This window comes from uncultured Litoreibacter sp., assembly GCF_947501785.1.
Taxonomy (GTDB): Bacteria; Pseudomonadota; Alphaproteobacteria; order Rhodobacterales; family Rhodobacteraceae; genus Litoreibacter.
This window is the reverse complement of record NZ_CANMXB010000001.1, coordinates 2,252,008-2,362,902: the sequence shown is the minus strand read 5'-3', so window position 1 is coordinate 2,362,902 and position 110,895 is coordinate 2,252,008. Positions and strand designations below refer to the sequence as shown.

116 protein-coding genes and 1 tRNA gene (2 of these 117 cut by a window edge) are annotated in these 110,895 nt (G+C 60.7%); 60 read left to right on the top strand and 57 right to left on the bottom strand.

Translation table 11 applies throughout. The features are described 5' to 3' along the window. Positions 1–898, top strand: the 3' portion of a protein-coding gene (locus tag Q0899_RS11835; RefSeq protein ID WP_298362270.1) for a tetratricopeptide repeat protein. The gene continues 323 nt to the left of window position 1, outside the view; the window shows 898 of its 1,221 coding nt (coding positions 324–1,221); its start codon lies off the left edge, out of view; the stop codon is at positions 896–898. A 51-nt stretch (positions 899–949) separates the two neighbouring features. Beyond that, the gene (locus Q0899_RS11830) at positions 950–3,400 is read left to right on the top strand and encodes a sulfatase-like hydrolase/transferase (protein ID WP_299193012.1); all 2,451 of its coding nucleotides are present in this window, start codon (positions 950–952) and stop codon (positions 3,398–3,400) included. A 470-nt stretch (positions 3,401–3,870) separates the two neighbouring features. Here the strand turns inward: Q0899_RS11830 and Q0899_RS11825 are convergent, their stop codons facing one another. The 5 genes from Q0899_RS11825 to Q0899_RS11805 all read right to left on the bottom strand — a co-directional run bounded on the left by Q0899_RS11825 (position 3,871) and on the right by Q0899_RS11805 (position 9,871). Next, positions 3,871–4,764 (bottom strand): glycoside hydrolase family 26 protein, encoded by an 894-nt coding sequence (locus Q0899_RS11825; RefSeq protein ID WP_298293414.1) that lies wholly within the window; start codon positions 4,762–4,764, stop codon positions 3,871–3,873. Positions 4,765–4,777: 13 nt separating this feature from the next. Then, positions 4,778–6,607 carry a glycosyltransferase family 2 protein gene (locus Q0899_RS11820; RefSeq protein WP_298293412.1) on the bottom strand — a complete coding sequence of 610 codons (1,830 nt, stop codon included), beginning with the start codon at positions 6,605–6,607 and terminating at the stop codon, positions 4,778–4,780. Further along, entirely contained in the window at positions 6,594–7,589 is a 996-nt protein-coding gene (gene galE, locus Q0899_RS11815; protein WP_298362264.1) for a UDP-glucose 4-epimerase GalE, read from the bottom strand. Before galE ends, Q0899_RS11820 begins: the two co-directional genes overlap by 14 nt. Beyond that, positions 7,586–8,572, bottom strand: coding sequence for a UDP-glucuronic acid decarboxylase family protein (locus Q0899_RS11810; protein ID WP_298295889.1), 987 nt, complete (start codon positions 8,570–8,572; stop codon positions 7,586–7,588). The genes galE and Q0899_RS11810 overlap by 4 nt, the downstream gene beginning before the upstream one ends. 429 nt (positions 8,573–9,001) lie before the next feature. Continuing rightward, the gene (locus tag Q0899_RS11805) at positions 9,002–9,871 is read right to left on the bottom strand and encodes a glycosyl hydrolase (protein WP_298293408.1); all 870 of its coding nucleotides are present in this window, start codon (positions 9,869–9,871) and stop codon (positions 9,002–9,004) included. A gap of 234 nt (positions 9,872–10,105) precedes the next feature. Between Q0899_RS11805 and Q0899_RS11800 the strand changes: the two genes are divergently transcribed. Continuing rightward, on the top strand, positions 10,106–10,786 hold the full coding sequence (locus Q0899_RS11800) for a hypothetical protein (RefSeq protein ID WP_298362261.1): 681 nt from the start codon (positions 10,106–10,108) through the stop codon (positions 10,784–10,786). A 243-nt stretch (positions 10,787–11,029) separates the two neighbouring features. On the opposite strand, the gene Q0899_RS11795 is transcribed toward Q0899_RS11800, so the two are convergent. Both Q0899_RS11795 and Q0899_RS11790 read right to left on the bottom strand, forming a co-directional pair. Next, positions 11,030–11,446, bottom strand: coding sequence for a VOC family protein (locus Q0899_RS11795; protein ID WP_298362258.1), 417 nt, complete (start codon positions 11,444–11,446; stop codon positions 11,030–11,032). A 213-nt stretch (positions 11,447–11,659) separates the two neighbouring features. After that, positions 11,660–13,021 (bottom strand): aminotransferase class III-fold pyridoxal phosphate-dependent enzyme, encoded by a 1,362-nt coding sequence (locus Q0899_RS11790; protein ID WP_299193008.1) that lies wholly within the window; start codon positions 13,019–13,021, stop codon positions 11,660–11,662. 120 nt (positions 13,022–13,141) lie between these two features. On the opposite strand from Q0899_RS11790, the gene Q0899_RS11785 reads away from it, so the two are divergent. The 4 genes from Q0899_RS11785 (at position 13,142) to uvrC (ending at position 18,067) form a co-directional block, all read left to right on the top strand. Continuing rightward, a complete protein-coding gene (locus tag Q0899_RS11785; protein ID WP_298294126.1) occupies positions 13,142–13,942 on the top strand; it encodes a S49 family peptidase in 801 nt (266 codons plus the stop codon). A gap of 167 nt (positions 13,943–14,109) precedes the next feature. Beyond that, positions 14,110–15,072, top strand: a complete 963-nt coding sequence (locus Q0899_RS11780; RefSeq protein WP_299193006.1) for a calcium/sodium antiporter — start codon at positions 14,110–14,112, stop codon at positions 15,070–15,072. Between the two features lie 3 nt (positions 15,073–15,075). Beyond that, positions 15,076–15,861 (top strand): SDR family oxidoreductase, encoded by a 786-nt coding sequence (locus Q0899_RS11775; RefSeq protein WP_299193004.1) that lies wholly within the window; start codon positions 15,076–15,078, stop codon positions 15,859–15,861. Between the two features lie 319 nt (positions 15,862–16,180). Further along, positions 16,181–18,067, top strand: a complete 1,887-nt coding sequence (gene uvrC, locus Q0899_RS11770; protein ID WP_299193002.1) for an excinuclease ABC subunit UvrC — start codon at positions 16,181–16,183, stop codon at positions 18,065–18,067. Between the two features lie 36 nt (positions 18,068–18,103). On the opposite strand, the gene Q0899_RS11765 is transcribed toward uvrC, so the two are convergent. Both Q0899_RS11765 and Q0899_RS11760 read right to left on the bottom strand, forming a co-directional pair. After that, positions 18,104–18,625 carry a DUF1775 domain-containing protein gene (locus Q0899_RS11765; protein ID WP_298294111.1) on the bottom strand — a complete coding sequence of 174 codons (522 nt, stop codon included), beginning with the start codon at positions 18,623–18,625 and terminating at the stop codon, positions 18,104–18,106. Between the two features lie 73 nt (positions 18,626–18,698). Beyond that, the gene (locus tag Q0899_RS11760) at positions 18,699–19,142 is read right to left on the bottom strand and encodes a hypothetical protein (protein WP_299193000.1); all 444 of its coding nucleotides are present in this window, start codon (positions 19,140–19,142) and stop codon (positions 18,699–18,701) included. Positions 19,143–19,186: 44 nt separating this feature from the next. Between Q0899_RS11760 and pgsA the strand changes: the two genes are divergently transcribed. From pgsA to Q0899_RS11745, 3 genes are read left to right on the top strand one after another with little or no spacing between them, the layout of a single operon-like run. Further along, entirely contained in the window at positions 19,187–19,858 is a 672-nt protein-coding gene (gene pgsA / locus Q0899_RS11755) for a CDP-diacylglycerol--glycerol-3-phosphate 3-phosphatidyltransferase (protein ID WP_298294105.1), read from the top strand. Next, positions 19,851–20,099, top strand: coding sequence for a molybdopterin converting factor subunit 1 (gene moaD / locus Q0899_RS11750; RefSeq protein WP_299192997.1), 249 nt, complete (start codon positions 19,851–19,853; stop codon positions 20,097–20,099). Before pgsA ends, moaD begins: the two co-directional genes overlap by 8 nt. 3 nt (positions 20,100–20,102) lie before the next feature. Continuing rightward, positions 20,103–20,543, top strand: coding sequence for a molybdenum cofactor biosynthesis protein MoaE (locus Q0899_RS11745; protein WP_299192995.1), 441 nt, complete (start codon positions 20,103–20,105; stop codon positions 20,541–20,543). Between the two features lie 4 nt (positions 20,544–20,547). On the opposite strand, the gene Q0899_RS11740 is transcribed toward Q0899_RS11745, so the two are convergent. Then, positions 20,548–21,504: a DMT family transporter gene (locus Q0899_RS11740; protein ID WP_299192993.1), complete on the bottom strand. Its 957-nt coding sequence runs from the start codon at positions 21,502–21,504 to the stop codon at positions 20,548–20,550. A 128-nt stretch (positions 21,505–21,632) separates the two neighbouring features. Here Q0899_RS11740 and Q0899_RS11735 point away from each other — a divergent pair, with 128 nt between their 5' ends. Next, positions 21,633–21,968 (top strand): BLUF domain-containing protein, encoded by a 336-nt coding sequence (locus Q0899_RS11735; protein WP_298362231.1) that lies wholly within the window; start codon positions 21,633–21,635, stop codon positions 21,966–21,968. Here Q0899_RS11735 and Q0899_RS11730 read toward each other — a convergent pair. From Q0899_RS11730 to ubiA, 3 genes are all read right to left on the bottom strand, one after another. Further along, positions 21,955–22,281, bottom strand: a complete 327-nt coding sequence (locus Q0899_RS11730; RefSeq protein ID WP_298294090.1) for a hypothetical protein — start codon at positions 22,279–22,281, stop codon at positions 21,955–21,957. The genes Q0899_RS11735 and Q0899_RS11730 overlap by 14 nt on opposite strands. Beyond that, positions 22,268–24,166, bottom strand: coding sequence for an OmpA family protein (locus Q0899_RS11725; protein ID WP_299192990.1), 1,899 nt, complete (start codon positions 24,164–24,166; stop codon positions 22,268–22,270). The genes Q0899_RS11730 and Q0899_RS11725 overlap by 14 nt, the downstream gene beginning before the upstream one ends. A 62-nt stretch (positions 24,167–24,228) precedes the next feature. Then, positions 24,229–25,206, bottom strand: coding sequence for a 4-hydroxybenzoate octaprenyltransferase (gene ubiA / locus Q0899_RS11720; protein ID WP_299192988.1), 978 nt, complete (start codon positions 25,204–25,206; stop codon positions 24,229–24,231). 11 nt (positions 25,207–25,217) lie between these two features. Here ubiA and Q0899_RS11715 point away from each other — a divergent pair, with 11 nt between their 5' ends. From Q0899_RS11715 to Q0899_RS11705, 3 genes are read left to right on the top strand one after another with little or no spacing between them, the layout of a single operon-like run. Next, positions 25,218–25,943, top strand: coding sequence for a 16S rRNA (uracil(1498)-N(3))-methyltransferase (locus Q0899_RS11715; protein WP_298294081.1), 726 nt, complete (start codon positions 25,218–25,220; stop codon positions 25,941–25,943). Beyond that, positions 25,940–26,461 carry a hypothetical protein gene (locus Q0899_RS11710; RefSeq protein WP_299192985.1) on the top strand — a complete coding sequence of 174 codons (522 nt, stop codon included), beginning with the start codon at positions 25,940–25,942 and terminating at the stop codon, positions 26,459–26,461. Before Q0899_RS11715 ends, Q0899_RS11710 begins: the two co-directional genes overlap by 4 nt. 57 nt (positions 26,462–26,518) lie before the next feature. Continuing rightward, the gene (locus Q0899_RS11705) at positions 26,519–27,889 is read left to right on the top strand and encodes a glutamate--cysteine ligase (protein ID WP_298362217.1); all 1,371 of its coding nucleotides are present in this window, start codon (positions 26,519–26,521) and stop codon (positions 27,887–27,889) included. Here Q0899_RS11705 and Q0899_RS11700 read toward each other — a convergent pair. The 8 genes from Q0899_RS11700 to Q0899_RS11665 all read right to left on the bottom strand — a co-directional run bounded on the left by Q0899_RS11700 (position 27,886) and on the right by Q0899_RS11665 (position 33,565). Further along, complete coding sequence (locus tag Q0899_RS11700; RefSeq protein WP_298362212.1) at positions 27,886–28,275, bottom strand: DUF805 domain-containing protein; 390 nt, start codon at positions 28,273–28,275, stop codon at positions 27,886–27,888. The genes Q0899_RS11705 and Q0899_RS11700 overlap by 4 nt on opposite strands. 34 nt (positions 28,276–28,309) lie before the next feature. Then, entirely contained in the window at positions 28,310–28,942 is a 633-nt protein-coding gene (locus tag Q0899_RS11695; protein WP_299192981.1) for a DUF805 domain-containing protein, read from the bottom strand. Between the two features lie 103 nt (positions 28,943–29,045). Further along, the gene (locus tag Q0899_RS11690; RefSeq protein WP_299192979.1) at positions 29,046–29,471 is read right to left on the bottom strand and encodes a DUF805 domain-containing protein; all 426 of its coding nucleotides are present in this window, start codon (positions 29,469–29,471) and stop codon (positions 29,046–29,048) included. Between the two features lies 1 nt (position 29,472). Then, positions 29,473–30,084, bottom strand: a complete 612-nt coding sequence (gene plsY / locus Q0899_RS11685) for a glycerol-3-phosphate 1-O-acyltransferase PlsY (RefSeq protein WP_298294061.1) — start codon at positions 30,082–30,084, stop codon at positions 29,473–29,475. Beyond that, entirely contained in the window at positions 30,084–31,373 is a 1,290-nt protein-coding gene (gene pyrC / locus Q0899_RS11680; protein ID WP_298362200.1) for a dihydroorotase, read from the bottom strand. The genes plsY and pyrC overlap by 1 nt, the downstream gene beginning before the upstream one ends. Positions 31,374–31,437: 64 nt before the next feature. After that, the gene (locus Q0899_RS11675; RefSeq protein ID WP_298294056.1) at positions 31,438–31,980 is read right to left on the bottom strand and encodes a hypothetical protein; all 543 of its coding nucleotides are present in this window, start codon (positions 31,978–31,980) and stop codon (positions 31,438–31,440) included. A 100-nt stretch (positions 31,981–32,080) separates the two neighbouring features. After that, a complete protein-coding gene (locus Q0899_RS11670; RefSeq protein WP_299192976.1) occupies positions 32,081–32,611 on the bottom strand; it encodes an aspartate carbamoyltransferase catalytic subunit in 531 nt (176 codons plus the stop codon). Between the two features lie 3 nt (positions 32,612–32,614). Next, entirely contained in the window at positions 32,615–33,565 is a 951-nt protein-coding gene (locus Q0899_RS11665) for an aspartate carbamoyltransferase catalytic subunit (RefSeq protein WP_298294052.1), read from the bottom strand. A gap of 96 nt (positions 33,566–33,661) precedes the next feature. Here Q0899_RS11665 and Q0899_RS11660 point away from each other — a divergent pair, with 96 nt between their 5' ends. From Q0899_RS11660 to Q0899_RS11645, 4 genes are all read left to right on the top strand, one after another. Then, a complete protein-coding gene (locus Q0899_RS11660; RefSeq protein WP_298294049.1) occupies positions 33,662–34,432 on the top strand; it encodes a uracil-DNA glycosylase in 771 nt (256 codons plus the stop codon). After that, a complete protein-coding gene (gene moaB, locus Q0899_RS11655) occupies positions 34,429–34,959 on the top strand; it encodes a molybdenum cofactor biosynthesis protein B (protein WP_298294047.1) in 531 nt (176 codons plus the stop codon). The genes Q0899_RS11660 and moaB overlap by 4 nt, the downstream gene beginning before the upstream one ends. A gap of 87 nt (positions 34,960–35,046) precedes the next feature. Then, on the top strand, positions 35,047–36,504 hold the full coding sequence (locus tag Q0899_RS11650; protein ID WP_298294044.1) for an HlyD family efflux transporter periplasmic adaptor subunit: 1,458 nt from the start codon (positions 35,047–35,049) through the stop codon (positions 36,502–36,504). Positions 36,505–36,507: 3 nt separating this feature from the next. Further along, positions 36,508–40,161 carry an efflux RND transporter permease subunit gene (locus tag Q0899_RS11645; protein ID WP_299192972.1) on the top strand — a complete coding sequence of 1,218 codons (3,654 nt, stop codon included), beginning with the start codon at positions 36,508–36,510 and terminating at the stop codon, positions 40,159–40,161. Here the strand turns inward: Q0899_RS11645 and Q0899_RS11640 are convergent. After that, on the bottom strand, positions 40,158–40,964 hold the full coding sequence (locus tag Q0899_RS11640; RefSeq protein ID WP_298294037.1) for a protein-disulfide reductase DsbD domain-containing protein: 807 nt from the start codon (positions 40,962–40,964) through the stop codon (positions 40,158–40,160). The two genes, Q0899_RS11645 and Q0899_RS11640, sit on opposite strands and share 4 nt — an antisense overlap. A 153-nt stretch (positions 40,965–41,117) precedes the next feature. Between Q0899_RS11640 and Q0899_RS11635 the strand changes: the two genes are divergently transcribed. After that, the gene (locus tag Q0899_RS11635) at positions 41,118–41,672 is read left to right on the top strand and encodes a YqgE/AlgH family protein (RefSeq protein WP_298362400.1); all 555 of its coding nucleotides are present in this window, start codon (positions 41,118–41,120) and stop codon (positions 41,670–41,672) included. On the opposite strand, the gene Q0899_RS11630 is transcribed toward Q0899_RS11635, so the two are convergent. After that, positions 41,669–42,604, bottom strand: coding sequence for an L-threonylcarbamoyladenylate synthase (locus tag Q0899_RS11630; RefSeq protein ID WP_298294034.1), 936 nt, complete (start codon positions 42,602–42,604; stop codon positions 41,669–41,671). The two genes, Q0899_RS11635 and Q0899_RS11630, sit on opposite strands and share 4 nt — an antisense overlap. A 131-nt stretch (positions 42,605–42,735) precedes the next feature. Between Q0899_RS11630 and Q0899_RS11625 the strand changes: the two genes are divergently transcribed. From Q0899_RS11625 to Q0899_RS11605, 5 genes are all read left to right on the top strand, one after another. Further along, the gene (locus Q0899_RS11625) at positions 42,736–44,442 is read left to right on the top strand and encodes an acyl-CoA dehydrogenase (RefSeq protein ID WP_299192969.1); all 1,707 of its coding nucleotides are present in this window, start codon (positions 42,736–42,738) and stop codon (positions 44,440–44,442) included. Beyond that, positions 44,439–45,470, top strand: a complete 1,032-nt coding sequence (locus Q0899_RS11620) for an MBL fold metallo-hydrolase (protein WP_299192967.1) — start codon at positions 44,439–44,441, stop codon at positions 45,468–45,470. Before Q0899_RS11625 ends, Q0899_RS11620 begins: the two co-directional genes overlap by 4 nt. A 3-nt stretch (positions 45,471–45,473) precedes the next feature. Next, a complete protein-coding gene (locus Q0899_RS11615) occupies positions 45,474–45,938 on the top strand; it encodes a DUF6173 family protein (protein ID WP_298362176.1) in 465 nt (154 codons plus the stop codon). 83 nt (positions 45,939–46,021) lie between these two features. Next, positions 46,022–46,156 (top strand): aa3-type cytochrome c oxidase subunit IV, encoded by a 135-nt coding sequence (locus tag Q0899_RS11610; RefSeq protein WP_298294020.1) that lies wholly within the window; start codon positions 46,022–46,024, stop codon positions 46,154–46,156. 14 nt (positions 46,157–46,170) lie between these two features. Next, positions 46,171–46,770 carry a hypothetical protein gene (locus Q0899_RS11605; RefSeq protein WP_299192964.1) on the top strand — a complete coding sequence of 200 codons (600 nt, stop codon included), beginning with the start codon at positions 46,171–46,173 and terminating at the stop codon, positions 46,768–46,770. 2 nt (positions 46,771–46,772) lie between these two features. Here Q0899_RS11605 and Q0899_RS11600 read toward each other — a convergent pair whose 3' ends face one another. Both Q0899_RS11600 and Q0899_RS11595 read right to left on the bottom strand, forming a co-directional pair. Next, positions 46,773–47,231: an SRPBCC domain-containing protein gene (locus Q0899_RS11600; protein WP_299192962.1), complete on the bottom strand. Its 459-nt coding sequence runs from the start codon at positions 47,229–47,231 to the stop codon at positions 46,773–46,775. Positions 47,232–47,254: 23 nt separating this feature from the next. Next, complete coding sequence (locus Q0899_RS11595) at positions 47,255–47,923, bottom strand: glutathione S-transferase family protein (protein ID WP_299192960.1); 669 nt, start codon at positions 47,921–47,923, stop codon at positions 47,255–47,257. Between the two features lie 119 nt (positions 47,924–48,042). On the opposite strand from Q0899_RS11595, the gene Q0899_RS11590 reads away from it, so the two are divergent. Continuing rightward, positions 48,043–48,387, top strand: a complete 345-nt coding sequence (locus tag Q0899_RS11590; RefSeq protein ID WP_299192958.1) for a helix-turn-helix domain-containing protein — start codon at positions 48,043–48,045, stop codon at positions 48,385–48,387. A gap of 122 nt (positions 48,388–48,509) precedes the next feature. Here the strand turns inward: Q0899_RS11590 and rpsU are convergent, their stop codons facing one another. Continuing rightward, the gene (gene rpsU, locus Q0899_RS11585) at positions 48,510–48,716 is read right to left on the bottom strand and encodes a 30S ribosomal protein S21 (RefSeq protein WP_298294005.1); all 207 of its coding nucleotides are present in this window, start codon (positions 48,714–48,716) and stop codon (positions 48,510–48,512) included. Between the two features lie 106 nt (positions 48,717–48,822). On the opposite strand from rpsU, the gene Q0899_RS11580 reads away from it, so the two are divergent. Together Q0899_RS11580 and Q0899_RS11575 are read left to right on the top strand one after the other, a co-directional pair. After that, positions 48,823–49,518, top strand: a complete 696-nt coding sequence (locus Q0899_RS11580; protein ID WP_298294001.1) for a COQ9 family protein — start codon at positions 48,823–48,825, stop codon at positions 49,516–49,518. A gap of 13 nt (positions 49,519–49,531) precedes the next feature. Then, positions 49,532–50,500, top strand: coding sequence for an NAD(P)H-quinone oxidoreductase (locus Q0899_RS11575; protein ID WP_299195360.1), 969 nt, complete (start codon positions 49,532–49,534; stop codon positions 50,498–50,500). Positions 50,501–50,594: 94 nt separating this feature from the next. Here the strand turns inward: Q0899_RS11575 and Q0899_RS11570 are convergent, their stop codons facing one another. Next, the gene (locus Q0899_RS11570; protein ID WP_299192955.1) at positions 50,595–51,224 is read right to left on the bottom strand and encodes a ribonuclease T2; all 630 of its coding nucleotides are present in this window, start codon (positions 51,222–51,224) and stop codon (positions 50,595–50,597) included. A 133-nt stretch (positions 51,225–51,357) separates the two neighbouring features. Between Q0899_RS11570 and Q0899_RS11565 the strand changes: the two genes are divergently transcribed. Further along, a complete protein-coding gene (locus Q0899_RS11565; RefSeq protein WP_298362157.1) occupies positions 51,358–52,140 on the top strand; it encodes a DUF1013 domain-containing protein in 783 nt (260 codons plus the stop codon). 139 nt (positions 52,141–52,279) lie between these two features. Here Q0899_RS11565 and Q0899_RS11560 read toward each other — a convergent pair whose 3' ends face one another. Together Q0899_RS11560 and Q0899_RS11555 are read right to left on the bottom strand one after the other, a co-directional pair. After that, positions 52,280–52,936: a hypothetical protein gene (locus Q0899_RS11560; protein WP_299192953.1), complete on the bottom strand. Its 657-nt coding sequence runs from the start codon at positions 52,934–52,936 to the stop codon at positions 52,280–52,282. 187 nt (positions 52,937–53,123) lie between these two features. Then, entirely contained in the window at positions 53,124–53,546 is a 423-nt protein-coding gene (locus Q0899_RS11555) for a tellurite resistance TerB family protein (RefSeq protein ID WP_298293992.1), read from the bottom strand. Positions 53,547–53,669: 123 nt separating this feature from the next. Here Q0899_RS11555 and Q0899_RS11550 point away from each other — a divergent pair, with 123 nt between their 5' ends. From Q0899_RS11550 to Q0899_RS11535, 4 genes are all read left to right on the top strand, one after another. Continuing rightward, positions 53,670–55,250, top strand: a complete 1,581-nt coding sequence (locus tag Q0899_RS11550; protein WP_298362151.1) for a lysine--tRNA ligase — start codon at positions 53,670–53,672, stop codon at positions 55,248–55,250. A 236-nt stretch (positions 55,251–55,486) separates the two neighbouring features. Continuing rightward, complete coding sequence (locus Q0899_RS11545) at positions 55,487–56,329, top strand: LysR family transcriptional regulator (protein WP_299192950.1); 843 nt, start codon at positions 55,487–55,489, stop codon at positions 56,327–56,329. A gap of 51 nt (positions 56,330–56,380) precedes the next feature. After that, complete coding sequence (locus tag Q0899_RS11540; RefSeq protein WP_299192948.1) at positions 56,381–56,791, top strand: DUF4864 domain-containing protein; 411 nt, start codon at positions 56,381–56,383, stop codon at positions 56,789–56,791. Between the two features lie 203 nt (positions 56,792–56,994). Next, positions 56,995–59,286: a glycosyl hydrolase family 28-related protein gene (locus tag Q0899_RS11535; RefSeq protein ID WP_299192946.1), complete on the top strand. Its 2,292-nt coding sequence runs from the start codon at positions 56,995–56,997 to the stop codon at positions 59,284–59,286. Here Q0899_RS11535 and Q0899_RS11530 read toward each other — a convergent pair. The 5 genes from Q0899_RS11530 to uvrB form a co-directional block, all read right to left on the bottom strand. Further along, positions 59,283–59,615 (bottom strand): hypothetical protein, encoded by a 333-nt coding sequence (locus Q0899_RS11530; RefSeq protein WP_299192944.1) that lies wholly within the window; start codon positions 59,613–59,615, stop codon positions 59,283–59,285. The two genes, Q0899_RS11535 and Q0899_RS11530, sit on opposite strands and share 4 nt — an antisense overlap. Positions 59,616–59,672: 57 nt before the next feature. Then, on the bottom strand, positions 59,673–59,933 hold the full coding sequence (locus Q0899_RS11525; RefSeq protein ID WP_298293976.1) for a hypothetical protein: 261 nt from the start codon (positions 59,931–59,933) through the stop codon (positions 59,673–59,675). After that, on the bottom strand, positions 59,930–60,355 hold the full coding sequence (locus tag Q0899_RS11520) for a hypothetical protein (protein WP_299192941.1): 426 nt from the start codon (positions 60,353–60,355) through the stop codon (positions 59,930–59,932). Before Q0899_RS11520 ends, Q0899_RS11525 begins: the two co-directional genes overlap by 4 nt. Positions 60,356–60,548: 193 nt before the next feature. Further along, positions 60,549–61,178 (bottom strand): hypothetical protein, encoded by a 630-nt coding sequence (locus Q0899_RS11515; protein WP_299192939.1) that lies wholly within the window; start codon positions 61,176–61,178, stop codon positions 60,549–60,551. Between the two features lie 4 nt (positions 61,179–61,182). Continuing rightward, positions 61,183–63,369, bottom strand: a complete 2,187-nt coding sequence (gene uvrB / locus Q0899_RS11510) for an excinuclease ABC subunit UvrB (RefSeq protein ID WP_299195358.1) — start codon at positions 63,367–63,369, stop codon at positions 61,183–61,185. A gap of 203 nt (positions 63,370–63,572) precedes the next feature. Between uvrB and Q0899_RS11505 the strand changes: the two genes are divergently transcribed. Next, positions 63,573–63,884 carry an ETC complex I subunit gene (locus Q0899_RS11505; protein ID WP_299192937.1) on the top strand — a complete coding sequence of 104 codons (312 nt, stop codon included), beginning with the start codon at positions 63,573–63,575 and terminating at the stop codon, positions 63,882–63,884. Positions 63,885–64,020: 136 nt separating this feature from the next. Here the strand turns inward: Q0899_RS11505 and Q0899_RS11500 are convergent, their stop codons facing one another. From Q0899_RS11500 to Q0899_RS11480, 5 genes are all read right to left on the bottom strand, one after another. After that, the gene (locus tag Q0899_RS11500) at positions 64,021–64,968 is read right to left on the bottom strand and encodes a phosphatidate cytidylyltransferase (RefSeq protein ID WP_299192934.1); all 948 of its coding nucleotides are present in this window, start codon (positions 64,966–64,968) and stop codon (positions 64,021–64,023) included. An 8-nt stretch (positions 64,969–64,976) separates the two neighbouring features. Beyond that, positions 64,977–65,618, bottom strand: a complete 642-nt coding sequence (locus tag Q0899_RS11495; protein WP_299192932.1) for a 1-acyl-sn-glycerol-3-phosphate acyltransferase — start codon at positions 65,616–65,618, stop codon at positions 64,977–64,979. Positions 65,619–65,765: 147 nt separating this feature from the next. Further along, positions 65,766–66,056 (bottom strand): hypothetical protein, encoded by a 291-nt coding sequence (locus tag Q0899_RS11490; protein ID WP_298293958.1) that lies wholly within the window; start codon positions 66,054–66,056, stop codon positions 65,766–65,768. A gap of 45 nt (positions 66,057–66,101) precedes the next feature. Then, positions 66,102–66,776, bottom strand: a complete 675-nt coding sequence (locus tag Q0899_RS11485) for a PspA/IM30 family protein (RefSeq protein ID WP_298293955.1) — start codon at positions 66,774–66,776, stop codon at positions 66,102–66,104. A gap of 94 nt (positions 66,777–66,870) precedes the next feature. Continuing rightward, positions 66,871–67,482 (bottom strand): TetR/AcrR family transcriptional regulator, encoded by a 612-nt coding sequence (locus Q0899_RS11480; protein WP_298293952.1) that lies wholly within the window; start codon positions 67,480–67,482, stop codon positions 66,871–66,873. 101 nt (positions 67,483–67,583) lie between these two features. On the opposite strand from Q0899_RS11480, the gene Q0899_RS11475 reads away from it, so the two are divergent. Continuing rightward, a tRNA-Arg gene (locus Q0899_RS11475) sits at positions 67,584–67,660 on the top strand. A gap of 6 nt (positions 67,661–67,666) precedes the next feature. Here the strand turns inward: Q0899_RS11475 and Q0899_RS11470 are convergent. Further along, a complete protein-coding gene (locus Q0899_RS11470) occupies positions 67,667–69,490 on the bottom strand; it encodes a DUF4157 domain-containing protein (RefSeq protein WP_299192928.1) in 1,824 nt (607 codons plus the stop codon). 110 nt (positions 69,491–69,600) lie between these two features. After that, on the bottom strand, positions 69,601–70,017 hold the full coding sequence (gene irrA / locus Q0899_RS11465) for an iron response transcriptional regulator IrrA (protein WP_298293947.1): 417 nt from the start codon (positions 70,015–70,017) through the stop codon (positions 69,601–69,603). 167 nt (positions 70,018–70,184) lie between these two features. Between irrA and fabA the strand changes: the two genes are divergently transcribed. From fabA to Q0899_RS11450, 3 genes are all read left to right on the top strand, one after another. Then, positions 70,185–70,694, top strand: a complete 510-nt coding sequence (gene fabA / locus Q0899_RS11460; RefSeq protein ID WP_298293945.1) for a bifunctional 3-hydroxydecanoyl-ACP dehydratase/trans-2-decenoyl-ACP isomerase — start codon at positions 70,185–70,187, stop codon at positions 70,692–70,694. Between the two features lie 180 nt (positions 70,695–70,874). After that, positions 70,875–72,104 (top strand): beta-ketoacyl-ACP synthase I, encoded by a 1,230-nt coding sequence (gene fabB, locus Q0899_RS11455; RefSeq protein ID WP_298362121.1) that lies wholly within the window; start codon positions 70,875–70,877, stop codon positions 72,102–72,104. A gap of 6 nt (positions 72,105–72,110) precedes the next feature. Further along, positions 72,111–72,899 (top strand): SDR family oxidoreductase, encoded by a 789-nt coding sequence (locus tag Q0899_RS11450; protein ID WP_299192925.1) that lies wholly within the window; start codon positions 72,111–72,113, stop codon positions 72,897–72,899. A 113-nt stretch (positions 72,900–73,012) separates the two neighbouring features. On the opposite strand, the gene Q0899_RS11445 is transcribed toward Q0899_RS11450, so the two are convergent. Beyond that, positions 73,013–73,390, bottom strand: coding sequence for a VOC family protein (locus Q0899_RS11445; RefSeq protein WP_298362118.1), 378 nt, complete (start codon positions 73,388–73,390; stop codon positions 73,013–73,015). 95 nt (positions 73,391–73,485) lie between these two features. On the opposite strand from Q0899_RS11445, the gene Q0899_RS11440 reads away from it, so the two are divergent. From Q0899_RS11440 to Q0899_RS11425, 4 genes are read left to right on the top strand one after another with little or no spacing between them, the layout of a single operon-like run. After that, positions 73,486–74,172 carry a haloacid dehalogenase type II gene (locus Q0899_RS11440; protein ID WP_299192919.1) on the top strand — a complete coding sequence of 229 codons (687 nt, stop codon included), beginning with the start codon at positions 73,486–73,488 and terminating at the stop codon, positions 74,170–74,172. Beyond that, positions 74,169–74,990 (top strand): alpha/beta hydrolase, encoded by an 822-nt coding sequence (locus Q0899_RS11435; protein WP_299192917.1) that lies wholly within the window; start codon positions 74,169–74,171, stop codon positions 74,988–74,990. Before Q0899_RS11440 ends, Q0899_RS11435 begins: the two co-directional genes overlap by 4 nt. Beyond that, positions 74,987–75,967: a threonine/serine dehydratase gene (locus Q0899_RS11430; protein ID WP_299192915.1), complete on the top strand. Its 981-nt coding sequence runs from the start codon at positions 74,987–74,989 to the stop codon at positions 75,965–75,967. The genes Q0899_RS11435 and Q0899_RS11430 overlap by 4 nt, the downstream gene beginning before the upstream one ends. Continuing rightward, entirely contained in the window at positions 75,964–77,145 is a 1,182-nt protein-coding gene (locus Q0899_RS11425) for an endonuclease/exonuclease/phosphatase family protein (protein ID WP_299192913.1), read from the top strand. The genes Q0899_RS11430 and Q0899_RS11425 overlap by 4 nt, the downstream gene beginning before the upstream one ends. Before the next feature lie 98 nt (positions 77,146–77,243). Here Q0899_RS11425 and Q0899_RS11420 read toward each other — a convergent pair whose 3' ends face one another. From Q0899_RS11420 to pcaD, 3 genes are read right to left on the bottom strand one after another with little or no spacing between them, the layout of a single operon-like run. After that, entirely contained in the window at positions 77,244–78,458 is a 1,215-nt protein-coding gene (locus Q0899_RS11420; RefSeq protein WP_299192911.1) for a TCR/Tet family MFS transporter, read from the bottom strand. Between the two features lies 1 nt (position 78,459). Further along, positions 78,460–79,785 carry a lyase family protein gene (locus tag Q0899_RS11415; protein ID WP_299192909.1) on the bottom strand — a complete coding sequence of 442 codons (1,326 nt, stop codon included), beginning with the start codon at positions 79,783–79,785 and terminating at the stop codon, positions 78,460–78,462. A 3-nt stretch (positions 79,786–79,788) separates the two neighbouring features. After that, the gene (gene pcaD, locus Q0899_RS11410) at positions 79,789–80,577 is read right to left on the bottom strand and encodes a 3-oxoadipate enol-lactonase (protein ID WP_298293914.1); all 789 of its coding nucleotides are present in this window, start codon (positions 80,575–80,577) and stop codon (positions 79,789–79,791) included. Between the two features lie 144 nt (positions 80,578–80,721). Here pcaD and Q0899_RS11405 point away from each other — a divergent pair, with 144 nt between their 5' ends. Both Q0899_RS11405 and Q0899_RS11400 read left to right on the top strand, forming a co-directional pair. Then, complete coding sequence (locus Q0899_RS11405; protein ID WP_298295909.1) at positions 80,722–81,810, top strand: zinc-binding dehydrogenase; 1,089 nt, start codon at positions 80,722–80,724, stop codon at positions 81,808–81,810. 106 nt (positions 81,811–81,916) lie between these two features. Further along, complete coding sequence (locus Q0899_RS11400) at positions 81,917–83,149, top strand: mandelate racemase/muconate lactonizing enzyme family protein (RefSeq protein ID WP_299192906.1); 1,233 nt, start codon at positions 81,917–81,919, stop codon at positions 83,147–83,149. Here Q0899_RS11400 and Q0899_RS11395 read toward each other — a convergent pair. The 3 genes from Q0899_RS11395 to Q0899_RS11385 form a co-directional block, all read right to left on the bottom strand. Further along, positions 83,146–83,913: an FCD domain-containing protein gene (locus tag Q0899_RS11395; RefSeq protein WP_298293907.1), complete on the bottom strand. Its 768-nt coding sequence runs from the start codon at positions 83,911–83,913 to the stop codon at positions 83,146–83,148. The two genes, Q0899_RS11400 and Q0899_RS11395, sit on opposite strands and share 4 nt — an antisense overlap. A gap of 102 nt (positions 83,914–84,015) precedes the next feature. Continuing rightward, positions 84,016–84,666, bottom strand: coding sequence for an OmpA family protein (locus tag Q0899_RS11390; RefSeq protein WP_298293904.1), 651 nt, complete (start codon positions 84,664–84,666; stop codon positions 84,016–84,018). A 147-nt stretch (positions 84,667–84,813) separates the two neighbouring features. After that, the gene (locus tag Q0899_RS11385; protein ID WP_298293901.1) at positions 84,814–85,449 is read right to left on the bottom strand and encodes an OmpA family protein; all 636 of its coding nucleotides are present in this window, start codon (positions 85,447–85,449) and stop codon (positions 84,814–84,816) included. A gap of 262 nt (positions 85,450–85,711) precedes the next feature. On the opposite strand from Q0899_RS11385, the gene Q0899_RS11380 reads away from it, so the two are divergent. Together Q0899_RS11380 and Q0899_RS11375 are read left to right on the top strand one after the other, a co-directional pair. After that, the gene (locus Q0899_RS11380) at positions 85,712–86,185 is read left to right on the top strand and encodes a twin-arginine translocation pathway signal (RefSeq protein WP_299192903.1); all 474 of its coding nucleotides are present in this window, start codon (positions 85,712–85,714) and stop codon (positions 86,183–86,185) included. 6 nt (positions 86,186–86,191) lie between these two features. Continuing rightward, positions 86,192–86,797 (top strand): ferric reductase-like transmembrane domain-containing protein, encoded by a 606-nt coding sequence (locus Q0899_RS11375; RefSeq protein ID WP_299192901.1) that lies wholly within the window; start codon positions 86,192–86,194, stop codon positions 86,795–86,797. Here the strand turns inward: Q0899_RS11375 and Q0899_RS11370 are convergent. Further along, entirely contained in the window at positions 86,775–87,779 is a 1,005-nt protein-coding gene (locus Q0899_RS11370; RefSeq protein WP_298362076.1) for an NAD(P)-dependent alcohol dehydrogenase, read from the bottom strand. The genes Q0899_RS11375 and Q0899_RS11370 overlap by 23 nt on opposite strands. A 114-nt stretch (positions 87,780–87,893) precedes the next feature. On the opposite strand from Q0899_RS11370, the gene Q0899_RS11365 reads away from it, so the two are divergent. Then, positions 87,894–88,544 (top strand): TetR/AcrR family transcriptional regulator, encoded by a 651-nt coding sequence (locus Q0899_RS11365; RefSeq protein WP_298293882.1) that lies wholly within the window; start codon positions 87,894–87,896, stop codon positions 88,542–88,544. On the opposite strand, the gene Q0899_RS11360 is transcribed toward Q0899_RS11365, so the two are convergent. Both Q0899_RS11360 and Q0899_RS11355 read right to left on the bottom strand, forming a co-directional pair. After that, positions 88,541–89,413: a bifunctional helix-turn-helix domain-containing protein/methylated-DNA--[protein]-cysteine S-methyltransferase gene (locus Q0899_RS11360; RefSeq protein WP_298293876.1), complete on the bottom strand. Its 873-nt coding sequence runs from the start codon at positions 89,411–89,413 to the stop codon at positions 88,541–88,543. The two genes, Q0899_RS11365 and Q0899_RS11360, sit on opposite strands and share 4 nt — an antisense overlap. 100 nt (positions 89,414–89,513) lie before the next feature. Further along, a complete protein-coding gene (locus tag Q0899_RS11355; RefSeq protein ID WP_298293873.1) occupies positions 89,514–90,149 on the bottom strand; it encodes a Hint domain-containing protein in 636 nt (211 codons plus the stop codon). Positions 90,150–90,293: 144 nt separating this feature from the next. On the opposite strand from Q0899_RS11355, the gene nth reads away from it, so the two are divergent. The 3 genes from nth to rpiB are packed head-to-tail and all read left to right on the top strand — an operon-like array spanning position 90,294 to position 92,373. Next, positions 90,294–90,938, top strand: coding sequence for an endonuclease III (nth, locus tag Q0899_RS11350; RefSeq protein ID WP_299192897.1), 645 nt, complete (start codon positions 90,294–90,296; stop codon positions 90,936–90,938). Then, a complete protein-coding gene (locus Q0899_RS11345; RefSeq protein WP_298293867.1) occupies positions 90,935–91,930 on the top strand; it encodes an adenosine kinase in 996 nt (331 codons plus the stop codon). The genes nth and Q0899_RS11345 overlap by 4 nt, the downstream gene beginning before the upstream one ends. After that, a complete protein-coding gene (rpiB, locus tag Q0899_RS11340) occupies positions 91,927–92,373 on the top strand; it encodes a ribose 5-phosphate isomerase B (RefSeq protein WP_298293864.1) in 447 nt (148 codons plus the stop codon). Before Q0899_RS11345 ends, rpiB begins: the two co-directional genes overlap by 4 nt. A gap of 6 nt (positions 92,374–92,379) precedes the next feature. Here the strand turns inward: rpiB and Q0899_RS11335 are convergent, their stop codons facing one another. After that, positions 92,380–93,156: a hypothetical protein gene (locus Q0899_RS11335; protein WP_299192895.1), complete on the bottom strand. Its 777-nt coding sequence runs from the start codon at positions 93,154–93,156 to the stop codon at positions 92,380–92,382. Positions 93,157–93,293: 137 nt separating this feature from the next. Between Q0899_RS11335 and Q0899_RS11330 the strand changes: the two genes are divergently transcribed. Beyond that, a complete protein-coding gene (locus Q0899_RS11330; protein ID WP_298293858.1) occupies positions 93,294–93,761 on the top strand; it encodes a TerB family tellurite resistance protein in 468 nt (155 codons plus the stop codon). A gap of 29 nt (positions 93,762–93,790) precedes the next feature. Here Q0899_RS11330 and Q0899_RS11325 read toward each other — a convergent pair whose 3' ends face one another. Beyond that, positions 93,791–95,059 carry a hypothetical protein gene (locus tag Q0899_RS11325; RefSeq protein ID WP_299192892.1) on the bottom strand — a complete coding sequence of 423 codons (1,269 nt, stop codon included), beginning with the start codon at positions 95,057–95,059 and terminating at the stop codon, positions 93,791–93,793. Between the two features lie 318 nt (positions 95,060–95,377). Between Q0899_RS11325 and Q0899_RS11320 the strand changes: the two genes are divergently transcribed. From Q0899_RS11320 to argE, 3 genes are read left to right on the top strand one after another with little or no spacing between them, the layout of a single operon-like run. Further along, on the top strand, positions 95,378–96,751 hold the full coding sequence (locus Q0899_RS11320; RefSeq protein WP_299192890.1) for an aspartate aminotransferase family protein: 1,374 nt from the start codon (positions 95,378–95,380) through the stop codon (positions 96,749–96,751). Continuing rightward, positions 96,748–97,929, top strand: a complete 1,182-nt coding sequence (locus tag Q0899_RS11315; RefSeq protein ID WP_299192888.1) for a M24 family metallopeptidase — start codon at positions 96,748–96,750, stop codon at positions 97,927–97,929. The genes Q0899_RS11320 and Q0899_RS11315 overlap by 4 nt, the downstream gene beginning before the upstream one ends. A gap of 4 nt (positions 97,930–97,933) precedes the next feature. Next, complete coding sequence (gene argE, locus Q0899_RS11310; RefSeq protein ID WP_299192886.1) at positions 97,934–99,088, top strand: acetylornithine deacetylase; 1,155 nt, start codon at positions 97,934–97,936, stop codon at positions 99,086–99,088. 5 nt (positions 99,089–99,093) lie between these two features. Here argE and Q0899_RS11305 read toward each other — a convergent pair whose 3' ends face one another. The 3 genes from Q0899_RS11305 to Q0899_RS11295 all read right to left on the bottom strand — a co-directional run bounded on the left by Q0899_RS11305 (position 99,094) and on the right by Q0899_RS11295 (position 101,532). After that, positions 99,094–99,492, bottom strand: coding sequence for a DUF4440 domain-containing protein (locus Q0899_RS11305; RefSeq protein ID WP_299192884.1), 399 nt, complete (start codon positions 99,490–99,492; stop codon positions 99,094–99,096). A 111-nt stretch (positions 99,493–99,603) separates the two neighbouring features. Then, positions 99,604–100,416, bottom strand: a complete 813-nt coding sequence (locus Q0899_RS11300) for an RNA polymerase sigma factor (protein ID WP_299192882.1) — start codon at positions 100,414–100,416, stop codon at positions 99,604–99,606. A gap of 201 nt (positions 100,417–100,617) precedes the next feature. Beyond that, entirely contained in the window at positions 100,618–101,532 is a 915-nt protein-coding gene (locus tag Q0899_RS11295) for an OmpA family protein (protein WP_298293837.1), read from the bottom strand. Positions 101,533–101,691: 159 nt separating this feature from the next. On the opposite strand from Q0899_RS11295, the gene Q0899_RS11290 reads away from it, so the two are divergent. The 3 genes from Q0899_RS11290 to Q0899_RS11280 all read left to right on the top strand — a co-directional run bounded on the left by Q0899_RS11290 (position 101,692) and on the right by Q0899_RS11280 (position 106,487). Further along, complete coding sequence (locus Q0899_RS11290; RefSeq protein WP_298362056.1) at positions 101,692–102,624, top strand: LysR family transcriptional regulator; 933 nt, start codon at positions 101,692–101,694, stop codon at positions 102,622–102,624. A 69-nt stretch (positions 102,625–102,693) separates the two neighbouring features. Beyond that, on the top strand, positions 102,694–104,781 hold the full coding sequence (locus Q0899_RS11285) for a hydantoinase/oxoprolinase family protein (RefSeq protein WP_299192879.1): 2,088 nt from the start codon (positions 102,694–102,696) through the stop codon (positions 104,779–104,781). After that, on the top strand, positions 104,778–106,487 hold the full coding sequence (locus Q0899_RS11280; RefSeq protein WP_299192877.1) for a hydantoinase B/oxoprolinase family protein: 1,710 nt from the start codon (positions 104,778–104,780) through the stop codon (positions 106,485–106,487). Before Q0899_RS11285 ends, Q0899_RS11280 begins: the two co-directional genes overlap by 4 nt. A 400-nt stretch (positions 106,488–106,887) precedes the next feature. Here Q0899_RS11280 and Q0899_RS11275 read toward each other — a convergent pair whose 3' ends face one another. Beyond that, a complete protein-coding gene (locus Q0899_RS11275; protein ID WP_298293826.1) occupies positions 106,888–107,706 on the bottom strand; it encodes a sulfotransferase family protein in 819 nt (272 codons plus the stop codon). 155 nt (positions 107,707–107,861) lie between these two features. Here Q0899_RS11275 and Q0899_RS11270 point away from each other — a divergent pair, with 155 nt between their 5' ends. From Q0899_RS11270 to polA, 4 genes are all read left to right on the top strand, one after another. Next, positions 107,862–109,439, top strand: coding sequence for a DUF5928 domain-containing protein (locus tag Q0899_RS11270; RefSeq protein ID WP_298293822.1), 1,578 nt, complete (start codon positions 107,862–107,864; stop codon positions 109,437–109,439). Positions 109,440–109,449: 10 nt separating this feature from the next. After that, on the top strand, positions 109,450–109,821 hold the full coding sequence (locus Q0899_RS11265; RefSeq protein ID WP_298293820.1) for a histidine triad nucleotide-binding protein: 372 nt from the start codon (positions 109,450–109,452) through the stop codon (positions 109,819–109,821). 116 nt (positions 109,822–109,937) lie between these two features. Further along, on the top strand, positions 109,938–110,117 hold the full coding sequence (locus Q0899_RS11260) for a zinc-finger domain-containing protein (RefSeq protein WP_298293818.1): 180 nt from the start codon (positions 109,938–109,940) through the stop codon (positions 110,115–110,117). Next, positions 110,118–110,895, top strand: the start of a protein-coding gene (polA, locus tag Q0899_RS11255; RefSeq protein WP_299192874.1) for a DNA polymerase I. 2,006 nt of this gene lie beyond the right edge of the window; 778 of the gene's 2,784 nt are visible here — the first part of the coding sequence; the start codon lies at positions 110,118–110,120; its stop codon lies off the right edge, out of view.

The following is a 110,895-nucleotide window of genomic DNA, read 5'->3' as shown; positions in this document are numbered from 1 at the left end:
GGAATATGCCGTTGAAGCGGGAGACGACAAGGCCATGGTCGCGCTCGGGAAGTTCTTCCTTTACGGTGAGCAGTTGCCAAAAGACGAGCCGCGGGCGCGCTTGCTTTTTGAGGCTGCAGCTGAGGCCGGAAATGGCAACGGGCTTCAGTCATTTGGCGCTACATTGATGTGGCGCGGGACCGATCCCGAGACGGCTGAAGCCATGTTGGTGCAAAGTGGGAATATGGGTGTTGGTGCCGCTTGGACATCTTTGGCTGAAGGCGCCATGTATGGTTATCTGGGGCAAACGCAACGCCGAAAGTTTGATGGCTATGCAGAGCGCGCGTTGGCCCTTGGTGAGACCAAGATTGCAGTGCTTGAGGCGCAACGGCGGCTTTATGGGATAAGCATGCGTGCAAGCGGGCCCTTGGCCGTCGAAGGGTTGGAAGCGGCCGCCCGTGAGGGAAACGCAGATGCAGCGGCATTTCTCATTCAATTGGTGCGGGACGGGAACCAATTGAACGTGTCCAGCTCACCAGACCTAGCAGAGACGTATCTGTCCGAATTTTCTGACACCCTCAGCGAGCGTGTTCGAGACCGGCTGAGTTTCACCATCCAAGCGTCAAAAGCTCAGAAACCCAGAGATTTCGCAGAATTGGCCGAGGTCTACGACAGTCGCCCCGAGCTGAAGTCAGTCGCGCATGCAAGGGACGTTCTCGCAACGAACGAAAATTTTGCTATCTACATTTTGCAAAGGAAACTCAGGCAGGATGGAATTTACCTCGGACCATTGGACGGCTTCGCTGGCAGGGGGACGATACGCGCCCTTTGGAGAGCCTGCAATGGTCTGCCCGACAACTCAAAATGCGAAGACACAGTGATGCACCCAAGCGTCATTGCGCGCCTGATTGCCGAGTAATCGAAATGCGATCTGAAGACCATTGTCTTTCTCCACCGGGCAGGCTTGCGCATGGATAATGATCGTTTTCCTAGACGAATCCATTTTCAGCTCCCTGAATCCGAGCGTACAAAAGAGGCAACGCTTGGTTTGCAGGCCGGTACTTGTCCGATTCCCGCCGTCTCTCTTGCCGCCAGTGTTCTAGCAGCTGCAGTTTGCTACGCGATATTTCGGTACGTAATTTTGAGGCCCAGTCTCGCTGGTCGACCCTTGTTGGAGCAAGTCAGCCTGACTGCGCAGGGTGGCCTTCAGGATATGCTCGTGCTCAGCATCGCGGGTGCAATAGCATTCGCTGTTAGCCAACTGTTCCTGCCAAGGCTGGTGGTCTGGGGCTTCAATCTTGTCGCCATTGTGCTGGTGCTCTGGGGGGCCCTGAATATAGTCGCAATGAACATGTTGGCCGAGCCGGTGTCCTGGGCATGGATCACCTATGCGGACATTTTGAACAGCAGCTACGCCAGCGACGCTATCATTCATCTTTTCGATGCTAAACTGGCGGGGATGATAGTCGCGGCGTTGGTTGGCTACCTTCTGCTTCGCTATCTGATCCGTCGGCTGCTTACCCGGTCCCAAGCCAAGGCGAGTTTCGCATTGGTATTGATCTTTTTGCCAATGTTCGCAGCTGGATGGTTGAACGAGTACACCACGGCTCCAAAGCAACTATCGCGGGGCGAAACGCTGAACCCGGCCGTCGCAATGGTCCAGTCTTTCGTAATACCTGCTGACGAAGGCCTGCGGGAATTCGTCGCGGCGGACTCCGGCTCTAACCCGCTTGTTCCGCCGAATGTTGCGTTTGCGACCCCCGTTGAACGCCCGAAAAGTGATCAGACTCCAATTCAAAACGTCGTTCTGTTTGTGCTCGAATCAGTGCCCGCGCGGTTTGTGGAAGAATATGGCAGCCCGTATCCGGTTACCCCGAACCTCACAAAATACGGCAAGGACGCCTTGAGGGTGGAGAGGGTCTATTCGCCAACGCCTGCGTCCAACTACGCGCTTTTTGCATTGACAACATCCGTGGTGCCAGAGATGCGAGCGGTCTCACCGCAGCAAGAATTTCCTGATCGAGACTACCTTGCTCTCGGCGATGTTTTGAAAGCACAAGGCCTTCGCACCGGCTTCTTTGCCTCGACAGACAACCGCTTCGACAGACGCGCCGACTACCTGCCCTATGCCGGCTATGACATCGTCAAAGACTACCGCGACTGGACCTGTGAAGGCGGATTCTTCGGTACAAGCGGGCCGGGCTACCACAACACGGGCCCGGACCGCTGCACGGTGCCACCAGTGTTGGATTGGGTCGATTCTGACCCGGATCAGCCCTTTTTTGCCACGTTCTGGACCGGGCAGCCGCATTTCCCCTACTTCGTCGAAGGTGAGATAGAAGAACAATCCGGCAATGCTGACCTTGATCGTTTTATGGCCGCGGTGTCGGCTGCGGACCGGGCGTTTGGCAGTCTGATGGAAGGATTGGAAGAGCGCGGCCTAATGGACGACACATTGGTCGTCGTTGTCGGGGATCACGGTGAGGCCTTCGGCGAGCATGGCACCTACGGCCATGCATCCGCAGTCTACGAAGAGAATCTACGCGTGCCGCTCTACTTCATCAATCCGAACCTGTTCGAAGGCGACGTGGTGGATGGTCTTGCCGCGACGACTGACGTCGCCGCCACCATTCTTGACCTTCTTGACATTGACCGACCAGAGCTTTGGCAAGGTCGTAGCCTATTTGATGTTGAGCGTCCCAACGGCACGATCTTCTTTTCGCCGTGGAATGGCTTTTTGGTAGGCTTCGTAGAGGGACATACCAAGGTTATCTACAACGCATCCACCAAAGAGATCGAATTGTTCGACCTGAAGGCCGACCCGAACGAAACGCGAAACCTCGCACCCGAGAGCCCCAACCTTGTGTTGACCTACAAAGAGAAGCTTTCTCAATGGCTAACATGGCAGGCAGCCCATTCAAGCCGTTTCGTCAATTCAGATGCGGAGCTTGCTCCAAATGCAAAAGCGCCGCCCCGCAGCTTTTCTATTCACGCCACGGGCACCTATTTTCGTGACTTCCCAAAGGCCAGAATTAGCGTCGATGGCGTGGAGTTGGGTGTTGTGGAGGTATCCGGCGCGATCAGCAACGCACAGGAAGAGGTCGACACTGAAACAGAGCAAAGCGCTCTTCGCCAATATTTTTTGGATAATGACGCGGATCGGTGTGGCGCTGTTCTAAGTATTCAGTTTCTCAACGACTCTTGGGCCGGGGAGGGCCTGACGGGTGACACAAATCTGTCTGTGAAATGGGTGGAGTTTGATGGCATCTACTATCTGGCAGAGCAATTTAGTTCAAGTAGTGGCGACGCGGGCGGATATTGGAATGGGGTCTATAAGCTTTGGCGCAATGGTGGTTTCAAGGTCAAGCTGTCCCCGCCATCGGACTGCATTTCAGACGTCCTTATCCAAGCGGACCAGTGAACAGCCGATCATCCTAATTCAGTAGTCGCGTGGTTCAGCTGCTTGGTTAATGGGAGGGCAAATCAACCTCTGCGGCAGCGGGATTTTTGACCAAACCCAGCGGGCGAGCAAATCCAAGTAGCGCGTCCACGGCTGTTGATGATAGAAGCTCGCAATGCGTTTTGACGCGCCCGCGCCTCACGCCGGTCGAGAGAATTTCCATTGGCCATCCAATTAAAACTGGTGGCCACGGGCTTCAGCTTCGATTTGGTGTCAGACTGAGACTCAGCCGATGCTGGGTCAATGGCTGCTATTAGCCCAGCAAAGCCGAAAAACGCGACAGCGCGCCATCCTCCGGAAAGGGACTGCTTCGACATGCCTACCTCGTACTTCTATGACGGTTTACCCCGTCTTATTAGAACTTGATTATGGCAATCTTAACGCAGCTCAAAGGCAAATTAATGGAAATCTAAGAACTGGTGTAACTTTGCTCAGTTAAGAATTTGGCTTTCTAGTCGCCAATCAGGCAGCCCGTAGCCGTCCGGCCATGGATAGACTTCCTTTTGATTGAAGTAGACGACACCCGACAAAAGTGGCTTGTCAGGCTGAGGTTGCCTGACCGCGTTGCGCCAGCTTTGGACGTAGTCTGCACTGCCAACGAAGCCCAGCTCTGCTACGATGACTGGCTTGCCAAAGGTAGATGCGCGGGCATAGGTTTCAGAGAGCCATTGGTCATAGGTGCGCGGCCCGCCCAAAATCTCCGTCTCCCAACTTTCCAGGCCAAAGATAGACAGCCCCACAACATCAACGTAATCGTCGCCGGGGTAGTAGCGCTCAAGCCCCTGATCCCCAGCCGGTGACCAGACGATGTTAATATCTGGTGCCTCTGCGCGGCAGATATCAATCATACGCTTGTAGGCGGTTATATAATCTTCTGGTTCCCAGTCTGACCAAATGAATTGGCCCGTTGTGCGCTCCATTTCATGCCCCCACCGCACCGAAATAGGGCTTTGGAGATCATTCAAAATCTTGCAGATGCCTCGCATGTTGGCGTCATAGTAACCCGACAAGATACCGTTCTTAAGGAATTCGGGCGTGTTGCGTTCGTCGACGGTCCAGGTCCAAGGTTCGATGGTTACCATCAGGGCGCGGCTGCGCTCCAAGGTGTATTCATCTGCATCCAACAATGAGATGAGCGAGACGTCTTCCCAAGGCAAAAACACGTGCTCGATCAAAACCTCGCTCTCGTCGCTATAGTCCCCGGCCGGATCAAACGCGCCGTATGGCATGTCACCTGGCGGTAGAGCCGCCGCAGAAACAATATAAGGGGCCATGGCGAAACTGACGGCCACTTTCCAGGGCAAGCTGTCCTTGAAATATGCCATAATAGACGTCTCCCTAGTTTGAGGTTGGAGTAAGTGGGGGCAAAAAGCCCCAGTCCAAGTTGAATTCATATGTGAAAGGTTCACGGCTGGCACTACCGGCGCCAGCAACATTGGTTTGCAGCGTGACTACACTCACTGGTTCCAACCCGATAGTTAGCGCATAGATGCTCTCGATCGAGCGAGAGGTAAACGCGCCCACAAGCAGCGCGATCGTGACGGCAACCGCGGTAAACTGCACGGCAACATCCCGCATCTGGAGCACAAAGGGCCATCCGTTTTCGTGCATATGCCGGACGACAATAATCGTTACGGTCAAGGTGTACAGCAGGCCCGACACCAGAGTCAGCAGATAGAACCCCTGCGCATTTTCGAGATCGTCGACAGCCAACACGGGGATGATGCACCCCATTGCAAGGACCAGATACACGACCCAAACCTTGTATGGCAGCTGGACGGGGCCGGTTTCCCCCTTCGGAGTGATCCGAAAATCAACAAAGCGTCCGGTAAGGCTGTCGCGTGCCGCTGAGATACAACCCCAAAGGACCCACGGCCATTGCAGCAGCAAGAACAAGGTGCGCTCCCAGCTGATCACCGGGGCGTCTGTTGGTCTGAACAACCCTAAGCGCTGTAAAGTTGTGGCGAACACCAGCAGCGCAAGTATCTGCGGCGCCGCATGGGCAAGATATTGGGGAAAGGTCACCTCCGCATATCGGATGTCCAATAGCACGGCTGCGATGGGTAAAAGATACATCATGAGGAATGTGATGCCGAAAATCGGGTACAGGACTTGGCAAAATAAGAACTGGGCTTTTAGCCAAAATGGTAGCTTTTTCAGGTAGTGCGGCGTGTGAACAAGTAGAAGCGTGACCAGACTGCGCGACCACTGAAATTCTTGAATTGCCAGGTCTGCAACTGTGGCGGGGCCGTCTCCTATCGCGATGGCATCAACGGCGTGCACGCCGCGCCAGCCGGCCGCGTTCATCAACATCGTTGTCGAGTGATCTTCTGCCAATTCGGGGCCCAGACCTCCGGCCTCACGCAGGGCCTTGGTCCGAACCGCATAATGCGACCCGATACACATAGGCGCACAACCGTTGCTGTATCCCGCCTGCAAGATACCGTGAAACGCTCCCTCGGTATGTAGCCGGGTGCGCACTGCCCAATTCCGTACGGAGTTGGATGAACAGATTGACGGGGCACTTACGTAGCCAATCTTATCGTCTGCAAAAGGCCGGAGAATTTCTTTCAGGTAGCCGGGTTGTGGCACATGATCTGAGTCCAGTTGACTGACGATATCGTAATCTTCATACCCCCAATGGTCGTAAAAATAGGCAAGGTTCCCCTCTTTGCATCGCGTCCGCCGAGGCCAAGTTGCCTGATGATAGGCTTCCACGCCCTTGCGCGACGATATTTGCACACCATGCTGCGCGCACCAGGTTTTGGTCGCGTCGTTAGGGTCCTCATCAGCGAGCCAGGTGTCATGTGGGAAATTTTGCTTCAGCATTGCCTCCAACGTGTTCTGGATCAACGCAAATGGTTCCGATGGGGTCTTGGTCACAATCATTGCGACACGGAAGCGCCCAGCTACGGGATCGGGGGCGCTGGCCCTGACCCCTCTCATAGCGAAATAGACGAAATAGCATTGCAGGAAGGTCAACCACCCTAGCAAGCCGGATAGTAAGACAAATCTCCAGGTAGAATCGATATGAGCAGGATCAAACCACCAGACCCAGAACCATGCTGTCGCGGCCAACCAGACACTGATCGAAGCCCAAAGAAATAGCCGTTTTGGGCCCTCAACAATTGGAGTCAGGAACGGTTGAGTGGCCTCAGGCGACTGCATATTGCTCCACTCCGAACCACGGCGCAGCATCTGTGATAATCTGCCGTAAGGAGGACATTTCCGTGCGAAAACTGAGAACCTCGGCGGCAAGTGATGAATCTGCGGTCAGGATCGGCGGGTCACCGGGGCGGCGGGGCTCAAACCGGACGGGGAGCGGCTTGCCAGTGAACGCTTCGATTTCGCGGATGATTTCAAGAATGGAATGGCCCTGCCCACTCCCAAGGTTGACTTTGATTGTGGGCTTTCCGGTCATCAAATAATCCAGAGCCAAGACATGTGCGCGGGCCAGATCGCAAACATGGATGTAGTCGCGGATGCAGGTACCATCCGGTGTCGGGTAGTCATCGCCAAAGACGGACAAGGCCGGGCGACGCGACCCGGCAGCCATCAGGGCTAGCGGAATTAGGTGGGTTTCCGGCTTATGCCGCTCGCCCAGTTGGCCGTCAGGATCGGCTCCTGCCGCATTAAAATACCGAAGGGCTGCAAATCTGAGGCTGGACGTCGCCGCAACATCCGAAAGCATCTGCTCGCCAATAAGCTTGGTGCGCCCGTAGGGGTTTATGGGGTTTTGTGGCGTTGTTTCGACGATCGGCATCCCATCCGGGCTGCCATATGTCGCGCAGCTGGACGAAAACACGATGCGGTCAACACCGCAGGCCGAGGTTGCAGCGAGCACGGACATCAACCCCCGCAAATTGTTGTCGTAGTACGCAAGCGGCTCGTGCACGCTTTCGCCCACATAGGCATAGGCCGCGAAGTGCAAGACGGCTTGAATGCCATGCGCCTTCAAAGCGGTTTCGACAGCCTCCTGATCCCGTATGTCTCCGACGATCAGCGGGCCAAAACAAGCCGCGTCGGCATGCCCCGTTGAGAGATTGTCAAACACCACCGGTTTGTAGCCCGCAGCGGAAAGAGCCTTACAGGCATGCGATCCGATGAAGCCTGCGCCCCCCGTTACCAGAATGGAGCTATCTGTGGTCATTGCCCTGCGATAGCTGCCGCATCTCTGTCCGCGATCAACCGGTCGCGGTACCAGCTGACTGTCATGTCTAGCCCATCAGATAAAGAGACCCGAGGAGCCCAGTCCAAGATCATCTTTGCACGGGTGATGTCTGGGCGGCGCTGTTGTGGATCATCTTGGGGCAACGGCTGATATGCAAGTTTACTACCACGCGAACCGGTCTTAGCAATGACTTGTTCAGCAAGCTCAAGCATGGTGAATTCAACGGGGTTGCCTAGGTTCACTGGCATCTTTTCGCCAGAGGCCATCAAACGGGTTAGTCCTTCGACAAGATCGCTGATAAAGCAGAACGAACGGGTTTGCTGCCCGGTTCCATAGATCGTGATGTCATCCCCCTGTAGCGCTTGCACTACAAAGTTTGAAACGACACGGCCATCTTCGGGATGCATATATGGGCCGTAGGTGTTGAAGATACGGGCAATACGGGTTTCGACGCCCCTATGCGTTCCATATTCCCACATCAGTGTCTCGGATATGCGCTTCCCCTCATCGTAGCACGCCCGCGGGCCGCAGATATTGACGTTTCCGAGATAGTCTTCCGACTGCAACGAGACCTCAGGGTCGCCGTACACCTCCGACGTGGATGATTGAAGAATACGCGCGTTTTTCTCTTCGGCCAAATCAAGCAGGTTCAACGTGCCCTGAAAACATGTTTTGGCCGTGTGAATGGGGTCGGACTGATACCGGCTAGGCGACGCGGCGCAGGCCATGTTGTATATTTCGTCGATTGGGCCGGGCCATTTAAGTGGGTCGCAAATGTCGTGGCGCAGCAGCTGAAAGTTCGGATCGTCCAGCAACGCGCGGACATTGGAAATGTCTCCGGTCAGGAAGTTATCGACACAGGTCACTTTGTGGCCTTGGCCCAGAAATTTTTTGCACAGATGGGAGCCAACAAAGCCTGCTCCTCCCGCAACGAGAATGACCTTCTCGCGTCGCGCAACTATGCGCGGACTACCCTTACCCACCGATCCTTACCCCCTAGTAAAGACAACGAGCTGCTCTGTGTAAGCCTAAGTACCGATAGATATATGGTTCCAGATGCTTATCAACAAACTACAACTCGTAAATCAAAAGCGAACACATCTTCAGGCTTCAGCAGAACCATAGGAAAGATGCAATAATACGCTATGATCACTCCCTTGAGAAAAAAGTCAAATTTATTCATGGTTTTCAGCTAACTGTGGTGACGTGCACACAAGATATTGGGCCTTCGAGCCAAAAAATAGGTATTCCTGTAAAAGGACTGATATTGCAACCGCGCCAAAGCGATTCTTCATCCCTCATTTGGGCCGCCTGCTCAGAACACCCGGAAAAAGCAATCTACAAGGCCCTAGTTTTTGCTAAATTAAACGTACCGCCCACTGCGTCATCACTTAGTTGCGCAGCGCTCGAGGTCCGAGCGGTGTTCTGTCGTTGGCAGAGACATGACGCGATCCGATCTGCCCCAAAACCCTATCAAAAGCCCGCCCGGTCGCCGTAAGGGTCAGATCGTTGTTAACAAGATTCAATCGGGGCGTTTGTCCGTTCCATTTGTAGGGGTTGGCGGCAAACCAGGCGTGGCGCTCAACAAAAGGGAGGCTTTCCATCATCCGAATAGCATCGGTGGCAAACTTTGCATTCTGCTGATGTGTTGTACGTGATGGTCGGTGCCAGTCTATGAGCGCAAATTCTGTAACCCAGATTGGTCGTTTGTATGCTGCGTGAACAGCGCGCAGCCAATTGCGAAACTCCGGTATGCTGCCATTAGTCGAGTAGTAGTGGACCGCCATAAAGTCGACGCGCAATCCACGTGCCTCCGCTTCTTTCATGAACTGGTATTGCCAGGAATTTTTGCCCAACGTATTGCCGCGCTTGGTTGCAGGGCTGCTCAAACGCAATCCACGCCGTTCTAATTTGGGCCAAAGCTTGATGGCCTGTCCTACACTCATGTTGCCGTGGCCATCAGGCTCGTTGAATGCCAGCAAATTGCGTACCGTTACGTTTGACCGGATCCGTTTGTTAATGTCTTTAGCGCTGTGGATCATCGGCACAAATTCGACCGTCCGCCGGTGGCTCGTCTTGGAATAAATCTGGTCGGGGCGCCAATTGTAGTACCAGCCCAAAGCGGGCGTTTCTTCGATCCAACCGAGCATGGTGAAGTCTGGGTTCTCCCATGCGCCAACACCCGCCTTTTGCGCATGTGCAACGGTGGACAAACAGGCGAAGAGCGCAGACGCTATAACCAGTTTTAAAAACTTATACATCTGCACCCCTCAACGTTTTCGCCTGCCATGTTGGGAGGCCTGTTGAACGACGGTGCTAGCGCCCCAAAACGCCAATTCTGAGGCACAAATGTGAAGGGAATCTGCGATTCCATTATGCCCAACCCGCATGCAGCATGGGCAATGTCGAATGGTCAGGGTCAATTACGACGCGGTTGACTAAATTCAAATACGGACGCAGCCTAGGTGTCTTGATGCCGTTAGAAAGTTAAGTTGATGAAGTTCACTGTTCCTGTCGCCATTGTCTTCGTCGGCCTTGTTTCACCGACAATGCTCTTTGCCGAAAACCGTTCACTGACCAGCGCGCCGGTTGCATTTTGCGATCCGCTTCTGTCGGAAGGGCGCAATGATCTTGATCAAGAGGACGGCGACGACGAAGAGCTAGCGAAGACGCACCGGTACGACCTCGAGACGTCAGAACGGCTTATCTCCTCAGAGCAAATTATGAATGCGCTGTTTGAGGAGAAATGGAACCTTAGCACGGGTGAACCCATTCAACGTTATGAGTTGTGCAGCGCCGAAGAAAATTACGTCATTCTGTGGAGCAGGCTTTTTAGACCCGACGATGAACAAGGGCTGGTGCTTGACGCCGAAGGCTATATGTCGATTCGTAAGGATGGGTCATTTAAACTGACTTATGCTCAGCGTCCCTATCTTGGGACATGGGAACTTGATGGCACAGACATGGTTCTGAGTGGTGACTGGCTTAATAACGGCGATCCCTATCGCGCGCCGGTCGAGCTCGTAAGAACACCGGTGGAAACAGTGGACGGCGACGGCGTCAAGAACAGCTTTTTGGATGAAAACTACCGTATCGGCGGGTTCAGATTTTATAGGCTGCCAACAACGATAAAAGGCAGCCAACAGAATTGCAGCTGTACCAATCAAAACCAATAAGGGCATGTGGCGCCCGGTTCAGGTTTAGGCGTTTATTAAAAGACGCAGTAGGGCTTTGATGAAACTTGGCTCTTCAACTCGCGGCTTCGCTCATGCAGCGAACTTCCGCTTTCCGCCCTCCCCGTGGGGCGACTAATGATCGTTACGTAAATCGCACACGCGCAGCGAATGGCAGAAAAGTCTCGCATAAGAGACATTCGGTTTTAGCTTATATTGGCCAAATGTGGCTCGTAAGGCCGGGGTTCACCCCACATCCACAATCTGATGCACTTCGATAACATTCCCGTCGGGGTCGTAGAAGAACACCTGATGCCACCCTTTCACCGCGCTGCTGCCCCAGTCAGAATAGGGCACGCCCTGCGCGTCCAGATGCTTCATGAACGCCTCGATATCATCCGTCCGGTACGCGATGTGGCCACGCTCAAGCGGGTTCACCACTTGCCCTGAGCGAAATGAATTCAACACGTCCCGCGGGGTCAGGTGCATTTGAATGTCGCCATCGGTCACGAAGGACACGTCGCCCACCAGCCCTTTTTCGGTGTTCAGGGGCGGCAGCTCGGCGGGGTCTTCGTCGCCCAATGTCAGCACGTCCCGGTAAAAGCGGTCCATCTCCTGCACGTCTGAGGAGCAAAGATTGATGTGGTGCAATTTGAGTTTCATGGACCCAGCGTGACGGAGACCGGAACCACGCGCAAGCCTGACGCCCATAGCTCGGCCTGGCCCGAACTATGAAGGCTTGGTAAACGGCCCAATCCCCTGCTGCATCCGTGCGCAAATGCGCGAAGCCGCGGATTTTTTCAGCGGTTTTGCGCGTCAGAGTTTTGGGACATTTTGGGTTTTGGCCCGAAATGTTTTGTCCCAAATTGTCCCAAACTAGGCAGAACTGGCCGCCTGAACCCCCGCCTCCAGAGCGGTTAATATCGTGCTAATTTCGGCCTCGGTGATCACCAACGGAGGCGACATCAGCAGGTTGTTCCCGCCAATCCGCACCATCGCCCCGGCCTCGTAAGTCGTTTCAAAAGCCGTCTTCAACATCGCCATCGGCGCAGGTGTTTTTGACGCTTTGTCGGTCACGAATTCCAGCCCGGTCATCAACCCGTGCCCGCCCCTGACATCCCCGATGACGTCGTATTTTTCCTTTAATTTCAATAGCCCTTCGAATAACTGCGTCCCGCGCGGCGCCGCATTTTCGTTGATCTTCAACCGCTGACTTTCCCGGATGCACGCAAGCGCCGCCGCTGCGCCGACGGGGTGGGCGGAATAGGTGTAGCCGTGGAAGATGCTGGCCATGTCGGGATCGCCGTTTTCAAACACCTCGGCCACGGCCTCGCTGACCATGCAGGCCCCGAACGGGAAGTACCCCGACGTGATGCCCTTCGCCATCGTCATCATATCCGGCTTCACCCCCCAATGCCGCGACCCCGACCAATCGCCAGAGCGCCCGAAGCCCGTAATCACCTCATCCGCGATCATCAAAATTCCATATTTTTCAGTGACTTGGCGCATCTCGGGCATGTAATGCTCAGGCGGTACAATCACCCCGCCTGCGCCTTGGATCGGCTCCATAATGAAGCACGCAATCGTGTCGGGGCCCTGAAATTCGATCTCGTCAATCGCCGCTTTCACGCAGAGATCGCCCAGCTTTTTGGGGTCGGTCTCATCAAACGGATTGCGATACGCATAGGGCGTCGGCAGGTGGAAACAGCCCGGCATCAGCGGCTCGTAATTGATGCGGAAGCGGTTGTTTCCATTGACCGAAGCGCCGCCAAAATGGGTGCCGTGATAGCCCTTCTTCAAGGACAAGAACTTCGTCCGTTGCGGCTGTCCTTTGACCTTGTGGTATTGCCGCGCCAGGCGCAGCGCCGTCTCGACCGCGTCAGACCCGCCAGAGGTGAAGAACGCCCGGGCCATCCCGTCGGGCGCGAACATCTCGCGCAGCTCATAAGACAGCTCAATCGCGGGTTCGTTGGTGGTGCCGCCAAAGGCAGAATAGTAAGGCAGTTCAACCACTTGATCGGCAATCGCCTTTTTGATCGGGTCACAGGAATAGCCCACATTCACGCACCACAATCCGCCCACGCCATCGACGACGGTGTTGCCGTCATGGTCGGTGATCGTAGACCCTTCGGCCTTTGATATGATGCGCGGCGGATGGTCCTGCATGGCACCAGGATGCGCCATCGGATGCCACATGTGGCGGGCGTTGTTTTCTTTCAGAAAATTGTCGTCTTTCATGGCCGCACCCTTTCTCAATTTCAGCCCAACCGTCCCCTAAGTCGGCTAATGCCGCAAGCCTGAAACCGACATTCCGCCGCACCCCTTGTTTGCAAGGCCCAAGGCCTCTACATGACCCTGATGAAACGCTTTATCCCATTCATGAAATCAGAGCCAACCGTCGCCGTCATTCGCATGAACGGCGTGATCGCAAGCGGCGGGCGTGGCCAAACGCTGAACGACGCGGGGCTTGCGCCCCTGTTGGAGAAGGCCTTTCGCAAGGGCAAACCCGAAGCCGTTGCATTGGTCATCAACTCGCCCGGCGGCAGCCCGGTGCAATCCTCGCTGATCGGCGCGCGCATCAAACGTCTTGCCGAGGAACATGAGGTTAAAACCTTCGCATTTGTTGAGGATGTGGCGGCCTCAGGCGGGTATTGGCTCGCCGCAAGCGCAGATGAGATTTGGGTGGATGACAGCTCCATCGTTGGCTCGATCGGGGTGATCTCCGCCAGCTTCGGCTTCAACGAATTGATGGAACGCCAAGGTATTGAGCGCCGCGTTCACACGGCCGGAAAAGACAAGTCGATGCTCGACCCGTTCCGCCCCGAAAAGCCCGCTGACGTGAAACGGCTGAAGGCTTTGCAGCAGCAGATCCATAACAACTTCATAGCCCATGTTCAAAAGGGCAGGGGCGACCGTTTGTCGGATGACAAGGACCTGTTCACTGGCGAGATTTGGGTTGGCGGTCACGCCATCGAGGTGGGCCTCGTGGACGGTGTTGGCCATGTGGTTCCCAAGATGAAAGAGCTGTATGGCGACAAGGTGCGTTTCCAGGTTTACGGCCCCAAACGCTCGATCTTTCAGCGGTTCGGATCGCAGCTGTTGGGGGACGCCATGGCGCAGATCGACGACAAAGCGCTGTGGGCGCGGTTCGGGCTGTAGATGCTCTTCAAAATCATCACGTTTTTCCTGATTGGCATGGCGGTGCTGGCGATGTTCGGTAAGCTGCGCATCCCTAAGATTAAGGCGTATGAAAAGCGCAAATGCGCGAAATGCGGGTCCTTCAGGATCGGCAAGTCCTCTTGCATGTGTGAAAGACCCAAAACCTGATGAATTGGCTGATTAACGAGTTCACGCTGGCCGCGGTCGGCCTTACTTTGTTGCTGTTTGCCGGAGATGCCCTGGTGAAAGGCGCTGTGAATCTGTCGCTGCGTCTGGGCGTGCCGGCGTTGATTGTCAGCCTGACCATTGTGGCGTTTGGGACCTCTGCGCCTGAATTGCTTATCTCGGTGCAATCCATTCTTGACGGAGAGCCGGGCCTGGCCATCGGTAACGTGGTCGGCTCGAACACGGCCAATGTATTGCTGGTGTTGGGGATACCGGCCCTGCTGGCTGGGCTGTCCGCGTCGCAATCAGACACGCGCAAGAGCTATGTCATCATGATTTTGGGGACGCTGCTGTTCATTGGTTTGGCCTTCTATGGGCCGATCACCTGGTGGCATGGGTTGGTTTTGTTGGCGGCGCTTGCGCTCATGTTGCTCGACAGTTTCCGCGATGCGCGGCTGCATATGCGGTCCGGCGTGCCGGAGGAAGAACCCGAAGGCGCGGACCTAACGATGCGGGGCTGGAAAATCACCGCGTTTCTGATCGCGGGCATCATAGGTCTGCCGCTGGGCGCGAAGCTGCTGGTCGACAACGCGGTGATCATTGCCACAGATTTTGGCGTGTCACCGACCGTTATTGGCCTGACCCTTGTGGCCATCGGGACGTCCATGCCGGAACTGGCGACCACGGTGATGGCGGCGTTCCGCAAGAAGGCGGATGTGGCGATTGGCAACGTGATCGGGTCCAACGTGTTCAACCTGCTGGCCATCATCGGTATTGCGTCTCTGGTGGGGCCGATGCCAGTCCCCGACGCGTTTTTGAAATTGGATCTGTGGGTGATGCTGGGTGCCTCGTTGTTGATCGCGCCGGTGGTGTTCCGCAGACAGCGGATGGGGTATGGGTGGGGCTTCGGCTTGACCCTCGCGTATCTAGCCTATCTCTACATGGTGCTGACAAACGGAGCCTGACCCATGACCCAACCAGCCGCCCTCGTGACCGGTGCCGGAGACCGCCTTGGCCGCGCCATGGCCGTCCGCTTGGGCGAGATGGGGCACCATGTGGCGGTACATTATGCAAGCTCCGCACAAGGCGCTGAGGAAACCGTCGCGTTGATTGAAGCTGCGGGCGGCAAAGCCGTCGCGCTGCAAGCGGATCTGTTGGACATGGATCAGGCGGAAAAATTGGTCGCCCGGGCCAGCGACGCGCTGGGCGGTCCACTGAATGTGCTGATCAACAATGCGTCGATCTTTGAACATGACACGATCGAAACCGCGACCCGCACCTCCTGGGACCGCGCCATCGGGTCAAACCTGCAGGCGCCGTTCATTCTGACGCAGGAATTTGCCAAACAGGCCCCACGCGCCGGGATGGACGAACGGGGCGAGCCGAAGGCGCAGTCCTGCGTGATCAACATGCTGGATCAACGGGTGCGCAAACTGACGCCGGAATTCATGAGCTATTCCATCGCCAAAATGGGGCTATGGGCATTTACGCAGACCGCGGCGCGCGGGCTGGCGCCGCATGTCAGGGTCAATGGAATCGGACCAGGCCCGACATTGATTGGCGGGCGGCAAAGCGAAGAACACTTCGCGGCGCAGCGCGCAGCCACTGTTTCCGGGCGGGGGTCCAACCCGGAGGATATCGTTGGCGCGATGCAGTATATTCTGGGCGCGCCTGCGCTGACGGGGCAGTTGCTATGTGTCGATGGCGGGCAGCATCTGGGGTGGAAGACCCCGGATGTTCAGGGGGTCGAATAGCCTCGTACCCGCCGATTTATTAGGTATTTTTCGGCATTGAGCGGTTGACTTGTCCACCCAACGCAAAACCGTCACGAATCTGTTACCAAAATCCTAATGTTATCAATGCCTTGTAAAAACGGAGAAAAATACTGTTTGAAAACAGATACTTAAGAAGTGCCTAAAAATTGGGCAAACAGATGCGCCTGTAGAAAAATAACGATAATTTCGGGGTTGGGAAAGTTTCCCCACAAGGTTATCCACAAGATGCGTGGACTTCTTTCTTCTTGAACGAACTTGCATCACATTGCAGCAAAGCAAGGGAATCATGCAGCCCAACATGAGTGACGTGACGGAAAGTGACCTCAGCCAGCCCGCCTCGGAATTGCGGGGGCATGACTGCGTCCAATCTTATCTCAAGACGCTGGACAATTCGCCCGGCGTGTACCGGATGCTTGATGAGCAGCAGCGGGTTCTCTACGTCGGCAAGGCGCGCAGTCTCAAGAAACGGGTGTCCAACTACGCCAAGCCGTCCGGGCACTCGCCACGCATCGCGACGATGATCTCGCGCACCGCGTCGATGATGTTTCTAACCACCAAAACAGAGACCGAGGCGCTGCTGCTGGAGCAGAACCTGATCAAGCAGCTGAAGCCCAAATACAATGTGCTGCTGCGCGACGACAAATCCTTCCCCAATATTCTGGTCGCCAAAAACCACGACTTCCCGCAGATCAAGAAGCATCGCGGCGCCAAGAAGGAGAAGGGCGACTATTATGGACCGTTCGCCTCTGCGGGCGCGGTCAACCGCACGCTCAACCAATTGCAGCGGGCCTTCCTGTTGCGCGACTGTACCGACAGCAATTTCGAAAGCCGCACACGACCCTGCCTGCAATACCAGATCAAAAGGTGTTCTGCGCCGTGCGTCGGCCATATCAGCCCCGAGGATTACGGCGCTTTGGTCAAGGACGCCGAACGTTTCTTGTCCGGCCGATCCACCAATGTGCAGGAGGTGCTGGCCAAAGAGATGCAGGACGCGTCCGAGAATATGGAATTTGAGCGCGCCGCTGCGTTGCGCGACCGTATCCGCGCGCTGACCCAGGTTCAGACAGCGCAGGGGATCAACCCCAAAGGCGTGGCTGAAGCCGACATTATCGCGCTGCACCTTGAGCACGGGCAAGCCTGCGTGCAGGTCTTCTTCATCCGCGCCAATCAGAACTGGGGCAACAAGGATTACTACCCAAAGCTGCCAAATGACGCGTCCCCCGCCGAGGTGATGGAGGCCTTCATGGGCCAGTTCTACGGTGACAAGGAGCCGCCCCGCCAGATCCTGCTAAGCCACGACATCCAGAACGATGACCTGATGGCGAATGCGCTCTCCGACAAGGCGGGCCGCAAGGTGGAATTGCTGGTCCCCCAACGCGGCGAGAAGATGGAATTGATTGCCGGGGCAACCCGTAACGCCCGCGAAAGCCTCGCCCGCAAGATGAGCGAAACCGCGACGCAAGGAAAGCTGCTAAAGGGCCTTGCCGACGCGTTTGATTTGCCCGCGCCGCCAACCCGGATCGAGGTTTACGACAACTCGCACATACAAGGCACCAACGCCGTCGGCGGGATGATCGTTGCAGGGCCGGACGGGTTCATGCGCAACCAGTACCGCAAGTTCAACATCCGCGGCGAAGAACTGGTTCCGGGGGATGATTTCGGCATGATGAAAGAGGTCCTGCAGCGCCGCTTCAAACGGCTGCTGAAAGAGGACCCCGACCGCAGCAAGGAAATGTGGCCCGACCTGTTGCTGATTGATGGTGGTGCGGGTCAGGTATCCGCGGTGCGCGAAATCATGCGCGAGATGGGGGTCGAAGACATCGCCATGGTCGGTGTGGCCAAAGGCGTTGACCGCGACGCCGGCAAAGAAGAATTCCACCGAACCGGCAAACGCCCATTCGCGCTACGCCACAACGATCCTGTTCTCTACTTTGTCCAGCGGCTGCGGGACGAGGCGCACCGGTTTGCCATCGGCACACACCGGGCGAAACGCGCCAAGAGCCAGATCAAAAGCCCGCTGGATGACATCGGCGGCATCGGCCCCAAACGCAAGAAGGCGTTGCTGCAGCATTTCGGGTCTGCCAAGGCGGTAGGGCGTGCGAACCTGTCCGACCTGACCGCCGTTGACGGCGTGTCCGAGGCCATGGCCCAATCCATCTACGACTATTTCCACGAAAAGGGGTAGGACGCCCCACCAAAGCGGGGCGTCCCGGCTCATCGCCTAGTGATGCGCATGGCCGCCAGCGTTCAGCAGCAAGGCCGGGGCCGGCCCGTCCAGATCATGCGGATCTTGCCCCTCGGCGGGGATTTCCACCCAGTCATTCGAGCCATCAGCGCATTCCTGCACAGTGGGGAAATGGATCGTCTGCCCGTCTTCAAAGGCGTCGGTGATGCGCCCCCGAAACACGAATTCGTCGTAGTGCTGGTCCTCAAGTGAGCCGGTCCAGATGATCTCCTTCACACCCTCGGATTTGGGGCCGTAATAGTCATAGGTTTTGGCGTAATCGCCACGTATTGTCGTCAGCTCCCACCCGGCCTTGGGCATAGGTTTCACCGAAATCACGCCCTCCGGGATCGTGATGCGCACCTTCAGGGTGGCTTGGCCGTTGCAACCATGGCCAATGCGCATGACCGCTTTGTAGGTGGAATTCAGCTCCGCTTGTTTGACCTCCAATGTGGCATGCGAAAAGGCGGGCAAAGTCGTCGAAAGGGCTGCCGCGGCAGCGAAAAGAATACGCTTCATGAAGAAAGCTCCTGTGTGGGTATGGCGTCACGATCTTGTGCGCCGAATGTTTGGTTTGAGATTTGTCTAGGGCTCAAACCGCAGGCGGAGCACGGATCGCGTCGGCCCTGTGGCGCAGGGATGCGAAAATGTAGGGCCTTGGATGGGTGACAAAGGGGGCGGATCTGGGGAAATCCAGCGTGATCACCGTGCAAGGCAGGTCCGGCGCCATTGCCGCGCCCAACAGGTTGCAGATTTCGCAGCCTGTCTTGCTGCGTTCCGTTGGGCCGTCGCCGCATATGTCGGCGATGCTGCCGCCCATCTGCAAAATCGCGGCCGCCTCCGGGTCAGTGAGTTCCAACGGCAGGCGATGCGCCGCGCTGCTGAGCACGGTGGCCACCAACAAGGCGGCGACCAGGGCCAGGTTGAGGATGGTTCTGATCCACAGACGCGTCATGCCACGATGGGTAGAAATTTGCCTGGGGCGCGGCAAGCGCAAACGGCCAATCAACCGGGGGAGCGACAACTTGTCCGCCATTTATCCGGCTTCCCCCCATGCCTCCATCGGGTTAAACATTTGTCATGAACTGGAACATTCCCAACATCCTGACCTTGCTGCGCCTGTTAGCAGCGCCCGGCGTGGCGATCATGTTTCTGTACTTTACCCGGCCTTGGGCTGACTGGTTCGCGTTGGTCCTCTTCGTGTTGGCTGCGCTGACGGATTATGTGGACGGCTACCTCGCGCGGGCTTGGAAACAAGAAAGCAAATTTGGCGCGATGCTAGACCCGATTGCGGATAAGGCGATGGTCATCATCGCCTTGCTGGTCATCACCGGGTTTTCGGGCATGAACCCGTGGATATTGCTGCCGGCCACTGTCATCATTTTCCGTGAGACATTCGTCTCCGGGCTGCGGGAGTTCTTGGGGGACACCGCGGGGTTGTTGAAGGTCACCAATCTGGCCAAATGGAAAACCACCGCGCAGATGGTTGCGATTGCGGTTTTGTTTGCCACCGGCCTCTTTGAGCACGAGTTTCTGGACCGCACCTCGGGCATGGATGACGCTACGCTGACGGCCATCATGACCGGTGCGGCGGACGACCCGCTGGGCCTGATTTGGTATTCCGAAGCGGCCAATCTGACCTTCCTGATTGGGACGATCCTTTTGACCATTGCTGCGGTGCTGACCTTGCTGACCGGCTTTGACTACCTGCGCAAGGCGATGCCGTTCCTTCGGGAGGACGGCAATGGTTGAGGTGCTCTACTTCGCTTGGGTTCGGGAACGCATCGGGCTTCCAAAGGAACGGCTCGACACCACTGCCGCCACAGTGATGGATCTGGTCGAAGAGCTGCGCGCCCGCGAAGAACGCTACGCGGTCGCCTTCTCCGATATTTCCGCCCTGAAGGTGGCGCTGGACCAAGAGCTGGCCGATTTCAACGCGCCGCTTGAAGGTGTTCGCGAGGTGGCGTTCTTTCCGCCCATGACGGGCGGGTAGGCCATGACGGTGCGCGTGCAATCCGACCCGTTCGATGCCGGCGCAGAGCTGAACGCGTTTTCCAAGACCAGCACCGATGTCGGCGCGGTGGTCAGTTTTACCGGGCTGGTGCGTGACGTCCCGGGCGGTCTGCAAACCATGGAGATCGAGCATTACCCCGCCATGACCCAATCCGCGATTGAACGCATCGTGGCCGAGGCTGAAAGCCGCTGGGCGCTCGCCGATAGTTTGGTCATTCATCGCCACGGAAAATTGCAGGCAGGGGACACGATCATGATGGTCGCCACGGCGTCCAAGCATCGCGCCGATGCCTTCGCGGCGGCGGACTTCCTGATGGACTACCTCAAGTCACGCGCCCCGTTCTGGAAGAAGGAAACCACCGGAGAGGGCGCGTCTTGGGTTGCGGGAAAGGACGAGGACGAGGATGCGTTGAAGCGCTGGTAACAGCCTAAGTCCGCAGGTTTTTGGCCTCCATCTCGTCTTTCAGCACCTTGTTCTCCCGCCATACCGTGTACAGCCCCGATGCCAGGATCAGGCCGATACCGAGCCATGCCATGACGTCAGGCCACTCGCCGAAGACCAGGATGCCCCACAAAACCCCCAGTGGCAGCGCAAGATATTCAAATGGGGCGACCAGTGCAGCCTCTCCCAGCCGGTAAGCCTGCGAAATGCAATAGCCGCCGACCGACGCGAAAACGCCCAGCACCAGCATCATGAGAATATGGGAAACCTCCGGCATCACCCAAGGCCGGACAAGGAAAACCAACGCTTCCGGGGTGTCGGTCTCAAATCTCCCGTCTCCCATCCACAACCCCAGCACGCCACTCATCCCCAGAAACATGACCTGGATATAGAAGGTCATCGACACTGCGTTTTCGGTGTCGCGCATGTAGCGGGTAAGGATGTGTAGCCCGGCGTAGCCGAAGGCCGCGGCGATGGGAAACAGTGACGCGACCTGAAACGCTGACGTGCCCGGGCGCAGCACGATCAACACGCCCAGCATCCCCAGCGCCACGGCGATCCAGCGGCGCGGCCCCACCGTTTCCCCCAGAAAGATGACCGAGAATATGGTGATGATGAACGGGCTGACGAAGAACAGGGCCACGGCGTCTGCCAAGGGCAATCCGGCCAGGCCCAAGAAGAACATCATGTTGGCGAAAAACACGCAGGCCGCGCGCGCCATGTGCACACCCAGCCGTTTGGTGCGCAGCAAGTGAAATCCGCCGGCCAAAGGGGCCATGACCAGCACGGTCAACACGAACCCCATGATCGAGCGGACCAACACAATCTGATGCAGCGCATAGCCGTCGCTGAATAACTTCATCAGCACATCGTTCATTGAAAACAAGGTGACCGCGATCAGCGCGGTCAGGGGGGCAAGGGTGGCGGCGCTTAGGCGAGGCATCGGGCTGGCTCGGATTGTTCGAATACCCAAGCAGTACGCCCGGGTTTGCGGGTTGGCCACGAAAAACTTGAACGGAAATGGCGGCGCGATACAGTCGGGAATGCCAAGGTCTCGGGGAAGGGATAAAAATGATTTGCGTGGTTTATTCCAGCGTCGCCAGCGATTTTGTCGATGAGGAGGACGTGCAAAAGATCCTCACCCGGGCCGAGGTCCACAACGCCAAAACCGGGATCACGGGTGCTTTGGTCTATGACGGGCGCAGATTCTGCCAGTTGCTGGAGGGGAACGATGATGCCGTCACAAGCATGTTTGACGACATCATGAAGGATGCGCGCCATGGCGACATCAAAGTGATGGCGCAGATGGAGGTCGCGGACCGAAGGTTTCCCAGTTGGGCCATGCTGCGGGTCGAGGAGCCCGAATTTCAGACCATGCTAGAGGGGTTGGCGATCAGGCCTGATTGACCCGCTCGATATAGCCGCGCAGCTCTTCTGCCTCGTGCCGCGCGTCGCGCAACCCGTCCATGGCGGCGCGCAGCTCCGCCTCGGTCTGGGACAATTGGTTGGTCAGTTCCGCCTCGCGCTGCTGCAGGTAGGTAATCGCCTGGTCGCGGGTTTCTTCCGCGTCATGCAGCGCTTTGGACATCTGGTCCAGCTCGGCCACATCCGCGGTAGACACGCGGCTGAACCGTTGGACCAGCCAGCAGGTGAAATAGCCGACCGTGAAGGCCACCAGCAAGATGATGGCAGTGGCGATAACAAACTCAGTTCTGTTCACTTGTGGCCTCTGTCTCTTCTGCGGGCGTGTCCTCGGCGGCGGTCTCTTCGTCAGCCTCGTCCGCTGCGTTGTCTGTGGCGGCAGCCCGCGCGTCTGTCAACAGCTTGAACTCAATCCGGCGGTTGGCTTCGCGCCCCGCTTCAGTGTCGTTGGAGGCGATTGGGATTGCCTCTCCATAGCCTTTGGCAGAAAAGTTGCCGGTGCGCACGCGGCGCGATTGCAAGGCAATCAAAACCGCGTCGGCGCGTTGCTGGCTGAGTTCCTCGTTCATGATCTCACGGCCCTGGCTGTCGGTATGGCCGCCGATCTCCATCTGGACGCGGTCACATTGCTTGGCGATCTCGGCAATGGCGTCAACCGTGGGTGACGCGCTGTCGGAGATATCTGCAGAGGAAGGATCAAAAGCAATCTTGCCAGCCGCCAGAATGGAATTGATCCGCTCCACGCATTCTTCGGGCGTCGGGATATCCAGCGTGCGGTCAAGCAGCTCGTCATAACGTATGCTGATCTCGAAGTTGGAGGCGTCCTGCAACTTTTCCGCCAGCAGCCGGGACACCAAATCCGAGGCGTTCTTTTTGCCGCTGACACCGCGGATCTCAAGAAAGTCCTCTTGTACCACAACCGCGCCGCTTTCCAAAATTGCGAGCGCCTCCAGCGCTGCCAGAACTCGCACGGGCCAGTTCGCCGGCAGGCTTGGGTCGTCACGGGTTGCAAGGTAGACGTTGTTGCTGCCAAATTGGGCCCGCGCGAAGGAATTCACGATCGTTTCCACCCCGTCATTGGGCAGTCGTCCGCGCAGCTGCAACGACCCTTCGGGGCTATGCGTTGCCACAAATTCCGGCGTGGTTTCGTCCACCACGACTTTTTCCGGCAGGACTGCGTGAAGGGAAAACACATCCGGCAGCGTGGCGTCCAGATCGCCCACGACACGGTCAAACGTCGCCTGTGACGTGCTGTCCAGCGCGACCAGCGAAATATCGGCATCCGAGAAGGTCAGCGACCCGCCGCCCATTTCCTTGAGGCCTTTCATCGCAATATCGACGGCCTTGGCCCAGTTGGGCGACGGCACGCCAAGCCCAATGGCGCAGGTTGGGCGCTCTGGCAAAGTGCCAACAGATGCGGCGGAGGTCAGGATTGCGTTGCGACTTTCGCGCGTATCGGCAGAGCAGGCGTCGAAGGACGCTTGGTCACCATCAAGCTGGAAGCGCAGGGTGAAAGGGCTGATCACTGGGCGAGGGGCGGTGATGTTCATCACCAGCTGCACGGATGATGGCGCTTTGCGGGCCAGATCCGCCTCGATACGGCGCTTGTCTTCGGGGCTGTTGCTGATTGCCGTGACCATGACCCGGTTGGCAGACACAGAAATTTTGGAGCGCGGCAGGTCGTCCAGCGCCTGCGTGGCAAAATCGATTGCCGCTTCCCAGCCGCGCGGGGTGGGGAACGCCGCAGTTTCCAACATGTCCGTCACCGATGTCATGCCCGGCAGGCCTTCGATGGTGCGGGTAAAGGCGTCGCGGCCCGCTTCGGCGGGGATCAACCCGATTAGGGACACGCCGTCACCGTTGCGCAACATCTCGACGGTGAAGGTTGGCGGGGTGATTTGCTCGGAGGCGCGCACCCCCATGTCGTCCACGATCCGGTCGGGGTCCACCACACGGCCAACCGCGCTGACGATGCGAAACCGTGTGGCCTCGTCCGGGGCGGTGCCGTTTAGCAGCACCTGCAAGCCGTCAACGTTGACCTCGGCCCATTCATGACCGCCATCAATCAATGTGGCGCGGACCACGTCCTCGGATCGCGACTCGATCCAACCAACAGCCAAATAGGCGCCGCCGATTGACATCAGGATACCCATAAGAAAGGCAGCTATGGTCTTGAGTTTCATGGTTTCCGAGTCATGTCTGTTGGCCCCCAAGACGTCCTAACGGCTGATCGCGGCGGTTTCAATCAAAGCAGCGCCGCTGCGGCAAGAAACACGGCGGGAATCAGCCCAGCGTCGCGGTTGGAGCGAAACAATTGCAGGCAATTGTCCGCGTCCTCGGTGTCCAGTTGGCGCAGCTGCCACAGCATATGCCAGCCGAACCCCCACGCGCCAGCAAGGGCCAGCACCAGCGCCAACACATTCGCTTGAGCAGGCACCATCGCGGCAATGACCGCTACGCCAAGCAGCAGGACGGCGGCAATCAGGAAGCCCCGCAGCCAAGGCTGCGTGTTCTCGCCAAACAGGCGCGCCGTGGACTTCACCCCGATCAACGCGTCGTCTTCCTTGTCCTGATGGGCGTAGATGGTGTCGTAAAACAGCGTCCAGCTGATCCCCGCCACGTACAAAATCACCGGCGGCCATCCCAAAGACCCGGTATGCGCGGTCCAGGCCAGCAACGCGCCCCAGTTGAAGGCTAGCCCCAAAAACACCTGCGGCCACCACGTGAACCGCTTGGCAAACGGGTAAACCGCGACCGGCAGCAGCGCCAATATGCCAAGTCCCACCGTGGCCCAGTTAAAGGTAAACAGGATGCAGGCGGCTATGCCCGTTTGGATGCCCAGCCAGACCAAGGCCTGTTTGGTGCTCACCTGCCCCGACGGAATAGGCCGCGACTTGGTGCGCGCCACCTGCGCGTCAAAATCCCGGTCGGTGATGTCGTTCCACGTACACCCCGCGCCACGCATCAGGAATGCGCCAAGCGCGCAGCCCAAAATGATCCACAGATCAAACAGTTTGAACGAAGTTGACGCCGCTGCCAGCAACACGCCCCACCAGCACGGCAGCAACAGCAACCACGTGCCAATCGGGCGATCCGCGCGGCTCAGCCGCAGATAGGGTCGGGTCCAGGCCGGGGCAAGCGTGTCCACCCAGTTTTCGGGAACTGCATCGGCAACCCGACCATCGACATCCGGGGCCTCTGGCGTTTCAGCAGTCTCGGTCATAGGTTGGCCTCATGGCGGATGCGAAGATCAGATTGTTTGTAGAACACCCATTGGCGACCGGCAATTCGGTTCCCGTCGATCGTGATCAAGCCAACTACCTGTTCAACGTCATGCGTTTGGGCGTCGGAGCCCATATTTTGCTGTTCAACGGCGTGGATGGAGAGTTCCTGGCCGAGGTCGCCGATGCGGGGAAACGTCGCGGCATTCTCGCCGTCAAAGACCAGACCAAGCCGCTGCAAATGCCCCCCGACCTCTGGCTGCTCTTTGCGCCCATCAAAAAGGCCCGCACCGACTTCATCGTCGAGAAAGCTGCCGAGATGGGGGCTGCCCGCATCCTGCCCGTCACCACCCGCTACACCAATTCCGACCGTGTGCGTCGCGACAAGCTGCAGGCCCACGCCATGGAAGCGGCCGAGCAATGCGGCGGCACTTATGTGCCGGAAGTGGCTGAAATCGCCAAGCTGGGCGCGGTGCTCGACACGTGGCCTGCCGACCGCCAAATGATGTTCTGCGACGAGGCCCGCGTGGGTGCGGCTGAGACCCTCGCCACTGCCACCAAAGGGAAATGGGCCATCCTAATTGGCCCCGAAGGCGGCTTTTCCGACGAAGAACGCGAGCGCCTGCACGCCATGCCCCAAACGACTCCCATCAGCCTCGGCCCCCGCATCCTGCGCGCCGACACCGCTGCGGTCGCCGCGCTCACCGTCTGGCAACAAGCGTTAGGGGATTGGCAATGATCCGCCCCGAAGCCGCCGCGTTCTTCAAGAAATACTCCGAAATATTCGCGGGCCTCATCATCGCGCTTATCGGACTGTGGCTGGCCACCCGCATCGGCTGGTTCTGGACCGCCATCGGCGTGATCATCGCTTTTATGGGGCTGGGCCTCGCCTTCACCGCCTTCCGCCGCCTGATCTTCAAAACAGACCAGATCGGCCCCGGCGTGGTGGAGGTGGACGAGCGCCAAATCTCCTACTTCTCCGCCTATGAGGGCGGCTCAGTGTCAATCGAGTCCCTCGCACGCATCACCGCCATAACCACTGACGAAGGCCCATGGTCAGATGACCTGCACTGGGTGCTTGAAGAGGATGGCGGCGCCACGCTGACCATCCCCAATTCCGCCGCCGGGGCGGAGCAGCTTTTCGACGCCTTCGCCGCCCTCGATGGTGTGGACTATTCCATGGCCACCAAGGCAATGGGCACCACCAACCATGACAGATTCGTGATCTGGTCCAAACCCCGCGCAGCGCTGCATTGACTTCACCGCGCGGGTCTTTCATCCCTAGCGCTCGAAACATTTGATCGGAGCCCGAATATGTCCATCCCTCAATCCGGCGGCGGCCCGATCACAGACCATTCCCAACTGGCGGGCTATCTGGCGGACGGCTGCAAGCCCAAGGAAGACTGGCGCATCGGCACGGAGCACGAGAAATTCGGCTTCTGTCAGGATAGCCTGCTGCCGCTGCCCTATGACGGCGAACGGTCAATCAAGGCCATCCTCGAAGGACTGCGCGACGAATTTGGCTGGCAGCCCGTCAACGAAGGCGACAAGATCGTGGGCCTCGTCAAAGACGGGGCAAACGTGTCGCTCGAACCTGGCGGGCAGCTGGAACTGTCCGGCGCGCCGCTGGAAACCATCCACGAGACCTGCGACGAGGTGAACACTCACCTGGTCGAGGTGCAAACCGTGGCCGACCGCATCGGCGCGAAATTCATTGGTCTGGGTGCGGCCCCTGAATGGACCCATGAGCAAATGCCGCTGATGCCCAAAGGCCGCTACAAGCTGATGGACGCCTATATGGGCACCGTCGGCACGCATGGCACGCAGATGATGCGGCGGACTTGTACGGTGCAGGTGAACCTCGACTTCAGTTCCGAGGCCGACATGGTCAAAAAGATGCGCGTCGCCGTGGCCCTGCAGCCCGTTGCGACCGCGCTTTTCGCTAACTCGCCCTTCTTTGAAGGCAAGGTGAATGGCCACAAGTCATGGCGCTCCCGCGTCTGGCGCGGCTTGGATGATGCGCGCACCGGCATGATCCCGTTCATCTTTGACGAAGGCTTCGGGTTCGAGGCGTGGACCCAATGGGTGCTGGATGTGCCAATGTATTTTGTCTACCGCGACGGCAAATATATCGACGCGTTGGGCCAGTCCTTCCGCGACTTCCTCAAAGGGGAGCTGCCCGCGCTGCCTGGCGAGACGCCGACCTTGTCGGATTGGGCCGATCACCTGACCACCGTCTTCCCCGAGGCGCGGGTCAAGAAATTCATCGAAATGCGCGGGGCCGATGGTGGCCCGTGGCGCAGGCTCTGCGCGCTGCCTGCATTCTGGGTCGGGCTGACCTATGACCAAACCGCGCTCGACGCCGCTTGGGACCTCGTCAAAGGCTGGGACGCCGAGACGCGTCAGGCCCTGTTGGTCGCGTCATCCGAGCAAGGCCTGCAAGCCGAAGTGAACGGCATAAAAATGCACCACCTCGCGAGCGAGGTGGTCGACATCGCCGAGGCCGGCCTCAAAAACCGCGCCAGGCCCGGTGCAGGCGGACTGGTCCCGGACGAAACGCATTTCCTGAACGCCCTGAAAGACAGTATCGCATCAGGCGAAACCCCAGCTGACGAGCTATTGCGCCGCTACAACACGGATTGGGATGGCGACATCTCCAATATCTACGACGCCTACAAATACTAGGCTGGGCGCAGGTCCTGCGGCGGGTGGGTGTACGGGTCTGCGTGCGCGTCAAAGCGGGTGGGGCCGCTCACCCCGCGCTGCATCAGAAAGAAGATCACCACAAATGCCATGAAAGGCAGGATCGTCGAGGCGATCCACCAGCCGGTGCGGTTGGTGTCGTGCAGCCGCCGTGCCGCTGCGGTCAGGTTGCCAAGGGTCACAGCGGCAATGCCGATGACCGAAAACACAATGCTGGCCGTACCTGACGCCTGCATGGCCAATTGCAAACAGATCAGCAGGATCACAAGATTTGCGGCATAGATCGTCCAAAATTCGGCGCGGCAGGCGCGCCCGCTCGGCATGAATAGTTTGGAATAGGCGGTCGATAGATGGGACAACATGTCCATGGATAACTCCGTAACTGGTTAACTGGTGGCAGGGTTAGCTGTGCTCCGGTGCTCCTGATTTTGCGCCGCCCAGAACATTGCGTTTGTAGTAGTCGCTGATCTCGGCCTTGCGTTGCGCGGCAAAATCCGCGCCCACTTCCTCACCATTCGCAACGGCTTTGCGCATGGCGGCAGCGCGCGGGTCGGTGGTGTAGGCCGCGACATAGGCGTTGGACACGTCCTCCCGGCTGTAAATATCGTCTGACGGCGCGCGGGTGCTGATCGGACCTGACGGCGTCGAGCCGTCCGAATTCGGTGGACCGCCATAAATGTTGGGGCGGTCTTCAGACCCAAGCAACATCAGGACCAGAAACCAGATCCCGCCGATAACAGGGACAAACGTGATGAAATACCATGCGCCGGACCGGCCGGTGTCATGCAGCCGGCGCACCATGACGCAGATGTTGGGCACAAGGGTTGCGAGCATGAAGACAAATGCCGCGCCGCCCGCGACCATTGCCAATGTGGTTGGACCGGTAGGTTCGACCGCGGCGGCCGCGATTGTGCACAGCGACAGCAGGATCAGGCCCTGCACCAGCCCCCACCACCAATATTCCGACCGCGTCGCGCGGCCTGACATGGTTGCGTAGTTTCGTAGCACTGATTGTGTCGCGGCAAGAGGGCCCATGGTCGTTGTCCTGTAGCGTTTGTCTCACGTGCAATGTCGTGGGCAAATCAGGCAGAACTGTGCGTCAATCGGGTCATTTTCCGGAAATTGACGTTAGGGTTAATCAATCGTTATCGCGAACGTTTGGAATGTTTGACTTTGTGTAAACCACGGTGTCGCCGTCGCGAATTGGCGGCGGGCCGTAGATGTTCTCTTCCTCGTCTCCGGCCAAGGCACAGAGAATAAGCAGCGCGAACGATCCGAATGGGACAAAGCTAATCAAGACCGCCCAAGCCGTGATGCCTTTGTCATGCAACCTGCGCGCGGTCACCGCAAGCATAGGCGGCAGCAATATCAACATTGCCACAAAAAAGGGCCAGACCGTGCCGCCTTCGCCGTTCTCGTCAAGGGTGACAATGACAATGATGAAGCCCGCCAGAGAGACCAGATTGTAGAACAGGAAGAACCACCAAAACTCCGATCGCGATGCCCGACCGGAGACGGTGACAAATTTGCTTAAGCAAATCTTAACAGCGGTGCCGAAGCTCATGCTACTTGTCCTTCTTCCCGATCTTCGCCTCGGTCCCATTCATAATGCGGCGGATATTGCCCGCGTGGCGCACCCAGATCAAGGCGCCCAGCGCAATGGCCAACACCACCATGTCGGGCCTGCCCAACCAGACTAGCGCCACAGGCATGGACACAGCGGCGACCAACGCCGACAAGGAAGAAATGCGAAAGAGCGCGGCGGCCACCAGCCATGTCAGGCAGGCCACGGTCCCTGCGGGGAACGACAGCGCCAGCAAGGTACCCAGATAGGTCGCCACGCCCTTGCCGCCTTTGAAGCCCAGCCATACCGGAAACAAGTGGCCAAGGAAGGCCATCAACCCGGCAAGCTGCGCGGCATCCTCCCCGACCATGTACCGCGCCACCAGCACGGCAATCGCGCCTTTGCCCGAGTCCAGCAACAACGTCGCCAAAGCGGCGGGCTTCGACCCGGTGCGCAGCACATTCGTGGCGCCTATGTTGCCCGACCCGATCTCGCGCAGGTTGCCCAAACCGAACGCCTTGGTGATCACCAACCCGAATGGGATCGACCCCAGCAAGTAGGCCAGCACGCCAGTTATCAGCAGCAACGGCACGGAAGTTACAATCTCGGGCATCAGCGGGCGTATACCTCATGGCCCGCCACATAGGTGCGCAGCACGCGGCCTTGCATGCGTTGCCCGTCAAACGGAGTGTTCTTGGATTTGGATTTCAGGGTCTCACGGTCCATCACAAACGGTGCGCCCGCGTCAAACAGCACCAGATCCGCCGGCGCGCCCGCTTCCATCCGGCCACCGTCTAGCCCTAGTCGCTTGGCTGGGTTCAGCGACATGGCGCGGAACAGCGTGGGCAAGTCCAACTGGCCAGAATGGTACAAACGCAGGACCGCAGGCAGCAATGTCTCCAGACCCACGGCACCCGATGCGGCTTGCTCGTAGGGCAGGCGCTTGCTTTCTTCATCCTGCGGCGTGTGCATCGAGCAAATGATGTCGATCAATCCGCTGGCGACGGCTTCGACCATCGCGACGCGGTCGTCCTCGCTGCGCAAAGGAGGCTTCACTTTGAAGAAGGTGCGGTAATCGCCCACATCCAGCTCGTTGAGCGTCAGGTGGTGAATGGACACGCCCGCTGTCACATCGTGACCCGCTTCTTTCGCGCGGCTCAGAGCGGGCAGGGCGGCAGCAGAGGAAATTTGGTCGGCGTGGTAGCGCACCTTCGTTGCCTCCACCAAAGCCAGATCGCGTTCAAGCCCCATCCGTTCTGCCAAAGGCGAGACCGAGGGCAGTCCCCGCAGGGACGCAAACTTGCCTGAGGTCACAGCCGCCCCGTCGCTGAGCACCGGCTCCTGCGGGTGCCCCATCACCAACGCGCCCAAGGACCGCGCATACACCATCGCGCGGCTCAGCACCTTTGTGTCGGTCACCACGTTGTCGCCGTCGGAAAACGCCACGGCACCCGCATCACGCAGGAACCCCATTTCGACCATCTCGCGCCCTTCGCGCGCTTTAGTGAGCGAGGCCATGGGCGCGATCCGCACATCCGTCATCTCGGCGCCGCGCCGTTTGGCGAATTCCAAAGTCTCGGGCGTATCGACGGTCGGGATCGTGTCGGGGCGTGTCACCATGGTGGTCACGCCACCTGCGGCAGCGGCTTGGCCTGCGGTGCGGAAGCTTTCTTTGTGGCGCTCCCCTGGCTCGCAAACCTTAACGCCGATATCGACGATGCCAGGGGCCAGATATTTGCCTCCGCAGTCGACAAGGTTCCCCGCGGGGAACCTTTTTTTGTCACTCAGATCAATATCTTGCGGTAATATTTCGTTAATCCGCCCATCCTTGATGAGAACTGCGCCATGTTCCTCGGTTCCCCGCTCAGGGTCGATCAATATGGCGTTGGTCAGCAGCAACATAGTGGCGGGCCTTTCTTAACGTTTTGCCCGTTTCGCACGGGCGAGCGGTGTTTGGCAAATGGGATTAGGTCGCCACAATCACCGACAGCGAGATCATCACGATGAGGAACGCGATGAGGATCAATGCAATTCCCTGGCGGGATTTCAGGCTTCCCTTCTTTTTGCTGTGCCAGCCGATGTGGTCTTGCGCAGGCCGGCCGTAGCTGGAGGCCGCTGTCTCCAACGCCTCGGCGGTGTGATCGGCGACGGCCAGTGGCAGCGTGTCGATCAGGGTCAGATTGCTGCCCGCCTGCCAATCTCCGGCCAGGGCCGCGCCGGGGATCAACAGCACATGCCCGTCCAGCGCGTTCAGTTTCGGGGCGGCTTTCTTCAACGGCTCCTCCAACGTGTCAAAGGCAGTTGCCACGTAGTCGGCAAGTTTCAGGTCGCCCAAATCTCCGACCGGGAAGAGCTCGATATTGTCGGTGTCCAGCCCGCCTTGGCGCAGCGACAGCCATCCCGCCAGATCGGGCAGCATCGGCGCGTCGCCTTTGGAGCGGCTGAGAAATGTGTGGCGCACATCAATCTCGGCGTTGACGGCGAAGATATGAAGGGTCGCCTGCGCCATCAGCCGCCGAACCAGATCAGGAACCCGGTAAACGCAAACAGCAGCAACAGGGCGTACATCGCGATTTTGCCCGACATGCGTGGGTCTTTAGGATCTTCGCTCACTGCTGCTCCAAGCTCTGTTGTATGTCCCTCATTTTTCGAAACACCTCTCGGCCATCTTCAAGCAGTTCGAAGCCGATTTTGACGATATGGGTGGAGTCATTCCTCGTTTCTGTGCGTTCGGCGAAGTAAATCGACGTGTATTTGCCTTCCTCCAACGCCAGCGTGGTCTCGGGCGTGAGCGGATAGCTTTCCAAACTGCGGCTGCCGAAGACAGGGTTCTTCGCGACAAAGGCGCGCTTGGAGGTCAGAGTGTAATGCGTACGTTGCCGGATCGCCGCTTTCCAGAAATGCTGGCCTACCAACTGGAAGGATCCGACAAAGAAGAAGAGCAGGCCAAACATCCAAAACACGCCACCGGCTTGCGACGCCATGACCATCCAAAACACCGAGAACCCGGTGAAGAACAGGAAGAATACCGGCTCAAAAGGACCGCGAAACTCAAGTCGGATCGCCGAGGCCGGCTTGCCTTGCCAGACGACCTCTTCGCCCTGATCCAATATGCCTGCCCATTCAGAATTACCCGTCATCGCTCAAACCATAACGCCTGTTGGCTGCGCCTTGCGCGCATTCGCCAGCAGCTCCATGCAGGCCATGCGGACGGCGACGCCCATTTCGACCTGCTCCTGAATGACGGAGCGGTTGATGTCGTCGGCCAAGGTGCCGTCGATTTCCACGCCGCGGTTCATCGGCCCGGGGTGCATGACGATGGCGTCCGGCTTGGCGTGGCTCAGCTTTTCGGCATCCAGCCCATAGCGGTGATAATATTCACGTTCCGACGGGATGAAACCGCCGTCCATCCGTTCGCGCTGCAGCCGCAGCATCATCACCACGTCGACGTCAGCCAAGCCCTCGCGCATGTCCTCGTACACCTCGACGCCGAATTGGTCGATCTCGGACGGCATCAGGGTTGGGGGACCCACAAGGCGCACGCGATTTTCCATCTTTCCCAAGAGCAGGATGTTGGACCGCGCCACGCGGGAATGGGCGATATCGCCGCAAATGGCGATGTTGAGCCGGTGCAACCGCCCCTTGGCGCGGCGGATGGTCAGCGCATCCAGCAAGGCCTGCGTGGGGTGTTCATGCTTGCCGTCGCCTGCGTTCAGCACAGCGCAATTCACCTTCTCGGCCAGCAGATTCACCGCGCCCGAATGCGGGTGACGCACGACCAACAGGTCAGGGTGCATCGCGTTCAGCGTCAACGCGGTGTCAATCAGGGTTTCGCCCTTTTTGATGCTTGACGCCTGCATCGCCATGTTCATCACATCCGCGCCAAGGCGCTTGCCCGCTATCTCAAAGCTGGCCTGCGTGCGGGTGGAATTCTCAAAAAACATGTTAATCTGGGTCAGCCCCGCCAGCGTTTCGGAATGCTTGCGGTCAGAGCGGTTCAGCGTGACATATTGGTCCGCCAGATCGAGAATGGCGGCGATGTCGACGGGGGAGAGATGCTCGATCCCCAACAGGTGTTGCGCCCGGAATGTCATATGAGCCCTTTCGCCGTTCACGGCGGTATAGCAAGGCGCGAGCGTCTTGGACAAGCCGCGATTGTGGCGGGTTGCGGGGGGCCGTAGACTGCGCCCATGGAATCATTGGACTACCACCAAGCCAAAGCGCTGCTGGAATGGCAGATCGACCTCGGCGCGACGGAGGCGATTGGGGAAGTGCCGGTGAACCGGTACGAGGAACCGGCCAAGAAGCCGAAGCCTCAGGCCAAGCCCGCGCCGGAGCAGCCGGTGGCAATGCAGCCCGTTCAGGTGGATTTCGCGGAAGTGTCTCGGGCGGCGGCTGGGGCCGCGCAGGATTTGGATGGATTGCAGGCCGCGATCGCTGGGTTTGAGCATTGTGAACTGAAGAAGGGCGCGCGGAACCTGGTGTTTGCCGACGGCAAGCCGGAGGCGCGCGTGATGATCATCGGCGAAGCGCCGGGCGTGGAAGAGGACCGGCAGGGCAAACCGTTTGTCGGGGCGGCCGGCCAATTGCTGGACGCGATGTTTGCCGCGATTGACCATGGGCGCGACCATGACGCGAACCCCGTCTACATCACCAACATCCTGCCATGGCGCCCGCCGCAGAACCGCGACCCGAAACCTGACGAGATCGCGATGATGCTGCCCTTCGTGGAGCGGCATATCGAGCTGGTGGACCCTGATTTCCTGGTGCTGATGGGCAATATTTCATGCTCCGCCATACTGGGCCAGAAAGGCATCACCAAACTGCGCGGCAACTGGAAGGAGGCGCGGGGCTTGCCCGTATTGCCGATGTTCCACCCCGCCTATTTGCTGCGCCAACCCAGCGCCAAGCGGGAAGCGTGGGCGGATTTGCTGTCCTTGCAGGCGAGGTTGCGGGGATGAGCGAACGAGAGTTTATCCCGGTGCGCATTGCCGTGCTGACGGTGTCCGACACGCGGGTGGAGGCGGATGACAAGTCCGGCAATACTCTGGTCGACCGGCTGGAAGGTGCCGGGCATATTTTGGCGGCGCGGATGATCTTGCCGGATGAGCGGGACCAGATTGCGGATCAACTGCGCGCATGGTGCGCGGATGACGGGGTTGATGTGGTGCTGTCGACGGGCGGCACGGGGCTGACGGGGCGCGACGTGACCGTGGAGGCGCATCGCGACGTGTATGAGAAAGAGATCGACGCGTTTGGGACAGTGTTCACCCATGTTTCCATGGCCAAGATCGGTACCTCGGCGGTGCAAAGCCGGGCCACGGGAGGCGTGGCGCAGGGGACCTATCTGTTTGCGCTGCCAGGCAGCCCCGGCGCTTGTAAGGACGCCTGGGACGAAATTTTGGTCAAACAGCTCGATTACCGGCACAAACCGTGCAATTTCGTGGAAATCATGCCCCGTTTGGACGAACATCAGCGACGGAAGTAGCGTTTTCGTGCGTTAACGTCCTAAAGTTGGACGTTTTGAGGGCTAAGCCCTACATTAGACAGGTAGATTTACCGGAGTCGCCGCCGCATGCGTTTCTTTCGTCGTAGCCTGATTGGCCTCTTTCTGCTGGCATTGACCGCCGGGCTGTTGGCCGTGGGCGGCAACATCGTCTATTCGGCGCTGGAAACCCGCTGGGCGGAGGAGCCGTCGCAGCGGCCCGCGCGGGAGCGGATCTTCTCGGTCAGGGTGGCCACGATTGAGCCCGGAAACATCACACCGGAGCTGACAAGCTTTGGCGAAATACGGTCGCGGCGCACCCTTGATTTGCGCGCGCCCGTGGGCGGCGCTGTGGTGGAGCTGGCCGAGAATTTCCAAGAGGGCGGGACCGTCACCAAGGGCGAGTTGCTGGCGGTGATCGACCCGGCTGATGCGCAGGCGGCGCTGCAGGTGGCACAGACCGACCTGTTGGAGGCGGAGGCCGATTTGCTGGACGCAGAACGCGCGATTCTGCTTGCCAAGGACGAATTGGATGCGGCGCGGAACCAGACCGATTTGCAGGCAAAAGCGCTGGACCGGCAGAAGGACTTGCTGGCGCGCAATGTGGGCACGTCCGCGTCGGTTGAAGCTGCAGAATTGGCGGTGTCATCCGCCAATCAGGCCGTGTTGTCACGCCGCCAGACCGTGCAGCAGGCCGAGGCGCGGTTGGCGCAGGTCTCTACCCTGATCACGCGCCGCAAGATTGCGGTGTCGGATGCCGAGCGGCAATTGGCAGATACCGAGATTTATGCGGCGTTTGACGGACGTTTGTCCGACGTCAGCGCCACGGCAGGGGGGTTGGTCGCCAATAACGAGCGGCTGGCGCAATTGGTCGACCCGAAGGCGCTGGAAGTGTCGTTCCGTGTGTCCACGGCGCAATATTCCCGGCTGATTGATGAAAGCGGCGCGTTGGTCAAAGCGCCCGTTGAAGTGCGATTGGATGTGTTGGGCACCGACCTGACGGTTGCAGGCCGCATCACCCGCGAAAGCGCCGCCGTGGCGGAAGGATCGACGGGGCGGCTGTTGTTTGCGGAGATCGACAGTACCGGCGGATTGCGACCGGGAGATTTCGTGACCGTGATCTCGAAAGAGCCTGCGTTGCAACGGGTGGTGCAGCTGCCGGCCACAGCCGTGGCCCCGGACGGCACCGTGCTGGTGCTGGCCGATGAGGACCGGTTGGAAGAAGCGCAGGTGACCGTGCTGCGGCGGCAGGGGGACGACGTGATCCTGCGGGCGCGCGGGTTGCGGGGGCGTGAAGTGGTGACGGAACGCAGCCAAGTTCTGGGCGCGGGGATCAAAGTGAAACCATTGCGCGAAGATGGCGCCGGAGTGCCAGAGGAGCCCGAACTGGTGGAGCTGGACGCAGATCGCAGGGCGCGCATCATTGCCTTTGTCGAAGCCAACAAGCGTATCCCGGCAGAAGTCAAAACCCGCATGCTGGGTCAGCTGCAAGAGGCCAAGGTGCCTGCGCAGATGGTGGCCCGGATTGAATCGCGGATGGGCAGCTAAGCCGTGCGGGACGCCATCAAATCCACAACCGGCGGCGTCCTGTCCTATTTTACTCGGCACCGGACAGCGGCGAACCTGCTGCTGGTGATCCTGATCGCCGTGGGCGTCGCTGCGTTGCCGCGCATGCGGACGCAGTTTTTCCCGGATGTGATCCTCGACAGCGTGTCGGTCAATATTCAGTGGAACGGCGCGGGCGCCGATGACGTGGACCGCGCGATTGTGCAGTTGATGGAGCCTGCGCTGCTGGGTGTGGAAGGGGTTGCAAGTTCGACCTCTCAATCGCGCGAGGGCAGCGCCTCGATCAATCTGGAGTTTGAGCCCAATTGGGACATGAGCCGCGCCGCTGACGAGGTGCAGGCGGCGGTTGATGCGGTGAACGATTTACCCGACGACGCCGAGGACCCGGTGGTCCGGCGTGGCGCATGGCGGGACCGGGTGACGGATGTGGTGATCACCGGCCCCGTGGCGGTTGAGCAGTTAGGACGGTTCGCCGACGAATTTGTCACGCGCCTGTTTGCGGCAGGCGTTACAAGAACTTCCATACGCGGGGTGGCCGCGCCTGAAACGATTGTCGAGGTGGCCTCGACCGCGTTGATCAAGAACGACATCACCATGGCCGAGATAGCAGAGGCCATTCGCGGCGAGGCGTCAGCCGACCCTGCGGGGGACGTGTCTGGCGGCAACGCGCGGGTGCGCACCGGGATTGCCAAGCGTGACCCCAGCCAGATTGCCGCGATTGTACTGCGGTCGAACGCGGACGGGTCCAACCTGACGATTGGCGACGTGGCCACGATTGTGGTCGAAGGCACCGACCGCGACCGGGCGTATTTTGCGGGCGACAACCCCGCCATTTCGATCCGTGTGGACCGGTCCAACCAAGGGGACGCCATCAAGCTGCAGGCGCAGGTCACCGAGGTTGCGGAGGAACTGGCGCTGACCCTGCCCTCAGGCACCAGCATCGACCTGATCCGCACCCGATCAGAGGCCATCACGGGGCGGCTGGACATTCTGGTGGATAACGGCGCGGTTGGGCTGGGACTTGTGGTCTTGCTGCTCTTTCTGTTCCTCAACGTGCGGACTGCCATCTGGGTGGCCGCAGGCATTCCGGTTGCAATGCTGGGCGCGATTGCGCTGATGTATGTGGCCGGGCTGACCATCAACATGGTGTCGCTTTTTGCGCTTATCATCACGCTGGGCATCGTGGTGGACGACGCCATTGTGGTGGGCGAACACGCGGATTTCCGGGCGCGACAATTGGGGGAGGACCCTGTCACCGCATCCGAGAACGCGGCGCGGCGCATGTCAGCGCCAGTATTTTCCGCGACGCTGACGACCATCATTGCCTTCTTTGGATTGGTGGCCGTGGGGGGGCGGTTCGGCGATCTGATTGCCGACATCCCGTTTACCGTGATTGTGGTGCTGATTGCCTCGCTGGTGGAATGCTTCCTGATCCTGCCCAACCACATGAGCCATGCGCTGAAGGAGCGGCCCACGAAAGGGTTCAGCCGCCCGCGACTGAGCATCGCAGCCTTGGCGCTGAGCGTTGTGGCCATGGTGCTGACCGCCCTGATTGGGTTGGGACTGTTGCTGGGCGCGACCGCTTTGGGCTGGGTCGATGCGGAGGGCGGATTATATGCCGCCGTGTTCTCAGCCAATGGGATCGGGGCGTTGGCCGGGTTGGGGTTCTTCCTGCTGTGGTTTTCGTTCTACATGTTCAGCCGCCCCCGCCGGGCGGAGCTGGTCTTGGCCATGTCGCGCCACGGTGTCGACGCGGTATCCAGCACCGTCAATGTGGGCTTTGAATGGGTCCGGCATCGTGCCTTCCGCCCGCTGATGCATCTGGTGATCTGGGCGCGTTACCCCGTGCTCGCCTTGGTGCTGGTGGTCCTGGCCAGCCAAGCCGCGCTGTTCATCAAAGGTGACGTCACCTGGCGGTTCTTCAACGCGCCGGAGCGGGGGTCGGTGTCCGGCAACTTCTCGATGCTGCCGGGGGCCACGCGCGAGGACACGATCGAGATGATGCGCGAGATGCAGCGCGCCACCAATGCCCTGGCCGATGACTACCAAGAGCGCTACGGCACCAACCCGCTGGACTATGTGCTGGCCGAAGTGGGCGGCACCACGGGGCGCGGGTTATCTGGGCAAGAAAGTAAGGATGCCGACCAATTGGGTGCAATCGCGATTGAGTTGATCGACGCGGACCAGCGGCCCTATTCGTCTTTCCAGTTTGTGGGCGAATTGCAGGATGCCGTGCGTCGGCACCCGATGGTGGAACAGATCAGCTTCCGTGGCTGGCGATCTGGCCCGGGGGGCGACTCGTTGGATGTGCAGCTGTTTGGCGCCGAAGCGCAGACGCTGAAATCCGCCGCCGAGGCATTCAAGACCGCAATGCTGCAATTCCCGGAAGTGTCCGCCGTGGAAGACAGCCTCGCCTATGACAAGGAGGAGCTGATCCTGGACCTGACCGCGCAAGGCCAGGCGCTTGGGTTTACCATCGACGCGCTGGGTCGAGTGCTGCGCAATCGGCTGAACGGGATCGAGGCGGCGACTTACCCGGATGGTCCACGCTCCGCCACCATTCGGGTGGAACTGCCGACCGGTGAGCTGACGGCGGACTTCCTGGACCGAACCTTCATGCGCGCGCCATCGGGCGTCTACGTGCCATTGGCCGACATCGTGACGGTGCAAAGCCAGACCGGGTTTTCAACGGTGCGGCGGGAAAACGGGATCAGGCTGGTATCAGTCACAGGCGACATATCCGAGGATGACCCCGCACGCGCGGCAGAGATTGCCGGGCTGATTGCCGAAGAGATATTACCGCAGATCGAGCAGGATCATGGCGTGTCGTCCCGACAATCTGGGTTGGCGGAGCAGGAGGAGGAGTTCCTCAACGATGCGATGCTGGGGATGATCTTGTGCCTGATCGGCATCTATCTGGCGCTTGCCTGGGTCTTTGCCAGCTTCACCCGCCCGATTGTGATTATGGCGATCATCCCGTTTGGGCTGATCGGCACCATTTACGGCCACCACGCGTGGGACGTTCCGCTGTCGATGTTTACGGTGGTGGGGCTGATCGGGATGACGGGGATCATCATCAACGACTCCATCGTGCTGGTGTCGACCATCGACGAATATGCTGAGGAACGCGGGTTGATCCCCGCCATTGTAGATGGCGCGGTGGACCGGTTGCGGCCCGTTTTGCTGACAACGCTGACCACCGTTTTGGGCCTCGCGCCACTGCTGTTTGAAAGTTCGCGTCACGCGCAGTTCCTCAAACCCACGGTGATCACGCTGTGCTACGGGCTGGGCTTTGGGATGTTGCTGGTGCTGTTGGTCGTCCCCTCGCTGATCGCGATGCAGTCGGATGTGGCGCGTCAAACCAAGGCGTTGCGCCGGGCGATGTCGGCAAGCAGAGCCGCCCCGATCTTTCGGGGCATCATGTTGGCCAATGTGCTTGTTGCGGCGGTGCTGTTCGCGGTGACGCTTGGCGCAACGATCTGGACCGGCGCGATGCCAGGCCCGTTGCACGGATTGGTCCCTGCTTCGGCCATGTCGTCAGCCTTTGCGATGTTCATGGCGGGGGTATTGGCGCTGCTCGTTGTGAACTGGATTGGCGCCAGCATCACCCAATTGGTTGGCCGCAAGGCAAAGGCCTAGTCGCAGCCGCGCAGTTCAGTGGCCGAGGTCGTGGTCAGGAGCGTCATGCGCACCGTCGACAGGTCAACGTCGGCTTTGTCGTGCTGTGGGATCAGGCGGACTGTGGACAAGACCCAATCGTCGTCGCGCATGAAACGCGGCTCGCTGACCCAAACGCGTTGGTCACCTACCTCGACGACGGAGGTTTCCGCGACACCGTCCAGGGGGGCGATGTTGGTTGCGATGTCGAGCCGGTACTCCTCGCCCAAATCGGTGAGGGTGCAGCTGAGCTTGGCCTCGCTGGTTTCGGGCCGGTCGGTCAGGGCCGCCTGGATCGGGACCATACCAATGACGTCGGTATCGCTGAGCACACCGCTCAATGAGACATCCACCGGCAGGCAAATCTCGTTGCAGACGCCAAGGCGCAGATTCAGTTCGGCATCAATGTCGCCGCTTTCCTTGGCTTCGAGATGCACAGGCAGAACCACGCGGTCCGCGTAGCCGACCGAGCGCATGCCAAAGGTTCGGAACACCTCCGGGCGGGGCCAGAACACTTTGGCAAATGCCAGGTTGTCGGAGCCGTCCCAATTTGTGGTGGTCGGGATGCCGCCATCCCCCGGCGCGCGCCAATAGGTTTTCCACCCGGGCGCCAGGTCAATCTGGATGCCCGCGTAATGCGACCCGTCAGGTTCGCGCCACCCTTCCAGCAAGGTCACCGACACGACGCTGTCCACGGTTTCCAATACCTGCGCCCGCACCGGCAACACAGGGCTGGCGGCGACGCAAAGGGCCGTGACGGCACAAAGGGAGATCGGCTTTATCACCCGGCCAACATATGGACGCCCCCCTCACACGGGAAATCACGTCTAAGCGAGAGTTTGCTACAGTTGCGCGAAAGTCGCCCCCGCGCGCGGCTTTCGCTTGATCCCGCAGCGGTGACGCCGCACCCTAGGCAGATGACAAAACCAAGCGATTCCATGGATTTGAACGGCAGGTTGCTGATTGCGATGCCCTCGATGGGGGATCAGCGGTTTGAACAAAGTGTGATCTTCATCTGCTCCCATTCCGACAAAGGGGCTATGGGATTGATCGTCAACAAACCCGCCGAAGACCTGAAATTCAAGGATTTGCTGAAACAATTGGAGATCGAGGCCCCGCCATCGGCCCGGTCCATCCGCATCCATGTTGGCGGGCCGGTGGAGTTTGGCCGTGGGTTTGTGCTGCACTCGTCCGACTACGACCAAAGCGAGGCGACACTGAAGGTTGGCAACAGCTTCGGGATGACGGCCACGCTGGACATTCTTGAAGACATCGCCATGGGCGACGGGCCGGACCTTGCCTTGCTGGCGATGGGCTATGCGGGATGGGGGCCGGGGCAGCTTGAGGACGAGATCGTGCGCAACGGCTGGCTGATTGGCGACGCATCTGAGGCGCTGGTGTTCGGCAAGGAAGACAGCGGCAAGTGGCAGGGCGCGCTGAAGGCCATGGGCATTGACCCGTTGTTGCTGTCCGCCGAAGGCGGGCGCGCTTAGCGCGGCGCAGCGGCGCGGGTGAGACGGTCGTTGATGGCCAGCCCCAGCCCGTGCTGCGGGATCGGCGCGACGGTGAAGTGATCCGCCCCGGCCGCTTGTGTCAGAGCATCCATTTTTCGCAGCATTGAGAACAGATTGGCTGCCGCCTCTGTCAGGTTGCCGGTTGGGGACAGATTCAGGTCAGCCGTGCCGGTGCCAAAACCCAGATGCGCAACGTCTTGCTTTGCTTCTACGTTCAGCCGAATGCCTGCATCGGGGGCGTAGTGTGACGCCAATTGTCCCGGTGCGTTTGGCTTTGCCAAGCCGCCGCCTTGAGCCAGTGCGCGGCCCAGCGCGCCTTCTGCCGCCTCGCGGGAAATGCCCCCGGGGCGCAGCAGCGTGATTGGGTCGCCGCCAAAGATTGACGATTCCAATCCAACGCCGCATTGCCCCCCGTCGACCACGGCGGCAATTCGACCCGACAACCCATCCAGCACATGCGCGGCTGTGGTTGGGCTGATCTTGCCGGAGGGGTTGGCGGAGGGGGCGGCGATGGGCAGCCCGACCTCGCGCAACAGCGCCTGTGCCAATGGGTGCGCAGGAACGCGGATCGCGACCGTGTCCAGACCGGCGGTCACAAGGTCAGAGAGGCCGACATCACCGCGCAATGGAAGGACCAATGACATAGGCCCTGGCCAGAACGCGTCGGCCAGCGTTCGGGCTTCATCCGAGAAGGTCACGAAAGCCTCGGCGGCGGCGACATCGGGCAGATGCACGATCAGCGGGTTGAAGCTGGGGCGGTTCTTGGCCTCGAAAATGGCGGCGACGGCGCGGTCGTTGGTGGCGTCTGCCCCGAGGCCGTAGACGGTTTCCGTCGGGAACGCGACCAGCTTGCCGTCACGCAATAATTGTGCGGCATCAAGCAGTTGGCTTTGCGTTAATGTCTTGGTCACGCGGAATTCCCGTTCTGACGCTGCGTCCCCCTTGATGGGAAGGGCCGCGCGCTGCACATTTGTCCAAACTTTGACGCCCTTTAACCGATCCCCGCGTGCCTGCATAGTCGCGCAACCGAACGGAGTTCATAATGCCATATCGTGCGCCCGCCAGCGAATATCAGTTCCTCTTTGACAAGGTCGTGGGATTTTCCCGCGTCGCAGAGACCGAAAAATTTGCCGAAGCCACGCCGGATGTGACCTCTGCCATCCTCGAAGAGGCGGCCAAGATGTGCAACGAGGTGCTGGCACCCCTGCAGCGCAATGGCGATATGCATCCGGCGGTGTTGGAGAACGGCGTTGTGCGCACCTCGCCGGGGTTCGGAGACGGCTACAAGGCCATTGCCGAAGGCGGCTGGGTCGGTATGGCGGGCGACCCGGAATATGGCGGCATGGGCCTGCCGCAGTCGCTGGTCAACGCAGTCAACGAGATGATGGGCGGTGCCTGCCTGTCGCTGCAACTTAACCCGCTGATGACCCAAGGCCAGATCGAGGCGTTGGAACACCACGCCTCTGACGAGATCAAAGAGCTGTATCTGCCGAACCTGATTTCCGGTGCTTGGTCGGGCACGATGAACCTGACGGAGCCGCAGGCCGGGTCCGACGTGGGCGCGCTGCGCACCAAGGCGGAGCCAAACGGTGATGGCAGCTACGCGGTGACGGGACAGAAGATTTACATCAGCTGGGCCGATAATGATTTCACCGAAAATGTCTGTCACCTTGTGTTGGCGCGCCTACCGGATGCGAAGCCCGGGACCAAGGGTATCTCGCTGTTCATGGTGCCGAAGCTGATCCCGGACGAGAATGGCAAGCCCGGCGTGGCGAACTCGCTGAAGGTGGTGTCGCTTGAGCACAAGATGGGGCTGCACGGTTCACCGACTGCGGTGATGCAGTTTGACGGCGCTCAAGGTTGGCTTGTGGGTGAGGAACATAACGGCATGGCCGCCATGTTCACCATGATGAACAACGCACGTCTCGGCGTCGGCGGGCAGGGCATCGCCGTGGCGGAGGCCGCGTATCAACACGCATTGGCCTATGCCATGGATCGCAAGCAGGGCCGCGCGCATGAGGGCGAGACGATCATCGGCCATGCCGATGTGCGCCGGATGTTGGCGGAAATGAAGGCCGATATTTTCACGGCCCGTGCGATTTCGGCCGCCTGTGCATTGGCTATCGACATGGGCAACGCACAGGATGACGCCGCTTGGAAAGCGCGTGCGGCTTTGCTGACCCCGATTGCCAAGGCGTTCGGTACGGATGTGGGTATCGACGTGGCCCAAAAGGGTATTCAAGTGCATGGCGGCATGGGTTTCATCGAAGAAACCGGCGCCGCGCAATACTTGCGCGATGTGCGGGTGACCGCGATTTACGAGGGCACCAACGGCATTCAGGCGATGGATCTGGTGGCGCGCAAGATGATAGATGGCGGAGAAGCCGCCTATGCGCTGATTGACGAGCTTGAGGCCTCTATCGAGGGCTGCAAAGAGGGCAACTCCGATCTGGCGGCGAAAGTGTTCACTGCCTTTGAAACACTGCGCGAAACAACTGAGTGGCTTGTAGAGCAGGACATGAATGACCGCTTCGCGGGCTCGGTTGCTTATCTGAAGCTCTTCGCGCGCTGCCTTGGCGGTTATTACCACCTCTGCGCGGCGCATCGCGCCGGTGAGGATGGGGTGCGCGGTCGTATGGCGCGGGTCTATATTCAGCGTCTTTTGCCCGAACATGTTGGCCTTGCGGAGCATGTGCGCCAAGGGGCGGCTGACCTGTACGCGCTGAGCGTGGAAGATCTGGTCGCTTGAACCAAAAGCTAACCTACCCGTTTGAGGACATCCCCGCCGAGGGCGAGGCTGTTGAAGTGGCAGGCGGCATCCTGTGGATGCGCCTGCCGCTGCCGATGAAGCTGGATCATGTCAATATCTACGCCATTGCCGATGGCGACGGCTGGGCGATTGTGGATACCGGGTTTTACTCCAAGCGTGGGGTGACCATCTGGGACGCGTTGATGGCTGGGCCGCTGGGCGGCAAGCCCGTGCGCAAGGTGATCGTTACCCATCACCACCCCGATCATATCGGTATGGCGGGCTGGTTTCAGACCGAACATGGCGCGGAGTTGATCACCACCCGGACTGCATGGCTGATGGCGCGGATGCTGACTTTTGACGACCAACCCGTGCCCACGCCGGAGGCGATCACCTTCTACACCCGTGGTGGGATGGATGCGGATATCTTGGAAAAGCGCAAGGCGGAGCGCCCGTTCAACTTCTCCGACTGCGTGGCGGCGCTGCCGCAAGGCTACACACGTATCCGCGAAGGGGATACGCTGACTATCGGCGGTCGCAAATGGCTGGTTCGTATCGGCAACGGCCATGCGCCCGAACATGCTACGCTTTGGTCGGATGATGACGTGGTGTTGGGCGGCGATCAGCTGATCCCGTCCATTTCACCCAATCTGGGGCTGTATCCGAACGAGCCGGAGGCGGACCCGGTGTCTGACTGGCTGGAGGCCTGCGAAAGGATGTTGCAATTCGCAACTCCGGGTCAGCTGGTTCTGCCGGGCCATAAACTGCCGTTCAAAGGCCTGCCATTGCGGTTGAAGCAGCTAATCGACAACCACCACGGCGCGTTGGACCGGCTGCTGACCTTCCTTCAGGAACCGCACACGGCCGGTGAGACCTTCCTGACGCTGTTCAAGCGCGAGATTGGCGGCGGGGAATACGGTTTGGCGCTGGTGGAGGCCATGGCCCATTGCCATCACCTGTATTTGTCTGGACAAGTGACCCGCTCCTTGCGCGATGATGGGGCGTATCTCTACCAGACGAAGGCCTAACCGATGAACGACGAGATCAAGACCACGGCAGAAATGGTGGAGGCCGCGGCGCTTCCCAAGGCTCGTGTTGTGCACTTGAAGGATTGCGCCCCCACGGCCGAGCAGCAGCCGTTGCCCGAAGGCGTTGCAAAGACGCCTCTGTCACAGAAGTCGCCCGCCGAATGGGCCTATGAGCGGCTGGTGCTTTACATCCAGAACTTTGAACAGCAGCTTGATGCCAACCAAGAGGTCGCGATGGGTTTTACCGGCGGCGACGCGGGCGTGATGCGGATTGAGGGGATGGGCTTTTACGCCCCTGACATCATCACTTTCTACGGGTCCGATCCGTCCGGCACCAAGACCCAGCAGATCCAGCATGTCAGCCAGCTGAACGTCATGCTGCGCGCGCTGCCCAAAGAGGTGGATCAGCCGGAACCAAACCGCATTGGTTTCCGCCTCGCGCAGCAGTTGGAAGAAGGCGACGAATAGCCGCGCGCTGCCGCGTGACACTGCATTAAGAATCCGCTATGCCACGGGCAACCAACTTAGACACACCACTGACGGAGGCCACAATGGCTGAGCACGAGCACGGGTCCATGGACACCAAAGACCAAGAAAAAACATTCGACGGATTCGTAAAATTCACGACCTATTCGATCGTGATCATCCTTGTCTTTCTGGTCCTTCTGGCCATGATCAACGGCTGATCCGACAAGTCCCCGTGTTGCGTCGTGTGTTCCTGTCGCTGGCCATGTTGGTCAGCCTTGCCGCCTGCGGGGCGGAGCCGATCTGGTCGGAACAGCATGAAATTGACCGCGTCGCGTTCCGCGCGCCGGGGCCAGCCAAGCTGACGTTGATCACGGTGATCAACAACCGTTCAGGCTCGGGCGCGCATACGGGGCTATTGATCAACGGCTCGCAGCGCGTGATGTGGGACCCGGCGGGGACCTGGTGGAACCCCAACGCCCCTGAGCGCAATGACCTGCATTACGGCCTGACCGACCGCATGGTCGGCGTCTACATCGACTACCACACGCGGGAGACGTTCCACACCGTGGTGCAGGAAATCACCGTCTCCCCCGAGGTGGCGCAGAAGGCGCTGATGCTGGCCGCAAATTACGGCGCGGTGCCGAAGGCGCAATGCTCGCTGTCGACGTCGAAAATCCTGTCGCAGCTGCCAGGTTTTGAAAGCATCCCGGTGGGGTATTTCCCAACCAAAACCATGGATGCGTTTGCCAAATTGCCCGGGGTGACCACCCGCAAGGTTTACGACGATGATCCGGACGACAATTCAGCAAAGCTGCCCGCGCAGGGTCTCTGACACTAGCCCGTATGCGGTTTGCCCTCGCCAGTCTCCAGATAGGCTTTGAGGCTGTCGAGGAAGAAGAAATCCCAACCGGCCTTACAAATATCAAAGCAAAGCAGGTCCGGCTTTAAACCGATGTGGTCCAGTTTGACGCGGGTCTGATTGCCCTCTGTGGTAAATTCCCACCGAACAACCGTATCAAGCCATTCTTGTTCTATCTCTGCGGGCTGCCCTTCGTGCAGGTGCAGCGCATCGACGCAGGTCATGTCGACCCGTTCATTGGGAACGAGTAACGTGGCCTCAAAGGTCCAGTAGGACTTGCCGGGTGGAAAAGTGAACTTGGACCGATCGCCGACGTCGCGCATGGGCGCGTCGGGCTTGGTCCACCATTTGTCATACTGGGTGGTCGCGGCCTTGAAGCATGCGGCTGGGCTGGCGTTGACCAGAATGGAGGCGGTGTAGTGTGTGTCGGTCATGCAATGTGTCCTGACTGTCTAGGCTAAGTTGCATCCTGCCAATGAGGCGGGAAAGTTGCGGCGACATTTGGCAATGCCTCGACCCGATTGACCCAAGCGGCGAGGTTCGGGAACAGTGCGGGCAGGTCGCCCAATCCAAGTGCCTCCATCGTCGCGGCATGTGTCTGTGTGGCGCGCACCAGAAGACGGATGTGAGGGAACATCACAGCGTCTGCTGCGGTCGGGTTTGCCCCCGCTAAGAAAGCGCCTTCGGAAAGGTAGGTCTCCGGGATGGCCAATTCGTCGGTTAGGGCCTGCGCCGCTTCTCGCAAAGCGTCGTTGGCTTCGGTTTCGCCACCGAAGAACAGTGGCCTCAGAACCCCGCTGACGGCGGGCGGGAGAAACTCTGCAATACTCATCACGCGCTGCCAGATCACGGCTGATTGGCTTGGTGTTGCGCCAAAGAGCGGCCTGTCGGGATAGGCGCGGTCGAGCCATCCCAGAATGCCGATCGAGTCGGTCAATTGAGTGTCGCCGTCGATCAAGACCGGAACGGTGCCACGTGGGTTGAGCTTCAAGAATTCGGGGGATTTGTGTTCCTGTTTCTGGGCCGACAATGTGGTCAGATCAAAGGCCAAGCCCTTGAACGTCAACCCAATCTGAACGCGCCACGGGCTGGGGGCGCCGCTGACAGAGTACAAAGCAATGGTCATCGGGTGTCTCCTGGTTGCGATTACCCAATGTCAAATACGCCGCTTGCTTGGCCTTCAAAAGTAGGCAGAAAAATCGTATACAGTACTAAAAAACTTACTATTGCAGGAAAACAAGGATGTTGGACCGGGAAGAAAATTTGGCTCCTTCGCCAGAAGTCGGTGAAGCGCGCTGTCCGGCGCAGGATGTGATTGGGATGATCGGGGGAAAATGGAAGCTGATGCTTCTGCAAATTCTGATTTTTCAAGGCACCAAACGTTTCGGGGAATTGCGAAAGCTGGCAACTGGTATCACCCAAACCATGCTGACCAACCAGCTGCGCGCATTGGAGGCGGATGGCTTGGTTTCGCGTAAGGTCTATGCCGAAGTACCACCGAGGGTGGAATACAGTGCAACGCCTGCTGGCATGGGGCTGAGGCCTGTGTTTACATCCATGCATGACTGGTGGGTAGAAACGCGCGACTGACGGCGTTGTGGGCGAACCAGCGTTTCATTCACACTGCATGTGCTTGCACCACGATAGACAAAAACAAACCCCCGAAGCGGCTGCTGCGGGGGTCGTTTTTTGCTCACAAGTGAGGGAGGGATTTACATCCCGCCTTCGCGCTGTGCCTTTTTACGAGCCAGCTTGCGGGCGCGGCGGATGGCCTCGGCCTTCTCGCGTGCTTTCTTCTCAGACGGCTTTTCGAAATGTTGCTTGAGCTTCATTTCCCGAAAAACGCCTTCACGCTGAAGTTTCTTCTTCAGAGCGCGGAGAGCCTGATCGACATTGTTGTCGCGAACGCTTACCTGCATGTGGTGTCACCACCTTCCTAAGTTAGAGTTTGCAAGAATTTGCAGGAAGTGGCGCTATAGCAAGGTCGCCCTATCTTGTCCACTAGGGAAACCTGAGGAGTTTGAGATGTCTGATACCGAAAAGAACCGCCTTTTGGATGCCGCATTGGACCATGTCATGTTCGACGGCTGGTCCGACGAGACATTTCAAAGTGCTGTGCAAGATACAGGCATTGAGCTGGCCGTTGCCAAATCAATTTTCCCGCGTACGGCGCTGGATATGGCAATTGCCTTTCACGAGCGTGGCGACGCCCAGATGGCGGCTCGGATGAAGCGGGAGAACCTGTTGGGGATGCGCTATAGCGAACGCGTCGCGGCGGGCGTGCGCTACCGGCTGGAAGCTGTCGGCGACCACAAGGAAGCGGTGCGGCGTGGATCGGCCTTGTTTGCCTTACCGCAGAACGCGGCGCTTGGGGCCAAGCTGGTCTGGGGCACGGCGGACGCGATTTGGACAGAGCTGGGCGACAGCTCGGACGATTTCAACTGGTATTCGAAACGCACGATCTTGTCGGGGGTTTACGGCTCCACCGTCTTGTTCTGGCTGGGCGACGACAGCGAAGGCCATGAAAAGACGTGGGAATTTCTGGACCGTCGGATTGAGAACGTCATGCAGTTTGAAAAATTCAAAGCGCAGATGAACGACAATCCGTTGGCCTCGAAGCTGATGGCGGGGCCGAATTGGCTGATGTCCAAGGTGAAGGCACCTTCCAAAATGCGGGACCCTGATCTACCGGGGTTCATGAGCTCACGCCCCCATAAGTAGGACTGACATAATGATGCGTGCTGTTGAGATTTCAAAGCCCGGCGGGCCGGATGTGTTGACGCCTGTTGAGGTGCCGGTACCTGTTCCGGGGGCGGGCGATGTCGTTATAAAATTGGACTATGCGGGCGTGAACCGGCCCGATGCGCTGCAGCGGGCGGGGGCATACGACCCGCCTGTTGGGGCCTCGCCTTTGCCCGGGCTTGAAGGGGCCGGGACGGTCTCGGCTATCGGCGCCGGAGTGTCTGGTGTCGCGGTCGGTGACAAGGTTTGCGCGCTGCTGCCGGGTGGCGGGTACGCGGAATATGTCAGCACGCCGGCGGCGCATTGTTTGCCCGTGCCAAACGGCTTGAGCATGGCTGAGGCGGCGGCGTTGCCGGAGACGTACTTCACTGTTTTCTCTAACGTTTTTATGCGTGGCGGGCTGAAAGCGGGGGAGCGGTTTTTGGTGCATGGCGGGTCGTCGGGCATTGGGACGACGGCCATTCAGTTGGCGCGTGCTTTTGGCGCACGGGTGTTCACGACGGCTGGGTCTGACGAAAAATGCGGAGTTTGCAACGACTTGGGCGCGGAGGTTGCGATCAACTACCGCGACGCGGATTTTGTGGAGGTTCTGAAGGCCGAAGGCGGGGCGGATTTGATCCTTGATATGGTGGGTGGCGACTACCTGCCGCGCAACGTCAAAGCCTTGGCGATGGACGGGCGGCTGGTGCAGATCGCTTTCTTGCAAGGCCCTAAAATTGAACTGAATTTTGCGTTTCTGATGACGCGCAGGCTGACCATTACGGGGTCAACATTGCGGCCACAAAGCGACTTGGCGAAGGCGCAGATTGCCGACCGTCTGAGAGCCGAGGTCTGGCCTTTGTTGGAGGCTGGAACGGTGAAGCCGGTGATGGATTCGGAGTTCGCCTTGGAGGATGCCAGTAAGGCGCATGCGAAGATGGCAAGCTCCACCCATATCGGGAAAATCGTGCTCAAAATCTGACGTTAACTTTCGCCAGAAAGCCATGAAAACCGCGTACACAGGCTGTACACACCCCGTACACAGGGCGTCGTGACGCGCGGTGCTTACATGCTTGTTAACGAATTGGCGTGAACAGAGCGTCGTCCATGCGGCAGTCCCGGATCGTGTCGTGGCCGCAGCTGCGGAAGTCGAGTTCTTTGGTCAGGCAGATCCGTGCTTCCTGAATGTGGCGGTTTTTGCAGGTGATGGTGATGCCGCCGGTCTTAAGGCCGTCATTTTCCAAAAGGAACGCCTCCTCGATCACATGGGCGGGCAGTTTCACCGGGTCTTTGAGTTTTCGAAACACCGCTGGGCGGGTGATTTTTGCGTAGGCCTCCCGCGACAGGGCGAAGTAATCCTGCGATGAAAGGCCGGAACAGCGCCCGTGTTTCTTCCATTGGTGCCAGGCCAAACCGCCGGTGCCCATCACGTCAGCCATGGCTGCGGTCTCGGACCGCGAGGGGCTGCGTTCGCGGGTGTTGCAATAGGAGGGCCAGCCTTCTTCGAATTGCGGCCACAGGCCATGCATGATCCAGCCGTGATCGTGTTTGGGGTCGCATTGGTCGGAATTGCGGGCGTCACCTTCCAGGGCGCACCAGTTTGGCGACCAGCTGAGGGCGAGGACGTAATAGTCGAACTCGCCGGCTTTTTCGCCTTCGGCAAAGGCTGCGCCTGCACAGAAAAGCCAGATCAAAAGTGCCCGCATTTGTTCTTTCCCTTTTAACTAAGGCTCACTATATAGGCCCCAAGTTCCCCAACAATACGAACTTGTTCCAACCGGGACAGCCCCTAAGCCGGGTGACGGGGAAGTTGTGTTTAACGTCCAAAGGAGACGACCAATGGCTACACCGATTATGGCGAAAGCGACTGCCGTTTGGCTGGTCGACAACACCACACTGACATTTACCCAGATCGCGAATTTCTGCGGGCTGCACGACCTTGAGGTGCAAGGCATCGCGGATGGCGACGTGGCGCAGGGCGTCAAAGGCTTTGACCCGATTTCCAACAACCAGCTGACGCAGGAAGAGATCGACAAAGGCGTGGCCGACAAACGCTACCAGCTGAAGCTGAAGCACAACGCCGCCGCTGTGGGTGAAGAGAAACGCCGTGGCCCGCGTTATACGCCGCTGTCGAAACGTCAGGACCGTCCGGCGTCGATTCTGTGGCTGGTGAAGTTCCACCCAGAACTGACCGATGGTCAGATTTCGAAACTGGTGGGCACCACGAAGCCCACGATCAACGCGATCCGCGAGCGGACGCATTGGAACATCCAGAACATCCAACCGATTGACCCGGTGGCTTTGGGGCTGTGTAAACAGTCCGAGCTGGACGCCGCCGTTCAGAAAGCGAATGCCAAGAAAGCCAAAGACGGCGAAGCGATGAGCGATGACGAGCGGCGCAAGCTGGTCTCGACCGAGCTGTCGCTTGGCGCACCTGCGGAAGAGCCCGCGCTGCCGTCCTCGATGGCCGGTCTTGAGACCTTCACCTTGGGTGACGCGCCTGCGGATGATGAGGACGAGGACGACAACCTGCTGGTGGACGCGGATTCGCTGTTCAACCTTCCTGAGGGCGACGACCAACCGGATGTGGGCGAGCAGCCCGAGGTTGACGACGAGAAGTAAGGTTTAGGTTTGGCGGGGTGAACCCCGCCCTACGCGATGAGGCCACCGACCTGCGGGTTGGTGGCTTTTTTTTGGGTGTGGGTGGGGTGCGGGAATGGCCGGTTTGAGCCCAGAGTGACCTGAGCTTTAAACTCAAATCTCAATCCCGAAGTCCAATCGCCAATTGAGAAATGCTAGTGGACTTGGAACAAATTCGGCAGGGAAACTTTTTGCTTTTTAGATTCAATATGTCACCATTAGCTACTTCCACTATAGCCGCACTGAACTTGTCCAAGTGAATGCACTTTCTTTCGCCAAACTGCGTTTCGGTCAATCGGCGCACCACGGTGTAAGGAAAATTGACACAGACCGCAGTCTTGCGGTTTTTGAGTCCACCTGACCAAGTACCCGCAGAGATTTTGACCTTTTTAGGGAACCACAGAAATGTACTGCCATCCAGCCCAAGATAAAGAATGGCACCATTCAATTCACCCGAAGCAAACCGGTACGTTTTGTCGCCCCATTCATCCAGCAACGATTCAGTAATAGAAGGATAGCGGTCTTGCTGAGCTCCTACCAATACAGGCCAGATACCGAAAAATATAGCGGCTGACATCAATTCGAGGCTTCTTAGCATCACATGCTTTTCCAACAAGAGTGAGCAACAAGCTCCGATAATCAGAAGGCAACGGTTAGGCACAAATGTGTATATTGTTTGATGTGCGGAAATGGCCGGTTGGAACGGCAGCAAGTCCCGCATAACAGCCACTTCTTTTCTGCTCACCAGCCCGGTAAACAGGCCGTAGGCCCCGGGCATCGCCAGACCGCCCGACAGGGCTGGCGATTTGGTGGGGCTGGGCGCGCCGAATGTACAGAAGATGACCTTGCTACCATAAAGCGCTGTCGAATGGGCCTCTTGTCGCCACCCCGCGGTCTGGCTATGCCCTCATCGAATGGCGGCTTCGTGCCGCATAGCAGACATTCACAGCGCAGTGACGAATGGCCTAGCGGACGATGTAGCGCGCCCGCGCCCCGCGTTCGATGGCGGCGGCGTGGAGGCGGTCTATTTCCAACGCGTAGCGGATTTCTTCGAGCAGGCGCAGCTCTTGCTGGCCGATATGGGCGTCGCTGGCGGCGACGTCGCAGGCAAGCGCGTAGGCGGTCTCAAAAAGCTCGGGTTCCAGCGCCTCTTTGACGAGGCCGAAGAGCGCGTCGAGACCGTCTTCATCCTCGAACAGGTCGAAGACGGTGGCGGCGACCTTGTTGATGCGGTCGACGTCGTAATCGGCAAAGATCGGCAGGTGATTGACCACCTGCTGGATGGCCACCAGTTCAGACGTGCGCACATTGGCGTCCGACATGGAGACCGCGATCATCATGGCGACGAGGCAATCCTGCGCGGAGAGGGGGGAGGCGTCGAGAGACATGCAAAGGGCTTTCTGGAAAGGCGATGTTGCAGCGCAGAATATTGACCCGGCAGGGCCCGCACAATAGGTAGCATCACCTAGGTGCGTATTGGACGCACCCCCTCGGATTCGAAAGTACATATCATGTCTGACCTGCGCGACGCCGCGATGAGCTCTAAAGCCTGGCCTTTTGAAGAAGCGCGCAAGCTTCTCAAACGGTTCGACAAGGGCGCGCCGGAGAAGGGCTATGTGCTGTTTGAAACGGGATACGGGCCAAGCGGTTTGCCCCATATCGGGACGTTCGGGGAGGTGGCGCGGACGACCATGATCCGGCGCGCGTTTGAGGTGATTTCCGACATCCCGACCAAGCTGATCTGCTTCTCCGACGATCTGGACGGGATGCGCAAAGTGCCGGGCAACGTGCCCTCACCGGAACTGTTGGAGCCGCATCTGCAGCGGCCCCTGACGGATGTCCCGGACCCGTTTGGCACGCATGAAAGCTTTGGCGCGCATAACAACGCCAAGCTGAACAGCTTTCTGGACACGTTCGGGTTTGAGTACGAGTTTATCAGCTCGACCGAGTTTTACCGGACCGGCAAGTTTGACGAGATCCTGCTGCGCGCCTGCGAGAAATACGACGCGGTGATGGAGGTGATGCTGAAATCGCTGCGCGAGGAACGGAGGGAGACGTATTCCATCTTCCTGCCGATCCACCCTGAGACGGGGCGGGTGCTGTATGTGCCGATGAAGCATGTGGACGCGGCCAAGGGCGAGGTGACGTTTGACGACGAGGACGGTAAGGAATGGACCCTGCCTGTCACCGGCGGCAACGTGAAGCTGCAGTGGAAACCCGATTTCGGCGCGCGCTGGGCCGCGCTGGACGTCGATTTCGAGATGTACGGCAAGGACCATTCCACGAATACGCCGATCTACGACCGCATTTGCCAAATTCTGGGCGGCAAAAAGCCGGAGCATTTCACGTATGAGCTGTTTCTGGACGCCGACGGGCACAAGATTTCCAAGACCACCGGCAATGGGGTGTCGATTGACGAGTGGCTGACCTATGCCTCGGCGGAGTCGCTGTCGTATTTCATGTACCAAAAGCCCAAGACCGCGAAGCGGATGCATTTTGACGTGATCCCCAAGGCGGTGGACGAGTACCACCAGCAGCTGCGCGGATACGCGGATCAGGACGCCAAGCAGCGGATGGCGAACCCGGTGTTCCACATTCACGGGCACAATGTGCCAGCGTCGAACATGGTGGTGCCGTTTTCCATGCTGCTGAACCTGGCCTCTGTGGCCAATGCCGAAGGCAAGGACCAGCTTTGGGGCTTCATCCAGCGGTATGCGCCTGAGGCCTCGGCCGAGACGCACCCTGATCTGGATCAGGCGGCGGGCTTTGCGGTGGCCTATTACAACGACTTCGTGAAGCCTGCGAAGACCTACCGCGCGGCGAGTGAGCTGGAGCGCGAGGCGTTGCTGGACTTGCGTAGCCAATTGGCCGCGTGGGATGGCGGGTTGGACGCCGAGGCGCTGCAATCGGTGGTGTTCGCCTGCGGGCGGGAGCGGTTTGACCCGCTGCGCGACTGGTTCAAGGCGCTGTACGAGGTGCTGCTGGGCGCATCACAAGGGCCGCGGTTCGGTGGGTTCATTGCCTTGTATGGCGTGGACGAAACCATTGCGTTGATCGATGCGGCTTTGGCGGGCGAGCTGGTTTCCGACTGAGCCATTCGGCCAGGCAATAGATCAGCCGCGGTCCGGGGCCGGAATGTTCCAATAGAAAGGCGTCGATCTCCTGCTGCTGGCGGGATTTTCTGGCATGGGGGAAGGGCCTTTGCCCATTCCCGAGGTTGGGTGTGTTTTTCATGGCGTCTTTCCTCATGACGGTGGGGACTTGACCTGAGGCGACTCTATGGGGTGAGGTGGCCGTGCAAAATGAAACGCTTTGAAGTGATCATTTCATGAATGAAAAGGGCTGGGATGATTTGCAGCTGTTCCTTGCGGTGGCTCGGGAAGGCGGGCTGTCACCGGCGGCGCGGGTGACTGGGCGCAGCCCGGCGACGCTGGGGCGGCGCATGCTGGCATTGGAGCGCAGCCTTGGGCGCGAGCTGTTCAACCGCCATGATCGTGGCTACGCACTGACCGCCGACGCACGGGCTTTGCTGGCAGAGTTGACCGGCGTTGAAGCCCAGATATCACGCGCGACCGCCACCAGCGACGGGCCGGACCTGCCGCTGGTCAAGATTTCGGCTGGCAGCTGGACCACCTTGGCCCTGATGCCGCGCATCGCAGAGATTGCGGGGGACCCGGCGGACACCAGATTGCGCTTTGTCATGAATGAGGCGCAGCTGGACATTGCGCACCGCGAGGTTGTGATCGGGATCCGCAACAGCCGCCCGACCGAGCCGGGGCTGGCGGGGCGCAAACTGGCGCGGGTGGATTTTGTGCCCTACGCGGCCAAAGGGGCCCCGGACCGGTGGATCAAGGTGGTGGCGGACACGCCATCCGCCCGCTGGCTGGACAAAAGCGTGGGCACGGACGCGATTTGCGAGGTGACCGCACCGCGCAACAGCCTTGATCTGGCATTGCAGGGCGTGGGTATGGCGCTGTTGCCGACATTCGTTGGCGACGCCCTACCGCGGTTGCAGCGCCGGGGTGATCCGGTGGCGGAGCTGTCACATGACCGCTGGCTTGCCACCCATGACGACGACCGGCATTTGCCGCATGTGCGCCGGGTGATTGACCGCCTGTGCGACCTGCTTTTGCCCCGAAACGGGCTGGACCGTGCCGAGCCGGGAAATTGACCGTGAAACTTCTTGCTCTAGCTTTACGTGAGTAGGGTAGAGGAGTTCGCCATGAAACAAATGTTCGCCGCCATCACCATGCTGTGCCTTGCCGCCCTGCCGCTGCGGGCGGAGGACGCCAGAACGGGTGCCGTTATCGGCGTGATCCAGAGCCAGCTGGACGCGTTTCAGCAAGATGATTTTGCGAAGGCGTTCACCTTCGCCTCGCCCAGCATCAAGCGGCTGTTTGGCAACCCGGCCAATTTTGAGCGCATGGTGAAGAACGGCTTCCCCATGGTGTGGCGCCCGTCCGAGGTGCAATTTCTGGATTTCGAGGACAAGGCGGGCCAAGTGTCACAAAACGTGTTGTTCCGCGACGCCAACGGCGTGCCGGTCGTGCTGCAATATATCATGGTTGAGACCGAGACCGGCTGGCAAATTGACGGGGTTGTTCCCGTACAAGCGCCTGACGTTGCGGCCTAAGACGACATAATTGGGGGCACCGAACGGTGCCCCGGCCTCATTTAAGACCTCATTAATCCAGCTGCGATACGACCCGCCCGTCAGGACGGCGTGTCCGGCATTTCCAATCAGAGCATCATCAACTCACACGAGCTTGGTTCGGGCCTCATTTGTGCCCCGCGCCGGTTCGGACGCGCCTGTTTATTGGATTGAAAGGGATTTGGATGAACAAGGCGATTACCGAGGGGCTGGTGTTGACGCCGCCTGCATTTGCAAATGGTCTGGACATGTGGTCGCGCGGCGACGGCACGCCCGGCACCCCCACATATGACGGGTTTGCCACAGCAGCCTATGTGCCGGCGGACCAGGATTTCGGCGGCTGCCTTGAGATCCTGAAGACCGAGAACACCCAAAATCTGCGCTACATGGGGGAAACCCCGCTGCTGCCGGGCTGCTATTTGCAGATCAAGGCGCGGGTGAAGGCGATCTCGGGCAACCTGCCGACGGTGCGCATTGCGGCCTTCGCCGGTGGGGCGGGCGGCGCGGCGGTGCCCGGTGTGACGACGACCGGCCCTGCCACCCCGCTGACCGGCTATGGCGACGTGGTCGAGGTGACGGCGATTGTCGGCACCGGGTCGCGCGCAGGCGTCACGCTGCCCTGGGGCACGCAGGCACTGTACGGGCATTTCGGCCTTGACCTGACCGGGTCCAACGGCGGCGTGGTGCGCATCGACGACATCGAGATCACCGACATCACATCCGCCTTTCTGCGCACGATGATGGATTGGGTTGATGTGGCCGATTATGGCGCCGTGGGCGACGGCACGACCGACAACGCCGCCGCGTTTGAGGCAGCGGATGCGGCTGCCAACGGGCGCGAGGTGGTGGTGCCGGAGGGCGTGTATTTCCTTGGGGACAGCGTGACATTTGAGAACCGCGTGCGGTTCCGCGGCACGGTGGCGATGCCGGATGACAAATACCTGGCGCTGAACCAGAATTTTGACTTTGACGCCTATGCCCACGCGTTTGGTGACGAGGTGCTGGGGTTTAAGAAGGCATTTCAGGCGCTGCTGAAGCAATCCAGCCACGAAAGTCTGGACCTGTGCGGGCGGTCCATCGGGCTGCGCGAACCGATTGATATGCAGGCCTGCGTGCCGGATGTGAACGTGTTCAGCTCCCGGCGGGTCATTCGCAACGGGCAGTTTGATGCGATTGCTGACACCGCGTGGGACACCGACACGGTGACCAGCTCTGCCCGGTATCTGCTGTCGGACAAGCGCAAGCTGACCAACGTCGCCAATGTGGCCAACATCGCCGTGGGCAGTCTGGTGATTGGTGCCGGTGTGGGCCGCGAGGTGTACGTCACCGACCGCAACGTGGCCGCCCAAACGCTCGATATCAGCGAGGAGCTGTATGACGCGGTAGGCACCCAGAATTACACCTTCAAGCGGTTCAAATATCTGCTGGATTTCAGCGGGTTCGAAGATTTGGCGCAGTTCAACATCTCGGACGTCGATTTCCGCGGGGACGGGCATGCCAGCTGCGTGATGATATCGAAACAGGGGCTGATCTGGCATTTCCGCGACTGCTATTTCAACAAGCCGCTGGACCGGGGGCTGACCTCGATCGGGCGGGCGTGCCAGGGCATGATGGTGGACCGGTGTCAGTTCATCTCGAACGAGCAGCCGCTGCTGTCGCAGGACCGCGAGGTGATCGGCATGAACATCAACGCCAATGACGCCAAGATCCGCAACAACCGCGCCATCAAATGGGGGCATTGGGCCGTGGTGCACGGGTCGGGCCACATGTTTGCCGGCAACCACTGGTTCCAGGGCGACAACGAGCCGAACGGCACCCGCAAGGCGGGGCTGGTGCTGACGCGGAGCAATTCGAAGATTATCATCAACGGCAACTACATCGACAACAACTTCATCGAGTGGAACAACGAGCATGACGCCGAGCCGGACCAATCCAACGAGCTGAGCTTCGGGTCGCTGTCCATCGTGGGCAACATCTTCACCTGCGCCCGCGTCGGGCCTTGGTTCCGCTGGATTGTGATCAAACCGTTCGGGCCGGGGCATTTCATCAACGGGCTGACGGTGTCGGGCAACACGTTCAAGGCGCTGGACGGCTCCATCGATCGGGTGGATATGATGGATGACAGCATTGCGGCGCTCGATTTTTCGCGGACCCGCAACATCGAATGGACCGGCAACACCTACCATTCCGTGGACCAATGGACCGCCAGCCCCGCCATGCTGCAATTCACCGAGAACACCGAGATCCAGACCTGGACCTGCGACTTTACCGATTGGATGCCGTTTGGCGGCCGGGTACGCAACGTCACCGGCGTGGTGGCGGACGGGCCCTTGCGCAACGCGGGCAATGTGAAGCAATACGCCACACCTTATAGCGAGCCAGAGAAGGGCACTGGCGGCGGGCAGGTCTGGCTGACATGGCCGTCCGCGTTGAAGGGCAAGGTCAATGTGGTGGGCCGGATGGACAACCCGTTCTAGGGGGCTTGTATGGCTGTCTGCCCCTGCTGCGGCGGGGGCAGGTTCGCCGTCAGGATGCGGGCGCTAAAGTATTGCTCAGCCCTGTCGAGGCATTGTTCCACCGGTTGAAACCAACCGTCTATGGTGGGCGTGGCATAGTCCTGCCGCGCCATTTCCAGTTTGTGGGCCTTGCGGACCTGCCGTTGCAGGTGCCGGATGCGACGTAGCTGGGTGGCGGATTGGTCCGGGGACGGGCCGAGCCCCGCCAATGTCCGCGCCTCCCCGATCTGGGACCAGATGGTGGCGATGAACGCCCCGTGGCGCAGGGCGAGTGGGTCTGTGTCGGGCATTGCATCCTCCGCTTTGGCCGGTTGGTGCAGGCTGAGCGGATTCGGGTTGCGGTTTGGTTAAGCCAGGGGTTGCACGCCCTCCACGAAGGCGATCACCTTTGCGTCGGGCATCTCGCAGGGCTTGAGCAGCGGGCCGGATGCAAGGCGGTAGAGGTTGAGGGAGATGTAGTCGGTGCCGCCGAGTTCTTCCGCCACCAGCTTTTGCGCCTTTCCCTCCGACAGCGCGGATTTGGTGACGATGTAGGGGCGGTCTTGGTAGGTGGCCTTGAAGGTGCCTGCGGGCAGCGCGTCGAAGGCTTTGAGGAACCGGGGGGTCATGCGCCCGCCGTGACCTCGCATTTTCGGAACTCAGCGGTGGGTTCCGCCGCGCCATTCAGCGGGAAGGTGATCGTGGTGGTGCCGAGTATCGCCTGCGCCGTGTCATTGAATTGCAGCCCGTCGAGCACGTTGCCGAAGCCAGAGTCCTGCGCCGTGACGGCGGTGCTGTCGTCGTTGAACGTATGGCGGTTGGTGGAGATCACGCGGCCGGCGGGGCCGATGAAGCGCATGGTGAAGGGGTCTACATTTGGCAGCGGCGAGGCGCGGCTGACGGTGACGGAGTAGAGCGGTTTGGCGGGGTCGTAGGTGAGTTCGATTTTTGCGTTGGGCGTCTCGTGGGAGAGGCGGCAGATCAGGCCGGGGGTGAAGGTCCAAGCGTGGGCTTGGATGGGCAAGAGGCCGAGGAGGAGGGCGAGGCGCATGACAGGAGTGTAGGGCGTGGCGGCGGCGGGGTGAACCCCGCTCTACGGTGTGTCATTTGTTTGATCTCGGTGTCATCCCCGCGAAAGCGGGGAGCCAGATGTTATGGGGCGCATCGTTCGTCGAGGTCCCCGCTTTCGCGGGGATGACGGGTGGTGGTGCGTGATCTTGAGCATCTCTTCTATCAACAAAGGTTCAGCGTAGCATTGAAAGAGCCTTTGTCGCATCGAGGATCAAGCTCGAAACTTGCATGTCACGAAACCTGTTTACACGAGTGTATTGGCTGCTCTCCGCAATCGATTGCGTCTGTATGAGCGATTTTTCGACAATTCGCGGGAGGCCTGCTAACTCTATGCTCCAACTCAATGCTGGGACGTGGCTGAACCCTGTTCTGAATTCATGCAGTCTAAAGAGGTCTTTTGCGAGCGCATCCTCAGACTTTTCATATTCCTCTGAAGTTTTTGGAATATTGATTGTGAGAGGCGGCGGTAGTCGGCGTAAAAGGCCCGGCAAATTCTGAAGCATGGTTGGCGGGTAAGGCAGCGACTTTGGTGGCTGTTGGTTTTGTGCCTCAGCTACTGTAATGTCAGACTTTTGGTTCAGATAAGCCAGATTTTGTTTCTCATTCTTTTCCGTCAGTGCGCCGCCTCCATGTGACTTGGTCAGTAGGCAAACGCATGCTCCCTGCAAAGCGGAGTGCGTGTTCAAGATAACGCTTTTCCAGAACAATGGATTTGAAGGAAGCTGCGCCAAAGCGACGTTAAGTGCTAGAAGGCTGCTCTCTACATCAACGAATTCGTCAAAGGTTACATATCCGTCAGCCACAGAGTTACGTTGTCCTCTTCCTACCCTTAACGCCACCTCTTTGCCCCGGCCTGCCTGCGGTAGACCGTCCGGCCATTTTCTTCTGATCGCTGACTGCTTTCTCGACGGCATACTGACGCGCAAGTGGATCATCTGACACGACCAGATCGACGGTTTCCAACCGCTTCACCTCGTCCCTCAACCGGGCGGCTTCTTCGAACTCCAGGTTCTCCGCCGCCTTGCGCATGTCGGTGCGGAGGCCGTCTAGGACGGCTTGCAGGTTGGCTCCGGCCAGAGGCGCATCAATCGTGGCGGTGACGCGGTTCATGTCTACGTCGCCTTTGTAGAGGCCGGCGAGGACGTCCTCGACATTCTTCTTGACGGTCTCCGGCGTGATGCCGTGTTCCTCGTTATAGGCGATCTGTTTGGCGCGGCGGCGTTCGGTTTCGCCCATGGCGCGCTCCATCGAGCCGGTGATTTTGTCGGCATACATGATGACGCGCCCGTCGGCGTTGCGCGCGGCGCGGCCGATGGTTTGGATGAGGGAGGTTTCCGAGCGCAGGAAGCCTTCCTTGTCGGCATCCAGAATGGCGACGAGGCCACATTCGGGGATGTCGAGACCCTCGCGCAGAAGGTTGATGCCGATCAGCACGTCGAAAGCGCCGAGGCGCAGGTCGCGCAGGATTTCGATGCGTTCGATCGTGTCGATATCGGAGTGCATGTAGCGGACTTTGATGCCGTTTTCATGCAGGTATTCGGTCAGATCCTCGGCCATGCGCTTGGTCAAAGTGGTGACCAGCGTGCGCATGCCTTTGGCGGTGACGGCGCGGATTTCGTCCATGACATCATCGACTTGCGTCTCGACTGGTCTGATTTCGATGACCGGATCCAGAAGGCCGGTGGGGCGGATGACCTGCTCGACGAAGACGCCGCCGGTTTGTTCGATCTCCCACGCGGCGGGGGTGGCGGAGACGAAGACGGATTGCGGGCGCATGGCATCCCATTCCTCGAACTTGAGTGGCCGGTTGTCCATGCACGACGGCAGGCGGAAGCCGTGTTCGGCCAGCGTGAATTTGCGCCGGTAGTCGCCCCGGTACATGCCGCCGATCTGGGGGACGGAGACGTGGGATTCATCGGCGAAAACGATGGCGTTGTCGGGGATGAATTCGAACAGGGTCGGGGGGGGCTCGCCCGGCGCGCGGCCCGTGAGGTAGCGGGAGTAGTTTTCGATGCCGTTACAGACGCCGGTGGCTTCCAGCATTTCGAGGTCGAAATTTGTGCGTTGTTCCAAGCGCTGGGCTTCGAGCAGTTTGCCGTCATCGACGAGTTGCGGCAGGCGCTGGGCAAGTTCGTTTTTGATGCCGAGAATGGCCTGCTGCATGGTCGGGCGCGGGGTGACGTAGTGGGAGTTGGCGTAGATGCGGACGCGCTCGAACGTGTCGGTTTTCTGGCCGGTGAGCGGGTCGAATTCGACGATGGTTTCCAGCTCTTCGCCGAAGAAGGAGAGGCGCCATGCGCGGTCGTCGAGGTGGGCGGGCCAGACTTCGAGAGAGTCGCCGCGCACGCGGAAGGTGCCGCGTTGGAAGGCCTGATCGTTGCGTTTATATTGTTGAGCGACGAGGTCGGCGATGACTTTGCGTTGTTCATATTCATTGCCTGCATGCAGGTCTTGGGTCATGGCGCCGTAGGTTTCGACCGAGCCGATGCCGTAGATGCAGGAGACGGAGGCCACGATGATGACGTCGTCACGTTCCAGCAGCGCGCGGGTGGCCGAATGGCGCATGCGGTCGATCTGCTCGTTAATCTGGCTTTCTTTTTCGATGTAGGTGTCGGAGCGCGCGACATAGGCCTCTGGCTGGTAGTAGTCGTAATAGGAGACGAAATACTCGACCGCGTTTTCAGGGAAGAAGCCTTTGAATTCGCCGTAGAGCTGGGCGGCCAGCGTCTTGTTGGGGGCGAGGATGATCGCGGGGCGCTGCGTTTCCTCGATCAGCTTGGCCATGGTGAAGGTCTTGCCGGTGCCGGTCGCGCCTAGCAGCACCTGATCGCGGTCGCCCTCGTTGATGCCTTGGGTCAGTTCGGCGATGGCGGTGGGCTGGTCGCCTGCGGGCTCAAATTCCGTGTGCAGCTTGAATTCGATCCCGCCTTCCATCTTGTCGCGCGTTTTGACGTCCGGGGCCGGGTGGCTCAGGATCGGCTGCTGGGTGGGCATGGCTTCGGGCGAATTGTTGTGCATCTGGCGAATCCCTTCGGGTCCCACCATAGATGACCTGAATGGCGGGGTCTTCAAGGGGCAAGGGAGGCTGATGACAGCAGGTGTCAGCAGCGATAGGGACCTATTTTCAGAATTTGCCGGGTTGTCCGATGGCGCGGATATCGGGTAGTGATGTGGCGCAAGTTTCAGGAGCCTTTCACATGCGCGCACGTATTTACCAGCCAGCCAGAACCGCCATGTCGTCAGGGCAGGCGAAGACCAAGGGCTGGGTGCTGGAATTTGTGAATGAGACGGGGCGTGACGTGGACCCGTTGATGGGGTGGACCTCGTCAAGCGACACCCAGGCGCAGGTGAAGATGTCGTTTGACAGCAAAGAGGCCGCGTTGGACTACGCCAAGGACAAAGGCATCGACGCGGTTGTCACCGAGCCCAAGAAGCGCAAGCCGGTGATCCGGCAAGGCGGCTATGGCGAAAACTTCGCCACCGGCCGGCGCAGCGTCTGGACGCATTGAGCTGATCTTATTGAGCGCCCCTGCGGGCCGCGCTTGATGCCCCTCCCTTACGGTCGGGTTGTCTAGGGCTTCGCCCTCTGGATTGGCCTGCGGCCATGCCATTCACCCAGCATATTTTTGGCAGAAAGAAGCCGCTTTAGCCGCCGTAGAAGTAACGTGTGATGTGGAAGAAGATGGGGGCTGCGAAAACCACGCTGTCCATTTGATCGACGAAGCCGCCTTGGCCCGGGATCAGGTGACCCCAGTTCTTGACGCCGCGATCGGCCTTGATGGCGGCCAGCACCAGCGCGCCGCCGACGCCCACAAGGTAGATGATGGCCGCAATAAGGGCTGCGACCACCGGGTTGAACGGCGTGATCCAGAACAAGAGGAACCCGACACCGGCGGCGAAGGCGGTGCCGCAGGCGACACCCTCGCGGGTTTTGGGGGAAACTGTTTTGGCGATGCGCGATTTGCCGACACGCTTGCCCGTGTAGTATTCCGCCAGATCGCCAAGTTGCACCACGAGCACCAGAAAAGCGATGAGCAGCACCGACCGTCCCGTGGAGCCGTTCACATCCAGCGTGACCAGCGCGGGGATATGGCTGACACAGAACACGCAGATCATCAGGCCCCATTGGGTTTCCGAGATGCGCGACAGGAAATTGTTCCCCGCCCCGCGCATCACCGACAGGATGGGCAGGATCAAGAATGCGTAGATTGGGATAAAGACCGAGAAGAGGCCGGCATTGCCCCACCAGATGAAGATGAATTGAAGTGGGAAGACCACGTAGAAGGCGGCGATCAGCGCCCAGTGGTCGGCCTTGGTCTTGCGGGTGAGCGTCAGGAATTCCCGCAGCGCGGCGAAGCTGGCAAAGGCGAAGAGGATGATAACGCCCGTGGGGCCTATCAGCAGCGCGATGGCCAGCAGGAACACCATGGCCCACCATGAATGCAGGCGCGTGACGTAGGTTTCCACGGTTGGGTGCGTGCCGCGCGGGGCGAGGCGCAGCCGCAGGATTTCGCCTGCAATGGTCGCGATGATCAAAAGCGCGCAGGCGGCACCGAAAAGGAGGAAGATGGACGAAGAGGTCTCTGTTGGCATGTCGGGTATCATGCCGCGTCCTCCCGCCTTGGCATAAGAGCGACAAGCGCGTTGGAGGCGCGGGTCAGGAACGCATCCTTGTCTTCATCCTTGGCGACATGCATGGCCTCGCCGAAAATCACAGTGCAGCCCAGGGGCACCGGGATCACCTCGCCCGAGGGCATGACCGAATTGATATTGTCGATCCATGTGGGGACCAGATCCACATGCGGGCGTTCCTTGGCGATGTTGTAGAGGCCCGCCTTGAACTTCATCAGCGGGTCATCGGAGCGGTTGCGGCCGCCTTCGGGGAAGATGATGATGGAGGACCCCTCATCCAATGCGGCGACAATTTTGGCAATCGGGTCCTCGGTCTGATGCTCAGACCGGCGGTCGATCAGGACGGCGCGGAAGACTTCAGGGCCGATGAAGGCGCGGGCTTTGGTTTTCAGCCAATAGTCAGCGGCGGCAACGGGGCGGGTGACGCGCCTGAGCGCGGGGGGCAGCACGGTCCACACAATGGGCAGATCGGCGTTGGAGGTGTGGTTGGCAAAGTAGATGCGCTGCTTGTTCACCGGCTCAATGCCGCGCCAATCGGCGCGGGCCGACGTGATGAATTGCGCGAAGAGGGCAAGGAACTGTCCGGCGATATTGGCGAGGATGCGACGCATTGGGTCTTCTTCTTGTTGGCTTTTGGCAGCGTGGCGGTGCGGGACGCGTTTTTCAAGAAAAACCGCGCCCCCGCTAATGATGCAGGGGCGCGGAGGCTGCTCTAATTTGGGGGAGGGACAGGCGAGCAGCCCTTTTCCAGGTGCCGTTTAGGCGGCTTTGTCGGTGGAGACGTAGTCCTCCAGAAGCTTCTCGTTGCGGGCGGCCTCGATCCGCTGGATGCGGTCAGCCGCGATGCGCTCGTCGAAGCGGTATTTCACGAAGTTGATCAGGCTGACGCACAGCATCAGGACGGCGATGGCCCAGTAGCCTTTGGTGGACAGCGGCACGTCGGGCGACATGTAGAGGCTGAGGGCCAACATGGCCAAGGCGACGAGGGCGCCGGCCAGGTTCACCAGCATGATCAGGGCGTTGTCGTTATTCGAGTTAGAACCAAACATTTGCGTATTCCTTTGATGTATTGCGAAGTTGACCAGAGGTGGCCGTTACTTGGATTTCAGGCGCTTCAGGACGTCCGCGCCGGTTGTTTTGTTCGCCGCGCCGTAGCCGTTCTCGGCCATGCGGTCGGCGAGGGTGTCGTGGCTTAGGCCGCGATTGATCTCGGTCAGGATTTCCGACTGCTCAAACGGGTCCTCTTTGCCCAGAACTTGGGCGATCAGCTCTTCGGCCTCCTCCACGCTCGATTGGGAGCGGATGGTGGTGTTGAGGCGCGATTGGATCTGCTGCTCGTGGCGCACGGCTTTGGCAGAGATTAGGCCCTGTTTCAGGTCCACGATGCGGCGGTGGCCGACCTCGACCGAGTGCTGCAGCTGGCTGATACGCTGATCCAGGCGGGCGACGGTTTGACGGCGGCCTTCCAGTTCGTTTTCCAGCGAGGCGATGGCGTCGGCGGCTTGTGCAGCCATATCGTCATTGCCGTCTTTCAGCGCCATTTTTGCGCGGGTGGTCAGGTCGGTGATGCGGGTTTGAACGCTTTGCACCTGTTTCGTTTCAGCGCGCTGGCGCTGGATGAGGGAGGCAAGCGTGCCTTTGGCCGCATGCAGGGAGGCTTGAGCTTCCCGAATTTTCTGCTCGATCAGTTCGATCGCGTAGGTGTCGCGAACCCGCTCTTCTGCGCGGGCATTGGCGCCAACCATCAGAGTTCTCAGTGTTCCAAACATTATCAGTCTCCAGTGATGCGTTTTCGTGAACGCTGTTCATGAATTGAACATGAGCGATTCGTGAACGCAGTTCAAGAAAAAACATGAACGCCGTTCAGAAAATTGGAGATTCAGACGCTAAGTTACTGAGAATAAGAGAAATCATTCTTTCAAGTTGGTCCGTCGGTACGGCCGAAATACGCTTTTCGAGGCCCAAAAGCACGATTCCATGGATGGAAGAGAACAGCCCGCGGGTCATCAACATGATGTCCTCGCGGCTCATATCGGGGAAATTGCGCATCAACGGCTTGGCGATGAGGGTCAGCAATTGCTCCATCTCGGTGAGATACCATTCGGGCACGTCCTGGTCGGTGGACATTTCCAGATCAAAGAGGGTCCGCCACGCGTGGGTGTTGGTCATGGCAAAATCTAAGTACGCATGCGCCATGGTGATCAGCGTGAAGACGGGGTCGTCGGCCTCGGGGTGCGCGTTCACCGATTCCTGCACATGGGTGCCCAGCCGTTTGAATGTGCGGCCGTTCACCGCCATGACCAGATCGTTGAGATCGCCGAAGACATTATAGATGGCCCCAACCGCGCAGCCCGCGTCTTTGGCCAGATCGCGGGCGCGGATGGCTTCAATGCCACCAGAGATGATGCGCTGTTCGCCGATGTCGATCAGCTTGCGGCGCAGATCCTCGCGCTTCTTTTGAACTTTGCCCACCATGGCGGCCCCGTTTTTTCTGAACTGCGTTCAGGTTTAGGAGGCGGTGCGGCAAAAGGAAAGGGTTGCGTTTGGGGCAGGGCCGCCGCAAAACCAAACCCAGCGGTCCCTTAGCTCAACTGGATAGAGCAACTGCCTTCTAAGCAGTAGGCTGCAGGTTCGAGTCCTGCAGGGATCGCCAGCCCAGCTATTTTTTGATCGCATCGAAGGCGAGGTCATACTCCGCCTCGCTTAGGGTTTCGCCGCGGTCTTCCTTCGTGTCGATAAATTCAGAGAAATCGCCGATCCGGTCTTCATACGACATATCCCTCTCGTTCAGCTCTTCAACATAGGCCAATGCTTTATCAAGCATGGACATTTTGCCCTTTTCTTTGATGACCGGTTTGGGACGGCTGGCAGCCTTTGCTGCGGCACGATTTGCCCTGAGCCGGTCGGCCAGTTCGGCGTTCTGCTTGATGGTGTTGGCGTTTTGACCCGAGCCGCTTCCGCCCGAGCCGTGGCCCGATGTGGCCCCGCCAGCGGCGGCAATCTCCGCCGCTGAATAGTGCTGGCTGATGCTGGTGTAGCTTACACCCTTCTTCCCGCCGCCTCCGCTTTTCTTCTTCTTCTTGCCGCAGAGCTGCATGGTGGTGTCTGATCGCGGGGCCCTCTTCTTCAGCAGCGGCAACCGTTCCGCTTTGCCCTTGTCGTGGTACTCTTTCAGATCGCGGCCCTGAATGCCGGCGCGGACCGTTTTGCTGGCGCCGACCGCGACGGTCGCAATGCCGCCGGCTTTGGTGAGCCCCTCGGTCAGGGCGCTGGGGGCGTGGCCCGCAATCGCGTCGCCGGCGCGGCCGAAGGTCGAGACGCCCAGCGCAACCACCAGCCCGGCCTCCGCGGCCTGCAGCAGCATGGACAAGAACATCAGCCCCTTGCGCAAATTGGAGTTCGGGTTGTCGCGCATCAGGTCTGTTGCGATGGTGATCGCGGCGCGCAGCGTCTTGATCGCGCCGAACGCGATGACCTTGGGGTCCTTCATCCATGCGCCGCTTCCCAGCGCCAGAAGCCCCTCCAGACTGCGCAATGTGTTCAGCAGGACCAGACGTTTCCCGGTTGGTCTGGTTTCGTTGCCCAGCGCGTCCTTGGCGGGCCAGGTGAAGATGCCGCGCAAAATCTTGGCCGCGCCCGCAAAAGCGCCAAGCATGGCGGGCCAGAACGCAATGCCGGCGGTCAGCTTCATCGCGCCGATCCCCGCCGCGACCGTCAGAACGCCTTCGCTCACCAGCAGGATTGACGTGACCTGAGCCCATGAGGGCCAAAACTGCATGGTGCCGCCAGCAAACTGCGTCACCACCATGCGGTCACCAGCGGCCACGGCCCCATGCGCGATACCCCGGCGCTGCATCGTGCCGCGCCACTGCGCGTAGTCAGCCACCGGCATGGACACGGATTGCACCCCCAAAGCGGACAGCCCGTCATGGGTGGGGGCCTTTGGGTAGGCATGCAGCGCCATCAGCTGCGCGGGCTGGTCGCCGCGCGGGTTTTGCAGCGCGGCGGGGGATGCGGAGGTTTTCAGCTGCGCCGCCCTGGCGCCCATCACGTCGGCCTCATGCTCCAGCGAAGCATCATCATTGATCGCCACGCCCTTGGCCTGCATCGTCGGCTTCACCCGGCCCTGCGCCTGCTGGACGACATGCCACGCCTCATGCGGCAGGTGCCTGTCCTGACCCGGTGCCAAATGGATGGTGCTGCCCTGCGCGTAGGCATGCGCGCCAACCTGGGCCGGTTTGTCGGAATTGCGGTGCACCTTGACGTGGCCCATGGACAGGCCGGACAGGGCTTCGATCCCCGATTGCAATTGCTTTGGCAGACCGCCCGGGTTCGCGACCCGCTGCAGCGCCTGCATGTCTTTGATCGTGGCGCTGCTGTTGGCCTTGCGTTGCAGCGCGGCCAGCTTTTCCGGCCCGGGACGGGCGGATTTGAAAGTTGCGGGTTGCGGGGGGTGATTTTCAGGCGAAGCGCGGTCGAACATGTCTCAGGGCCCCAAAAAATAGAAGTAAAATAATACCCCTATCTTACGCGTCGCCCGTCAATCCGTCCACGAATTTAAGTGTAATGCGACCAGCGGCTTGGCGCGTGCCTTCAGGTTTTGCGCAGCCGGATCACCACGTCGACCTTGGCAATCTCGGTGCCATCGGGGGCATCCGGAAGCCCGGCGATTTCCAGCTGCTCCTTGGGGGCGTCCGTCAATTCGCGGCTGTCTTCCCAGAAGAAGTGCGGGTGGTCGTCAATACGGGTGTCGAAGTAGGATTTTGTGCCGTCCACCATCACCTCGCGGATGAGCCCTGCGTCGCAGAAGGCCCGCAATGTGTTGTAGACGGTCGCCAGCGACACGGTGTCGGCGCAACCCTCGGTCGACGCGTGCAGGCTTTCAGCCGTCACATGGCGGTTTTGCCCGTCACCCACCAACAGCTCCGCCAGCGTCAGACGTTGGCGGGTCGGGCGAAGCCCTGCGCCTGCCAGCCATTCCGTGCTGCGTTTCATCGTCTCGGTGGTCATCTCAGGTGCGTCCCTTGCGTGCCTTACCCCTTACATATAGAGCGTCCGCCCCCTACTTTTCAAACGAATTTGCAAATTCTTCGCATCTGGCTGGCCTTGCAGGGCCCCAAGACCCAGTGCTAGATGCTGCTGAGCGGAAATAACGATATATAGAGGCGGGAAAACGAATGTCTGACTATCCAAACAGCTTTGACAGGGATGACCTGCTGAAATGCGCACGTGGAGAGCTGTTCGGCCCCGGCAACGCCCAACTGCCCGAGCCGCCAATGCTCATGATGGACCGCATCACCGACATCTCCGGCGACGGCGGCGCGCATGGCAAGGGCCACGTGCTGGCCGAGTTCGACATTACGCCCGACCTTTGGTTCTTCGACTGTCACTTCCCCGGCAATCCCATTATGCCCGGCTGCCTTGGCCTTGATGGTTTGTGGCAATTGACCGGCTTTAACCTGGGCTGGCGCGGCTGGCAGGGCCGCGGCTACGCGCTGGGCGTGGGCGAGGTGAAGCTGAAAGGCATGGTGCGCCCCGACCGCAAGATGCTGACCTACAAGATCGACTTCACCAAGGCGATCCAAACCCGCCGCCTGACCATGGGTGTGGCCGACGGCATCGTCGAGGCCGATGGCGAGGTGATCTACGAAGTCAAAGATATGAAGGTGGCGCTCAGCGAAAGCTGATGGTTTCGTCGCGGCTTTGCCGCGCCGACACGCGGGGCTCTGCCCCGCACCCCGGCATATTTCGGCCAAGATGAAACAAGACACGATGCGACCGGTGAATGCCGCAGCGACGCCTTCCTGCTTGCGCCCCCGTCCCGCCGCGTCCTAAACATTAGTTGAGCCAAACCAAGGAGCACGCCCATGCGTCGCGTCGTCGTCACAGGATTGGGGATTGTTTCCCCCATCGGCAATTCCGCTGAGGAGGTCACCGCCGCGTTGAAGGCTGGAAGCTCCGGCATTGAGGCTTCAGCAGAAATGGCGGAGCACGGGTTCCGCAGCCAGATCGCGGGCACCCTGAAGATCGACATCAAGGAGCATGTGGACAAACGCCGCCTGCGCTTCATGGGGCCGGGCGCGGCCTACGCCCATATCGCCATGGAGCAGGCCATTGCGGATGCGGGTCTGGAAGAAAGCGACATCATCAACCCGCGCACCGGGTTGATCGCGGGCTCGGGCGGGCCGTCCACCTCGGCCATGTTCGCGGCGCACCAATCGGTGCTGCAAACCGGTGCGACCAAACGCATCGGGCCGTTTGCGGTGCCCAAATGCATGGGGTCGACCATCTCGGCCAATCTGGCCACGGCGTATCAGATCAAGGGCATCAACTATTCGATCACATCCGCCTGCTCGACCTCGCTGCACTGCATCGGGGCGGCGTCAGAGCAGATCATGCTGGGCAAGCAGGACGTCATGTTTGCGGGTGGCGGCGAGGAACTGGATTGGACGCTGTCCTGCCTGTTTGACGCCATGGGCGCGATGAGCAGCAAATACAACGACACCCCCACCAAGGCCTCGCGCGCCTTTGACGCCGACCGTGACGGCTTCGTCATCGCGGGCGGCGGCGGCATGGTGGTGCTGGAAAGCCTGGAACATGCGCAGGCACGCGGCGCGAAGATCTACGCCGAGGTGACGGGCTTTGGCGCGACATCGGACGGTGCCGACATGGTGGCCCCTTCAGGCGAGGGCGGCGAGCGCGCGATGCGTTTGGCGATGGACACGATCCCCGAGGGCCGCGCGGTCAGCTACATCAACGCGCATGGCACCTCCACGCCAGTGGGCGATGTGGGCGAGGTGGAGGCGGTCCGCCGCGTCTTCGGCCAGGGCAGCACGCCGCCGATCAGTTCGACCAAGTCGATGACCGGCCACTCACAAGGAGCCACCGGCGCGCAGGAGGCGATCTACTGCCTGCTGATGCTCGATGGCGACTTTATCACCCCGTCGATCAATGTGGAGACACTGGACCCCGCGCTGGACCCGGCCGAGATCGCGACCAAGTTGGTCGAAAACGCGGGGCTGGACACGGTGATGACCAACTCCTTCGGGTTTGGGGGCACCAACGGCTCGATGTTGCTTTCCAAGTTTAAGGACTAATTCCCCATGGCAAACCTGATGACCGGAAAACGCGGCCTGATCATGGGCGTTGCGAATGAGCGTTCCATTGCATGGGGCATCGCCAAGTCTATGGCCGCCGAGGGCGCTGAGCTTGCGTTCTCGTACCAGGGCGAGGCCTTTGGCAAACGCGTGGCCCCGCTGGCGGAAAGCCTGGGCTCCGACATTCTGGTCGATGTGGACGTCACCGATGACGCGTCGCTGGATGCGTGCTTTGACACGTTGAAGGACAAATGGGGCAGTCTGGACTTCGTCGTCCACGCTATCGCGTTTTCCGACAAGAACGAGCTGACCGGCCGCTTCATCAACACCAGCCGCGAGAACTTCAAGAACTCGATGGTGATCAGCTGCTACTCGCTGATCGATGTGGCCAAACGCGCGGCCCCGCTGATGAATGAAGGCGGGACGCTGTTGACCCTGACCTACCAGGGCTCAAATCGCGTGACGCCGTTCTACAACGTGATGGGCGTGGCCAAGGCGGCGCTGGAATCTACCGTCCGCTACCTTGCCAACGACCTCGGTCCTGATGGCATTCGCGTCAACGCCATCTCGCCCGGTCCCATGAAAACGCTGGCCGGCGCGGCAATTGGTGGGGCTAGAAAAACCTTCCGCCAGACCGAGGCCAATTCCCCGATGCGCGCCAATGCCACGCTGGACGCGGTCGGCGGCACGGCTGTTTATCTCGCCTCTGATGCGGGGGCCTGCACGACGGGTGAGATCATCCGCGTCGATGGCGGCTATCACGTGCTGGGCATGCCGCAGCCGGAAAATCTCTAACCCCTTCCCATATTCAAAAATATCCCGGGGGTGTGGGGATCGTCCTCGTTCGCCATCGGTTCAAGAACAATGGACGATGCCCCGACGCGTAGCGACGCCGTCAGGCGGTGCAATCAAGACGGGGTCATCATCCCAAAGGCCGCCCCGCTCGGGTCGGTGAGAATGGCGATCCGCCCCACGCCCTCCACATCCCAAGGCGCACGGATAATTGTCCCGCCCAGCGCTTCGGTGTCTTTCGCGGCAGCGTCTACGTCATCTACGGCCAGATAGGTCAGCCAATGCGACGGCAGGTCCTTCATCTCCGGCATAGCCGCCAAATCAAACATCCCCGCCACCATCTGGTCGCCCTTCATGGCGATATGGTAGTCCGCGCCTTCCATCGGCATCTTATCAAACGACCAGCCGCACAGCTTGGTGTAGTACGCAATGGCTTTGTCGACGTCATGGGTGTTTAGCTCGGTCCAGTGGACGGTTCCGTGGGTCTCGCTCATGGCTTTCTCCTCATTGTACCGGCCTGATCTTAACACAATTCTCGTGTTTTCCTCACCCAGCACCTGTGCAAGTCTCCACGGCAGGAGGATTGCCCATGCCCATCACCACCTGCGTATTTGACGCTTACGGCACGCTGTTTGACGTGGCCGCCGCCGCCCGCACCGCCGCGTCAGAGCCGGGGCGCGATGATCTGGCGAAATGCTGGCAGAAGCTGGCAAACGATTGGCGCCTCAAGCAGCTGCAATACACGTGGCTGCGCGCCGTGGCGGACGCGCATGGCGACTTCTGGGATGTGACCCAAGACGGGCTCGACTGGGCAATGGAAAATAACGGCCTCAATGACGCAGAACTGCGCGAACGCCTGCTGCAGCTCTACTGGGAATTGCAGGCCTACCCGGAAGTGCCCGACATGCTTGGTGCTCTCAAAAGCGCAGGCCTCAGCACCGCGATCCTGTCCAATGGCTCGCCCGCGATGCTGGACGGCGCGGTGCAATCAGCAGGCGTCGGCGAATTCCTCGACGATGTGCTCAGCGTCGAAAGCGTCGGCATCTTCAAGCCGCATAAATCGGTCTACGACCTTGTGGGCAAACGCTTTGACTGCGCCAATGACGAAGTGCTCTTCGTCTCCTCCAACGGTTGGGACGCGGCGGCGTCGGCGGGTTACGGCTTCCAAACCGTCTGGGTCAACCGCGCCGGAGAGCCGATGGACCGCCTGCCATGGAAGCCCACAAACGTGCTGAAAGACCTCACCACCATCCCCGAACTGGCCGCAAAATTATGAGCAGTTTCACGGCGTCTGACGGCGCAAATCTGCACTACACGGACGAGGGCGCGGGCCTGCCCGTCCTCTGCCTCGCAGGCCTCACCCGCAACGGCTCAGACTTCGATTATGTCGCCCCGCATCTGGACAAGGTCCGCCTGATCCGTCTCGACTATCGCGGCCGCGGCAATTCCGACTGGTCCGGCCCCGATACCTACACGTTGCAGCGCGAGGGCCTCGACGCGGTCGAGCTGCTCGACCATCTGGGCATCGACAAGGCAGCCATCCTTGGCACGTCGCGCGGCGGCATCATCGCGATGGGGTTGGCGGCAACGGTCAAGGACCGTCTGATCGGGGTGTGTCTCAACGATATCGGCCCCGAAATCGCGGCCCCCGGCCTTGAAGCCATCAAGGACTACCTTGGGCGCCGCCCTGTCTTCAAAACCCGCGCCGAGGCGGTGCAGGGCCTGTCCACCCGCATGGCGGGGTTCGACAATGTCCCCCAGGAGCGATGGGAGCACGAAGCCGACCGCCACTATATCGAGGACGCAAATGGCCTGAATTTCAACTATGATCCGGCCCTGCGTGACGCCGTGTTGGGCGGCCCGCAAAACCTCAACCCCGACCTTTGGCCTTTCTTTGACGCGCTGGATGGCCTGCCCCTTGCGCTTTTGCGCGGCGCAAACTCCAACCTGCTCACCCCACAGACCGCCGCCAGGATGGAAGAAAGACGTCCCGACATGCTGTATGCGGATGTGCCGGATCGCGGCCACGTTCCGTTCCTGGATGAACCCGTGTCTTTGCTGACAATCAAGGCGTGGCTGGAGGAATGCAGATGAATATCGAGATGATCGAGGCGGCAGCCACCCGCCTCAAAGGCCACGCCCGTGTGACGCCCATGCTGACCTCGCCCTTCCTGGACGAGATCGCAGGCCGGCGCATTTTCCTCAAAGTGGAGGCCCTGCAGCACACCGGCTCCTTCAAGTTTCGCGGCGGCTGGTCGGCGGTGTCTTCGCTCACTGACAACGCGCTCAAAGCCGGTGTCATCGCCTTTTCCAGCGGCAATCATGCGCAAGGCGTGGCCTTGGCCGCCCGCGAACATGGCACCAGTGCGGTCATCATCATGCCCGCCGACGCCCCGCAGATGAAGATCGACAACACGCGCGCACTTGGGGCCGAAGTCGTCCTTTATGATCGCGGAAGCGAGGACCGCGACACCATCGGCGCCACCATGTCCCAGGAGCGCGGCCTGACGCTGATCAAACCCTTCGACGAGCCGCAGGTCATTGCGGGCCAAGGCACAACCGGCCTGGAAATCGCAGCCCAGGCCGAAGACCTCGGGGTCAACGCCAAAAATGTCCTCGTCTGCTGTGGCGGTGGTGGCCTCACCTCCGGCATCGCGCTGGCGTTGGAGGCCAAAGCCCCTCATCTCAAAACCCGCCCCGTAGAGCCGGAACATTTTGATGACGTCACCCGCTCTTTGGCCTCGGGAAAGATCGAGCGCAACGCGCAAACCTCCGGCTCCATCTGCGACGCCATCATCACGCCGCAACCAGGCGACATTACCTTCCCGGTCCTCAATCGCCTCTGTGGCCCCGGCATCGTCGTCCCCGAAGAAGACTGCCTGCGCGCCATGGCGCTTGCTTTCGCGCGGCTGAAAATCGTGCTGGAACCCGGCGGCGCAATCGCGCTGGCCGCCGCATTGTTCCACAATAATCAGGTGGACGGCGAGGACATCATCGCCGTGGCCTCCGGCGGCAATGTGGACGCCGACCTCTTCCAATCCGCGCTGACCAAATACGGGAACCAGTCATGACCGACTTCACCATCGCCAGCTTCAACGTCAAAAACCTGATCGGCGCGGAGCAGGAATATTACCGCTTCCAGCAATACACGGTCGAGGAACACGCCTGGAAAGAGGACTGGCTGGCCGACATGCTGGTGCGCATGAACGCCGATATCGTGGGGTTCCAGGAAATTTTCGAGCTGCCCGCGCTGCAGGCGGTGGTGGATGAGGCCGACCGCATCGGGGCCGCCTCCAACGCGGATGTGGTCCCTGACGCGTCCAAACGCTACCGCAAGCGCGCGATTTTTCGGAAACTGGCCTACACGGATTACAAAGACGCCAAGATCGCCTTCGCCCCCAACGCCAATGACGGCGCGCCCGGTGAACGCCGCCCCGGCGTCGCCATCCTGTCGCGCTACGGATTTGAAGGCACGCCCGAGATCATTCAGGAATTGTCGCCGGAGCTGCAGGTCGATTTCCAGGGCGGCGAGGCGGGCCATTTCAAGCTGACCCGCCTGTCACGGCCGATCCTGAAAGCCCGCGTGCCGGTCAAAGGCACCACAATCACGGTTTTCAACTGCCACCTCAAGTCCAAGCTCGGCGAGTTTCACCGCCCCGACGGCGCCGACCACGCGCCCGAGGCCGACTTGACCAGCTACGATCCCGTCGGCCGCGCCTTGGGCGCTTTGCGCGCCGCAACACGCCGCATGGCCGAGGCTTGGGTCCTGCACCGCCTGATCGTCGAAGAACTCCAAAAGGGCCACCCGGTCATGGTGCTGGGCGATTTCAACGACAGCGAAAACGCGGTCAGCTCCGAAATCATCGCCGGTGAGCGCCCGTTCAAAAACTATTCCTGGATGCTGCGCCACGACGCCAAGCACCCCAATGACCGCTACAAAGACGACGAAAACGAGGCGATTCAGGAAGCCGTCGATGCGGTCCGACTGGAAAGCTGCGAAAAGCTGTTCGTCAAAAAGTCCCTGCGCGACATGGTCTACACCTCTGCTTTCGGGGGCGTCTTCGAAAGCATCGACCAGATCCTGATCTCACGTCATTTCCGCGACGGCTCCAACCAGATTGGCGAGATGGAATATTTCACGGTCTTCAACGACCACCTCACTGACGGCTCCCACCCAGAAGCACCCTATAACAAGCTCGCCTCGGACCATGGACAGATCATGGGCCATTTCAAGCTGTGGAACCGCTAGCTTCTTTCTGCCGAAAATATGCTCCAGGGGATGCCCCTGCGGCGGGGAGGGAACCTCCCCAAGAGCAGTGTAAAACAAGCGCAGCGCAAGCTGCCCATTCAGGTGGCTGCCCCGGTCGGGTTGCGTAGGCTGGATGAATAGATCATCCACGACACGACCATCAGCAGCATCGCCAACAGGAACGGCGCGCCGGGCAGATATAGCCATGCGCTCTTCCCGGTGAAGAACCAGAAAATCTGGGTCATCACCAAGGGGGCCACAATCATCCCGATCGAGTTGATCGAGGCCAGAACCCCTTGCAATTCGCCCTGTTGGTTGTCTTCCGCCTTGCCCGACATCACGGCTTGCAGGGCGGGTGCCACGACACCGCCGACGGCCGCCAATGGCGTCAGGGCCAGCAGCAACCAGCCGTTGGTTACAAGCCCGATCAGCGTTAGGGTGAAGGCGTTGTAAAGCAGCCCGAAATAGACGGTCTTGCGTTCTCCGAACCGGTTGATGATCCGCCGGATCAGCACCGCTTGGACAAGGGCGGTCGAAATCCCGTACACCGCAAGGGACGCCCCGATCATGCCCGGCGACCAGTCGAAATTGGCCGCGGTGTAGTAGGCCCAGACCGCCGGGTAGACCATGTTGGAAATCTGGTAGAAGAAATAAACCCCCATCAACGCGGTCAGCCCGGGCAGGCGGCTGATATAGTCAAATGCGCCCACAGGGTTGGCGCGCTCCCAGTCAAAGGGGCGGCGGGTCTCGTCGGTCACGGTTTCGGGGAGCACGAAATAGCCGAACAAAAAGTTGGCCGCTGTCAGCACGGCTGCCGCCCAGAAGGGGGCTCTCGGCCCAAGCTCCGCCAATAAGCCGCCGATCACTGGCCCTAAAACAAACCCCGCGCCGAACGCCGCCGAGATCAGCCCGAAATTCTGCGCCTTTTTCTCGCGCGGCGATATATCGGCCATAAACGCCGCCGCCGTCGAATGGGTGGCGGCGGTGATGCCGCCCAATATGCGCCCGATGATCAGCAGCGTCATCGTGCCGGCCACGGCCATCAAAACGTAGTCAAACGCCATCACCGCCAATGAGATCAGCAAGACCGGCCTGCGCCCGAACCGGTCCGACAGGTTGCCAAGGGTCGGGGCAAACAGGAACTGCATCGCGGCGAACACCGCCGACAGGGTGCCGCCCCACAGGGCGGCGCTGCCGATCCCTGCGCCGCGCACCTCCTGGATCAGGTCCGGCATCACCGGAAGGATCAACCCGATGCCCATGGCATCCAGCATCACGGTGATCAAAACGAAGGTGACGGCCTTGCTTGGCATCTCAGGCGCGTACCATGGCCGCAAAGCTCTTCGCATCTGTTGGGGCCAGCCCAAGCTGGGCCGCTGGTGTGAACAAATCCGCCAAATCCGCGTCACCCCATTTGGCAATGGCGGCGTCGGGCAAGCTGCCGCCCTCTGCAATGATACCTTGGCACAGCTCTTTCACGGCGGCCTGCGCCTCGGGCCGTGACATGCGGTCGGTCAGCGCAAATTGCAGCGCCTCGGCATAGATCAGCCCGCGCCCGTCGTCGATATTGGCCAGCATGGCCGCCGCGTCGGGCTCAATCCGGCCCAGCAGGTCCTCGGCCACATTCAGGCCGCGCCCAACGCTCATGCAGACCTGACCCAAGGCGATCCATTCGCTCATCCAGGCGGCGGCGTCGCGCTGCTGTCGGTGGATCGCGGCGCCTTGTACGGTGGTGTTCGCGCCAATTGCGCCGCGTGCCAGGGCGCTCAGCAAGGACGGCGCCACGGGGTTCTGCTTTTGCGGCATGGTGGAGGAACTCCCCCCTCCGCCAAGTCGCAGCTCGCCAATGCCGCTTTGCGTCATCAGCAGGATGTCCTCGCCGATCTTGGCAAGCGAGGCGCTGATCTGGGTCAACCATGCGGACAATCCCGCAATCCCGTTGCGCGCAGAGTGCCAGCTGGCGTCCCGGTTGCCCAACCGCAGCTCATCGGCCAGTTTCTGGCGCAACTCGGCGGCCTTCGGGCCATAGGCAGCCCCGGTTCCGGCGGCCCCGGAAAGAGATACATTTTTGAAGCCAAAACTCACACTGTCACGGGTATAGTGCAGGTCCCACAAAGGCAGGCCCCAGCCGGCTAAGACCGCGCCAAAACTGGTCGGTGTGGCCACCTGCATCCAGGTGCGTCCGGCCATCGGCAGTTCCGCATGGGTTTCGGCCATATCGGCCAGCCGCCACAAAACCGCTTCCAGCCGCTTCTCGATCAGCGCAAAGACCTGCCGCAGCCGCAGGGCCAGTGCGGTGTCCATGATGTCCTGCGTGGTCGCGCCCCAATGCAGGTATTGCGCGTGTTCCGGCGCCTCCATCGCGGTGCGCATGGCTTTGACGAGGGCGGGCACGGGGATGCCGTTCGCACCTGTCTCTGCGGCCAACCCGGTCGGGTCGACCTGTATTTCGCGGCAGCTGCGAGTGATGAAGGCGGCGGACAGCTCGGGGATGATGCCAAGCTGCCCCTGCATCTTGGCCAAAGCGCCCTCAACCAGCATCATCGCGCGAACCTCGGCGCTGTCGGAAAACAGCGAGCCGATCTCGGCGTCGTGAAACAGGTCGCGGTAGAGCCCGCTGTCAAAGGGCGTCACGGCCATGGTCTAGATGTGCCCTGTGTCGCGCATGAATTTGGTCAGCACTTGCGCATATTCTTCCGGCTGTTCCACGCACGGCAGATGGCCGCCCTTGCGGATCAGGTAAAACTGGCTGCCCTTGATCAGCTCTTGCGTTTCGCGCAGCAGGTCTGGTGGGGTTGCCCCGTCCTCGGCCCCGGCAATCGCCAGTGTGGGCAGGGTCAAAGCCGCGGTCGTCGTGTAAAAGTCGGTCCCTGCAATGGCATGGCCACAACCGATATAGCCGTCTGGCTTGGTGTCGGTCAGCATATCCCGCCACGGCGCGATCTGGGGCGAGCCGTGCCACGCGCGTGAGAACCACCGCTCCATGGTGGCATCCGCCACGGCCTCCATCCCGCCGTCGTTGATCAGGTCGAACCGGCCTTGCCATATCTCATGCGTCCCGATTTTGGCGGCGGTGTTGGACAGCACCATGGCGCGCACCAGGTCCATCCGTTTGGTGGCAATGCCTTGCGCGACCAGCCCGCCCACCGACAGGCCGACAAACATGGCGTCTTTGACGCTCAGGTGATCCATCAGCTGTTCCACATCGCGCACCATCGCGCCCATCGTGTAGGGCGGTTTCGGCACGTCCGTCTGCCCATGCCCGCGCATGTCGTAGCGGATGATGCGCAGCCCTTTGGGCAGCAGGTCCATGATCGGGTCCCACAGGTGCAACGTGGTTCCAAGCGAGTTGGCGAAGACCAGCGGCGCGCCGTTCGGGTCGCCGTCTTCGCGGTAATGCAGCTTGATGTCATCGAGGTCGAGAAATGGCATGACGGATCCTCCCAGAAGTCAGTCGTCAAAACCTATCCGCGCGGGCGGCGCGGCGCAATCCATGCCGTCGCTGTCGCAAAACCGCTTGCACCGGGTTTTGCGCCGGTCAAAGGTCATGGGCAACAAGACACAAAGGACCTGCCCATGCCCCTCGTCAAAGCCGCCGTCTGCCATGAATTTGGCGCCCCCCTTGTCATCGAGGAGGTCGAGCTGGCCGCGCCAATAGCAGGCGAGGTCGAGGTTAAGCTGGAAGCCTGCGCCATCTGCTTTTCCGACCTGTCTTTCATCGATGGCGGCTGGGGCGGGACGTTGCCTGCGGTCTATGGCCACGAGGCGGCGGGGCGGATCACTGCATTGGGCGAAGGTGTGACCGACTACAACGTCGGCGATGCGGTGTTGGTCACCCTGATCCGGTCCTGCGGCACCTGCATGCCCTGCGCGACGGGCCAACCTGTGCAATGCGGCACCGGCTATGACCGCGACGCGGGGCCATTGAAAACCGCGGATGGCGGCACGTTGCAGCACGGTCTTGCCTGCGGGGCCTTTGCCGAAAAGGCCGTGGTGGACCAGTCCCAAATCGCGCGTATTCCCGATGATATGCCGATGGACGCGGCCTCGCTTTTGTCCTGCGGCGTCATCACCGGTATGGGCGCTGTGGTGAACACGGCGCAGGTGCGCCCCGGGCAAAACGTCGTGGTGATCGGCGCAGGCGGCGTGGGCCTGAACGCGATCCAAGGGGCAGCCATTGCGGGTGCTGCGCGGATTATCGCGATGGATGTGCTGGAAGAAAAGCTGGAGGTGGCCCGCGAGTTCGGGGCCACCGACGGCGTTTTGGCGACGGCTGAAAAGCCCTGGAAGGAGATCGCCAAGATCACCGGTGGCCGCATGGCGGATGCGGTGTTTGTCACCGTCGGCGCGATCCCCGCCTTCGAGCAGGGCCTGCGCTATCTGGCGGCGGGCGGCGATATGTATATCGTCGGCATGCCGCATTCCGGGGCCAAGGCGGAGTATGAACCCGTGATTTTGGGCGCCGTCGGGCAGGGCATGAAGGGGACCAAAATGGGCGACACGGTTCTGCGTCGCGACATTCCATGGATGGTGGATTTGTATCAGCAGGGGCGGCTGAAGCTGGACGAGCTGATTTCGGGCCGCTGGTCACTGGATCAGATCAACGAGGCGATTGCCGACACGCGCAGCGGCGCCGCGCGGCGCAACGTGATTGTGTTTGAATGAGCGCGTTCCGCGCGCTTGATATTTTGTGCTCTTTCGGGGGCTCTGCCCCCGAGCCGCACGGGCAAGGCCCCCGGAATATTTATGAACGAAGAAAGAGGGACGCGAGATGAAACTGGCAGGCCTTGAGACATTCGTTGTCGCCCCTCCGGCCCCGGGTTGGGGCGGGCGGTATTGGATTTTCACCAAGCTGACCACGGAGGACGGGATCGTTGGGTACGGCGAGGTCTATGCCTCCGCCGTGGCGCCCGATGTGCAAGTTGCCGTCGTGCGCGATGTGTTTGAGCGGCACATGTTGGGGGAAAGCCCCGAGAGCATCGAGAAGATGTTTCGGCGTGCCTATTCCTCGGGGTTTACGCAACGCCCTGATCCGACCGTCATGGGCGCGTTTTCTGGGCTTGAGATTGCCTGCTGGGACATTCTGGGCAAAGCGCGCGGGCGGCCCGTTTGGGCGCTTTTGGGCGGCAAAATGAATGACCGGGTGCGGGCCTACACCTATCTTTACCCGTTGCCGCATCACGATCTGACGGAGTTCTGGTTTTCACCCGATCAGGCCGCTGAGGCGGCCGTCGCGCGGGTGGAAGAGGGTTATACGGCTGTCAAATTCGACCCCGCCGGGCCTTACACGATGCGCGGCGGGCACCAGCCCGCGATGAGCGATATTTCGATGTCGGTGGCGTTTTGCAAGGCGATCCGGGAGGCGGTCGGCGACCGCGCCGATCTGCTGTTTGGCACGCACGGGCAGTTCAACACGGCTGGCGCGATCCGGCTGGGACAGGCGTTGGAGCCTTACAGCCCACTTTGGTACGAAGAGCCAATCCCGCCGGACAATCTGCTGGAATTCAAGGCCGTGGCCGATGCCGTGCGCATCCCCATTGCCACAGGGGAGCGGATGACGACCAAAGCGGAGTTCGCGACGGTTTTGCGCACGGGCGGGGCGAAGATACTGCAGCCCGCCTTGGGCCGCGCCGGCGGCATCTGGGAGATGAAGAAGCTTGCTGCCATTGCCGAGGTGTTTAATGCGGAAATGGCGCCGCATCTTTATGCGGGGCCGGTGGAATGGGCGGCCAACATCCATCTGGGCGCGTCGATCTCGAACCTGTTGATGTGCGAAAGCATCGAAACCAAGTTCCACGATGATCTGATCGGCGGCACGATCCGGGTAGAAAACGGCTACATCACGCCGCCCGAGGCTCCCGGCCTAGGCATCGATTTCAATGAGGATCTGGCCCGCGCGCACCCCTACACCGGCAACGAGCTGCATCTGCAGATGCAGGAAGACCCCTGCAATTACCAAGGCGGGAACACATTTGCGGGCGGCGCCCCGCCAATCGAAGATTAGCGCGCGGCTTCCTGTTGCAGCCGCTGCACCGCAATCGCCTCGTTGCGGTCGGTGCGTTGCTGGTCGGACAGGCTGTTTTCGACATAGGTCAGATGCGCGGCCACGGCGGCTTTGGCTGCGTGCGGGTCGCGGGCTTGCAGCGCGTCGTTGATGGCGCGGTGCTGGTCCAGCAGCGTGTCGCGGGTGGTGCGCTGCTTGAACATCACCTGCCGGTTGTAGAACACGCCTTCGCGTAGCAGTTGGAACATGGCGCGCATCATATGCAGCATGACGACGTTGTGGCTGGCCTCGATGATCGCCAGATGAAATTCGGCGTCCAGCAGGCTTTCCTCGGTCGGGTTGCGCTTGGTGTGGGCGGCCTCCATTTTGCCGAAGATTGTGGCGATGACCTTCAGGTCGGTGTCTGATCCCAGCCGCGCTGCGCGCTCAGCCGCCATGCCCTCCATGTCGCGGCGGAAGGAGATGTAGTCGAACATCGCCTCGTCGTGGTCGGAGAACAGCCGCACCAGGGTCTCGGAAAATTCGGCCCCCATGACGTTGCCCACGAAGATGCCAGCCCCCGCGCGGGTGTCCAATAGCCCGCGGTCCTGCAAGGTCGCCACGGCTTCGCGCAGCGATGGGCGCGATACACCCAGCCGTTCCGCCAATTCCCGTTCCGAGGGTAAGCGGTCGCCGGGGCGCAATATGCCGCGCAGGATCAACAGCTCGATCTGTTTGACCACCGCGCCCGATAGTTTTTCGGCCTGAATCTTTTCGAATGGCATGACCTACCCCTGATAATTGGTCAATTTATATGACCACTTTGCGAGGGCGGCAAACAAAAACGGCCCCGAACAGGCGGGGCCGTTTTCGAAACTGTGTGCGGGTCAGGCCGCGTTGGGCCGGATCAGGATTTCCACGCGGCGGTTTTGCGCCTTGCCTTCTTCCGTCAGGTTGGAGGATACGGGCTGCGCCTCGCCCGCGCCCACCGGCTGCAGCCGGGTCGTGGACACGCCCGCGCCTTCCAGAACCCAGGACACCGCGTAGGCGCGGCGTTCCGACAGGTCGAAATTGTGGCTGTCTGAGCCGGTGTCATCCGTGTGGCCCACGATACGCACGGTGCTGTCGGGGTAGCTGTTGAGGTTGCCCGCAAGCGCGCGCAGGTCGCTTTCCAAGGCAGGGTCCAAGGTCGCGCTGTCGGATGCAAACAGCAGCGCCTGCGGCAGGGTCACCTTCAGCTCGGACCCGGTGTTTTCAATCGCGATGTCTTCGTTGGGGATGTCGCGGCGCAGGTCCTGCGCTTGCTTGTCCAGTTGATGCCCGATCACGCCGCCAGCGGCGGCCCCGATGCCTGCGCCCACGGCGCCTTTCAAGATCTTGTTATCGTCGCTCGATGCGCCGATCAGGCCGCCCACAACGCCGCCAATGATGGCGCCGGTCTGCGATTTGTTGACGTTGGATGTGTCGAAATTGGTGGTGTCGCATGCGCTCAGGGACAGCACGGCTGCGCCCACTACGCCCAGTGTTTTAAGGGTCATTGTTACCTGCCTCGGTTATGTGTCCCGCCATTTTGGCGTGGTTATAGGCAGATAATACCCCTCAGCCCCTTGTTTGTTAAGGGGAATCGCGGGGCTGGCGGATCATTGCCGCCCGCCCCGCGACCCTCTCGTCAGCTCAGGCTGCGCCTATGCGGCATTCGGGCGGATGATAATTTCCACCCGGCGGTTCTGCGCGCGCCCCGAGGCAGTGGCGTTTGACGCAACGGGTTGCGCCTCGCCCTGGCCAAGGGTGCGTAGCCGGGACGAGGCAACGCCTTCGCTACGCAGCACCGCCGCAACTGAGCCTGCTCGACGCTCCGACAGGTTCTGGTTGTAAGAGGCCCCGCCCGTGCTGTCGGTGTGGCCGACCACGATGACGGTGGAGTTCGGGTAGTCGTTCAAATTGTTCGCCAGCACGCGGATGTCCTGCACCAGATCGCCGCGCAAGCGGTCGCTGTCAGTGGCGAAAAGCAAGTCCTGCGGCATGGTCACACGCAGCTCGGACCCGGTGTTGACCACCCCGATGTCGCTGTCCAAATCGCGGCGCAACTCGCCGGCCTGCTTGTCCAGCTCGTTGCCCAGCGCACCACCTACAGCGCCACCGACCACGGCTCCGATCACGCCGCGTTCCAGCTTGTTGTCGCTGGTCGAATTTGCACCCAATGCGCCGCCCACCACGGCCCCGATCAGGGCGCCGTTCTTGGCGCGTTGGTTCGGGTCTCCGGCGGGGGCGCAGGCGCTCAGCGCAAGCGCGGCAGGCAGGGCAATCAATAGAGGTTTCATAGCAGCATTCCTTTCATGGCCACGACGCAGCGCGGCAGGTGCGGGTAAATGTTGGGGGTCGCGGCCCGGGGTTCAACTCACAACAAAGTGGGGACGGGCAGGTTCCCGCCGCCGCGTTCACAATGCTGAAATCTTCTGAAAACAGGCGGGAAATGGCCGGGGCGCGATCACGGCGGTTTGACTGCCGCTGCCGGTTCGAATTTCCGCGGTTTGGGGCTATACTCAGTTTCAACCCGTATCGTCGCCGCAGGAGACCGCTGTCATGACCAAGATATTGCACACCCGCCGAACGCTTCTCGCCGCTGCCGGTGCGGTGCTTGTCACAGGCATGCCCGCCCGCGCGCAGGGTCTGGCCCCGACACCCACCATGCGCGGCGGGGCCAATAACTACCTCCCCGGTGCGCCCATTGTGGACCGTATCGGCGGCGGCGGGTTCTGGATGACCGGCACGGTGCGCCGCGCGGGCGACGGCGCGCCGTTGGGGGGGCAACGCATTCAGATCTGGGCGCATACCACCGAGGGGCATGAGCGTGACCCCCACAGCCATGGTGCCACCCTGACCAACTCCAAAGGCGAATTTCGCCTTGAAATGCCACAGATCGTCCCCGCCTTTGGCCAGCCGCACGGCCACCTCGCCTATGATGATGAAGCGTTCGAGACGGTGTTCCTGCGCCCGGTCATGGGCAGCGCCAGCGACACCACGCTTCATGTGGACTTTGTCCTGAAGCCGGTCTGACCGTCGATGACCGCACGGTCGCTTTTGATCTGGGTCGTGCTAGCCGGCGCGCTGCTGGTGCCGCTGACGCTGGCGGTGCAAAGCCCGTTGCTGGCGTATCGGGACCCGATCTACATCGCGGCGGGCCTCGCGGGGGTCGCGGCGCTCGCGTTGATGGTGCTGCAGCCGTTGCTGGCGGCCGGTGCGCTTCCCGGCCTGCAACTGCCCAGGGCCCGCTACATCCATCGCTTGGTCGGCGTGCTTCTTGTCACGGCCATTCTGGCCCATGTCGGCGGGCTTTGGATGACCAGCCCGCCCGATGCGGTCGATGCGCTGCTCTTTCGTTCGCCCACGCCGTTTTCCGTTTGGGGCGTCATTGCCATGTGGGCGGTCTTCGTCACCGCGACCCTCGCCACGCTCCGCCGCAAGCTGCGCCCCTGCGTATGGCGCGTTGGTCACACGGCGCTTGCCGTCGTGATCGTGGCAGGCACGGTCACCCACGCGCTGCTGATCGAAGGCACGATGGAGCCCATCTCGAAGGGCGCGCTTTGCGCGCTGGTCATTTTGGCGACGGGCAAGGCCGTGCTCCCCGCGCTTCGGATGCTGGGGCTCAGCCCACCAGCTGGACGATGATTTTGCCGCGGGCGCGCCCCGTCTCGAGATGCGCTATCGCGTCCCTGATTTGTTCAAATGGGTAGGTCTGGTCGATAACCGGTTTCAGGGCGCCGGATGCAAGCAGCTCGGTGATCTTTGCCATGTCCTCTTCCAGCCGGTCCGCAATGAATACTGCCGCCTGGTAGCTGCCAAATTTGAAGGCCAAAAGCGCCTTGAGCATATGGGCCACAGGGCCAAGAACAACACCTTTGCGGCCGCCCACAACAACAAGCTTACCGCCCGGCTTGAGGCAGTTTTTGTACCCCGACATCGTCTTGTTGCCCATGTTGTCCAGCACGACGTCGTAGGCGTCCCGGTTTTGGGTGAAATCCGCCTTGGTGTAATCGATAACCTGATCTGCCCCGAGGGATTTGACCATGTCGCCATTTGTGGGTCCGCAAACGCCGGTCACCTGCGCGCCCAAGGATTTGGCAATCTGCACCGCAAACGTGCCCACGCCTCCCGATGCGCCGTTTATCAGCACATGTTGGTCCGCGGTGACGCCGCCATGTTTGGCAAGCCCTTGCAATGCGGTCAGGGCCGCGACGGGAACGGCGGAGGCTTCGTCAAATGACATGTTGTCAGGCATCTCGGTCAGCTCGTTCGCCTTGGCGCAGACAAATTCCGCAAAGCACCCATCCGCAAACCCAAAGACCTTGTCGCCGACCTTAAAGCGGCTGACATTTGTGCCGACGCCTTCAACGACGCCGGCTACGTCGACCCCCAGGCGGCTTTCCTTCGGCCGCCACAGTCCCCCCGAGAGGCGAACGGGAAGCGGGGTGCCCGTCATGTTGTGCCAGTCGTAAGGGTTCACCGACACGGAATGCACCGCCACCAGAACCTCGTCCGGCCCACATGTCGGGCGCGCGATGTCCTCGATTTTCAGCTTATGCGCGCGGCCGTAGCTGTCATGTATGACGGCGCGCATGGGCGGGTTCAGGGTGCGGCTTTCGGGGGGCATGAGGCTCTTCTCCATGGCTGAATGACTCGGAACGTACACTGTACGTTGACGTGGCATTGGCTAAACGTACATTGTACGGAAGTCAAATCGATAGTGATCAATCCGCGGGGACCCATGAGCTCAAAACCACCTGGCTCGAGAAATTTTCTCAATCGGCAACGCATCCTGGAGATCGCGATCGAGTTTGCCGACACCCATGATGTCGAGGCGTTGACAATGCGCAAACTCGCGAAGGAGCTGAATTGCGGGGTGATGTCGCTGTACAACCATGTTGCCAATAAGGACGAGCTTCTCACAGATATGCTCGATTTGGTTGTGGGGAAGGTCGAGCTGCCCAATTTCGAAGGCGACTGGAAGGTCGCCATGAGAGCATCCGCGCGATCCGCCAACGGTATCTTGCTGAAGCATCACTGGGCCACGGCTGAGTGGAGCCTTCGCATGCCCGGGCCAAACCGCACGCGTTTCATGGATTCGATCCTGGAGGTGCTGACGGTGGGCGGCCTAGGGCAGGCGATCGTCTATCGCGGGTATCATGCTATCATCATGCACATTGTCGGGTTTTCCCAACAGCAAGTTGGCTACCAAAAGGTGCTCGGGCCGGATTTTCCGGCAATCGTGGAGGGCTTTCTGAGCGGGCTGGGTGACGATTACCCCTATCTCGCCGACCACGTGCAGGCGCATCTCGACGACCTGGAGAATTGCGACGAATTTCTGTTTGTGCTCGATCTGATTTTGGACGGGCTGGATGCGGCCGCTGCCGACTAACCGGCCTCCGCCCGCGCGGTTTCGAAGGCCAGCATGGCGCGTTTGACGGGCAGGCCCCAGTGGTATCCCCCCAAGCCGCCCGATTTGCGCAGGGCGCGGTGACACGGCACCAGCCAGCTGATCGGGTTGCGTCCGACGGCGGTGCCAACGGCGCGGACCGCCTTGGGCGCGTCGATATGGCCCGCAATCTCGGAATAGGTGGTGATCTTGCCCGACGGGATGCTCAGCAATGCCTCCCACACTTTGATCTGGAACGGCGCGCCCATCAGGTAAAGCGGGGCCTCGTTGCTGCCCGCCTGTCCCGCGCCAAAGGCCGCAAGGACCCAGGGCCGCAGCATCATCGGGTCTTCCACGTAGCGGGCTTTGGGCCAGCGGGAGGTCAGGTCGCGCATCGCTTCCTCCTCCCCGGTCTCGGCGCCGAAGCCGATGCCGCAAATGCCCTTCTCGGTCCCCATCACCAATGCAGGGCCAAACGGGCTTTCAAACCAGCCCCAGTAGATGGTCAGCCCCTCGCCCTTCAGGGCAAATTCGCCGGGGCTCATCGCTTCCCAGCGCACAAACAGGTCGTGCAGCCGGCCGCTGCCGGACAGGCCAACCGCGTCGGCGGTGCCAAGGGTGGTGAAATTGTTGTCCAGCAAGGCCTTGGCGTGGCCCAGCGTCAGGTATTGCTGGTAGCGCTTGGGTGACACGCCCACCCATTTGCTGAACAGGCGTTGAAAATGCGCGGGGCTCATCCGCATCTGCGCGGCAAGTTCCTCCAAAGACAGGTCGGTGCCGTTCTGTGCGTCGATCATCTCGATCGCGCGTTTGATCACCGCGTAATGGTAGGAGGCGGGCTCGGTCGCGGTGGTGTCTGCAAGTTGGGTCATGGCATCACGTCCTGTTTTGACATGCACCCAATCTAGGGGATCACCCTCATCGCTTCGACCCGAAACTTGTGCAAATTCATGCACCCGGCATCTGTGGGGGCTAGGCCACCTGCGCAAAGGCCCATGGCCGGCGGCGGCTGCGTTGACGGGCCAGCATCCGGCCCTCCCATTCTTCAAGGCAGGGGTAGGCCGATATGTGACCCCCGTCATGCAGCCGGAGCTGCGCAAAAATACCGGGGGATAATGTGTCAAGGCGTACCAGTTCGCTGTCGGGCGTGGCGAAGGTGGTTTCCACCCAGATGCCGTTGGCGCGGATCACGTCATGGTCCGGGGTCAGGACGGAGTAAAAGGCGACGGCCTCGCCGCTGTGGTGACACCTGACGTTTTGGCCGTCGACCAGATGGCCGCTTCGGCACAGGGCCGCGTCGGTGCCAAACTGCAATGCAATGTCGGCGGTGGTCTGCAGCACCTGGTGGTGCGGCGGCAAGGTCAGGGGGTGGTTGGGGGCGTCGTCCCCAAAGGCGTCCGGCAGGATGGTGACCAGCGGCACATAGGCGCCGTCCAGCGGGCGCAGGATATGTTGCCCAACCTCAAGAACCGGTTGCGGGCCGCGGTCGCGGGTCAGCACGCGGTGCGTGGTCGACAGCCACTCGACCGGCACGGGCCCTTCGGTGGTGTCAACCTGCGTGCCGGGGCCAAGCCCGGTGGTTTTCATATCCCAGATTCGTTCTGCCATGCTGTCCCCAAACAGGTGCGTGTGGGGCAGGTGTGGCTGAAGGAGGTTAAGCAGGGGTAATGATCCCCGACCAAATTCCCTCAATTTTTTCTAAAACGGCCAGGCCCCATTGCCGCCGACCGGCGTGTTTGGCATATGCGCGCTATGGCCAAGCAGCTCGACTATGCAACGATCAACGAGATTTTCACCCGGTTTCAGGCGTCTGAGCCCGAACCCAAGGGGGAGCTGAACCACACCAACGCCTACACGTTGGTCGTGGCGGTCGCCCTGTCGGCCCAGTCCACCGATGTGGGGGTGAACAAGGCCACCGAGAAGCTGTTCCAAATCGCCGACACGCCGCAGAAGATGCTGGCGCTGGGCGAGGAGGGTGTGATCGAGCACATCAAAACCATCGGCCTCTACCGCAACAAGGCCAAGAACGTCATCAAGCTGAGCCAGATCCTTGTCGATCAATATGGCGGGGAGGTGCCCAGCTCCCGCGCCGCGCTGGTCTCGCTGCCGGGCGTGGGTCGCAAAACCGCCAATGTGGTGCTGAACATGTGGTGGCACCACCCAAGCCAGGCGGTCGACACGCATATCTTCCGCATCGGCAACCGCACCGGCATCTGCCCCGGCAAGGATGTGGACGCGGTCGAACGCGCCATCGAGGACCACATCCCCGTCGCCTTCCAACATCACGCACATCACTGGCTCATCCTGCATGGCCGCTACGTGTGCAAAGCCCGAAAACCAATGTGCGGCAATTGTTTGATCCGCGATCTCTGCCCTTTTGAGGATAAAAACCTATGACGAAGAAATATCAGGTTGTCGGCATCGGCAACGCCATGGTGGACGTGCTGGCCCCCTGCGAGGACAGCTTTCTGGCCGAAAACGGCATCGACAAAGGCATCATGCAGCTGACCGACAAGGCCCGCGGCGTTGAGCTTTACGGCCTCATCGGCCCCGCCAAGGAAATCTCGGGCGGCTCGGCGGCCAACACCATCGCGGGCATCGCGCATCTGGGCGGCAAGACGGCTTATGTCGGTAAGGTCAAAGACGACCAGCTGGGCGAGATTTTCGCCCATGACCTGCGCGCGCAAGGGGCGGACTACGAAACGCCGCTGGCGCCCAAGGATCACGAGGCCGAAACCGGCCGCTGCATCGTGCTGGTCTCGCCTGATGGGGAGCGGTCGATGAACACCTATCTCGGCGTCACCGAATTCCTCGGCCCCGATGATATTGACGAAGCGCAATGCGCCGATGCCGACTGGATCTATCTCGAAGGCTACCGTTTCGATGGCCCTACATCCGTGGCCGCCTTCGACAAGGCAATCGCGGCGTGCAAGGGCGCGGGGGGCCGCGTCTCCGTCACGCTCAGCGACCCGTTCTGCGTCGACCGGCATCGCGATGCGTTCCGCGCGCTGATCAAGGATCATATCGACCTGCTGTTCTGCAACCGCGCCGAAATGCTGTCGATGTATGAGACCGATGATTTCGACGCCGCGTTGGCCCAAGCCGCTTCTGAGGTGGAGATCGTGGCCTGCACCGACGGGGCAGACGGGGCGCATGTTCTGTCGGGCGGTCAACGCTGGCACGCGCCAGCGATGCCGGTGCAAATCGTTGACGCCACCGGCGCGGGCGACCTCTTCGCCGGCGCGTTCCTCTGGGCGCTGACCAACGGGCATGATCTTGAAACCTGCGGCAAGATGGGCTGCGTTGCGGCGTCTGAGGTGATCTCCCACATTGGTGCCCGGCCCGAGGCGGACCTGCACGCGCTATTCAAGAAGCAGGGCCTGCTATGACCAACAAACGTATCGTCCTGTCCAGTGACCACGCCGATATCGGCCTGCGTCAGGCCATAGCCGCTCATGTGGAAACGCTGGGCTGGGAGGCGGTCGATATCGGCCCCACCACGTCCGAAAGCACGCCTTACCCCAAGCACGGGGCGGAGGCGGCGCAGCGCGTGGCCTCGGGCGACTGCGCGCTGGGCATCATTGTCTGCGGCACGGGGCAGGGCATCATGATGGCGGCCAACAAGGTCAAAGGCGTGCGGTGCGGGGTTTGCTCCGATACGTTCTCTGCCAAGATGATCCGCGGGCATAACGACGCCAACATGCTGGCGCTGGGCGCGCGGGTGATTGGCGCGGGGCTGGCAATGGAGATCGTCGAGGCGTTCTTGTCCGCCGAATTCGAAGGCGGCCGCCACGCCACCCGCGTCGACATGATCACCGCGCTGGAGGCGTAGCCGCCTTTAGGCGATCTGCACCTCAACCGACGCCCCCGCAACCTCGTAGCGAAAGGCGTCGCCCGGCCCCGGAAACCGGGTCTTGACGGCGGAGCCGGTTATGATCTGCTCCCCCTTCGACAAGCCAATCCCGCGCGCGCTGAAATGGTTCAGCACCCAGGCCAGTGACCCCAGCGGGTCGGCCGCGCCGGTGTTGGCGGGCTCATCCGCCACGCCGTCCTGCGCCACCACGGTGGGGATGTCGTTCAGGTCCAACGCCCGCCACTGCGTGACCTCGCCGCCCAGCACAATCCCGCCGCACCATGCGTTGTCTGCCAGCAGCGTCAGCGGGTCCAAATTGGCGTAATCCGCGTTGCGGTCCTCAACCAGCTCGAAGCAGGGCCGCACGGTTTCGATCAGCGCGTAGACGGATTGCGCGCTATGCGGCTCCGCTTGCGGCGCAACATCCGCGTTCAGCTCGATCGCCAGTTCAAACTCCATCCCCAGACGCACGAAATCCGCCGCCTTGATACGGGCCGGCGATGCGTGCACGTCACCTGCAAAAATCGCGCCCGCAATTGGCGTGTCAAAGCCGATCATCTGCTGCATGGCCTTTGAGGACAGCGCAATCTTGCGCCCCACGATCTTCCCGCGCTGCGGGATATGCAGCGCTTGCAGGCGCTGCTGCGCCGCGTACCCATCCGCCACGGAGGCGATCGCCAGATCCCCCGCCATAGTCTCGAATTGCCGCTTGGTGGTCCAGTTGTCGAACAGCCTGCGGGCGATGGCGTCGGTGTTGCTCAAGGGGGCTCCTGCGGGGTTGGGTCGGTTCCCCGCCAAACTATGTCAAATGCCGCGCAAAGGCCAACGGGGCGGGCCAATTGCCAATCCCGCGCGTCGCCATTAGCGTCAGCGCCAAATCAACGACCGGCGGGGCTCTCATGTTCGACCAACTTCGCGCGCTGTTTTCCAGCGCCTCTGACTACCACACGCCATTGCCCGAATCCGATGCCCGCCACGCGGTCGGCACGCTGATGGTGCGGGCGGCCAAGGCTGACAAGGCCTACTTGTTCGAAGAGATCGAGCTGATCGACAAAATTCTCGCCAAACGCAACGACCTGGATGTGGTCGAGGCCGCCAAGATGCGCGCCTCCTGCGAGCGGCTGGAAGAAGAAATGCCCGCCACCGAAGAACTCGCCACGATCCTCAAAGGCGCGATCAGCACCGAGGAGAAGGAGGCCACCCTCCGCGCGCTCTGGCACGTCGTGTTCGCCGACGGCGTCGAGACCGAGGAGGAGGATCAGGTCCTCCACGAAATCGAGGCCGTCCTCGGCGTCTCGCCCAAACGCGCCAAGCAGCTGCATGACGAGGTCATGGCTACGGATATGGGCAAGCCACGAAGCGGGTAGCTTACTTGCCAGTGTCTGGAACGGACGGCCTAGGTTTTGACCTCGGCCCTGGGTCGGGTGGTGGCAAGCAGACCCAGAAACAGCAGCGCCAGCATCAGGCCCGGCCATGACGGCAGCGCCGCCCCGCCGCTGCAGATCGCAACCGCGACATTGGTGGACAGCACCGGCAGCAACGACATGCGGTAGCGGCTGCGGGTCTGCACGGCCGACTGCACAGCCACGACCACGATGATCAGCAGATTCAACAGGGGCGGGTGCTGGTGAAACGTCAGAAGGTAGGCCAATAACAGGCAGCTGCTCCACCCCGTCAGGTTCAGCCCGATCACCCCGCCAATGTGCACGCGATGTGAGGGTCCGTATCCGGCCCGATTTCCCGACATGAGGCTTTGGCGCACAAAGGTCTCTGGCCCGGTCAGCGTGGCCAGCCGACGCCGCGCCAGACCCAAGCTCCCGACAGCCACGCGCAAAAGGCCTTCAACCGGCTGGTCGGGCGGTGTCCCGCCCCGCGTTCCGCCTCTCGCCGCGGCCAGTGTCTTTTGCATCAAATCGGCGGTGGTCAGCTGCGGGTGGGTCGCCTCGGTGGCCGCCACGGCGAGGTTGAACCGGGCGGTGGTGTCGGGGGCCCAGATGCCATGACGTTTGCCGTTCCATAGGCTTAGCCCTACGACCGCCGCGGCGGTCGGGCCGGCGACCAGGCACAGGCTGGGCCAGAACGCGGTGTCCTGAAGGGCCGCAAGCGGCGCTGCGACAACCGCCAAGGCCAGAAAATCCACCCGCGTCAGGAAGCCAAGCGCGGCGATGACCCCCAGCACCGCCATGTCGGGCAGGGACCCCGGGTCGCGCATCGCTTGCGAAAAGAGCAGCAGCCACAGGCCCAGCAGGATGTCGGGCCACAGGTGGATGGCCAGAATGCAGCGCTCCACAGATATCAGCAGCAGCGCACCGGCCAAGGCCCCGGCGGCTAGCCCGCCCGCCTGAAAGGCGCACCATGCGGCCAGCCCGACGCTCAGGGAGGACACCGCCGAATTGGCGAGGCGGGCGGCGTCGATCTGGTCTGCGGCGGCCCAATGGCGGAAGGGTCGCAGAAGCGCGGCGCCCAGCGGCACGCGCACCCATACCGTGCTGCGGGGGCCTCCATTGGCGATGCGGAGATACTCTGCCTCGTCGCCGACAAGCCTTTGCGGGGCCAGCCGCCGAAGGGCGAAAAGCTGGAGGGTGAAGGCGATCACAAACAGGCCCAACGCCAGCAGCACGCCCATGGGGGCGGATGTCGCAAATGGGGTTGGGTCAAATGGCAATGTTTGAAGTCCGGGTCAGTATGAACCGCATGGGCATCGCATGAATGGCCGGTATTGGCCATTGCGAAAGGGGCGAACTCTGCGTGACCCCGCCGCCGGGCGGTGCGCAAGAACGCAAGGGCGCGCAAGATTGCGCATTCCCAAGCCGCGCCGTTTTTCCTATGGTTTCCGCACCTCAGCAATAAAGGCATTGTGCGCTGCTGCTTGGGTGAGCGGAGCTTCCCGCCCGGTAAGATGCCGGCATCCGGCCTCTTTTGCGCGCAAACGGCTCCTTTCATGTAAAGCCGGCCCCGCGGGGCCGGAACAAGGGGGCAGGCAATGCTGCACAATGACAAACTTGAGGAATGGGACCGGGACAACTTCTTCCACCCGTCCACGCATCTGGCTGAATTTGCGCGGGGCAACATCGCGCATCGGGTCATCACCGGCGGGTCCGGCAGCCATATCGAGGACCGGGACGGCAACAGGTTGCTGGACGCGTTCGCCGGGCTGTACTGCGTGAATGTGGGGTACGGGCGGGCGGAAATCGCCGATGCAATCGCCGCGCAGGCGCAGGAGCTGGCCTATTACCACTCCTATGTCGGCCACGGCACAGAGGCGTCGATCACGTTGGCCAAAATGGTGCTGGATCGCGCGCCGGGCCACATGTCGAAGGTCTATTTCGGGCTGTCCGGGTCGGATGCGAACGAAACCAACGTCAAGCTGATCTGGTATTACAACAATATCCTCGGGCGTCCGGAGAAGAAGAAAATCATCTCCCGCTGGCGTGGGTATCACGGGTCCGGCCTGATGACGGGGTCGCTGACGGGGTTGGAGCTGTTTCACAAGACATTCGACCTGCCGCTGGCGCAGGTGCTGCACACCACCGCGCCCGACTACTTTCGCCGCGCCGACCTCGGCCAGTCCGAACCCCAATTCGTGGCCCATTGCGTCGCGGAGTTGGAGGCGTTGATCGCGCGCGAGGGCGCCGACACCATTGCCGCCTTCATCGGTGAGCCGGTTTTGGGCACCGGCGGCATCGTCCCGCCGCCCAACGGGTATTGGCCTGCCATCCAGGCTGTCCTCGACAAGCACGACATCCTGCTGATCGCGGATGAGGTCGTCACCGGCTTTGGCCGGCTCGGTGCCATGTTCGGGGCGGACCATTACGGCATCCGGCCCGACTTGATCACCATCGCCAAGGGGCTGACATCTGCCTACGCGCCGCTGTCCGGCTCGATTGTGTCCGACAAGATGTGGCGGGTGCTGGAGCGGGGGACAGATGAAAACGGCCCCATCGGGCATGGCTGGACCTATTCGGCGCACCCCATTGGGGCGGCGGCGGGGGTGGCCAACCTCAAACTGATCGACGCGCTTGGCTTGGTGCAAAACGCGGGCATGGTCGGGGCAAGCTTCAATGCCAAGATGCGCGCCGCCCTGGCTGACCACCCGCAGGTCGGCGATGTGCGCGGCGAAGGCATGCTGTGCGCGGTTGAATTTGTCAAAGACCGTGCGGACCGGGTGTTTTATGACCCCGCAGACAAGATCGGCCCGCAGATTGCGGCCAAGCTGTTGGAGCAGGACCAGATCATCGGCAGGGCCATGCCGCAGGGCGATATTTTGGGCTTCGCGCCGCCCTTCTGCCTGACCGATGATGAAGCCGACCAGATCGTCGCCGCCACGGTGCGCGCGGTGAAGGCGGTGCTCGGATGACGTCTAATGCGCCTTTCACCGCTGCCGAATATGACCGGCGCCTGACCCTCACCCGCGCCGCCATGCGGGCGGCAGGGTTGGATGCGATCTTTGTCACTGACCCTTCCAATCAGGCATGGCTGACGGGCTATGACGGCTGGTCCTTCTATGTGCATCAGGGCGTCGTCGTGATGCCCGAGGGCGCGCCCATCTGGTGGGGCCGCCATATGGATATGATGGGCGGCAGGCGCACCTGCTGGATGGATCACGGCAACATCCTTGGCTACGGCGACCACTATGTGCAATCGACTGAAATCCACCCGATGCAGGATCTCGCTTCGGTCTTGAAATCGCGTGGCTTGGGCCACGCGACAATCGGCGTGGAGATGGAGAATTACTATTACTCCGCCAAGGCCCATGAGGTTCTGAGTGCCGAGCTGCCCGACGCCCGCCTGCAGGACGCAACCGCGCTCGTCAACTGGCAAAGGCTGATCAAATCGGACGCCGAGCTTGCCTTCATCCGCAAGGCGGCCCACATCTCGGAAAAGGTCATGCAGGTGGCGCTCGACCGCGCCGCGCCGGGTGTGCGCAAGAACGATTTGGTGGCCGATATCATGCATGCGGGCATCACCGGCGTCGGCGATGATTGGGGCGACTACCCCGCCATCGTGCCGCTGACGCCGTCGGGCCTGGATGCAACGGCGGCGCATCTGACATGGAACGGCGACAAGATGCGTGCGGGCGAGGCCACGTTCTTCGAATTGTCGGGCTGCTACCGCCGCTACCACGCGCCCTTGTGCCGCACGATCTACCTCGGCACCCCGCTAGATGAGATGCGGCGCGCCGAGGCCGCCCAGCTTGAAGGCATTGCCGCCGGGCTCGATGCGGCGCGGGCGGGCAACCGGACATGCGACATCGCAAATGCCTTTATGGCGGTGATGGCCAAACACGGTATCGAACGGTCGGGGCGCATGGGCTACCCGATTGGTCTCAGCTACCCGCCCGATTGGGGCGAACGCACCGCCTCGATCCGCACCGAGGATCAGACCGAGCTGCGGGCCGGAATGGTGTTCCATTTCATGCCCGCCCTGTGGATGGACAGCTGGGGGTTGGAGACGACGGAGACAATTCTCATCCGCGACAGCGGCGCGGCAGAGCCTTTGAGCAATGTCGACCGCAAGCTGTTTGCCAAAGGCTGAGCCGATGCTGGACAAGACAACCTCCATCCTCGCCGACCTGATCGCCTTTCAAACCGTGTCAGCCGACAGCAATCTCGAGATGATCGACTACATCGCGGGTCATCTGGATGCGTGCGGGGCTTCGGTTCAGCAGTTTCGCGACCCGAGCGGCAGGAAGGCGAACCTGTTTGCGACGCTGGGCCCGCAATGCGATGGCGGCATCGTGTTGTCGGGCCATACCGATGTGGTGCCGGTCTCCGATCAGCAGTGGGCCACCGACCCGTTCAAGATGGTGGCGCGCGACGGGCGGCTCTACGGGCGGGGCTGTTGCGACATGAAGGGCTTTATCGCCGCGACCCTGGCCATGGCGCCCACCTTCGCGCAGGCGGTGCGCGACCGCCCGCTGCATTTCGCCTTCACTTATGACGAAGAGGTCGGCTGCATCGGCGCGGGCCATCTGGCGCGGTCGCTTGGTGAGATGGGGCTGCGCCCCGGCGTGGCGATCATCGGCGAGCCGACGGGCATGCGGATCATCGAGGGGCACAAGGGCTGCTACGAATACACCACGCGGTTCCAGGGGTTGGAGGGGCACGGCTCGGCCCCCGATCAGGGGGTGAACGCGGTGGAATACGCGGCGCGCTACGTGGCGCTGCTGCTGGAGCTGAAGGATCAGCTGCGCGCCATGGCCCCGCCGGGCAGCCGGTTCGACCCGCCCTGGACCACGGTCAATGTCGGCGCGATGTCCGGCGGGACGGTGCATAACGTGATCGCGCCCATGGCGCAGGTGAGGTGGGAAATGCGGCCGGTGCAGCCCTCCGACGCCGATTTCGTCAAGGGGCGGCTGCACCGCTATTGCCGCGACGAACTGCTGCCGCGCATGCAAGCGGTGTTTCCCGACGCGGCCATCGAGACCGAGGTGGTCGGCGAGGTGGACGGGCTGGTGCCGACGCTGGAAAACGAGGCCCGCGCGATCCTGGCGGAACTGACTGGCCGCAACGCCGCTGACGTGGTGCCCTTCGGCACCGAGGCGGGCATTTTCCAGTCGCTCGGCATGGATGTGGTGATCTGTGGGCCCGGCTCGATTGAGCAGGCCCACAAGGCCGATGAATATGTCAGCGCGGCGCAGCTTGGTCAGTGCCTTGCGATGCTGGGCAAGCTGGCCGCGAAGCTAGGGCAGTAACGCCGTCAGTCTGACGCCAGCAGACGGCCGCTATGCGGGTTGTCGATGACCATCTTCCAGCTGCCGTCGGCCTGCCGGCGCAAAACGGCCACGGACAGCCCCCCGCCCGAGATCGGCTGCCCGTCCGCGTCCTGCGCCGACATGACCCAAGGGGAGATGTGGATGGCAATGTCGCCGTTCACAATCACCTCGTGGCCCGCGGGGTAGTCGAAGGTCGGGTCCAGCGCGGACATGCCGGTGAACATCTGCTCGATCGTAGCGGCGTCGGCGATCGGGGCGTCGGGTTCGAAAACAACGGTGGCCTGGCCCTCATAGCTGGCCATGACCCGGGCAATATCTTTGCGCTGGAAGCTGCTGGTCATGTCAAGAATGGCCTGCAATACGTCTTGTTGGTCCTGTGTCATGTTTTGTCCTTCTGCTGACAAGGGGAGGGGGAGGGCCACGGCAAGCGCCGTCACCCATGCAAATGCATGTTTCATCTTGGGTCCTTTGATGTGGTTGGGGGTGGGGTGGTCTTAGCCGGGTGGGTCGACGATCCGTAGAACGTCGGCGGCGAAGTCTTTCAGCGGGGTCAGCGGGCCGGTGGCGCGTTGCAGTTTCGCGGCGACCAGCCCGGCCTCGGTTTCGGCGGCAAGGGTCTCTGCCTCGCTCATTGACGGGGCGCCCGACAGCGCGGGGGACGGGGTGGGCCCGATGCGCCCCGATGCCATGGCGGCGGGCAGCCTTTTGCGGCAGGTGCAGGCGGCGGTGGTGGGTGTGGTCAGGCCGCAGCTGGCGGCGGTGAAGGCTTGCACGGCGCTGCGGGCCCGCGACAGGCGCTTGCGGAAATTGGCGGGGGAGACCTCCACAATGCTGGCGGCTTCGCGGTGGTCCAGCTCCAGAATTTCGCCCAGCACATAGGCGGCGCGGTGGTCGCGGTCGAGGCACAGCAGCATGGCCATGGTGCAGCGCACGCGCAGCTCGTTGAGCATCACGTGGTCCTCGGCGGCGGCGGTCCGGTCGTCGGCCAGCCCGTCCAGCAGGTCGTCGGAAAACATCTCGAAGGACAGGCCCGGGTCGTTGGCGATCATCTTGCGGGCGGTCAAAAGGTAGTTGGTTGCGACGCGGTACACCCAGGTCTCGAACGCGCTGTCGCCGCGGTAGGTCGACAGCTTGGTGACAATGCGGATCAGGATCTCTTGCGTGGCGTCCTGGGCGGCAACCGGGTCCGCAAGCATGCGGGTGGCAAGGCGGAACACGCGGTCCTGGATGGAGCGTACCACGTCTTCAAGGGCGGCGGCGTCGCCGTCCTGCGCCAGTTTGATCTTGGAATGCTCGCTCTGGGTCATCGGCCCGCTCTGGTCACTGTTGGTCTCATATTAGGTTAGACAATGTCAGGGGCGGATGTGTGACAGATTTTTTGTGTGGCGCCGGCCAAAAAGATGCGCGACCGGGCGGCCTTCGCGGTCGCCGGTCAGCTTGGCGGCGGCGGGTGACAGGCTGGCGGCAAGGCGCACACGCTCAGGGCGGCGCGGGCGCGCAGGCGCGGGTTAGCGGGCAACAATTTCCACCCTCCTGTTCTGGCTGCGCCCTGCCTCCGTGGCGTTGGAGGCGACGGGTGCCAGAAATCCAACCCCGGCGGCGCGCATCAGCTCGCCCGAGCTGCCAAGCGCGTTCGCCAGATGGGACCGCACGGCTTCGGCGCGGCGGGTGGACAGGGCGATGTTGTAGTCCAACGTGCCTTGGTTGTCGGTGTGGCCGACGATCATGATCTCCTTGTCGGCATGGGCCTGCAGGTATTTGGTCAGTTCGGCCAGGGTGTCCAGGCTGTCGGGGGTCAGGGTGGCGGAATCTGTGTCAAAGCGGATGCCGTAAAGGGCGATATGGCCAAGTTGGGTCAGTTCGTCGGCAATCTCGTCGGCATCCACCATTTTGAATTGCAGCGCTTCAAGCTCGATGACGGAGGCCTGCAAATAGGTGCGGCCGTTGTTTTCGCTGGCCAGCAGGGCGACGTAGGTGGTGCCGGACCCTTGGTCGCGGAACAGGGTGTAGGCGTAGTTGAAGCTGTCCACGACCATCCGCGGCGACGGCAGGCGGCTGACCGCGTAGGTCAGGTCGCGCGAACACGCCTTGCGGTCGGTCGCGGCGTTGCAGGCAAATTCAGGTGCGTAACCCTGCTGCTGCAGGCGGTTGGCGAAGTTGCGCATCGCGGCAACAGGGGTGACGCCCTCGGGCATCTGGTAGGCGATCTCGGTCACCTGGCCTTCCAGCGGGAAGGCTGCGCCGGTCCAGGTGGTGTAAGTGTCGAATTCGCGGGCGGAATAGCCAGTCATTTCGCTGCCGTCATACCGCCCGGTTACGGGGTGGTCCTGCCCTCCGGCGATGTCTGCAAAGCTGGCGTGGCTCAAGGATGCGGCCAGCGTGGCGGCGGCAATCAGGGGCAACAAGACAGATTTAAGGGTCATGTTCAGGTCCGGTATTGCGGCAAGGGTGGTGGGTGCAACTGTATTTGGCCGGACCCGAGTTTGTCAAAACAGGGTGATTTGAGGTCAGGTCTGGCGGCTTGCAAATGCGCGGTCTCGCGCTCATACCAAGGATCAGTTTTTGTTATCGGCGGGCGCAAGATGATCAAAAGTCAGTTCACCCTGAAGCAGCTGGAGGCGTTCGCCTTCGTGGTCGACACGGGCACGTTCCGGGCGGCGGCAGCGGCGCTTGGGACCACGCAGCCAAATATCTCTGCCCGGATTTCGGCGCTGGAACAGGCGTTGGGCACGACGGTGCTGACACGGGATGCGGGTTCGGTCCGGCTGACGGCAAAGGGCGCAACGCTGCTGGAAAGGGCGCGCGATGTCCTGTGGGCAGGCGAGGCGCTGATTGAAGAGGCGGGGCGGCAGGACCTGATCGAAGAAAGGCTGCGCCTCGGCGTCACGGAATTGGTGGCCTGCACATGGCTGCGCGATTTTTTGCGCCGTCTGAAGGATGCCTACCCAAAATTGCGGGTGGAGTTGCAGGTCGACCTGTCCACAGTCATCGACCAAAGGCTCGCCGAGGGGCAGCTTGATCTCGCCCTGCAAACGGGACCGTTTGACAAGGACAGCTTCACCTCCATGCCGCTGGGCGAGGAAAGCTATTGCTGGATCGCCCATCCTCAATTGCTGCGCGCTCTTGGGCCGAACCCTTCGCTTGAACATCTGTTCGCGCATACGATCCTGACCCATGCGAAACACACTCAGGCGGGTCGGGCGCTGCATGCCGTGGCGCAGGATCGCGGGTTGGACAATGGCCAGATTGTCCACTCCAGTGCTCTGTCGGCCTGCGTGCCGATGGTGTTGGAAGGTCTGGGTGTCGCGCTGTTGCCGGACGCTTTGGTGCGGGCAGAGCTTGCCTCGGGCGAACTTGGGGTTCTGCATTCCGATTGGTTGCCGGACCCGCTGTCCTTTGTGGCAAGGTTTGCAGCAGACCGCGCGCCACGATTTGTGGGTCAGGCCGCCGGGTTGGCGCAATTGGCGATGCAGCAGTCGCAGCATCAGAAAAATTTATCGGACCAAGAAATTTAATCAATTTGATTTCCGCAGCCCGGTTTGGGCAAATGGCGTCGTTTGACAGATCACGTGACGGAGCAGCCCATGACACCTAACAGCATCCGCCTGGGCGTGGACATTGGCGGCACCTTTACCGACGTCGTTCTGGAAAAGGATGGGGCCACGTTCTCCGCCAAGGTTCTGACAACCTATGCTGCGCCAGAGGACGCGATCATTGACGGGATGCATCAGGTCTGCGCAAAGGCCGGTGTTGACCCTTCCGAGGTCGGGCAGATCATTCATGGCACGACGCTGGCCACGAACGCTCTGATTGAACGGCGCGGGGCGAAAACCGCGCTGATCACCACCGAAGGGTTTCGCGATGTCATCGAGATGCGCACCGAGTCGCGTTTTGAGCAATATGACCTGAACCTCAACCTGCCCGACCCGCTCTTGCCGCGTCAGATGCGCTTCACCGTGCCGGGCCGCGTCGATGCCAAAGGCGCCGTGCTGGTTGATCTGGACCGCGCGGATGTCGAAGCCGTGGTCGACAAGATCGCCGAAGCCGGGTTTGAAAGCGTGGCCGTCGGTTTGATCCATTCCTATCTCAACCCCGCCCATGAAGAGCTGGTGCGCGACGTGTTGGCTGAAAAACTGCCCGCAGTGTCGGTGTCCATCTCCTCCGAGGTCAGCCCGCAGATGCGCGAGTATGAGCGGTTCAACACCGTGGTGGCCAATGCATATATCAAGCCACTGATGGCCTCCTATCTTGGCCGTCTCGAAGACCGTCTGAAGGCCGAAGGCGTCAGCTGCCGTATCTTCCTGATGCACTCGGGCGGCGGCATCATATCGATCCAGAACGCCGCCGAGTTTCCCGTGCGGCTGGTCGAATCCGGTCCTGCTGGCGGCGCGGTGTTCGCGGCCAATGTCGCGGCGCGCTACGGGTTGGACAAGGTCCTGTCTTTTGACATGGGCGGCACCACCGCCAAGATTTGCCTGATCAAGCACCAGACCCCAAAGACCGCCCGCGTGTTCGAAGTGGCGCGCACCTACCGGTTCAAGAAGGGCTCCGGCATGCCGATTTCGATCCCGGTGATCGACATGGTCGAGATCGGGGCGGGCGGCGGCTCGCTGGCCCATGTCGACGCGATGCGCCAAATTCGGGTGGGCCCCGAAAGCGCCGGGTCCGAGCCGGGCCCCGCCTGCTACGGCCGCGGCGGCACCCGCCCCGCCGTCACCGACGCCGACCTGGTGCTCGGCAAGCTGGACCCCGACACCTTCGCCGGCGGCTCCATCCCGCTGCACCCCGCCCGGTCCAAATCCGCGCTCGCGGCCCATGTCGGCGACACGCTGTCGATGGACGGGGTGGAGGCCGCCTTCGGCGTCGCCGAGGTGGTGGACGAGAACATGGCCAATGCCGCCCGGGTGCACGCGGTCGAAAACGGGGAGGACCTGTCGGACTACACGATGATCGCGTTCGGCGGGGCAGCGCCGCTGCATGCGGGGCGGCTGTGCGAGAAGCTGGGGGTCAATCGGCTGCTGGTGCCGCCCGGCGCGGGCGTCGGTTCGGCCATCGGGTTCCTGCGCGCGCCCTTCAGCTTCGAGGCCAACCGCTCCGTCTACATGCGGCTCTCCGATTTCGACGCGGGCCGGATCACCGCCATCCTGTCCGACCTGAAGGCCGAGGCCACGGGCTTTGTGCGCACCTGCGACGCGGTCAGCCCGATCCTGTCGGAATTCAAGGTCTACATGCGCTACACCGGGCAGGGTTGGGAGATCCCGATCGACCTGACCGAGGCGCAGGCCATGGCCCCCGACGCCGCCACGTTCGAGGCGCTTTTCGAGCAGGAATACACCAAGCTGTTCGGGCGGCCGGTGGCGGGGATGGATATCGAAATCACCGTGTGGTCGGTCAACGCGACGACGCCGCCGGAAACGGTGGCGCGGGTGGCGGAAACGCAAGGCACCGCCATGACTGATACGCAAGGCTCGCGGCAGGTGTTTGACGCGGCGGCCGCCAAATACCTGGCGGCGCAGGTGGTGAACCGGGCGGTTATGGGTGAAGGCGCGCTGGTGTCCGGTCCCGCGGCCATTGTCGAGGATGAAACCACCGTCATTGTGCCCGCCAGCCGCGATGCCATCCGCCAGCCCGATGGCTGCATCGATGTGATCTCCAAAGGAGCAACGCCATGACGCAAGACCATTCAAATGTTGCCTATCAGGTCATGTGGAACCGGCTGATCTCGGTGGTGGAGGAGCAGGCGCAGGCGCTGGTTCGCACGGCCTTTTCCACCTCGGTGCGGGAGGCGGGTGATTTGTCCGCCGGGGTCTATGACACGCATGGAAACATGCTGGCGCAGGCGGTCACCGGGACGCCGGGTCATGTCAACGCCATGGCCGATGCCGTGGCGCATTTCATCCGTCGTATCGGGCGGCAGAACATCTTTGAAGGCGATGTCTACATCACCAATGACCCGTGGGAGGGCACCGGCCACCTGCATGACATCACCATGGTGACGCCGTCGTTTCACAAGGGGGCGCTGGTGGGGTTCTTCGCCTGCACCGCGCATATCGTCGATATCGGGGGGCGCGGCTTCGGGGCGGATGCGCATAGCGTCTACGAAGAAGGCCTCTATATCCCGATCATGAAATTCGCGGATCGCGGCACGGTGGACGAGACGCTGACCCGTATCATTCGCGGCAATGTGCGTGAACCCGATCAGCTGATTGGCGATATCTACGCGCTCGCCACCTGCAACGAAATCGGGCACCGGCGGCTGATCGACATGATGGAAGAATTCGCGCTGGATGATCTGGACGGCATTGCGGGGTTCATCCTCGACAATTCCCGCCGCGCCACGATCGAACGCATCGCGGCCCTGCCGCAGACCAGTGCGACGGGCGAGATGACGATGGACGGGTTCGACACGCCCATCACGCTCAAGGTCAAAGTCAGCGTCGAAGGCGACAGGATCCTGTCGGATTTCGCTGGCACCTCCGGTTTGGACAAGAAAGGCATCAATTGCCCGCTGGTCTATACCAAAGCCTATGCCTGCTACGCGCTGAAAGTGGCAATCGCACCCGAAATCCCGAACAACGCGGCCTCACTTGCGCCGTTCCAGATCGCGGCCCCCGAAAACACCATCGTCAACGCGCTGCATCCGGCCCCGGTCGCGCTGCGCCATATCGTGGGGCACTTCGTGCCTGATGCGGTGTTCGATGCGTTCGACAAGATTGTGCCGGGGCTGGTGCCCGCCGAAGGGGCGGGGTGTCTGTGCAATTTTCAGGTCTCTCTACGCCCGCGCACCGATGCGCCCGCGCCCGCGGATGCGCGCCGCTCCGAGGTGCTGACCTTCAACTCCGGCGGCTCCGGCGCGCGGCCTGACCATGACGGGCTGAACGCCACGGCGTTTCCGTCGGGCGTGATGACCATGCCGATCGAGGCAACTGAGCATGCAGGCCCCGTGATCATCTGGCGCAAGGAATTGCGCCCCGACAGCGGCGGCGCGGGCAAGACGCGTGGCGGGCTGGGCCAGTACATGGAAGTCGGGGCGCAAGAGGGCCATGAATTCGACATTCAGGCGATGTTTGACCGGGGCCAGTATCCCGCCCGCGGGCGGCGCGGCGGCAAGAACGGGGCCAACACCACGATTGTGCGCAGTGACGGTGCCGCGATGCATGTGAAGGGCAAGCAATTCGTGCCGCATGGGGAACGGGTCATCATGGCCTTCCCGGGCGGTGCCGGATACGGCGATCCGTCGGACCGTCCTGCCGATTTGGTCAAACGCGATCTGGCACGGGGCTACATCACGGCGCAGACCGCCGCGGACGAATACGGCCTCTCCGCCGACGACATTGCCGAGGTCGCCGCCACCGTCGCCAAAGGGGACGACACGTAGACATCCGCGAAGCGGGACTGTTTGGATGCGAGCGCGTGCAACGGTTCGGTCTGCGCCGAACCATGTCGGAAGTGTTAAGGGCCAACTCCGCCCGTTCGCCCGCCAAGTCAGGTGCAAGGATCGCGGATGAGGGTGCAGAAAAGCCCGACTTTGTGCGCAGATGTTTTGGGACAATTTGGGTTTTTGGGGCTCGGAAATTGCCCCAAATTGTACAAAACGCCTCCAAAAGCCCGTCTCGGTCGGCGAGCAGGCCAATTGGTGAAGATCGGGTAAAGATGAAAAAACTGTCAATCAATGGCAGGTCAGCGTGCGGGCCGGCGTCCGAAATTTAACCCATTCTTCATCACATCATCGCGCTGTGGCCGTCGCTCGCGACAGGGCGGAGGCACCAAAGCGTTAACTAGTCACCCAGCTTGGCATGCACCTCATCAAGGTCGATTTCCCCGATGGGCATTTTGTTGCCCGGGTTCTCGAAGTCGTATTTGAACAGGTTGAAATCACGTTTGTAGATTTCATAGACCAGATGCATCGACAGGTCGTCGAAATAGTCCTCGATCGGATGCGCGCGTTTGGGGCCGTGACCCTCGGACTCGTTGAAGCGCGGCACTTTGTTGATGTCGACTTTGACCGGCGTTTTGACCGATTGCAGCACGCTGTCCATGCCGTCATTGAACTTCTCGGTGAAGAAGATGTTGTCGTAGCGCCCGCCATTGACGATGAAGGTCGAAATATGGCCCGACATGGCTGACCAGTGAATGTCCGGATCCATCGGGCGCTTCCAGCGGATGGTGTCCCGCGCAAAGAGCAGAAACCGTCTAAAGCTTTGAATTTGATCGAATTCAAAGCCGTCCTCGGGGCTGCCAACCTCGATCCCGTATTTCTGGATCAAGAGCGGGACAAGGTTGCCCCGGTAGCGTTTGCCGTTGCGCTGGATGCCGCAGATTTTGTCAAAGAAGGACGACAGGATGCGACCGTAAGGATTGCGCACGCAGGTGAAGGCATAGCTTTTGTGGGCCTTCACATTGTTTTCGATTTTGGGCTGGCTTTCCTCGATGGCCCATTTGTGCAGCTTGTCCTTGGCGTCGTGGACATCGCCGTCAAAAAACTCGCCATGGTCGGAATAGTACATGATCTGCCCGATGGACGAACAGGCGCATTTGGGGACGACACGGTAAACCATGCTCTCGCTCTCGGTCATCCAAGTTCCGGGGAAACCCATATGCTGTACTCGCTTCTCAACACGTGGCCGCATTGTTTACGTTTTGGCCACAATTATTTCGACATAACCAAACAAGCACTGTTTATTCAACAGTCACTAAGGTTATGTAGACAAACCTAAAAGAGTGTTACTTCAGGAACGGTCCCCTTTTCCAGATGGCAAAAATCGCGTTCATTCTTTTGTGTCATAAAGACCCAAAAGCCATCATAGACCAAGCCCAGCGCCTCACCGCCGTCGGCGACTGCATGGCCATCCATTTTGACGCGTCGGCGAGCCAGGCGGCTTACCGCGAGATCAGGGCCGCGCTGGATGACAATCCCAACATCACATTTGCCAAGAAACGCATCAAATGCGGGTGGGGGGAATGGTCGTTGGTGCAGGCGACGATCTACGCGATGCAAGCGGCGGTGGAGGACTTCCCTCGGGCCACACATTTCTACATGCTTTCAGGGGATTGCATGCCGATCAAGTCGGCGGATTACGTGCATGAATTCCTCGATGGCAGCGACGTGGACTACATTGAGAGCTTCGACTATTTCGCCTCCGACTGGATCAAAACCGGTATGAAGGAAGACCGGTTGATATACCGGCACTGGTTCAACGAGCGGACCCAGAAGCGGCGGTTTTATGCGGCCTACGAGACGCAAAAGCGGCTTGGGCTGACACGGGACATACCGGCCGATTTGCAGATGATGATCGGGTCGCAATGGTGGTGTTTGCGCCGGCGCACCGTGGAATGGGTGCTGGATTTCATCAAATCCCGAAAAGATGTCATGCGATTTTTCCGGACGACCTGGATACCGGACGAGACCTTCTTTCAGACTTTGGTGCGCCATCTTGTGCCGAGCACAGAGATACACACGCGTACGCTGACTTTCCTGATGTTCACCGATTACGGCATGCCGGTTACATTCTATAACGACCATTACGACTTGCTCCTGTCACAAGATTTCTTGTTTGCCCGGAAGATTTCGCCACATGCGATGGAGCTGAAGGAGCGGTTGGGGGACCTGTTCGCCTCGGTGCGGATGGATTTTCAGACCTCGAACGAAGGGCGGACGCTGTTCAAGTTTCTGACCGGACGGGGGCGTATCGGGCGGCGGTTTGCGCCGCGGTTCTGGGAGCGTCAGGCATCGCTCGGGCGGGAGCGGGAGCTGCTGGTGATCGCGTGCAAGAAATGGCATGTCGCCAAACGTTTGCTGCACCGGATCATGGAGCAGACCGACTTGCGCGGGACGGAATACCTTTTCGATGAGGCTGGCACCAACATGCCTGATCTTGGCGGCATTGAGACCACATTGGACAAGCGCACCCGACACCGCAGGGCTCTGATGCGGCTGCTCTATGACCACTATGATACCAATCGGATGGTGATTTGCCTTGACCCGTCTAATCTGGAGTTGTTGCAGGATCTCTTTGCCGACAGCTCGACCACCAAGCTGATCGAGATTGAGTGCAATTTTGGCGATGATTACCTGCTGGGCCACGCGAAACGCGTGGGTTTGGCGGGCGAGATGACGCCGCAGCACACGATCGACCGCCTATTGCCGACCGTGCGCCATAATTTTGTTTTTGAGAGCGACCAAATCAGGGACGCGGAATTTCCAAACTATTTTCGGATCAGTGAATACGAAAGTCGCGACACGAATGTTTCGGCTTTGGCTGCGTTCCTTGAGGTTGCACCCGACAAGGCGCACAGTATCCTGGACATTGATTACCTCTACGTAGATTAGGAGCCGGGCCATGGGTTTTGCGTATGACGACCAGAATATCTTTGCCAAGATTTTGCGCGGCGAAATCCCCAATGACACGGTCTACGAGAGCGTTCATGCGCTCGCCTTTCGCGACATAACCCCGCAGGCGCCGACGCATGTGTTGGTCATCCCCAAAGGGCCCTATGTGTCGATGGACCACTTTACACAAGAGGCCTCCGACGCGGAAATTGCGGGCTTCATGCGCGCGATTGGCGAGGTGTGCAAGCTCGAGGGGGTCAGTGATGACGGCTTTCGCGCGATCTCAAATGCCGGCGTAAACGGGGTGCAAGAGGTGCCGCATCTTCACGTGCACATCCTTGGTGGGCGGCCTCTGGGCCGCATGCTGCCGCGGGAAACCTGACCTTATTGAGCCGCTAAAGCGGCGCTCGATTCCGGAGATATTTGCGGGCCTGAGCCCTCTTGTGGGCAGGCGTGGCTCAGGTATCATGTGCGCCAACAGATTAGGGGATCACCGACATGGCCACGCAAGCACCAGAAACCGAAATTGTAGATGCCTATCGCATCGCCTGCGACGGCGGTGAAGGCGCGTTGGGCCACCCCCGCGTTTGGCTGCAAATCCCACAAACCGTGGGCTTTGTGGAATGTCCATATTGCGACAAGAAGATCGTTCACCGCGATTTTGAAGGGAAGGTCTAAATGGCCTTCGGGAAGGGCCATCACCTTCACCTCATCGACGGCTCCGCCTTCATCTTCCGTGCCTACCACGCGCTGCCGCCGCTTACGCGCAAATCCGATGGCCTGCCCATCGGGGCGGTTTCAGGCTTTTGCAACATGTTGCAGCGCTACGTGGAGGGCAATCTGGGCAGCGATGTCACCCATATTGCGGTGATTTTCGACAAGGGCAGCCACACGTTCCGCAACGACATGTACGACCAGTACAAGGCCAACCGCGATGCCATGCCGGAAGACCTGCGCCCGCAAATCCCGCTGACCCGCGAGGCCACCCACGCCTTCAACATCGCCTGCGAGGAGATGGAGGGGTATGAGGCTGACGACATCATTGCGACCCTTTCCGTGCAAGCCCGGGAGGCTGGTGGGCGCTGCACGATTATCAGTTCTGACAAAGACCTGATGCAACTGGTTGGCGGCGGGGTCGAAATGTTCGACGCCATGAAGAACAACCAGATCGACAGCGAAGGCGTTGAGGCCAAGTTTGGTGTCGGCCCCGACCGTGTGATCGACGTGCAGGCCTTGGCAGGCGACAGCGTGGACAATGTGCCGGGTGCGCCGGGCATCGGCATCAAAACCGCGGCATTGTTGATCAACGAATATGGCAGCCTCGAAGAGCTGCTCGACCGCGCCGAAGAAATCAAACAGCCCAAACGCCGCGAGACGCTGATCAACCACCGCGAACAGATCGAGCTGTCCAAGAAACTGGTGACGCTCGACACCAATACGCCCATCACGTTCTCCC

Bases quoted from the DNA above. Each gene is read 5' to 3' on its own strand.
- Q0899_RS11535 (WP_299192946.1), top strand. From the start codon at position 56,995: ATGAACAAGGCGATTACCGAGGGGCTGGTGTTGACGCCGCCTGCATTT.
- Q0899_RS11375 (WP_299192901.1), top strand. From the start codon at position 86,192: ATGACCGCACGGTCGCTTTTGATCTGGGTCGTGCTAGCCGGCGCGCTG.
- Q0899_RS11635 (WP_298362400.1), top strand. From the start codon at position 41,118: ATGGATTTGAACGGCAGGTTGCTGATTGCGATGCCCTCGATGGGGGAT.
- Q0899_RS11760 (WP_299193000.1), bottom strand. From the start codon at position 19,142: ATGGCGGACAAGTTGTCGCTCCCCCGGTTGATTGGCCGTTTGCGCTTG.
- Q0899_RS11665 (WP_298294052.1), bottom strand. From the start codon at position 33,565: ATGACATTCCGGGCGCAACACCTGTTGGGGATCGAGCATCTCTCCCCC.
- fabB (WP_298362121.1), top strand. From the start codon at position 70,875: ATGCGTCGCGTCGTCGTCACAGGATTGGGGATTGTTTCCCCCATCGGC.
- Q0899_RS11345 (WP_298293867.1), top strand. From the start codon at position 90,935: ATGACGAAGAAATATCAGGTTGTCGGCATCGGCAACGCCATGGTGGAC.
- Q0899_RS11550 (WP_298362151.1), top strand. From the start codon at position 53,670: ATGTCTGACCTGCGCGACGCCGCGATGAGCTCTAAAGCCTGGCCTTTT.
- Q0899_RS11660 (WP_298294049.1), top strand. From the start codon at position 33,662: ATGGAATCATTGGACTACCACCAAGCCAAAGCGCTGCTGGAATGGCAG.
- Q0899_RS11440 (WP_299192919.1), top strand. From the start codon at position 73,486: ATGCCCATCACCACCTGCGTATTTGACGCTTACGGCACGCTGTTTGAC.
- Q0899_RS11785 (WP_298294126.1), top strand. From the start codon at position 13,142: ATGAAACGCTTTATCCCATTCATGAAATCAGAGCCAACCGTCGCCGTC.
- Q0899_RS11305 (WP_299192884.1), bottom strand. From the start codon at position 99,492: ATGACACAGGACCAACAAGACGTATTGCAGGCCATTCTTGACATGACC.
- Q0899_RS11380 (WP_299192903.1), top strand. From the start codon at position 85,712: ATGACCAAGATATTGCACACCCGCCGAACGCTTCTCGCCGCTGCCGGT.
- nth (WP_299192897.1), top strand. From the start codon at position 90,294: ATGGCCAAGCAGCTCGACTATGCAACGATCAACGAGATTTTCACCCGG.
- Q0899_RS11360 (WP_298293876.1), bottom strand. From the start codon at position 89,413: ATGACCCAACTTGCAGACACCACCGCGACCGAGCCCGCCTCCTACCAT.
- Q0899_RS11425 (WP_299192913.1), top strand. From the start codon at position 75,964: ATGACCGACTTCACCATCGCCAGCTTCAACGTCAAAAACCTGATCGGC.
- Q0899_RS11735 (WP_298362231.1), top strand. From the start codon at position 21,633: ATGATTTGCGTGGTTTATTCCAGCGTCGCCAGCGATTTTGTCGATGAG.
- Q0899_RS11545 (WP_299192950.1), top strand. From the start codon at position 55,487: ATGAATGAAAAGGGCTGGGATGATTTGCAGCTGTTCCTTGCGGTGGCT.
- Q0899_RS11765 (WP_298294111.1), bottom strand. From the start codon at position 18,625: ATGAAGCGTATTCTTTTCGCTGCCGCGGCAGCCCTTTCGACGACTTTG.
- Q0899_RS11530 (WP_299192944.1), bottom strand. From the start codon at position 59,615: ATGCCCGACACAGACCCACTCGCCCTGCGCCACGGGGCGTTCATCGCC.
- Q0899_RS11710 (WP_299192985.1), top strand. From the start codon at position 25,940: ATGATCCGCCCCGAAGCCGCCGCGTTCTTCAAGAAATACTCCGAAATA.
- pyrC (WP_298362200.1), bottom strand. From the start codon at position 31,373: ATGTTGCTGCTGACCAACGCCATATTGATCGACCCTGAGCGGGGAACC.
- irrA (WP_298293947.1), bottom strand. From the start codon at position 70,017: ATGACCACCGAGACGATGAAACGCAGCACGGAATGGCTGGCAGGCGCA.
- Q0899_RS11445 (WP_298362118.1), bottom strand. From the start codon at position 73,390: ATGAGCGAGACCCACGGAACCGTCCACTGGACCGAGCTAAACACCCAT.
- Q0899_RS11430 (WP_299192915.1), top strand. From the start codon at position 74,987: ATGAATATCGAGATGATCGAGGCGGCAGCCACCCGCCTCAAAGGCCAC.
- ubiA (WP_299192988.1), bottom strand. From the start codon at position 25,206: ATGACCGAGACTGCTGAAACGCCAGAGGCCCCGGATGTCGATGGTCGG.
- moaB (WP_298294047.1), top strand. From the start codon at position 34,429: ATGAGCGAACGAGAGTTTATCCCGGTGCGCATTGCCGTGCTGACGGTG.
- Q0899_RS11495 (WP_299192932.1), bottom strand. From the start codon at position 65,618: ATGCGTCGCATCCTCGCCAATATCGCCGGACAGTTCCTTGCCCTCTTC.
- Q0899_RS11405 (WP_298295909.1), top strand. From the start codon at position 80,722: ATGCCCCTCGTCAAAGCCGCCGTCTGCCATGAATTTGGCGCCCCCCTT.
- Q0899_RS11450 (WP_299192925.1), top strand. From the start codon at position 72,111: ATGGCAAACCTGATGACCGGAAAACGCGGCCTGATCATGGGCGTTGCG.
- Q0899_RS11490 (WP_298293958.1), bottom strand. From the start codon at position 66,056: ATGTTTGGTTCTAACTCGAATAACGACAACGCCCTGATCATGCTGGTG.
- Q0899_RS11670 (WP_299192976.1), bottom strand. From the start codon at position 32,611: ATGACGGGTAATTCTGAATGGGCAGGCATATTGGATCAGGGCGAAGAG.
- Q0899_RS11555 (WP_298293992.1), bottom strand. From the start codon at position 53,546: ATGTCTCTCGACGCCTCCCCCCTCTCCGCGCAGGATTGCCTCGTCGCC.
- Q0899_RS11615 (WP_298362176.1), top strand. From the start codon at position 45,474: ATGAACGACGAGATCAAGACCACGGCAGAAATGGTGGAGGCCGCGGCG.
- Q0899_RS11280 (WP_299192877.1), top strand. From the start codon at position 104,778: ATGACGCAAGACCATTCAAATGTTGCCTATCAGGTCATGTGGAACCGG.
- Q0899_RS11365 (WP_298293882.1), top strand. From the start codon at position 87,894: ATGAGCTCAAAACCACCTGGCTCGAGAAATTTTCTCAATCGGCAACGC.
- Q0899_RS11470 (WP_299192928.1), bottom strand. From the start codon at position 69,490: ATGTTCGACCGCGCTTCGCCTGAAAATCACCCCCCGCAACCCGCAACT.
- Q0899_RS11385 (WP_298293901.1), bottom strand. From the start codon at position 85,449: ATGAAACCTCTATTGATTGCCCTGCCTGCCGCGCTTGCGCTGAGCGCC.
- fabA (WP_298293945.1), top strand. From the start codon at position 70,185: ATGTCTGACTATCCAAACAGCTTTGACAGGGATGACCTGCTGAAATGC.
- Q0899_RS11420 (WP_299192911.1), bottom strand. From the start codon at position 78,458: ATGCCAAGCAAGGCCGTCACCTTCGTTTTGATCACCGTGATGCTGGAT.
- Q0899_RS11740 (WP_299192993.1), bottom strand. From the start codon at position 21,504: ATGCCTCGCCTAAGCGCCGCCACCCTTGCCCCCCTGACCGCGCTGATC.
- moaD (WP_299192997.1), top strand. From the start codon at position 19,851: ATGGTTGAGGTGCTCTACTTCGCTTGGGTTCGGGAACGCATCGGGCTT.
- Q0899_RS11260 (WP_298293818.1), top strand. From the start codon at position 109,938: ATGGCCACGCAAGCACCAGAAACCGAAATTGTAGATGCCTATCGCATC.
- Q0899_RS11695 (WP_299192981.1), bottom strand. From the start codon at position 28,942: ATGGGCCCTCTTGCCGCGACACAATCAGTGCTACGAAACTACGCAACC.
- Q0899_RS11500 (WP_299192934.1), bottom strand. From the start codon at position 64,968: ATGCCAACAGAGACCTCTTCGTCCATCTTCCTCCTTTTCGGTGCCGCC.
- Q0899_RS11805 (WP_298293408.1), bottom strand. From the start codon at position 9,871: ATGTATAAGTTTTTAAAACTGGTTATAGCGTCTGCGCTCTTCGCCTGT.
- Q0899_RS11400 (WP_299192906.1), top strand. From the start codon at position 81,917: ATGAAACTGGCAGGCCTTGAGACATTCGTTGTCGCCCCTCCGGCCCCG.
- Q0899_RS11690 (WP_299192979.1), bottom strand. From the start codon at position 29,471: ATGAGCTTCGGCACCGCTGTTAAGATTTGCTTAAGCAAATTTGTCACC.
- Q0899_RS11485 (WP_298293955.1), bottom strand. From the start codon at position 66,776: ATGTTTGGAACACTGAGAACTCTGATGGTTGGCGCCAATGCCCGCGCA.
- Q0899_RS11270 (WP_298293822.1), top strand. From the start codon at position 107,862: ATGGCAAAAATCGCGTTCATTCTTTTGTGTCATAAAGACCCAAAAGCC.
- Q0899_RS11775 (WP_299193004.1), top strand. From the start codon at position 15,076: ATGACCCAACCAGCCGCCCTCGTGACCGGTGCCGGAGACCGCCTTGGC.
- Q0899_RS11825 (WP_298293414.1), bottom strand. From the start codon at position 4,764: ATGGCATATTTCAAGGACAGCTTGCCCTGGAAAGTGGCCGTCAGTTTC.
- Q0899_RS11355 (WP_298293873.1), bottom strand. From the start codon at position 90,149: ATGGCAGAACGAATCTGGGATATGAAAACCACCGGGCTTGGCCCCGGC.
- Q0899_RS11435 (WP_299192917.1), top strand. From the start codon at position 74,169: ATGAGCAGTTTCACGGCGTCTGACGGCGCAAATCTGCACTACACGGAC.
- rpiB (WP_298293864.1), top strand. From the start codon at position 91,927: ATGACCAACAAACGTATCGTCCTGTCCAGTGACCACGCCGATATCGGC.
- Q0899_RS11580 (WP_298294001.1), top strand. From the start codon at position 48,823: ATGTCTGATACCGAAAAGAACCGCCTTTTGGATGCCGCATTGGACCAT.
- Q0899_RS11625 (WP_299192969.1), top strand. From the start codon at position 42,736: ATGCCATATCGTGCGCCCGCCAGCGAATATCAGTTCCTCTTTGACAAG.
- Q0899_RS11780 (WP_299193006.1), top strand. From the start codon at position 14,110: ATGAATTGGCTGATTAACGAGTTCACGCTGGCCGCGGTCGGCCTTACT.
- Q0899_RS11705 (WP_298362217.1), top strand. From the start codon at position 26,519: ATGTCCATCCCTCAATCCGGCGGCGGCCCGATCACAGACCATTCCCAA.
- uvrB (WP_299195358.1), bottom strand. From the start codon at position 63,369: ATGCCCACCCAGCAGCCGATCCTGAGCCACCCGGCCCCGGACGTCAAA.
- uvrC (WP_299193002.1), top strand. From the start codon at position 16,181: ATGAGTGACGTGACGGAAAGTGACCTCAGCCAGCCCGCCTCGGAATTG.
- Q0899_RS11595 (WP_299192960.1), bottom strand. From the start codon at position 47,923: ATGACCATTGCTTTGTACTCTGTCAGCGGCGCCCCCAGCCCGTGGCGC.
- Q0899_RS11790 (WP_299193008.1), bottom strand. From the start codon at position 13,021: ATGAAAGACGACAATTTTCTGAAAGAAAACAACGCCCGCCACATGTGG.
- Q0899_RS11300 (WP_299192882.1), bottom strand. From the start codon at position 100,416: ATGACCCAGAGCGAGCATTCCAAGATCAAACTGGCGCAGGACGGCGAC.
- Q0899_RS11800 (WP_298362261.1), top strand. From the start codon at position 10,106: ATGAAGTTCACTGTTCCTGTCGCCATTGTCTTCGTCGGCCTTGTTTCA.
- pgsA (WP_298294105.1), top strand. From the start codon at position 19,187: ATGAACTGGAACATTCCCAACATCCTGACCTTGCTGCGCCTGTTAGCA.
- Q0899_RS11525 (WP_298293976.1), bottom strand. From the start codon at position 59,933: ATGACCCCCCGGTTCCTCAAAGCCTTCGACGCGCTGCCCGCAGGCACC.
- Q0899_RS11330 (WP_298293858.1), top strand. From the start codon at position 93,294: ATGTTCGACCAACTTCGCGCGCTGTTTTCCAGCGCCTCTGACTACCAC.
- Q0899_RS11480 (WP_298293952.1), bottom strand. From the start codon at position 67,482: ATGGTGGGCAAAGTTCAAAAGAAGCGCGAGGATCTGCGCCGCAAGCTG.
- Q0899_RS11745 (WP_299192995.1), top strand. From the start codon at position 20,103: ATGACGGTGCGCGTGCAATCCGACCCGTTCGATGCCGGCGCAGAGCTG.
- Q0899_RS11320 (WP_299192890.1), top strand. From the start codon at position 95,378: ATGCTGCACAATGACAAACTTGAGGAATGGGACCGGGACAACTTCTTC.
- pcaD (WP_298293914.1), bottom strand. From the start codon at position 80,577: ATGCCATTTCTCGACCTCGATGACATCAAGCTGCATTACCGCGAAGAC.
- Q0899_RS11290 (WP_298362056.1), top strand. From the start codon at position 101,692: ATGATCAAAAGTCAGTTCACCCTGAAGCAGCTGGAGGCGTTCGCCTTC.
- argE (WP_299192886.1), top strand. From the start codon at position 97,934: ATGCTGGACAAGACAACCTCCATCCTCGCCGACCTGATCGCCTTTCAA.
- rpsU (WP_298294005.1), bottom strand. From the start codon at position 48,716: ATGCAGGTAAGCGTTCGCGACAACAATGTCGATCAGGCTCTCCGCGCT.
- plsY (WP_298294061.1), bottom strand. From the start codon at position 30,084: ATGCCCGAGATTGTAACTTCCGTGCCGTTGCTGCTGATAACTGGCGTG.
- Q0899_RS11285 (WP_299192879.1), top strand. From the start codon at position 102,694: ATGACACCTAACAGCATCCGCCTGGGCGTGGACATTGGCGGCACCTTT.
- Q0899_RS11795 (WP_298362258.1), bottom strand. From the start codon at position 11,446: ATGAAACTCAAATTGCACCACATCAATCTTTGCTCCTCAGACGTGCAG.
- Q0899_RS11570 (WP_299192955.1), bottom strand. From the start codon at position 51,224: ATGCGGGCACTTTTGATCTGGCTTTTCTGTGCAGGCGCAGCCTTTGCC.
- Q0899_RS11540 (WP_299192948.1), top strand. From the start codon at position 56,381: ATGAAACAAATGTTCGCCGCCATCACCATGCTGTGCCTTGCCGCCCTG.
- Q0899_RS11275 (WP_298293826.1), bottom strand. From the start codon at position 107,706: ATGGGTTTCCCCGGAACTTGGATGACCGAGAGCGAGAGCATGGTTTAC.
- Q0899_RS11390 (WP_298293904.1), bottom strand. From the start codon at position 84,666: ATGACCCTTAAAACACTGGGCGTAGTGGGCGCAGCCGTGCTGTCCCTG.
- Q0899_RS11725 (WP_299192990.1), bottom strand. From the start codon at position 24,166: ATGAAACTCAAGACCATAGCTGCCTTTCTTATGGGTATCCTGATGTCA.
- Q0899_RS11370 (WP_298362076.1), bottom strand. From the start codon at position 87,779: ATGCCCCCCGAAAGCCGCACCCTGAACCCGCCCATGCGCGCCGTCATA.
- Q0899_RS11520 (WP_299192941.1), bottom strand. From the start codon at position 60,355: ATGCGCCTCGCCCTCCTCCTCGGCCTCTTGCCCATCCAAGCCCACGCT.
- Q0899_RS11505 (WP_299192937.1), top strand. From the start codon at position 63,573: ATGCGCGCACGTATTTACCAGCCAGCCAGAACCGCCATGTCGTCAGGG.
- Q0899_RS11600 (WP_299192962.1), bottom strand. From the start codon at position 47,231: ATGACCGACACACACTACACCGCCTCCATTCTGGTCAACGCCAGCCCA.
- Q0899_RS11830 (WP_299193012.1), top strand. From the start codon at position 950: ATGGATAATGATCGTTTTCCTAGACGAATCCATTTTCAGCTCCCTGAA.
- Q0899_RS11415 (WP_299192909.1), bottom strand. From the start codon at position 79,785: ATGGCCGTGACGCCCTTTGACAGCGGGCTCTACCGCGACCTGTTTCAC.
- Q0899_RS11295 (WP_298293837.1), bottom strand. From the start codon at position 101,532: ATGACCCTTAAATCTGTCTTGTTGCCCCTGATTGCCGCCGCCACGCTG.
- Q0899_RS11820 (WP_298293412.1), bottom strand. From the start codon at position 6,607: ATGCAGTCGCCTGAGGCCACTCAACCGTTCCTGACTCCAATTGTTGAG.
- Q0899_RS11315 (WP_299192888.1), top strand. From the start codon at position 96,748: ATGACGTCTAATGCGCCTTTCACCGCTGCCGAATATGACCGGCGCCTG.
- Q0899_RS11650 (WP_298294044.1), top strand. From the start codon at position 35,047: ATGCGTTTCTTTCGTCGTAGCCTGATTGGCCTCTTTCTGCTGGCATTG.
- Q0899_RS11395 (WP_298293907.1), bottom strand. From the start codon at position 83,913: ATGCCATTCGAAAAGATTCAGGCCGAAAAACTATCGGGCGCGGTGGTC.
- Q0899_RS11610 (WP_298294020.1), top strand. From the start codon at position 46,022: ATGGCTGAGCACGAGCACGGGTCCATGGACACCAAAGACCAAGAAAAA.
- Q0899_RS11715 (WP_298294081.1), top strand. From the start codon at position 25,218: ATGGCGGATGCGAAGATCAGATTGTTTGTAGAACACCCATTGGCGACC.
- Q0899_RS11675 (WP_298294056.1), bottom strand. From the start codon at position 31,980: ATGGCGCAGGCGACCCTTCATATCTTCGCCGTCAACGCCGAGATTGAT.
- galE (WP_298362264.1), bottom strand. From the start codon at position 7,589: ATGACCACAGATAGCTCCATTCTGGTAACGGGGGGCGCAGGCTTCATC.
- Q0899_RS11700 (WP_298362212.1), bottom strand. From the start codon at position 28,275: ATGGACATGTTGTCCCATCTATCGACCGCCTATTCCAAACTATTCATG.
- Q0899_RS11575 (WP_299195360.1), top strand. From the start codon at position 49,532: ATGCGTGCTGTTGAGATTTCAAAGCCCGGCGGGCCGGATGTGTTGACG.
- Q0899_RS11560 (WP_299192953.1), bottom strand. From the start codon at position 52,936: ATGCCCGGGGCCTACGGCCTGTTTACCGGGCTGGTGAGCAGAAAAGAA.
- Q0899_RS11265 (WP_298293820.1), top strand. From the start codon at position 109,450: ATGGGTTTTGCGTATGACGACCAGAATATCTTTGCCAAGATTTTGCGC.
- Q0899_RS11565 (WP_298362157.1), top strand. From the start codon at position 51,358: ATGGCTACACCGATTATGGCGAAAGCGACTGCCGTTTGGCTGGTCGAC.